Genomic DNA, 106,281 nt, shown 5'->3' with positions numbered 1-106,281 from the left:
ATTGTGTCGTACGCCATCGGGCCGGATTGACGAGGCATCTGGCTTGCGGAAATTGACCCCCTTGGTGGGTCTCCGGTCGTAGACCTCGACCTTGCCAGCGCTCTGCTGGGGCTTGTTCTTCCTCAAGGGAGAGGAACTCCCCGCGCAGCCGCAGCCCCCATGGGGATGCTCGCGCCTGGGTCATTCCCGCCGCTGCCGGGGACTCCCCCAGCAGCCGCAGTCGAGGATGGGCCGGAGGCTGGAAGGACCGGAAGGCGGCGAGAAGGGGGCGTATCTCCTCTACGCCCAGCTCTTCCATTCCCGGGTGGGGCGGCGAGGTGGGAAAGGAGAGCCGAAGCGGGCCTCCGGCAGCGGGCTGATGAGCACCGGCAGGGGCTCGGGCCTGGTGAATCCACCCGCTGCTTCCTGCTCCTGCTGGAGGTGTTCCTCAATGCCTGCCAGGGCTCGTGCGTGTTGCTGCTCCGGGTCCGTCGGGAGCCGCGCTCGAGACGTCGCGCACGCAGCGCAGAAGGCGAGGCCCGACAACAAGAGCAGGTGTAGCAAGAAAGGGCGACGTCTCATGCGAGCCGGCTCCTCGGGTGTGTCCATGGAGCCGGCTCACCGCCAGAGCGCGTGAGCCGGCCGGAGTCCGGGGCGGCTCAGAGGCGCAGGCCGGCGAACAGCTGCACGTTGAAGCCGCTCAGGCTCCAGGTGGACTGCGAGTCGGAGATGGTCACGTTGCCGGCGCGGGCGGTGTACGTGTACTGGCCGGCCGAGTAGCGCAGGCGGCCCTCGGCGCCGAAGAAGAGGTTGTCGCTGAAGAAGTACTTGGCACCCAGGCCCAGGCCCACCGAGGGGCCCACGTCGCTGCCCACGTACTCGAAGTCGGTGCTGGAGCCGGAGCCGCCGGAGACGGTGCCGGCCACGCGCGTGGTGGTGAGGGTGGCGCCCGCGAGCGCCAGTCCGTAGAGGTCCACCTTCTCCAGGCCGGGCGAGTTGCTCGGCAGCAGGTGGTAGGAGGCGCGGACGTGCGGCGAGTAGAACATGCTGCTCCAGCTATAGCCGGTGAGCGTGTTGAGCAGGAGGCAGGCGGAGACACAGCCACCGATCTCGAACTCACCGCCGAGGGCCAGCACGCCGGGGCCCAGTGGCAGCACGCCCACGTCGGCGCCCACGCCCAGGTTGACGAAGGCCAGCACGATGTCCGCGTTGAGCATCGCGCGCGCGTCGATGTCGCCCACGCCCTGCACGCGGTTGAGCCGGGGTGCCGGCTGGGCCTCCGCCGCGGACGTCTGGGCCTCCTGGGCCCGGGCGGACGTCACCGTCAGCAGCGAGGCCAGGCACAGCATTGCGATTCTTCCCTGCATGTTTTCCCCTCCAGGTTTCACGTCACGGTGTCTCGTGTGCCACGTCGAATGTCACGCGCTGGCGGGGCTCGAGCCGGAAGGTCTTCTCCCAACGGGCCTTGCCGGTGGTGACGACGAGCTGATGCTCCCCCTCGAAGAGGGTCAGCTTCGGGCCCGCCTTGCGTCCATTGAGGAAGATGCGCGAGCCGGCCGGGGCGCGCACCAGCACGGTGCCCCTGCCCAGGAGGATGCGCTGCTTCGTCGTGCCCTGGGGCTGGACGGTGATGGCGCGGGTGGTGCGCACGCCCTTGGTCTTGTTGCTCAGCTCCAGCGTATAGGCCCCGGGTGCCAGCGGTACCAGCAGCGGCGTCTTGCCGAGCCGCTTGCCCTCCAGCGACACCTCCACCGGTGGCATCACGAGGAGCTGGAGCTTCGTATTCACCACGGGCGCCTGGGCGGCGGGCGTCTCGGGGCTCGCGGACGCGGGCGGGGTGGCGGGCAGTGTCCCCGAGGCGGGCACCACGGCGCCTCCCGGCGTGGACGGAGACGGCCCCGCCGCGAGGGCCACGGCCGTCCCCCCATCTCCCTCCAGCGCGGGCTGTGAGGTGGCCACGGCCGTTCCCCCATCCTCCAGCGCGGGCTGCGCGGCGGCCGGGGTGGGCTCCACGGGCTTCGCCGGAGCCGGGGCCACGGCGGAGGACGGCTTGGGCTTGGGCCGGGCGGCGGAGGCCACCTGCGCGGCCGCGGGTTGCGCTCCAGCCTGCTGTTGCTGCTGCCAGAAGAAGAAGCCACCGGCGGCGGCCGCGATGGTGGCCAGCGCCCCGGCGAGGAGCGGCAGGCGCGAGCGCCGCTTCCTGGGCACGGGCGCGTCGTCCTCGGCCGGGGGCGCGGGGGGCGTCCGGCGGGCGGCGGGTGGACGGGGCGCCTCGGGCTCGTCCGGAGGAAGCGGGCGGGGCGGCTCGGCGAGGGGCGGCGTGCGGGGCTCCTCCTGGAGCTCCGGTGCGCGGGGCTCCTCGCGCGGAGGCAGCGGGCGGGCCACGCCGGGGCGGGAGTGGCGGCCGGTGAGCTCCATCACCGAGTCCAGGGCGACTTCGTCGTCCTGCTCGAAGGGGACGTCGTGGAACTCGGCGTCCGCGTTCTGCGTCGCCTCGTCGAGGACGACGGGGGGGATGCTGCCCGTGATGGGGCGCGAGGGCGCGACGGTGGCGGTGTTGCCGGAGGGGCGCGTGGGGGCCACGGCCGGCATCCCCGTGAGCGAGGCGCGGCGGGCCACGTCCGCCAGGCCGATCTCCAGCATCTGCCGCCGGGTGGCGCGCGCGTCCCGGTCCGGTGGGAAGAGCTGGGCGAGGAACTCGGAGAACGTCTCCGCGGAGGGCAGCCCCTCGACGGCGGCCACCACGGCCTCGCGGAACTCGAGGGGGGTGGCGTAGCGCTCGTTGCCGCGCTTGGCGGTGGCGATGCGCACCACCTCGGCGAGGCCTCGCGGAACGTCCGAGGGCAGGGGCGGCAGCTGCCGGGTGATGACGGCCTGATCCGAGTCCTGCGCGTCCTGGAAGGGCATGCGCCCCGAGAGGCACTCGTGCAGCAGCAGGCCCAGGAGGAACACGTCGGTGCGGGCGGTGACGGCCTCGCGGCCGCCCATGAGCTGCTCGGGGGCGCTGTAGTTGCGGCGGTTGCGCACGCGCCGGCCGTTGCGCTCGCGCGGGGCGACATTGAGGGCCCCGTAGCCCGTCACCTTGCACACGCCATTGAAGGAGACCATGACGGTCTCCGGGCGCAGATCTCCGTGGACGAGCGGCGTGCCGTCATCGTTGCCGGCCAGGTGCGCGTAGTGCACGCCCATGGCCACGTCCGAGACGATCAGCGCGGCGAAGGCGGGGGGGATGCGCGGACGCACCTCCAACACCCGGCGCAGCGACTCGCCATCGGCGAACTCGGTGATGCGGGCGAGCCCGGCCTCCAGGGGCACCAGCCCGTGGACGCGCAGGATGTTGGGGTGCTCCAGGACGGCGGCGCGCTGTGTCTCGCGCTGCAAGTGGGCGGACAGCTCGGAATCCCGGGTGACGTCGGGAGGCGCCCAGACGAGCACCACCGGACGGGGCGGGACACCTTCCTCGAGCGCCAGCCCGAGGAATGCCCGGGAGCCCTCGCCGGCCAGCAGCGGCCCGAGCGGGTGATAGCGAACCTGACTCATGCAGGCCCCCATGCTAGCAGGCCCGGGCCGGGGAACCGCTAGGGCCCTCTCCAGGGGCCCCCTTTCCCTAGAAGGGCAGGGTGATGTTGTAGCGGTAGCGGCCGCGCTGCACGAGCAGCAGGACGCTCCGGGTGCCCCGGGCGGACAGCAGGGCCTCCTGGAAGGCGGTGGGCTCGGCCACCGGCTGGTTGTTGATGCGCAGGATGACGTCTCCCTGATCCAGGCCGATCTCGTCCGCCGCCGAGCCGGGGCGCACCGCCTGGATGGCCATGGCGCCGCGCGTGGGCTTTACCCTCAGTCCCAGCCGGTTCCACCCGAGGGCCTCCACGAGCTGGGGCGGGAACTCGGCGGGCGTCACCTGGAGGGTGCGCTGGCCGCCCTCGCGGAAGAGGACGAGCGGGAAGGCGGCGCGGGCGGGGTAGCCCCGGGCCCGGCTGATGTAGTCCTCGGCATCGGAGATGCGCGAGCCGCCCATCTCGGCGAGCACGTCACCCCGGCGCACGCCCGCCTGCTCGGCGGGGCTGCCCGGCTCCACGTCGCTGACGACGACGCCATAGGTCCGGTCCCACCCGAGCTGCCGGGCGAGCCGGGGCGACAGCGGCTGCACCTCGATGCCCACCCAGGACGGGCGCACCTTCCCGAAGCGGGTGAGCTCGTCCATGATCCGGCGCACCTTGTCCGCGGGGATGGCGAAGCCGATGCCCTGGGCGCTGGCGATGATGGCGGTGTTGATGCCGATGACATCCCCGTCCACGTTGAGCAGCGGCCCGCCCGAGTTGCCCGGGTTGATCGCCGCATCCGTCTGGATGAAGTCGTTGTAGGTCTTCCCATCCGCCTTGAGGGAGCGGCCCGTGGCGCTCACCACGCCCGCCGTCACCGTCTTGCTCAGCCCCAGGGGGCTGCCGATGGCGATGACCGTTTCGCCGATCATCAGGTCCGAGGTGGTGCCCAGCTTCGCCGCGGGCAGCGGCTGCTTGGAGCTCACCTTGAGCACGGCCAGGTCGTTGTTGGCGTCGCTGCCGATGACCTCGGCCTCCAGCTCGCGCCCGTCGGCCAGCACCACGTGGATGGCGGAGGCGCCGCGGATGACGTGGTCGTTGGTGATGATGATGCCGTTGGGGTCCACGATGACGCCGCTGCCCAGGCCCTGCTGGCGCTGGCGCTGCTGGGGAACGCCGAAGAACTCCTCCAGGGGCGAGCGGCGCCCGCGGAAGGGGGACTCCTCCTCGCTCTCGGTGCCGATGAAGACGACGGCGGGGGAGACCTTCTGCACCACCTCGACGATCTCATTGCGGCGCCGGGCCGCGTCGGCGCGGGCGCTGGTGCCGCTGGTGAAAGTCAGCAATACGGCGAGCAGCAGTCCCCACCGGCTCACTTGGTTCTTCACGTCAAGTCCTCCCTCTGAGGCATGGCAATGTCGGCTCCATGACGCCCTGACTGTCGGGAACTCCGCAGCAGGGCGGGCATTCCCGGCCCCCGGACTGGCGTACAGGTCCGGGGTTGAATGGAATGAGCACATGAGTCTCGTCCTTGTGGCGGACGATGAGCCCGCGGTGCTCGAGGTGCTGAGCCAGGTCGTCGAGGACCTGGGGCACGATGTGATCCAGGCACGCGATGGCGAGGAGGCGTGGAACCTCGCGCGGGCGCGCCGTCCGAATCTGGTGGTCACGGACCACATGATGCCTCGCCTGAGTGGCGTGGACCTGTGTCGCAAGCTCAAGAGCGACGAGGTCCTCGGCCGCGTTCCCATCATCCTGTTGAGCGCGGTTCTCCCACATGGTGCGCCCGAAGCGCACGCCTTCCTGCACAAGCCCTTCGAGATCACGGACTTCGAGACGTTGATCCGCAAGGCGTTGGAGGAGGCACCCCGGCCAAAGCCGCTGGAGGGGGCGTCGGCGATGGAGGCGCTGGGGGACTGGGTGGCGAGGGGCTTCGAGGGGCCGCTGGAGACGGCGCGGGCGCAGGTGGAGCAGCTGCGGGGGGAGGGGAAGGCGGAGAGCGGAGCGCTGGAGACGCTCGGGGCGCAGCTGAAGACGCTGGAGGCGCTGACGAGGGATTTCCGGGAGGCGGCGTACCTGGCGGCGCGCACCGTGGTGGTGGTGCCGGTGGTGGCGGACGTGAGCGTGCTGGTGCGTCAGAAGCTGGAGACGTGGAAGCAGCGGCACCCCGAGGTGAGCTGGGAGCTGCGGCAGCCGGCGGCGCCGGTGGAGACGCGGTTCGATCCGGAGCGGCTGCGCCGGGTGTTGGACGGGCTGCTGGGCCATGCGGTGCGGCACGGGGGCCTGGTGCGGGTGGAGCTGGAGGCCTCGCCGTCGCTGGTGACGATCCGGGTGAAGGACGCGGGCCCGGGCATCTCGGACGAGGAGCTGGGGCACCTGTTCGAGCCGTTCGGAGCGGGAGCGGGGCTGGGGCTCTACATCGCCTCGGAGCTGGCGCGGCTGCATGGCGGCGGGCTGTCGGTGGAGTCGAAGAAGGGGCAGGGCACCACGCTGAGCGTGATGCTGCCGAGGAGTTGATCCTCACGGCCCCAAGCACGGATCCACCCCTCTCCCTTCGGGAGAGGGACGGGGTGAGGGTATCGCGAGCCACGGGTTCCCCCGGTGGCCCCTACTTGCGCTGCTCGGACTTCAGCATCCAGCCGATCATCTTGTAGAGCAGGCGCGCGCCCACGTTGCCATCCCACTCACCGCCCTCGGGATCCGGCGCGACCTCGGTGAGGTCGAAGCCGACGATGGTGCGGCCGGAGCGGACGACCCCGGAGATGAGGGCGACGGCCTCGGGGAAGGAGAGTCCGCCGGGGACGGGCGTGCCGGTGTGGGGGCAGAGGGTGGGATCGAGCCCGTCGATGTCGAAGGACAGGTAGACGTGCTGGGGGAGGCCCTCGAGCATGGCATCGACCTGGCGGTTCCAGGGGATGCCGTCGAAGCGCTTGTGGTTGATGTCGGAGTCGAAGAAGGCGCGGACGCGGCCGTTGGACGAGGCGATGTAGCGGTGCTCGTCCTCGCTCATGTCGCGGATGGCGACCTGGACGAGCGACTTCACCCCGGGGATGCGCTCCATGACGTTGTGCATGATGGAGGCGTGGGACCAGGTGAAGCCCTCGTAGGCGTCGCGCAGATCGGCGTGGGCGTCGAGGTGGAGGACGCCGAGGCCGGGGTACTTCTCGGCGTGGGCGCGGATGATGCCGAAGGAGATGGAGTGCTCTCCCCCGACGGCGCCGACGCGCTTGCCCTGGGCGAGCCACTGCTTGGCGGTGCGGTAGACGGCGTCGTGGAGCTGCTCGCAGAGGGTGTTGACCTCGGTGGAGGCGGCCTGGAGCTCGGGGTTGGAGGGGTCCACGCCGCCGGCCTCGATGATGGGGACGGCGCGCTCCTTGGCGCGGGTGTTCCAGGCGCGCCACTCGGCGGGCTCGGGGAGGAGGGCGATGCCGCGCTCATAGGGGCGGCCGGTCTCGACGTCGAAGAGGTCGACCTGGCGGCTGGCCTCGAGGACGGCGGAGGGGCCGTCGGAGGTGCCACCGCCGTAGCTGGTGGTGGCCTCGAAGGGGACGGGGATGAGGACGACGTGGGCCTCCTCGGGGGAGTGGGGGAGGCCGAAGATGCCGGAGTCGGGGGGGGCGGCGGCGCTGGGGTCGAAGGCAGCAGGCATGATGGCGGCGGAGGATAAGGGGCCGTGTGCGCGAAGCAACGATCCTCTGCGTCCGGACAATCCGGGAGAGGGACGGGTGCCACGGGCCTGGGGTGGAACCCCTGTCCGCCCGCTCGCTGGCCTGTCGCCCGATGCCGTACACCCTGGCCCGGAGGTCATTGCGAGTCCGAGCGTCTGTCTCCAGCTTCGCCCTCCTGACAAAGGAGGGGCCTCACTTCCCGGGGCACGCCATTCGTTCTCCAAGAGGGCGCATGGACGAGACCCGGGAGGGAGCGATGAGCAAGGATGCTCCATGGGAGGACAGGGAGGCGTGGCCGGTCACCGGTGCGCCCCAGGCTCCTGGGGCCTCCGGGCCCGCCTCCGAGTCCGGTGACTCCTTCCTGAGGGAGGTGCTCCAGGTCGAGCCTGCCTCCCGGCTGCCCGTTCCCGGACAGTGGCTCGGGGGCCTGGAGGGCCGGCGTTTCGAGATCCTCGAGCCGATGGGCCGGGGCGGAATGGGGCAGGTGTTCCGCGCGAGGGACGCGACGCTGCGGCGTGAGGTGGCGCTCAAGTTCCTGCTGCCCCGCCCGGGCTTCGAGGAGCTGGCGCTCGCCGAGGCGCGGGCGGTGGCCCGGCTGGACCACGAGAACATCGTCCGCATCTTCGACGTGGCGGAGTGGAGCCCCGCGCCCGGCCAGGCCCGGGTGCCCTTCCTGGTGATGGAGTGCCTGGAGGGCGAGTCGCTCGCCGGGCTGCTGCGGCGCGAGCGCCCCGGGCTCTGGCGGGCGCTGGAGATTCTCGAGGCCATCGCCGCGGGCCTGGCGCATGCGCACGAGCGGGGCATCGTCCACCGCGATCTCAAGCCCGGCAACGTCTTCCTCACCCGCGAAGGGACGGTGAAGCTGCTGGACTTCGGCCTGTCGCACCTGGCCGTGGAGCCGGTTGGCTCCGAGCTCCAGCTGGCGGGAGGCACTCCGGCCTACATGGCGCCGGAGCAGTGGCGCGGGGAGCCGCAGGACGCGCGCACGGACATCTGGGCGGCCGGCGTGGTGCTGTACGAGCTGCTCACGGGCGAGCCGCCCTTCCAGGGGGCCACGTTGGCGGAGCTGCGCGAGCGGGTGACGTCCCCGGAGCCAGCGCCCTCGGTCCGCGTGCGCCACCCGGAGGTGCCGCGGCGGGTGGCGGTGCTGCTGGCCACCGCGCTGGCGAAGGACCCGGCCCGGCGTTTCTCCTCGGCGCTGGAGCTGCGGCAGGAAGTGCGCGAGCCGCGGGGAAGCTCGGCCGAGCCCCAGCGGCGTCAGGTGACGCTGGTGTCCTGCCAGCTCGGGGGGCTCGCCGAGAGCGGAGGGCCGCTCGATGCCGAGGACATGGGCGAGCTGGAGCAGGCCTTCCACGAGGCGTGCCTGGAGCTCATCGAGCGCAACCGGGGCACCGTGGCCCTGTCCATGGGCGGCGAGGTGCTCGCGTGCTTCGGTTGGACCCTGGGCCGGGAGGATGACTCGGAGCGCGCGGTGCGCACGGGGCTCCAGCTCACGCGGGAGCTGCGGGACACGCTTCAGCGCCGGCTGCCGCACCTGCCCCTCTCCGGCCTGTTCGTGCGGGGTGGCATCCACACGGAATGGATGGGGGTGGGCCCGCGGCTCCAGGGCGAGGCCCCCAAGGTGGCCGCGTGGCTCGCGCGGCGGGCCGGGCCGGGAGAGGTGGTCGTCAGCGACACGACGTGGAAGCTCGTACGGGGCGCCTTCCAGGCCGAGCCGCTCGGCACCCACGTCTTCGAGGGACTGTCGGGACTCGTGAGCCTGGAGACGCACCGCGTGCGGGGCGAGCGGGAGGTGGCCTCCCGGTTCGAGCGGACGCACGTGGCCGGACGGCTCTCCCCGTTGGTGGGGCGGGAGCGCGAGTTGGAGCGGCTCCTGGGGTGGTGGGAGCACGCGCGGCGGGGACGGGGGGCCTTCGTCCTGGTGAGCGGTGAAGCGGGCATCGGCAAGTCCCGGCTCATCGAGGCGCTGTGCGAGCGGGTGGCGGAGTCGTCCACCCTGATCCGGGTGCAGTGTTGGTCCCGGTACAGCACCCACGCCCTGCACCCGATCCTCGAGCTGCTTCAGGTGGTGGTGGGCATCCGCCAGGAGGATCCTCCCGCGCTGCGCATGGAGAAGCTGGAGGCGCGGTTGGGGGCGCTGGGCCTGTCCCGGGAGGACCGGGAGCTGCTGGGCCTGTTGCTGGGCCTGCCCGTTCCCGAGGGCTCACCGGTGCTCCAGCTCACGCCCGAGCGGCGCAAGGAGAGGACCTTCCAGTCCCTGGTCCATATGCTCATGCACTGTCCTTGTGAGGACCCGCCGCGGCTGCTGGTCATCGAGGATCTGCACTGGGCCGACTCCTCCCTGCTCGAGTTCCTGGGCTTCCTCCTGGAATGCGTTGGGAAGGCGAGCTTCCTCGTCGTCCTGAGTGCCCGCCCGGAGTTCCAGCCGGACTGGCACGAGGGGGTGCACCGGTTGATGATGGAGCGGTTGCCGGCCGGGCGCGCCGCGGCCCTGGTGCGACAGGTGGCCCGGGAGCGCGAGCTGCCGGAGCGGACGCTCCAGACACTGGTGGAGAAGACGGATGGCATCCCGCTCTTCATCGAGGAGATGACGCGCATGGTCCTGGAGGGAGGGACGACGGCGTCCATCCCGCTCACCCTGCACGAGTTGCTGCTGGCCCGGTTGGATCTGCTGCCCTCGCGCCAGAAGACCCTGGCCCAGCTGGGCGCGGTGGTGGGGCGGGTCTTCTGTGGCAGGCTGCTGGCCGTCCTGTCGGAGCGTGATGAGACCACCGTGCTGCGTGACATCGCCGGGCTGATGGAGGCGGGGCTCTTGATCGAACGGGAGCGGGAAGACGTGCCCGGGCCGGAGTACCTGTTCCGGCACGCGCTCTTCCAGAAGGCCGCGTACCGGTCCCTGTCCCGGAGCACGCGGCGGCGCTACCACCGGCGCCTCGTGCCGGCATTGGAGACGCACTTTCCCAGGCTGGTGGAGGAGCGGCCGGAGGTGCTCGCGCACCATCTCACCGAGGCGGGAGAGCACGTGCGCGCCATCGGCTACTGGGCGAGGGCCGGACGGCTCGCCCGCGAGCGTCACGACAGCCTCGAGGCGCTGGGTCATCTGACCCGGGCGCTGGAGCTGTTGCCCGTCCTGACGGACGACTCGCGGCGCCTCCAGCGGGAGCTGGAGATCCGCATGGACCTGGGCCTCGCGATGTTGCAGGTGCATGGCTACGATGCGCCCGAAACGGAGCGGATGTTCGCCCGGGTCTGGGAGCTCCTCTCCCGGGTAGGCGAGGTGTTGCCGCGGCTCGACCTGTCCTTCTGGGGTCTCTTCGCCTATTACCGGGGACGGTCCGAGTACCACCGGGCGAAGGAGCTGGCGGAGCGGCTCGTGGACCTGGGCAGGCGCCACGGCCAGTTGGAGCTCTGGAGCCTGGGCGACGTGATGAGCGCGGTCATCCTCTTCTCCTGGGGACGGCCGTGGGAGGCCGCGCGGGCTCTGGCGCGTGTCCTGGGCCGCCCGGAGCCTTCTCTCGAGGAGCACCGGGCGCTGGCCATCCGCTATGGGACCGATCCCTGGACGATGGCGCTGGCCGAGAGCGCCATCGTCCAGGCCGTCCTGGGACGGATGGAGGAGTCGCGACGCCGTGCCCGGGAGGCGCTGGAGCTGGCTGGCCGCGTCGGTCATCCCTCCTCGCTGGGCTCCACGCAGGTCTATGTGGCCGTGGCTCGCCTGCTTCGCCGGGAGGCTCTGGGAGCATTGTCGCTGGTGGACCGGGCCCTCTCGTTCGCGAGCGAGCGCAGATTCGTGATGTGGAGCACGTGGGCGACGCTCGTCCGGGGAGGGGCCCTGGCCGGGCTGGGGCGGTCGCGGGAAGGCCTCGCACTCGCGCAGGAGGTCCTCGAGGTCTGGCGCGGGCGGGGCATTCATAACGGGATTCCCTCCTGCTTGAGCGTGATCGCACAGACCCGGTTGGCGTTGGGGCAGGTCCAGGAGGCGTTGGCGGCGATTGATGAAGCACTGGCCGAGAGCGTGGAGACGGGGGAAGTCAGCAGCGAGGCCTGGCTGCACCTGCTCCGGGGCGAGTGCCTGAGGCGGGCGGGAAGGGACGAGGAGGCGGGCTCCTGCTTCGTCCGCGCCGTCGCGGTGGCTCGTGCGCAGGGGGCGGGCCTGCTCGAGTTGCGTGCAACGGTGAGCCTGTGCCGCTTGCTGAGGGATAGGGGACAGGCGGAGGCGGCGCGGAGGATGCTGGAGCGGGCCTGTGCCGGGTTCGAGCCGGGCGGGGAGTGCCTCGATCTGCAGGAGGCGCGGGCGCTGCGGGACGAGTTGTCGCGAGGGGCGGAGCCCGCGTGGGGAGTCGCCAGCCCCTGAGCCTGGGGCTCAGCGCTTCGGGCGCCGGGGCCCCCTGCCTCGTGCCTCCTCGAGCTCGTCGGGCATCCACGGCATGTCGAGCAGCTCCTGCAGGTCGAGCAGCGAGTCGGCACGCAAGGCGCCGCGCCGGCCCCGGCCCACGACGAAGCGCATGGGCCGGTCGAGCAACGGAAGCTCCTCCTCCACGAGCGTACGTGCGAGCTTCTCCGGGAGATCGAGCCGGACCACCCCGAAGGGCTCTTCCGTCTCGTCCTCCTCCACTTCGTAGGCCAGCGGCACCTCGCGGTCGCGGATGAACACCGCGTCTGGCAGGGACAGGAGCTGCTCACGGGTCCCGGGCGGCACCAGCGCGTCCAGGTCGAGCGCCAGCGGGCGCGCGAGGAACTCCTCCATCGAGGTGACGCCCTCGAGCCGGGCCTCGTAGAGGGCGGTGAGCTCGGGCACCCCGAGCTTCGCCGTGCGTCCACCCGAGCGGCGCCACAGCTCGCGCACCTCGTCGATGGCGGGTTGGTTGTGGCGCACCGCCGGGTGCTCCGCCTCGCCGCGTGCCAGTGCCTCCGCGAGCGCGTGCCGGGCCCGGCCGGCCTGGTCCGGCCCCCAGGCGGGGAGCACCTCGGCCTCGCTCTCCAGCTCGAAGCCGGCGTACTCCACGTGCCACTCGCGCACGAGCGACATGTACCGCGTGTCGTAGGCGATCCCGGCCTCGGTGCGGCGCGCGTACTTCTTCAGCACGTCGAGCGGGAGGTGCGTGCCCTCGATGGCCGCATGCGGATTGCCATGGCGGTCGGCGAAGTAGCGGAGCGGCCCCGCCACCGCGCCCCAGCTTCCGCACACGCTCGTCTTCGAGACGCGGGCCTGCTCGCCCGAGGCCGTCCGCTCGTCGAGGGTCAGATCGAAGGGCATGAAGCACGCGAGCAGGTCGGCGAAGCGGCGGTACACGGGCGCCTCGACGAGGGGGAGCTGCTCGGGCAGGTCGAGGCGCAGGCTCCGGTAGACGCCCGCCATCACCAGCGCCGCGTCCTCGAGCGCTTTCACCAGCACGCCGCGCCGCTCGGCCCAGCGCTCCAGCTGCTCCGCGTGGAACAGGTGGCGCGGGAGCCCGTACACCTCTCCGATGTATCCCGCCTCGCGGTACGCGTCGGCGTAGAGGTTGTAGGCGGTGAGGTGATCGCTCCCGGGGGCGAGCACTCCCTCCAGGTCGCGCTCCTCGCGCGTCATGCGGTGGAGCGACTCGATGGCGCTGCACACGGCCAGGTAGGGGAGCAGCGCGTCCTCGGCGTTGACGATCAGCTCCGCCCAGGCGCGCTCCACCGGGAGCGCCTCGACCGCGCGGCCGTAGGACGAGAGCCGTCCCTGCGCGTCGATGATGTTGCGCTCCCGCAGCCGTTGGAGCACGCGCTGGTAGGCGGCGCGGTCGAGCGGCACGGGGAGATCCAACGTGTCGGCCCGCACCCCGAGCGCGGCGGCGGTGAGCGCCACGCGCTCCGGGTCTCCGGCGAGCTGGAACTCGGGCCCGGTCGGGCGGAGCGCGAAGAAGTCGATGTCGCGGTTGCTGAGGATGAAGATGCGCCCGCCCTCCACGCGGCCGTGCACGCGTCCGGCCATCTGGAGCAGCTCGTTGTTGCCGAGGTGGAGGCGCGTGAGCACGTTGCGTCCGCGCTCGACGAGATTGGCGAAGCGCGTGTCGTCGATGACGATGGTGTCGAGCCCCGGCACGTTGAGGGCGCTCTGTCCCGCGGCCGTCATGGCGAGCAGGTAGGGCCGGGGCGCCGTTCCCTCGAGGAAGGGACGGATGGCGCGGATGGGCTCGCCGCCGTGGTAGTGCGCCGTGTGGATGCCGGGCCAGCGGTGGCGGACGTACAGGGCCGCCTGCTCGACGGCCGCCCGCGTGGGGAGGAAGACGCCCACTCCGCGTTGCTCCTTCTCCACGGTGCGCAGGAACGCCTCGTCCAGGAAGGCGAGGGGAGGCCTGTTCTCGACCACGACGGTGGCCACCTTCTTCGGATCGAACGCTTGCACCTGGAGCACGTCGGCGCTGCCGAGGTAGCGCGCGTAGAGCGCCGGGTCGACGGTGGCGGAGAGCCAGATGAAGCGGCAGCCCACGCGCTTGCCGAGCGCGAGGCAGAGCTCGAGCTCCGCGGACGTCTGGTGGATTTCGTCGATGACGAGCGTGTCGTGCGCAAGGATGTCGCCGCTCTGGAACCAGCGCCGCGCGATGCCGGTCGTCACGATGATGACGTTCCAGGAGGGCGTCTCGGGGGTGGCCTCGCGCTCGCGGTTCACCACGCCAACGCGGAGCGGGGCCGAGCCTCCCTGGCCGACGATCTCCTCCGCGATGAGCCGGATGGCGAGCGTCTTTCCGGTGCCGGTCCCGGCCACGATGCCAAAGCCCTCTCCGGAGCGCGCCAGCTCGCGCACCCGGGGCCCGTGGTGCTTCTCGAGCCAGGTTTCGAGGCTCAGTCCGAGCGCGAGCTCGATCGTCTCGCACGCCGCGCGCGTGGGGGCGATGACGATGACGCGGCCCGTGGGGGGCTTGGCGGAGACGAAGGCGTCATGGTCGGGCGGCAGGTGGCGGTCGATCGGCGTGCGCACGCCGCCTACTCACGCACGGCGGAGCGCCTCGGGGAAGGGGGCGATGCCACCGCGCGCGGGTTCCCCGTCAACGATTGACCGCTTGAGGCCCGGGCGCCGCGTCACTCCCAGCGGAGGACGAGCTTGCCCACGGTGTCGTTGCTGGCCATGCGGGCGAGGGCCTCACGGGCCTCGCGCATGGGGTAGACGGCGTCGACCACGGGGGTGAGCGTCCCGGCGCGGAAGAGGGGAAGCAGGCTGCGCTCGGCGGCCTGGGCGAGCGCCATCTTCTCCTCGGGAGGCCGGCTGCGGAGCACGGTGCCGGTGACGCGCAGCCGCCGGGTGAGGAGGACGTCCAGGTCCACGGGCGCCTGCCGGCCGGCGACGAGCCCCACGAGCAGGACGCGGCCCTGGGGCGCCATGGCCCGGAGCGTCTCCGGGAGGTAGTCCCCGCCGACGAGCTCCAACGCCAGGTCCACCCCGCGTCCCCCGGTGGCTTCCCGGATGGCCTCCGCGAAGCGGGGAGGGGCCTCACACAGCACCGTCTTCTCCACGCCCCAGGCGGGGGCGCGGGAGAGCTTCTCCGCGTTGCGCCCCGTCCCCAGGCTCCGGGCCCCGAGGGCGCGGCAGATCTGCGCGGCGGCGGAGCCCACGCCGCTGGCGACGGCATGGATGAGCACGGACTCGCCCATGCGCAGGCCGCCCTGGAGCACGAGCGCGTCGAAGGCGGTGAGGTAGGCCTCGGGGAGCGCGGCGGCCGGGGCGAAGTCGAGGTTTTCCGGCAGGGGGAGGGCCTCGCGCTCGTGGGTGATGAGCTGCTCGGCGAAGGCACCTCCGCCCACGAGCCCCATCACGCGGTCACCGGGCTTGAAGCGGCGGGCGAGCGGGCCGGTGGCGATCACCTCGCCGGCATACTCGAGGCCGGGGACGTCGGAGGGGACGCCGGGAGGGGCGGGGTAGCCGCCGCGGATCTGCAGGAGATCGGCGCGGTTGAGCGCGGTGGCGCGCACGCGCACGAGGAGATCCGAGGGGCCGGGAGTGGGGGCGGGACGCTCCTCGAAGTCGAGCACCTCGGGACCGCCGGGACGGGTGATGCGGAGCACCTGCATGGGAGAGCACCTGGGAGGTCGTTGAACCGGGGCAGTCAAGCACGGATGCTCCCGGCCCCCCACCCGCAAGCTCTTCGAGGTGTTCTGGGGCGACTACCTGGAGTCCTCGAGCACCGGGCAGCTCGACGCGTCCCAGCGCGCGCCCGGTCTGCATCAGGGGCTGGACACCTTCCTGGAGGGAGCGCCCTGGCTGGCGGGGAGGGGGCCGTGAACGCGCTGGCCCGAGCGGGCACCGGGGTTTATGAGTACGGCGTGTCCATGAACCTCAAAGAGTGTTCCGTCTGCCGGAAGCCGGTCGCCCCGCGAGCCGAGAACCCGGCGTTTCCTTTCTGCTCCAAGCGCTGCCGCATGGTGGACCTGGGGCGCTGGCTGGGAGAGGAGTACCGGGTGCCGGACCGGCAGGCGGACGAGCAGGAGGACGAGCTGCCGGCCGAGCAGCATCCGGAGCGGGGCGGCGACGCGTGAGCGGGCTGTGCGACCTGCACTGCCACCTGGTGCCGGGGGTGGATGACGGGGCGCGCACGTTGGAGGACGCGGTGGAGATGGCGCGGGCGCTGGTGGACCTGGGCTTCACCACGGTGGCGCCCAGCCCGCACGCACGGCCCGAGTACCCCTCGCACGCGCGGCAGGTGGTGGAGGAGCGGCTGGCGGAGCTGCGCGAGGCGCTGGCGCGCGCGGGGGTGAAGCTGGCGCTGGGGACGAACGCGGAGAACTTCCTGGATGAGGCCTTCCTCCGGGGGCTGGGCACGCCGGAGGCGCGGCTGCTGGGGGCGGGGCGGTACGTGCTGGTGGAGCTGCCCTACACCTCACCGGTGCCCACGTTGACGGACATCCTCTTCCGCATCCGCCTGAAGGGGGTGACGCCGGTGCTGGCGCACCCGGAGCGGAGCCTGGAGTTCGAGCGTCCGGGCCGGGCGGCGGAGGCGGGGCGGGCCGGGGCGCTGCTGCAGCTGGACGTGGGGGCGCTGACGGGGCGGTACGGGGGGACGGCGAGGAAGCTGGCGCGGAGCTTCCTGGAGGAGGGGCTGTACGCCCTGGGGGCGACGGATCTGCACGGGCCGGTGGGCGCGCGGGAGTGGGTGGGAAAGGCGCTGGGGGAGCTGCGGAGCAGGGTGGGGGAGCGGGCCTTCACGCGGCTGATGGCCACCTCGCCGGGCCGCTTGCTGGCGGGGGAACCCCTGGAGTCCGGGGTGGGGTGAGGGTATACGGGCCGACGTGAATCGCGCCGTCAAACTGATCGCCAGCCTGCTCGTCACCCTCGTCTGCTCCTGGTGGGCCTTCCGGCACACGAACTGGGACTCGCAGATGGCCAGCCTGAAGTCGGCCAACTACCTGTGGGTGTTGCCGTACTTCGTCATCCTGACGCTGGTGCACCTGTCGCGGACGCTGCGGTGGGGCTGCCTGCTGTCGGGCATGGAGCGGGTGCCGTTCCGCCAACTGAACGAGGCGTCGGGCATCGGCTTCATGATGTTGCTGGTGCTGCCGTTCCGGTTGGGCGAGTTCGCGCGGCCGTTGCTCATCGCGCAGCGCAGCTCCATCCGCCGGAGCGCGGCGATGACGTCGGTGGTGCTCGAGCGCATCACGGACGGCATGTCCATCGCGGTGCTGATGCGGGTGCTGCTCTTCTTCGTGCCGGCGGAGGTGCCCGAGGTCCGCTACGTGAAGCTGGGGGCGAACCTGATGTTCGCGGTGTTCGGCGGCGGGCTGCTGTTCCTGCTCTTCGCGCTGAAGCACCAGGCGACGGCGGTGGGGCTGGTGCGCTCCACGGTGGGCCGGGTGGCGCCGGGCGTGGCGCACAAGATGGCGGACATCGTGGACACCTTCGTGGGGGCGATGCGGCAGTTGCCGGACCGGCGCCAGATGGGGCTCTTCTTCCTGTACACGGTGGTGTACTGGGGGCTGAACGGGGCGGGGATGGCGTTGCTGTCGAGGGCGTTCGGCCCGACGAGCCTGACGCTGTTCCAGGCGTACGTGGTGATGTCGGTGCTGGTGGTGGGCGTGATGATTCCGGCGGCCCCGGGGATGGTGGGCACGTTCCAGGCGGCGATCAGCGTGGGGCTGTCGCTCTTCCTGCCGGCCTCGGTGGTGAACGGGGACGGGATGGCGTACGCGAACGTGCTGTGGCTGTGCCAGACGGTGCAGCAGGTGGGCTTCGGGGTGGTGCTGATGTCGCTGGGGCACCTGTCCTTCAAGGAGCTGGCCGGCAAGCTGGACAAGGAAGGGCAGCAGGCCTCGTTACCGTCCGCCTGAGCCACTTGCCCCACTCCACTCCGCCCATTTCCCCTCTCCCCTCGGGAGAGGGACGGGGTGAGGGTATCGAGTGCCCCGGGTTCCCCCACCGTGAAGCACCCCCGTCCCGTCACAGCTCCTCGTTGAGCCAGCGGATGATGGCCTCGCGGATGGAGGGGGGGCGCTCGGAGGAGCCGCGGGTGCCGAAGCCGCGGGTGTCCACGGCAGGAGGAGCCTTCTCGCGGGAGAGGGCGGGAGTGCGGGCCTGGAGGGGCAGGGCCGTCCTCACAGCTCGCCCCCGGAGTGGGCCTTGCCGTACTTGGCGAGCAGATCCTCCACGGCCTCGCGCAGGTACTCGCTCTGGTGGATGCGGGTGCGGCGGGCGAGCTCGCGCAGCTTGTGGACCTGCTCGATGGGGACGAGCACGTGGGTGGAGACCACGGCCTCGGCGGCATCGGGGCCGTTCGAGTCGGCGGAGGCCGGGGTGACCTCGGAGCTCATCGGGCTGGCGCTGGCATCCTGCATCGGAACTACCTCCTCGGGGCTGCTACAGGCCACTACCGGCCTGTGGGCGCATTAGGAGGGCAGGCGGGGAAGCCGTCAAAAAAACCACCCCGGCGGCACGAATGCTTGACGCGCCCGAGGCGGTGGGCCCGTGCCCGCGTCAGGGCGTGGGAGCGTGGCGGGGCAGGCGCACGGTGAAGGTGGTGCCCGAGTCCACCTGGGAGCTCACGGTGATGGAGCCGCCGTGGGCGAGGACGAGCTGCTGCACGATGTAGAGGCCCAGTCCGAGTCCCTGCCGCGAGGGGTGGTTGGCGCGGCGGAAGGGATCGAAGACATGGGGCAGCAGGGCCTCGGGGATGGGAGGCCCCTGGTTGTGCACGGTGAGGACGAACGTGGCGTCCTCGTGGCCCAGGCGCACCTCCACCGGCGTGTCGCGGGCGCCGTGCTGGAGCGCATTGTCCACGAGGTTGGAGACGACCTGGGTGAGCCGGTCCGGGTCCCACTCCCCGGTGTACGGGCCGGGCGCATGGGAGAGCACGGTGCGGCCGGGGTGCTGCACCTCGAGCTCCTCGAGCGTGGCGCGCACCAGGTCCACGAGCTGACAGGGCCGGCGTTGCAGGGGAATGCCGCCACCGAGCCGGGCGCGGGTGAAGTCGAGCAGGTCGGTGATCATCCGCGCCATGCGCTCGGCGCTCCGGGCGATGCGCTGCACCCCGGCGAGCACGGTCCTGGAGACGTCCTCGTGGCGCAACAGCTGCTCGGTGGTGAGGGAGATGCCGTGGAGGGGGCTGCGCAGATCATGGCTGACGATGCCCATGAGCCGCTCGCGGAACTGCTCGGCGCGCTTGCGCTCGGTGATGTCCCGGAAGAAGACGGCGAGTCCCCCCTCGCTGGTGGGATGGACGCTCATGCCCACCCAGAGGTCCAGGGGCGGGTAGTACTCCTCGAACTGCACCGGCACGTGCTGCTCCATGACCTGGCGGAACGCGCGCCGGTAGCTGGAGCCGGGGTGGGCGAGCGGGGGGAACACCTCCCAGATGTTCCGTCCGAGCGTGTCCTCGCGCCGCGTGCGGGAGAGGCGCTCCTGGTGCTCGTTCACGAGGACGATGCGGAAGTCCTTGTCGAGGACGACGAGGGCCTCGCCGTGCTCCAGCACCTCCACCGCGCGCTGGCGCTCGCGCAGGGCCTGCTCGGCCTGTTCGCGCAGGTGGGTCTGCTCTCGCAGCAGCCGCTCGCGCTCCTCGTCGCGGCGCTTGCGGCCGGTGACATCCTGGAAGAGGACGGCGATGCCTTCGTCGGTGGGGTAGACGTGGATCTCGAACCAGCGATCCCAGGGGGCGTAGTGGTTCTCGAAGGAGAGGGGGATGCGCTCGGCGGCGGCGCGGCGGAAGTGGTGCTCCACGGGGGTGCCCACGAGGTCGGGGTAGACCTCCCAGTGGGAGCGGCCGAGCAGCTCCTCGCGAGGCCTGCCCAGGAGCCGCTCGGCCTCGCGGTTGACGTAGATGAAGCGCCAGTCGCGGTCGAAGGCCTCGAAGGACTCGGAGATGTTCTCCAGGAGGGTGGCGACGCGGTGCTTCTCGCGCTCGGCGGCCTCGCGCTCGAGGACGCGCTCGGTGATGTCGAGCACGGTGCCGAGGAAGCGCACCGCGCGGCCCGTCGAGTCGAAGAGGGCCCGGCCGGAGGTGGACAGCCACCGGATGGTGCCGTCCCGAGGGCTCACGGAGCGGTAGTCGAGCCGGTAGGAGCCGCTGCCGGAGGGAGCCAGGGCCCGCTGGACGACCTGGTGGACGTGCTCGCGGTCCTCGGGGTGCACGAGGGAGAGGAAGGTGTCGTAGTCGAGGGGGGAGGAATCCGGGGGGACGCCGAAGAGGGCCTTGCAGCGCTCGTCCCAGAGCAGGGTGCCGGTGAGGGGATCGAGGTCCCAGGTGCCCAGGCCGGTGGCCTCGACGGCCAGACGCAGGCGCTCCTCGTGGAGGTGGGGCGTCTCGGGGCCGGGGGCCGCGGGGCGGGAGTCGGAGTCGAAGTCGGACGACATGGACGAGAGGGGGACCTCTCACGTCGGCCGGAGTTCACGGGGGAGCGGGCAGAAAAAAAGCCCCGTCTCCGAGTGAACCCGGAGACGGAGCCTTGGCCAGGGTCGGACTTGAACCGACTACCTGCGGATTATGAGACCGCCGCTCTAACCAGGTGAGCTACCTGGCCAAATGGTGCAACCGGCTGCTTTTACTGCGGAACTTCGACTGCTTTCTACCGCCCCTCCAGTCGATGCGCAACTTCGTACTGACTTACGCACCTACGTGAACAAGCAGGGCGACACCGTGTAGGTCCTCGAAAAGCAGGTCCACGGGCGGCTCTATACCACAAGGCTCTCGGCGGGCAACGAGAAGGATGCGCTCGCCGAACTGGCGCTCTTCCGGAGGGACCCGGCCGCCTACGTGGCCCGTGCCCAGGAGGCCAAGGCCGCTGAGGAGACCACACCGGGCAACGCGCCGGTCCTCCTGGACCTTCCCACCGTGGAGAGGTTCCTCGGCTACCTGAAGAGCCAGGGTCGCACCGAGCGGCACCGGAAGAACGTCCTCCACTACCTCGCCCAGTGGGCCGAGGTGCTCTACGGGAAGGACCTGCGGCAGCTTCGTCTCCAGGACCTCAAGCAGGCACTCAACGGCTGGTTCGACGCGGAAGCGGGGGACATCCCGGCCAGGCGGCACCGGATCGCGGCCATCAAGGCGTTCTGCTCCTGGCTCCGCGAGGAGGAGGCGGTGCTCACCACCGCCCGGGGCGGGTCCACGTCCAGTTCGTGGATGCCCATGCCCTCGCGGCGGCCATGCGCCTCCGGGCCAGGGGCTCGGCTCCGGCGGACTGGTGGATTCGACAGGTGGTGAGGCGCGCGGCGAAGTCCGTGGGACTGGAGCCGCTACGTATGGGCGAGCTGCGCCACTCCTTCGTCACCTGGGCCGCCGAGTGTGGCACCGAGATGCGTCCGGTGGACGGGGGCGTGCCGCTGACGCGCATCGCGGCCACCATCGAGCACGGTAGGACGCGGCGCATCGGACAATTCGTCCCGTCATGCCGTAAGGCGGGAATACTGCGTTCTCTCATTCTTCCTTCGGCTCTTCTCTCGCTGCTGCCATCGCGGCAGGCTCGTGTACAGAGAGGGGGGCGACAGGGGGGGCACGAGGATGTTGGCAGCAACTGCTACACAGCCGCTCAGGTGGCGGCTCGTCATCCAGCCCGGCTATTGAGACAATGGGCTCCACCGTGTCGCTGAGGTTTCCCATGTCTTCACCTGACGATTGCAGCACTCCTGACAAGGTCGCCCGTTCCGAGTCGCAGCAACCCATCCTCGGAGCGCGCGTCGGTCGACTTGTCGGCGTGAGCCTGGAGGGCCTGCCCTTGGTGCAGTTCGACGGCTGTCCCGGGGCGGTTCCGGCTCGGAGTTTCGTAGCGCTCGACGTGGCACAGCTCCGCGAGGCCGCAGGGGAGCAGCGGCAGGCCGTACTGCTCTTCGAGGAGGGTGATCCGGCGCGGCCCCTGCTTGTCGCCATGGCGCAGGACTCTGATACTCCTTCGCTGCTGGACCAACTCCTGGAGGAGGCGACCCGGCCCGGGGGGCCCGAGACTCCCGCACCCGCTGAACCCGCGCCTGCCACGGCAGCCAGGGCAAAAAACTCCGCGCCGGAGGAACGCTTGGTACTGGGCGCGCAGCGGGAGCTCGTTCTTCAGGTGGGCGAGGCGAGCATCACGCTGCGCAGGGACGGCACCATCCTCCTGCGGGGCGTCCGGGTGGAGAGCCGCGCTTCCGGGCTCCAACTCATCCGTGGTGGTAAAATCGAGTTGAACTGAGTCCTACGGAGGCACGCATGGGACAGCACCTCTCTGGCGGGGGCAAACTGAAGGCACGGCTCAAGCGCTCTCGCGACTACCGGGACAAGGGCCACAAGCACATCAAGGGCAATGGGGGTCGAAAGAGCGTCTACGCAGACCTCGATGTCATCCAGGGCGTGCTCCAGGCGCGTGGTACGCGCGCCCGTGACAAGGGAGTGAAGGCAGGCAGCAAGGCCCACGCGCGGCGCTATACCTTCACGTATGGGAACAACTTCCAGATCGGCCAGTCCCCGTATGTCAACCAGGGGCACCACATGCTTCCGGAAGAGGCGTTCTCCGACAAGTTCTTCAACAGCAACCAACTCCGGATGCTCCAGGGGGTGGATTACAACATCAACAACGGGGAGAACATCATCTTCCTCCCCGCCAGGGAGAAAGACACGGCGTTCCATCTTCTGCCGTTTCACCAGGGCAGCCATCCGGACTATTCCGAGCAGGTCAAAGCGGATATGCATGATGTCAAGAACGCTCTGGACAGGGCTCTGGCGAAGGACAAGAAGCACAAGGAGTGGAACCCTCCCGAGGATCTCAAGAACAAGCTGATGAAGCTCCAGGAGGACTACTGGGACATGCTGGTGGCCGCCGGTCCCATCCCCATCAACAAGTTCGAGAAGCCCGCCGCCAAGAAGAAGGGCCTCACGAAGAGCAAGAAGCCCTGAACGAGGAGCCTGTTTCGGTGAGCTACTACCCCTGGGTGAATGACGACGAGGACGAGTCCTTCGCGTGGCTGGACTCGTACCGGAAGGAAGAACTGGATGGAAAGGGCTATCTGCTGAATGAGGGAGTGCCCTGCAAGGATTGGTTTCCGGAGGGACTCATCTTCGACCTGTCGAAGGAGCGGGGCAGCAAGCTGACGGACAGCATCCCCAATAGCTACGCCCTGCTCGTGGTGTCCGAGAAGCTCAAGGGCATCCTGGACAGGGAGACGGCAAAGGGCACCATCGAGTTCCTGCCGGTGCGTGTGCGCACACCGCGCAAGAAGGTGCTGGACGCGCCCTACTTCATCGCCAACGTGCTGGGCACCGTGGCCTGCATGGATGCCAAGAAGTCCGACTTCACGATGGACCCCATCAGCAAGGATCAGGTGCACCGTTTCCGTCGGCTGGTGCTCCAGGAAAAGAAGATCCCCAAGGACACGAAGCTCTTCCGGCTGGCGGAGAGGTCCCGGCTCATCCTCGTCCGGGAAGACCTGGGGCAGACCATCCTGGACGAGGACTGCACCGGGATGTTCTTCCAGGATCTGGACGATTACGGCTCCGAGTTCCGCAAGCGGGCCAGCTCGTAGACGCTCCGCGTCCGCGGAGGACAGGCGACACCCCATGCCCCAGATGGATGTCATTCGCGAGAACGCGCTCACGGCGGTCGAGGAGCTGGAGGACGGCCTTCGCCAGCCTCTCACGTCTCTCCAGCGCGAGGAGCTGCTGACCCGGCTCTCCACCTATCGCCGCATTGCCGCCATCGGCGCGTTGCTGGCGGAGGGCGACGTCCCGGCGTTCCGCCATGACCTGCGCCTGTCCGCGACGGCGCGCCGGGAGTTGCTGCTCTGCAGTCCGGAGCCGGCGGCGCCGAGCCGGTTCCGCTGCGCCAGCCGGGTGGAACCCCTGTTCGACGCGCTCGCCGCTGGTGAGATAGGCCTCGCCCGCGACATCGCCCAGCATTCCCCGCACCGCTGGGTGGCGGACGAGGAGTTCGAGGACGACTTCCGCTACGCCGACTTCCTTCGCGAGCACCTGCTCGCGGGCGCGAAGACCCCGTCCCCGGGTGAGGAGCGGGCTCTCGCGGCCTTCCAGAAATGCTCCGGCGACAGTGGCTCCCCGCGGCTAGCCGTGTGTGAGTCGCTCTCCAACCGGGACCAGGAGGCATTCGATGCCGCCCTGGAGGATCTGCTCGTCGAGCGCGACGCAGAGTTCCGGAACGCAGGCCCACCCCTCCATCCCCAACGCTTCCACACCGAGCGCCACGTCTTCATCGAGGGACTGGCCCTGCTGCGGCTGGCCGAGGAGCGCGGCCTGAGCACGCAGCCTGAGTACCGGATGATGCCGGGCCTGGCCCGGCGCTGACGTTCCACCTCACCGCGCCGTGGGCGCCCGTACGTGAAGCGCAGTCCGCTCCCCCGCCCACCCCCAGAGCCACGCCAGGATTCCGGACGCCGGTGCATGGCCCCGCGCGAAGCTTCGTGACGCCATGCAGACGGCCAAGGCTCCCGTTGCCGCGCCCACGCCGCCCCACGCGTCCGCAGGGTACCACGTGGGCAGTTCCCTCAGCGGGAAGCCCTCCAGCCTCACCTGGGCGTAGCCCCAGTCCTGGGCCCGCTGCATCGTGCCGTCGAGGTCTGCGAAGACAAGGCCCGTCTCCCGCCCTCGATCCTCCAGGCTCCCGAGCACCTCAGCGAGCACCGACGTCAGCGCGACGCCCAGGTGGGTCTGGCCGGAGAACATGTGGGTCGGCTCGGAGGCGGAGGCCATCGCGTCGATGTGCGCGTGGACAGATGCGCCTCGGAGGGCCGCCGCGTTCGCCTTCTCCACCAGCACGAAGGCTGCACACTCTCCGGGCATCAGTCCCACTGGCCGATTGGGCGTCTTCAGCAGCCGCAGTTCCTCCAGCGCGTCCAACCACTCTGGCTCGACGAGGCTGTCGATGCCGCCCACGATGCATCGCTCCACCGCGCCCGACCTGAGCGCGCGCTCCGCCGCGCGCAAGGCGGTGACGAAGCCAGGGGAGTCACCGAAGAAGAGCTCCTCCTGCGAGACACCGCCCGGCAAGGCGGCCTGAGCGAGCAGCCGCGGCAGCAGCGTCCGTGAGTACTGCTCTCGCAGTACCTCCGCGAGCAGGGGCTCCTCTTCGGAGACTTCTGCCTCCCCGGAGTCCTCTTCTTGCCCGGAGGCGACCGCCTCCCGCTTCGCGGCCTCACGCGCATGACGCTCCGCGGCGGCGAGGAGGAAGCCGCTCGGCAAGTTGAGAAAGAGGCCGGTACGCGGTCCCGCGGTCAGTCCGGTCTGGTGTACGAGGTCCGTCAGGGCCGCCACGCCCAGCCGCACCAGCCGTCCCACGCCGCTGAAGCCCTGCGTGAGGTGGGGGATGGCATGCCCCGTTATCGGCAACTCCTCGCCCGAGTCCTCGTCAACGATCGAAGTGCCCTCCAGCGCCCCCGGCCGGGCCACGCCCACCCGTGCAGCCGCGCAACTGCCCACCACACCATCCCCCAGGGACGACACCAGCCCCAGCCCTGTCACCGCGAGCGCACCCGGAGGCGGAGGGCGCTGGCGGAACACCGGCGGAAAGAGCGGCTCGTCCTTCATCGGCAACGCCTCCGGGACGGCGAGGGTACGCGGCAGCGCGCGGAAGGAGCCCAGGGCCAGCCTCCCACGTACCGCAGGCCCCATGGACTGTAGCACCTTCCATTGCCGCAGCGCCCAAGTCCCGGTGGAAAGCTGCCAGGCACCCTGGGTGCGCACGGCCAGTTCCAGCGCCAGCGTCGCGCGTCTGCGCATGGGTCCAGCGGTGAGGGCCTCGAGGAGTGGCTCGGCCCCGAAGGGTTTCCCGGCGAGGTAGCGCCCCTGGGGTGGGAAGTGACTCTGGGCCTGCTTCCACCAGCTCTCCACCCTCTGGGGCTCGGGGAGGGGGAGTTCGGCCTCGGGTCCGAGCGGCGTAGGTTCCTCCTCCTCGGGAGCATCCGGCGTCCAGGCTTCGCGAGGCACCGAAAGGTCACCGGTGAGAGCCAGGCCGGTGATGGCGCAGAAGGACTCCGCAGCCAAGGGCGCGACGGCCTCGTCTCGCATGGCCTCAAGCAGCGGCCCCACGGCGGCAACGCGCCCGCTAAGCCCCAGGGCCCAGAGCGCGTCCCGCCGCAGCGCTGGTTCCGGCAGCGCCTGGAGGAGGAGGTTGACGTCCTGGAGGTCGCCGCCCAGCGCGAGCAGCGCCGCAGGCCCACCCCAACCCGGCCCCCGGCGGCGGACGGCCTCGACACAGGTGCTCCACGCGCCGGGGTGCCCCAGCAGAAAGGCTGTCTCCAGCGCCGTGTTGCGCACCTCCGGCACGTCCGAGCCGAGGGCGCGATCGAGCGAGGAGACCCTCAGCCGCGCGGGAAAGCGGCGGGCGGCGCGCAGCACCGCGCAGGCCAGCGGTGCATCGCTCGCGGCGAGGAGCCCGTCCAGGTCTTGAGCGGGATCCGTCTCCCACTGCGTGAGGATATCAAGCACACGGGTCTGGACTACGGGAGTGTCATCCTTCAGGAGCGCGTGCAGCCGAGACACCGCGTCCACGCGGCGGGTGAGTTCCAGGGCTCGTGCCGCCCCCTGGCTCGTCGGCTCCACGTCGACACAGAGCGTGGTGAGCACGGCATCGAGCCCTTCCGCTCCGCCCTGCATGAGGAGGGCGGAGCATGCGCAGGCGACTGTCTCCAGTTCCTCCGAAGCCAGGGCGGGCCGCAGTAACTTCCGATGGACTGTCGGTCCACCCAGCACCAGTGCGTCAAGGCAGGCGAGTAGCCGCTGCTCGGGGCCTTCCAGGAGCTCCTGAAGGGTGTAGTCGGGAGCTACCAGTCCCTGCTCGCGCTGCACCCAGAAGAAGGCGGCATCCGAGAGGAAGTCCCGCGCCATGTCCATTCGGGGTGAGGCATCGTGCGGCGCGGAGGACGCGCCGGTGCTGCGGTGGGCTTCCATGGAGAGCATCAGCGCGTTCCCGGCAACCTGCCTAGACGTCCTCTTCGCAGCAGAGACACTTGGGCTTCGTGTCACCACTCCCCATGGCGATGATGGGTCCCTGCATGACCGGGAAGGGAGGCGTGTTCTTGTCGTTGTGAAGCATGAGGTCGAAGGCGCGCGCTACGTTCTTACCCTCGAACTTCACGTCGAAGGAGAAGTTGACGAACTCGGCCTTGCCCTTGGTTTTACTGGAGGCCACGCCGCCCCCGGCCGTGCCTGCCTCATCACCCGTGCTGGTGCTGAAGTTCGAGTCCTTCACGCACACCGGGTTGCCTGCCACGGATACCTTCTTGGTGCCCTTCGCGGTGTCCGAGGATTGCGCCACGTTGGGGTAAGGGATGGGCACGGGCCCGGCCGGACTGGGCGTCTTGCACACGTCCGGGAACGCGGTGGTGACGCCACCACTGTCCTTGGTCACAACGGACATCTTGTTGACACCAGTGTTGACGGGCATGTCCACCTCCAAGAGGGAAGAGATTACCACGCCGAATCCACGTAGCGCGAACACAGGCCCGCTCAAGGAGTCAAGTGGGCGGCGAGCCAGAACCAATTCAGGAAAGCTGGAAATGAGTCTGCACTCTCAGGCTGTCTTCAGTCGAGAAACACCCTCAGCAGTGACGCGTAAGTCGCGCACATCATGCATACCGTCACTGAGCACCACATGCCCGCGCCATAGGAGCAGGACGTGCTCCGCGTCCGTGTCGAGGATGACGGTGTCCAGGCGCATCTCGGGCTTCACGTCCCCGGAGCTGGTCAGGGCTACGGTGACCCTGGGGGCTGCTTGGCCAGGGAGTGGAAAGGTGAGCCGACCTCTTGGAGAGGCGCCAGCAACGACCACGGCCTCGTTGCCTTGGAGGTAGCCAGGGGCGATGAGGCCTGGTGCTGCGGCATTGAAGAAGCGTTGGTCGAAGTCCTTCGGCAGTAGTGGCTTGCGCGTCTTGTTCCAGGCTTCGTCGTAGGTGCCCGCGTACTTCGCCCTTGGCTGCCAGTGGGGCGAGATAAATCCGAAGTTCGCTGGCGTGACCTTCTGCCCGAAGTCGCGCAGCGGTTCCGCCGGATCCTCCAGGTTGGGCAGTTTCAATCCTTCCTCGAAATGGCGCGCGCTGGCACGGAATCCGGTACCCACCGGGTTGTGCGGCTCGAAGGCGGGCTTGCCCGAATCCGTCCGGTCCCAACCACCGAAGGCCCGCTCCCAGGCGAGGGGCATTGTCTCGAAGGGCAGCGGCTTCGTCATGCCCACTCGGCCCATGCTGCGGAACCAGGTGCGCTCGCCCACCACGCGCACGACCTTTTTCAGCGGGCCTACTCTGGAGGGCGACCACTGTCTCGGTAGTACCCCGCTGTGGTGCGTGTGCGTGGCCGATGAGTGCCACATCCGTGGCCGGCTTGATGAAGGCTCCCTCCGGCTCGTACTTGTAGCTGGATTCGCCGGGTTCACCCCAGGACTCGCCGCTCCAGTTCACTGGGAACTGCTCCTCGGCGAGCCGCAGCCTCGTGTCGCCGATGGAATAGGTAGCCTTTACCACTAAGAGCAGCAGGGGCCTCCCGTCCTCATCCACGAGGCTCATGATGTCGAAGGCGAACGGCGTCTCGTTATCGACGGTGGGGTGTCCCATGGCATGCCATCTCCGCTAAGGCTGAGAACCGAGATCCTCGCGAGAGCGCCCAGTGTAACTCAACAGTTCACCATGCCCCTTCTGGTCGGAGCGCGGTTCAGGTTCATCGGGTGTAGGTTCAAGAGGTGTTGCACGGTGGGCCGGGTCCGTCCTACGCCGCCGCGAGGTACACGAGCGAGGTCTCCTCGTTCCGCCGTGCCGCTTCCTGCTTCAGGAGCACGAACCGCGTGGTCTCCCGGGCCTTCATCCGCAGCGGCTGCCGTGCCTCCAGGAACGTGGAACCCCTCTGGGTCATCTCCATCCCCTCGTGCTCGACCTCCACCGTGCCCGAGAGCACGAACAGCCAGGTGCCCGCCTCGAGCTCGTGCTGCTCCCTCGGTGCCAGCTCGCGGTGCTCTCCTTCCCGGAGCAGGGCGAGCCGGTCCTTGCGCCCGAGCTGCCCGTACCGCTCGCTCCCGCGCACCAGGTCATCGAAGCGCCGCTCGGCGAGCGTCTTCCACATTCCCTCCCGCAGACGCGCATCCCCCTCCAGCAGGGGCAGCACCGCCGAGCGCGGAATGCGCACCAGCGTCGACGCCGTCGCCGTGCGGATGGACGCCGAGCGGCGCTCGCCCGTGAGCAGCGCTCCCTCCCCGAACACCGTGCCGCTGCCGAGCTCGTCCACGAGCTTCTCGCCTTCGGCCAGCACGTAGACCGCGCCCCGCTCCAGCACGTACAGCTCGTCGCAGGCGCTCCCCGCGTGGAAGACGTACCGGCCCGCGGGCAGCACGAGGCGCTCCGCTCGCCTTGCCAGGCCGCGCAGGGTGCCTTCGTCCAGGTGGGCCAGGGACGGTACCCGGCGCAGCTGCTGGACCACCCGCGAGGCGATCAGGCGGGCCCCGAGGCGCGTGCGCTGCACCCTAGCCGCCAGCTGCTCCAAGGACTGGCGCAGCCGCTTCGTCAGCAGTGACCGCGCCATGCTCCGCAGGTTCCCCAGGGTGATGGGCACCAGTGTCACCAGCCCGTGCCCCTCGCCATACCCGGGGTTGGCCTCGACGAAGTAGCGCACCTCGGGCTTGTCACAGTGCGCCCAATACTCGCGCTCCACCTCCGTCTCACGTGTCCGCCAGCCCACCTTCCGCACCAGCGGCCGCGCCGGGTGCACCTTCTCCAGGCCGAACTCCGTGGCCAGCGTGTCCATGAAGGCCAGCAGCTCCGGGGGCGTCTCCTGGTCTCTCCGTGGCCACACCTCGCCGCAGTGCCGGGCGAACAGCCAGTAGCTGGACGGGTGCACCAGCGAGCCCATGTAGAACACGCGCCGGCCCGGGTGCGTCAGCACATGGTGGATCACCCGCTCCATCCAGAAACGCGCGTTGACGTTGCCGCCCCGGTACTCCCTGAGCAGGCCCGCTTCCGCGCGGAACACCGCCAGGGGCTCGTCGCCCAGCTGCTTCTCGAAGAGGTGCAGGGCGAAGTAGCCGACCACCTCTCCCGCCTCGTTCTTGTGGAGCAGCAGCCACGTGTGCTCGGCCTGGGACTCGACCACGTAGCGGGCGAAGGACTCCCGGCCCACGCCATCGAAGATCCGCCGGTGGACGGCGTAGAGGGAGTCGATGAGCTGGCGCCGCGCCTCGGCGGACAGGGAGTGGGGGAGGATGACTTCGGTGTTCGTGACGTGGGACATGCGAACGACTCTGCCCGGAAGGCCGCCGGGCGGCTGTGACGGCACGAACAGCCCACGTGTGCACGCCGTCACACCCCTCACCCCAGCGGCTTCGTGGGCAGCAGCGCCAGCACGCGAGCGAGCACCGCGACGCCCTCCTCGTACTCGTCGAGCCCGATGTGCTCGTGCGGCGTGTGGTCCAGGGAGGAGTCGCCGGGGCCGTAGGCGAGCGTGGGCACCTGCCACGCCGCCGCCACGGTGTTCCAGTCCGACGTCCCCGTCTTCAGCCGGAGCGTCGGACGAGCCCCCCGCTCGCGGATGACGCGCTTGAACATCCGCGAGAGCGCGTCGTTCCCATCCGTGCTCACCGCGCCCTTGTTCGAGAGGGCATTCACGGTGACGCCGGGAACGCCGCCCAGGAGCGCCAGCAGGCGCTCGCCATCGCTGGACGGGCCGGTGCGGATGTTCACGCTGGCCCGCGCCCACTCCTCGGTGTCCGTCGCGCCCGTCTGGAACGAGGTCAGCGAGGGCAGGTTCTGCTCGAAGAGCGGCCGCTCCCGGTTCCACGCGTCACAGTCCGCGCGCAGCTGGTTCCAGGACTCGACGACGTGCTCGGCGGCGGCGCGGTACTCCCGGCTCGCCGTGTGGCGCCGGCTCGCCCGGTACTCGAGCTCGGCCCGGACGAGCCCCTTGTACCCGATGGTGACCGCGTGGGCCCCGCTCGGCTCTCCGTTGATGACGAAGTCCGGGCGGTAGCGCTCGCGGACGTGGAACGCGCCGCGCGTGATGGCCACCTCCTCCTCGACGCACCCGAGCAGCAGGAACTTCTTCCCGGCGCGCTCGCTCTCCTCGAGCAGCTCCACGGCCTCGATGAAGGCGCCAATCGCCCCCTTGGCATCCACCGTCCCGCGCCCGAAGAGCCGCCCGTCCTCGATGCGCACCGGCACCTCTCCGGGCACCGTGTCGATGTGGCCGAGCAGCGCGATGCACGTATCGCCCTCGCCCAGGCTGGCGATGGTGTTGCCCACCTCGTCCGTGTGGGCCCGCCAGCCGCGGCGCTCCAGTTGCCCGGCCAGGGCACGGGAGAAGGCGTGCTCGTGGTGGCTGGGGCTGTACTGCTCCACCATCCACTTGAGGAACTCGATCGACTTCTCACGTGCCCGCATTGGCCGCGTCCTTCCGGGGGAGGGTGAACTTCGTGCCGGACTCCTCGGTGAGGGCGACGAACACGGGGCGGGGCACGCGGGAGGAGCTCACATAGACGGAGGGGACTCCGCCCTGGAGCGCCTTGCGCGCGGCGTCCAGCTTGTACCGCATGCGTCCGGCCGCCAGTTGCATGCAGCCCTCCACGTCGTCGCTGTGCCGCACGAGCGTCAGCGGCTCGTTCGGGTTCTCCAGCAGCCCCGGCACGTTCGACAGCATGACGAAGGCCCGGGCCCCCATCGCCGTGGCCACCGACGCGGCGACCTGATCCGCATCGGCGTTCACCAGCACACCGTCCTCCGTGACCGCGGGAGGGCAGAGGACGGGCACGTGGCCCAGCTCCAGCAGCGTGCCCAGCAGGCCCGTGTTCACCGCCGTGAGCTCCCCGGCCAGGTGCTCCCGGTCGATCCGGAGCCGCCCGTTGTCGTGGATCTTCAACGGAGGCCGCCGCCGGGCGATGAGCACCCGCCCATCCGCGCCGCACAGCCCGAGCCCGGAGATGCCGCGCTCCCCGAGCGCCAGGACGATGCGTTTGTTCACCTCGCCCACCCACGCCATCATCAGGATGCGCAGGGTGGCCGCGTTCGTGAGGCGCACCACGTTGCCACTGGGCGTGGTCACCTCGGGGCGCTCGAGCGAGTGGAGCTTCAACAGCCGCTCTCCAGCGTCCGAGCCTCCATTCACCACGAGGACGCGCTCGCCCTGGCGGACGAGCTCCGCGACGTCATCGCAGACGTTCTCGAGGTCCACCCCCGGGGCGCCGCCGATCTTCACCACGATGGGCCCGCGGCTCATCCGATCACACTCGCGCCACCATCGACGAGCTGCACGGTCCCGGTGATGAACGAGGCCCGCTCGCTCGCCAGGAACGCGGCGGCGGCGGCGAACTCCTCGGGGAGGCCCACCCGGCGCATGGGGATGTGGGCGGCCATGGCGCGCAGCCCGGCGTCCACGTCTCCCTCGGTGCCGGCGGTGCGCTCGACGGGGGGCGTGCGGGTGTAGCCGGGGGCGAGCACGTTGACGGTGACGCCGCAGTCCCCCAGCTCCTGCACGAGCGCGGACGCGAACCCGACGATGCCGAGCCGCGAGAAGCCCGAGAGGGCGAACCGCGCCACGGGCCGGACCACCGTCTCGGAGGTGATGAAGAGCAGCCGTCCCCACCGGGCCTGCTTCATGTGGGGGAGGGCGGCCAGCGCCAGGCCGATGGGGGGCAGCAGCACCGCGTCCACGGCCTCCCGGTACGCCTCGAGTCCGAACTTCGTCGCCGGGCCCGGAGGAGGTCCGCCGCTGTTCGTCACCGCGATGTGGAGTGCTCCCATGCGGCCCGCCACGTCCTCGACCCAGCGGCGGACGGCATCGGGGTTCTTCAGGTCCACTTCCGTCGCGAGCACCCGGCCCCGGCCCATTTCCTTCAACCGGCGCTCGGCCCGGCCGAGCTTCTCCGGGTCCCTCGCGCCGATGGCGACATGGGCCCCCTCCTTCGCCAGCTCCTCGGCGACGGCCAGCCCGAGCCCACTCGAGCCTCCCGCGATGAGCGCGACCCTACCTGCCAGTCCCAGTTCCACGGACGTCCTCCCGGGTGTCGTTGTTCGCCGTCACGGAGCCCTCGCTCGCGCGGGCGTGGGTGCGCGGCGGTTGGTAGTAGCCGTAGCGGGCCATCAGCGGCCAGGAGAGCGCCTCGGTGAGGGCCCTCGCCCGGGAGGGCAGCTCCTTCCGCCACGCGTCGTCCTCCGGGCGCAGGAGCGTGGTCCCGGCGCGGAAGCGATCCGGATTGCCGGTGACGGTGTGGTTGCCGCCCAGCTGCACCGTCCGCCCCTTCACCGGATTGACCGCGCCCTCCTCGCCGAGCATCCCGAGCAGCCCGTCCACCCCGCTGGCTGGATTCGCGATGAAGTCCTCGTAGCGGAGGAAGAACGAGCGCTCGGGGTAGCGCCGGATGACGGCCTCGGAGGCGAGGTTGAACCCGACCCAATACGAGGTGCTGCGGAACGTGGACATGGGGACGACGTACTGCTTCGTCTTCGTCCACGAGTGCGCGGCGGCGCGGGGATCCCTCACCAGGTAGAGGTAATAGGGCGTGATGCCTTCCACGTGCGGAAGGAGTGCCGCCTCGGACGGGAGCTTGCCGCTGTCCACCAGGGTGTGGCTGCCGGTGGCCTTCGCGATGGCGCGGTACGTCCGGCTCAGCGTGGCGGCGTACTCGCGGACCGCCTCCGAGCGGGTGCCCTCCCGGAGGATGTTCCACGTGTGCCGCGTCCGGACGGCCTTCGTCTGGCGCTTCACGACCTCGCGGGCATGGCCGGCGGGATCCTGGCCCGGAGGCGTCTCCTCCTGGAGCACCCGGGACCAGATGCCACAGCTCGTCAGCGCCTCACCGCAGCCACAGGAGGTGTTGGAGCCGTTGCCGTAGGCATTCTTCCACAGGAAGCTGAGCTCACCGGTGTGGAAGAAGCCCTCCACCTCGTTGAGCACGTTGCCGATGATGGTGCTGCCGTTGCGGCACCAGCCGGTGATGTAGAGAACCTTCAGTGAATTTCGAGACACGCGCGCTCCCCGTTCCAACCGCCGTCAGGCCAGCGCCGCGACGTAGAAGTGCGTGGGCAGGTGGACCACCAGGGCCTCTTGGATCTCCCCGCACACGGCGAGCCCCTCGCGCGGGAAGATGCCCTTGGGGGGCTCGGCGAAGCGGATGACGGAGCGGCCGCTGTCGAAGATGGTGGCGGCGGCGGTGTAGTCCCCGACGATGATGGTGCCCGGGTTCACCATGCGCGCGCGGGCGATGCGCACGCCCATGTCCGCGAGGTCCTTCAGCAGGCTGCCCTGGCCCACGAAGTAGCGGTAGTAGTCCTCCGGGTTCATCAGGATGCCGTCGGCCGAGCCGCCCACCTGCTCGACGCGATTGCACGCCGCCAGCAGCGAGGCCACCGGGGTCTCGCGCGCCGCGAGCCGGGTCACGCCCGGGGTCTCCAGCAGTCCGCGCACGCGCTCGCCACCGGGGCCGCGGGCGAGCGCCTGGTTCTCCGCCGTGCACAGGCGCACCAGCAGCCGGTAGTCGATGAACGTCGCGAGCGCCTCGGGATCATCCAGCAGGGCGGGATCGATCTGCACCCACGCCGTGGTCGGCTTCAGCTCCGTCCTGTCCGAGTGGAACTCGAACGTGGCCTCCTGCCGCAGCTGCGCGTCGATGACCTGCTCGGTGAGGGCGGACTGGGGGCGCGTCTCGTACCAGTACTTGACCTGGGGCTGCTCCGTCTTCACGACCTTGAAGAGGCCGCGCACCGCGATGCGGGGGCGGCGCTTGAAGCCCGGGAACGAGTCGGTGATCGTCGTGGAGAACTCCACGGACGCCTTCGTGCCCTGGGAGACGACCGCCGCGGCGAAAGCCCTCCCGGGGGACAGCTCGGTCCCCGCGGTTTCATTCGTGCTCATGTGTTCTTCCCCTGTGTTTCAGATGGGATGCAGGCCGCGGAAGCCGAGGCCCTCGGTCTCGGGTCTCCCGAGCATCAGGTTGATGGCGTGGACGGCCGTTCCCGCCGCGCCCTTCACCAGGTTGTCGATCGCCACGTTCACGACGATCCGCTGCCGCTCCGTGTCCACGTCCACGGCCAGGTCGCAGTAGTTCGTCCCCTGCAGGGGGCCCGGCTCGGGGAAGGGCGAGGCGCTCGTGTTCGGCCGGATGAGCCGCACGAAGGGTTTCTCGCGGTAGGCCATCGCGATGGCGCGCAAGGGCTCGTTCTCGTCGAGGGGCCGGGCGGCGAAGCCGTGCACCGTCGCGAGGATGCCGCGCACGCTCGGCACGGCCGTGGCGCTGAAGTGCACGCTGGGGCGCGTCCGGGTGAGCCGCTCGACGACGTTCTCGATCTCCCCCGTGTGCCGGTGCCCCACGGGCCGGTAGCAGCGGAGGGCGGAGGCGCGCTCGGGGTGGTGGGACGCGCGGTCCGGCGTAGCGCCACCGCCAGAAGAGCCCGTCTTCGCGTCCACGACGAGCTCCGGCTTCACCAGCCCCGCGCGCACCAGCGGGAGGATGCCCAGGAGCGCGGCGTGCGCCATGCAGCCGGGGATGGCGACATACCGGGCCTCGGGCAGCTCCTGGGCGGTCCACTCGGGGAGCGCGTAGACGAAGCGCGGCGCGTCCTCGGGCCGCGGGTGCTTCGCGTACCAGCGTGAGTGGTCCACCGGGTCCAACCGGAAGTCCGCGCTGAGATCGACGATCCGGCCCGCGAGCTCGCGCACCTGGGCCCAGCGCTGGAGGAGCCCTCCCTGGGGCAGGCAGCTCACGAGCAGATCACACGGCTCCAGCGCCTCGTGCGGGACGAAGCGCAGCGCGCTCATGCCCCGGAGGCTCGGGTGGGGGAAGTCGAGGCGCTTGCCGGCGAACTGCCCGGAGGTGGCCTGGACGACTTCCACGCCCGGGTGGGCCAGGAGCAGCCGCAGCACCTCGCCCCCCGTGTAGCCCGAGGCGCCCAGCACGGCCACGCGCGTCATGGGTGCACCCCGGCGGCGTAGTCCGCGATCAACTCCGGCAGCGGAATGCGGGTGGACTCGATGCTCCGGGCGAACTCCACGCAGTGGTTGACCTCGTTCACGAGGATCTCCCCACCGCGCGTCTCGAGCAGGTCCACGGCCGCGATGTCCGCCCCCACGGCCGCCGCGGCGCGCTCGGCGAGCTTCGCGTGCGACTCGGGCACCTCGTACCGCTCGGGCACGGCGCCGCGCGCGGTGTTCGTCACCCAGTGCTCCGAGCGCCGGCGGATGCCTCCGGCCGCCCGGCCCAGCACGTAGACGCGCAGGTCATACCCCGGCTTGTCGATGTACTGCTGCACCAGCGCGACGTGGTCCTGCGCGCTGCCCATGTCGAAGCGCATCTGCAGGAGGCCCTCGGCCGCGCTGCGCCCGTCGATGCGCGCCACCATGCGTCCCCACGAGCCCACCGCCGGCTTCGTCACCACCGGGTAGCCCCGGCGCTCGATCTCCGCGAGGCAGGCCTCCTCCTCGAAGCCCACGAACGACCACGGCATGGGAATCCCCTGCGCGGCCAGCGCCAGGGTCGTGAGGATCTTGTCCCCGCACGTGGTGATGGCCCGGGAGCTGTTCACCACGCGCGCCCCCTTCACCTCGAGGATGGCCGCCAGGTACCGGGAGCGCGTGAGCGACATGCTCCGCATCAGCACGACGTTTCCCCCGGACCAGCGCCCGGCATCCAGGGGAAGGACGAGATCCGCGTCCTGATGGAGCTCGACCGCGCAGTCCCGCTTGCGGAGCGCCTCGAGGATCATCCGTTCTTCCGTGCGCAACCGTGTGTAGATCAGATCGATCTTCTTCATGGGATCCGAGCGGCTCCATCCGCCAATACGGCGCTGGGGGGAGGGGGCTACTCGCCCCAGTCCTCCTCGACCTCGGGCGCCTCGGCGAACCGGAGGGGCTTCAGGCCCACCACCTCGAGCTCGGCGGAGCAGCCCTCGCACGTGACGACCTCGCCCTCCATGTAGCCGTCACCGGTGATCTCGAAGGCGCACGTGGGGCACCCGTTGATTCCCGCCACATCCTTGGCTTCCATCTGCTTCTGCAGCTGCATGCGCTCCTCCTTGAGTCAGGTTCCAACGACGCCTATTGGGGACGCGGCCACGTGCCGAGGATGCGCTCGGCCACCGCCGCGCCCTCGAGCCCGTGCCCGAGCAGCAGCGACTCGTGGGAGCCCGCGAGCGGGTCGTAGCGATCCTGGATGCCGATCCGCAGCACCCGCCGGGCGGGCCCATGCGCGCAGACCGTCTCGCACACCGCGCCGCCGAGCCCGCCGAGGATGTTGTGCTCCTCCACCGTGACGAGCAGCCGCGTCCGCTCCGCCGTCTCGAGGATGGCCGCCTCGTCGAGCGGCTTGAGCGTGTGCAGGTTCACCACGCGCGCCGAGACGCCCTGGCCCTCCAGCCGCCGGGCGGCCTCCAGCGCCACGTGGACGCCGATCTCCCCGTGGGCGATCAGCCCCACGTCGGTGCCCTCCCGGAGACAGAGCGCCTTGCCGAGCGCGAAGCCACCGCGCGGCTCCTCCAGCCGGCTCACCCGGTTGCGGCCGAGCCGCATGTACACGGGGCCGTCGTGGTCGATCATCGCGCGCGTGGCGAGGATCGTCTCCAGGCCGTCGGCGGGGGAGAACACCGTCATCCCCGGCATGGCGCGGAGGATGGCGAGGTCCTCGATGGCGTGGTGGGTGGGCCCGAAGAACGCGCCCGAGATGCCGCCGTAGTCACAGACGAGCTTCACGTTGGCCTGGGGGTAGGCCATGCCGAGCCGCACCTGCTCGCAGGCGCGCATGGCCCCGAAGGGCGCGAAGGTGTGCGCGAAGACGACGTGCCCCACGTGCGCCATGCCGCACGCCATGTCGAGCATCGTGGCCTCGCAGATGCCCAGGTTGAAGGAGCGGCCGGGGTGGCGGGCCTCGAAGGGATCTCCCCCGCCGCCGAGGTCCGCCTCCAGCAGCACGAGCCGCGAATCCTGGTCCGCGAAGCGCGCGAGGGCATGCCGGAAGATCTGCCGGTTGGAGAGCTTGGGGTTCTCCCGCAGCCAGGCCTCCGGGGCGCTCGCGAGATCCGCGCCGCCCGTCTGGGGGCCGCTCAAGGGGTCTCTCCCATGGACACGAGCGCGCGCCGGAGCTGCTCGGGAGAGAAGACGGCGTAGTGCGGGCCCTTGCCCTTGAACAGCGGCACGCCCGCTCCCTTCTGGGTCTTCGCGATGACGGCGCGCGGGGCCGTCCCGGTGGCGGGGGCTTCCAGCGCCTGGAGCAGCGCTGGGAGGTCATGCCCGTCCACCTCCACGGTGTCGAACCCGAACGTGAGCAGCCGGTCCGCGAGGGCGGCCTGGGAGAGGATGGACTCCGTCGGGCCGTCGTTCTGGCCCCCGTTCCGGTCGATAATTATTGTCAGATTGGACAGGCGTTGATGTGAGGCTATCTGGAGGGCCTCCCAGTTGGAGCCCTCGCCCATCTCGCCGTCGCCACAGATGACATAGACACGATTGGACAGGCCTTTCAGCCGGTAGCCGAGCGCGAGCCCGGTTCCCAAACCCAGTCCATGTCCGAGACTGCCGGTGGAGAAATCCACCCCGGGAACCCTTGCACTGACATGCCCAGTGAAATGACTGCACTCCGCGTTGTAGTTCTGGACGAGCTCCTCGGGATCGAAGTATCCAAATTCAGACAGTGCGGCATACAGCCCCGCCGCGGCATGTCCCTTGGACAGGATGAGGTGATCCCGCCCCTCCCAGAGGGGCTCCTGGGGATGGAGCTTCATGACGCGCCCGAGCAGCGCCACGAGGATCTCCACGAGGGAGAGGGAGCCTCCGACATGGCATCCCGCGGGGGTGGCGGCGAGCCGGACGATGAGCCGCCGGATATGTCTCGCATGCGCCTGGAGCGGGCCCAGGGCATCATCCGAGGGGCGCTCGACGCGAGCGTTTGTCGTTGCTGCGGTCATCGAGCGAGTCATGATGGATGGGGGGGCAATTCCTGACTTCGATGCTAAAGCGGGCTCACCCTATAGGAAATCGAGCGGTGACTCGTCAATGTGTGAACTTTGGGGCCGATGTAAAAAAAAAATCCGACATTGGCCAGCCACAAAGAAAGTGTTAGGGCATGAAACCCCAAATCACATAATAACAAATCAATCGGGGAGATATGACAATGGCGGAGAAATCCGGCAGCACTGTCGTGCCGCTCAACGGCTCGGCCTATCGCCAGAGGGGTTGGTGGCGCGACGAGACTGTTGTCGATGACCTCCGCCGTGCGATCCGGAAACACCCGGACAAGACGGCGATCATCGCGGCCCGGTACTTCTCGAGGGATCTCACGCGGATCAGCTACGCGGAGCTGGGCCGGTACATGGAGCGGTTCGCCGGGGCCCTGCGCGAGCTGGGCGTCGGGCGCGGGCAGATCGTCGCCGTGCAGCTCCCCAACTGGTGGCAGTTCACCGCGCTGGCCCTGGCGTGCGCGCGGATCGGCGCGGTGCTCGCGCCCATTCCTCCGGACTACCGGCGGCGCGAGGTGGAGTTCATCCTCGGCAGGACCGAGGCGCCCGTGTACATCGGGCCCGCGAGCTGGACCGGCTTCTCCCATCGCGACATGCTCCGCGAGATGGCTCCGGCGCTCCCGGCGCTGCGCCACCGGATCTTCCTCGGGGCGGGCAGCGGGGTGGGGGAGGGCGAGCTCGACTTCGACGCCCACTTCGTCTCCCAGCCGTGGGAGGAGCGCCATCCGTCCAGCAGCCTGGACGCGCTGACGGCCCGCGCGGATGACGTGTTCAACGTGCTCTACACCTCGGGCACCACCGGCGAGCCCAAGGGCGTCATCCACTCGTACAACACGAACTACGCCATCACCCGCGCGCTCAACGAGACCCTGGGGCTGGGCGCGGACGACGTCATCTCCCTGCCGAGCCTCCTCACCGCCTCGAGTGGTTTCACCTACCTCTTCCAGATGCCCGTCCTGCTCGGGGCGACGGCGGTCTACCTGGACGTGGCGGATCCCGAGTTCCACCTCAAGCTCATCGAGGAGCATGGAATCTCGTTCATGTATGGGATTCCCACGTACTACCTGAACATGCTGGCGTCGCAGAAGCGCCGGCCACGGAAGGTGGGCACGCTCCGGTGTCTGGCCACGGGTTCCACGCCCGTGCCTCCCCACCTCATCGCCGAGGTGCGCGAGGTGCTCGGCGTCCGGCTGCACACGCTCTGGGGCATGACGGAGAACGGCGCCGTCACCATCACCCGGCACGAGGATCCGCCCGACTGGCCCGCCAACAGCGACGGCGCTCCCGTGCCCTGGATGGAGGTGAAGATCGCTCCGGCCCTCTCCGAGGACGGGACGCCCTTCCCGGATGGCGCGGGGCGGTTGCTGGTGCGCGGCGCGAGCCAGTGCCTCGGGTACTTCAAGCGCGAGGACATCTACAACGCGTGTGTGGATGCGGAGGGGTGGTTCGACACGGGCGACCTGGCGCGCGACGACGGGCGCGGAGGCATCCGCATCGCCGGCCGGCTCAAGGACATCATCTTCCGGCACGGCATGAAGATTCCCGTCGTGGAGGTCGAGTCGGCGCTGTACGCGCATCCCAAGGTGCGCGAGGTCGCCGTCGTGGCCCACGCGGATGATCGCATCGGCGGCGAGCGGGTGTGCGCCGTCGTGGTGCCTCGCGACGAGGTCCCCACCTTGAATGAACTGCGAGAGCACCTGCGCAAGGCCGGCATGTCCGTCTCGTACTGGCCGGATCGCCTGGAGATCATCTCCGAGATGCCGAAGACGCCCTCCGGGAAGATCCGCAAGTTCCTCCTGCGCGAGCGCTTGAAGGAGCAGCCCGGCAGCCCCGCCTGAGTCTGTCTTCCACCCTGGTTTCGAAGTCTTCCATCCGATTCAGGACTCCCAGGTCGATATGAACGTGCGCGATGTGCAGCCCCCCGAGAGAACCACCGGAGCGAAGCCGGGCACGCGGCCGGGACGCGGAGCCTCGCCCCTGGTCCCGGTCTCCAGGGCCGCGGCGTTGCCCCTGTCCTCCGCTCAGCAGCGGTTGTGGTTCATCGAGCAGCTCGCGCCGGGGGGCTTCACGTACAACGTTCCCCTCGCCGCGCGGTTGAAGGGGCGGCTCGAGGTGGCGGCGCTGGAGCGGAGCCTGGAGGCGCTCGTCCGGCGGCACGAGGCCCTGCGGACGACGTTCACCCTGGAGGATGGACAGCCGGTCCAGCGGATCGGCCCGGAGCCGGAGCTCCCGCTGCCCGTGGAGAGCCTGGAGGGGCTGGCGGAGGGCGAGCGCACCGGGGCGGCCCTGCGGCTCGTGGAGGAGGAGGCCCGGCGTCCGTTCGAGCTGGAGAAGGGGCCGCTGTTCCGGGCCCGGCTGCTGCGGCTGGCGGCGGACGAGCACGTGTTGCTGCTGTCGCTGCACCACATCGTCTGCGATGGCTGGTCCCTGGAGGTGATGGAGCGGGAGCTGACGGCGCTGTACGCGGCGTACTCGCGGGGAGAGGCGCCCCGGCTGACGGCGCTGCCCGTGCAGTACCCGGACTACGCGGTGTGGCAGCGGGAGGGGTTGAAGGGCGAGGCGCTCGAGGCGCAGCTCGCGTGGTGGAAGGAGCAACTGGCCGGAGCTCCCCCCGTGTTGGAGCTGCCCACCGACAGGCCCAGGCCCGCGGTGCAGTCCTCGCGCGGGGCCGTGCTGCGGGTGGCGCTGCCTCCGGCGCTGTCCACGGCGGTGCGCGAGCGCAGCCGTCTGGAGGGGGTCACGCCCTTCATGACGCTGCTGGCGGGCTTCCAGGCCCTGCTGGCGCGCTACAGCGGACAGCCGGACGTCGTGGTGGGCACGCCCATCTCCGGGCGCAACCGGCGCGAGCTGGAGGGGCTGATCGGCTTCTTCGCCAACACGCTGCCCCTGCGGGTGGAGGCTCCGGGAGGGCTGGGCTTCCGGGAGCTGCTGAAGCGGGTGCGCGCGTCCTGCCTGGGGGCCTTCTCCCACCAGGAGGTGCCCTTCCAGCAGCTGGTGGACGCCGTGCAGCCGGTGAGGGACTCGAGCCGGACGCCCCTGTTCCAGGCCTCGTTCGTCCTCCAGGGGACCGCGCCCTTCGCCGCGCTGGAGCTCCCCGGGGTGGCCGTGGAGGAGCTCGTCTTCGAGCCCGGAGTGGCGAAGACGGATCTCACCCTCTTCCTGCGTGAGACTCCGCGGGGGCTGGTGGGCCTCTGGGAGTACAGCACCGCGCTCTTCGACGAGGCGACGGTGGCTCGCATGGCGGCGCACTACGCGCGGCTGCTGGAGGTGGCGCTCGCGCATCCGGAGCGGGCGCTGGCGGAGCTGCCGTTGCTATCGGAAGCCGAGCGGCACCAGGTGCTGGTGGAGTGGAACCCGGCACGGACGGAGTCCCCGCGCCCCGCCACCGTGCACGGGCTGTTCGAGGAGCACGCGGCGCGCCGGCCCGAGGCGGAGGCGGTGGAATACGAGGGCGAGCGGCTCACGTACGCGGAGCTGAACCGCCGGGCCAATCAGGTGGCCAGACATCTGCGGCGGCTGGGGGTGGGGGCGGGGACGCGGGTGGGGCTGTGCGCCGAGCGGTCGCTGGAGCTGATGGCGGCGATGCTGGGCATCCTGAAGGCGGGGGGCGCCTACGTGCCGTTGGATCCGTCGTATCCCGCGGAGCGGCTGGCGTTCATGGTGGAGGACACGGCGGTGCCGGTGGTGCTGGCGCAGCCGGAATACCTCTCGAGGTGGGCGGCCGTGAGCGCGACGGTGGTGCCGCTGGAGCGCTCCTGGGAGACGTTCGCGCACGAGGGCGGGGAGAACCTCGGGGAGACGGGCGGGCCGGAGGCGCTGGCGTATGTCATGTACACGTCGGGCTCGACGGGACGGCCCAAGGGCGTGTGCATTCCGCACCGGGGCATCGTCCGGCTGGTGCGTGACACCGTCCATGTGCGGCTGACGGAGGAGGAGCGGGTCGCGCAGGTGTGCAACACCGCGTTCGATGCGTCGACGCTGGAGCTGTGGGGCGCGCTGCTGAATGGCGGGTGTCTGGTGGGGACGCCCCGGGAGGTGGCGCTGTCCCCGCGGGCGCTCGCCACGTTCCTGCGGGAGAAGCGGATCAGCGTGACGGTGTTGCCCACGGCGCTGTTCCACCAGGTGGTGGCCGAGTGTCCGGATGCGTTCCACTCGCTGAAGTACATGGTGGCCGGAGGCGAGGCCCCGGATCCGAAGGCGATGCGGACGGTGCTGGAGCGGGGCGCGCCGCGCTCCCTGGTGAATGGCTACGGGCCGACGGAGAACTCGACGGCGTCCACGTTCTTCGTGGTGAAGGAGGTGCCGGAGGGGGCGGTGTCCGTGCCCATGGGGACGCCACCGGCGAACGCGGAAGCGTACGTGCTGGACGAGCGGATGCAGCCGGTGCCGGTGGGGGTGGCGGGAGAGCTGTACGTGGGGGGCGAGGGCCTGGCGCTGGGGTACCTGAACCGGCCGGAGCTGACGGCGGAGCGGTTCGTGGCCCACCCCTTCAGTGCGAGGCCGGGGGCGAGGCTCTACAAGACAGGAGACCTGGCGAGGTACCTGGCGGATGGGAACCTCGAGTTCCTGGGGCGGCGGGACGAGCAGGTGAAGGTGCGCGGGTTCCGCGTGGAGCTGGGGGAGATCGAGGCGGCGCTGGCGAAGCACCCGGACGTGGGCGAGGCGGTGGTGGTGGCGAGGGACGACGGCGCCAGCGGCAAGCGACTGGTGGCCTATGTGGTCCCCACTGCCGCCAGTATGCCTGGTGGCTCGAGTACGCCCACTGAGTCCACCTCCCCTCTCCCCCCGGGAGAGGGACGGGGTGAGGGTGCCACGGGCCCCGGGCTGAATCCCGAGTCTCTCCGGACCTGGCTCAAGCAGGCCCTCCCCGTGCACATGGTGCCCTCGGCCTTCGTGAGGCTGGAGGCGTTACCGCTCACCCCGAACGGCAAGGTGGACCGCAAGGCGCTGCCCGAGCCGGAGCCGGAAGGGCTGAGCACGGAGTACGTCGCGCCCCGGACGGCGCTGGAAGCACTCGTCGCGGAGCTCTGGGCCTCGTTGCTGGGCGTGCGGCGCGTGGGCGCACACGACCACTTCTTCGAGCTGGGCGGGCACTCGCTGCTGGCGACGCAAGTCGTCTCGCGCCTGCGGGAGGTGCTCCGGGTGGAGCTGCCCGTGCGTGCGCTCTTCGAGGCCCCGACGGTGGCGGAGCTCGCGCGGTGGCTCGAGTCGGCCGCCGAGCCGTCTCAGGGGCCACGGCCGCCACCGCTCGTGTCCCAGCCGGGCGGAGGAGTCCTGCCGCTGTCCTTCGCGCAGCAGGGACTCTGGTTCATCGAGCAGCTCGCGCCGGGAGGCTTCACGTACAACGTGCCGTACGTCACCCGGCTGCGAGGCCGGCTCGAGGTGTCCGCGCTGGAGCGGAGCCTGGGGGCGCTCCTCCAGCGGCACGAATCACTGCGGACGACGTTCACCCAGGTGGAGGGACAGCCGGTGCAGCGGATCGCGCCAGCGCTGGCGCTCTCGCTCCCGGTGGAGAGCGTGGAGTCCTTGCCGGAAGCGGAACGCACCGGAGCGGTCCAGCGGCGGGTGGAGGAGGAGTTCCGGCGCCCGTTCGATCTGGAGAAGGGACCGCTCGTCCGTGCGCTGCTGCTGCGCGTGGCGGCGGAGGAGCACGTGCTGGTGCTCGTGATGCACCACATCGTCTGTGACGGCTGGTCCGTGGGGGTGCTCGCGCGGGAGCTGGCGGCGCTGTACCAGGCGCTCTGCTCGGGGAGTGAGCCCTCGCTGCCGGAGCTGCCGGTGCGGTACGGGGATTACACCCGGTGGCAGCGGGAGTGGCTGAAGGGCGAGGCGCTGGAGTCCCTGCTGGGCTGGTGGAAGCAGCAGCTCGCCGGGGTGCCTCCCGTGCTGGAGCTGCCGACGGACAGGCCGAGGCCCCCGGTGCAGACCTTCCGGGGCGCCATGATTCTGGTGCGGCTGCCCGAGGCGCTCTCCAGGGCCCTCCGGGAGCTGAGCCGCCGGGAGGGCGTCACCCCCTTCATGACGTTGCTGGCGGGCTTCCAGGCCCTGCTGGCGCGCTACAGCGGGCAGACGGACATCGTGGTGGGCTCGCCCATGGCGGGGCGCACCCGGCACGAGCTGGAAGGGCTGGTGGGCCTCTTCGTCAATACGCTTCCCCTGCGGGTCCAGGTCCAGGGAGCGGCGAGCTTCCGGACGTTGCTCGGGCGCGTGCGCGAGGCCTGCCTGGGTGCCTATGCGCATCAGGAGCTGCCGGTGGAGCAGTTGAGCCACACCCTGCAGCCGGTGCGGGACCCGAGCCGCGCGCAGCTGTTCCAGGTGATGTTCTCGCAAATCGACCCGGCGCCCGCGCTGCCACTGCCCGGAGTGGTGTCGGAAGAGGTGGCCTTCGAGACGGGGCTGGCGAAGTTCGATCTCAACCTCTTCGTGAGGGAGACGGAGGAGGGCTGGGAGAGCTTGTGGGAGTACAACACCGGCCTGTACGACGAGGCGACGGTGGCGCGGATGGCGGCGCACTACACGCGGCTGCTGGAGGGCGCCGTGGCGCGGCCGGAGCAGGAGGTGTCCGCGCTGCCGCTGCTGGATGAGGAGGAGCGGCGGCTGCTGCTGGTGGAGTGGAACCAGACGCGGACGGAGTACCCGAGGCACGCCAGTGTCCACGCCCTGTTCGAGGAGCAGGCGGCGCGCCGGCCCGAGGCGATGGCGGTGGAGTACGAGGGGCAACGGCTCACGTACGCCGAGCTGAACGTACGGGCCAACCAGGTGGCGCGGACCCTGCGGGGGCTGGGGGTAGGGGCGGGGACGCCGGTGGGCCTGTGCGCGGGGCGCTCGGTGGAGCTGGTGGTGGCGACGCTCGGCATCCTGAAGGCGGGGGGCGCCTACGTGCCGGTGGATCCGTCGTACCCGCCGGAGCGGCTGGCGTTCATGTTGGAGGACACGGCGGTGCCGGTGGTGCTGGCGCAGCCGGAGCTGGCCTCGGAGCTGCCCGCGGGCGGCGCCTTCGTGCTGGAGCTGTCGCCGGAGGCCTTCGCGCACGAGAGCGGGGAGAACCTCGAGGAGACGGTGGGGCCCGAGTCGCTGGCGTACGTCATGTACACGTCGGGCTCGACGGGGCGGCCCAAGGGCGTGTGCATTCCGCACCGGGGCATCGTCCGGCTGGTGCGTGACACCCACTTCGTGCGGTTCACGGGAGAGGACCGCGTCGCACTGCTGTCCAACACCTCGTTCGACGCGTCGACGCTGGAGCTGTGGGGTGCGCTGCTGAATGGAGGGGGCCTGGTGGGAGTGCCGCGGGAAGTGGCGCTGGCCCCGAGGGCGCTGGCCGCGTTCCTGCGCGAGCAGCGGGTGAGCGCGATGTTCCTGACGACGTCGCTCTTCAACCAGGTGGCGGCCGAGTGCCCGGACGCGTTCCGCACGGTGCGGCAGGTGTTGTTCGGGGGCGAGGCGGCGGACCCGAGGTGGGTGAGGGCGGTGCTGGAGCAGGGCGTGGCCGGGACGCTGGTGAACGGGTACGGGCCGACGGAGGTGACCACCTTCACCTGCTGCTACGTGATGACGGAGCCGGGGCAGGTGCGGAACCCGATGCCGATCGGAAGGCCGATCTCCAACACGGTGGTGTACGTGCTGGACGAGCGGATGCAGCCGGTGCCGGTGGGGGTGGTGGGAGAGCTGTACGCGGGAGGAGACGGGCTGGCGCTGGGGTACCTGAACCGGCCGGAGCTGACGGCCGAGCGGTTCGTGCCGCACCCCTTCAGCGAGGACCCTCGGGCGCGGCTGTACAAGACGGGAGACCGGGTCCGGTACCTGGCGGACGGGAGGCTCGAGTACCTGGGACGCGGGGACGCCCAGGTGAAGGTGCGTGGCTTCCGCATCGAGCTGGGAGAGGTGGAGGCGGCACTCGCGAAGCACCCGGGGGTGGGCGAGGTCGCGGTGGTCGTGAGGGACGATGGACCCAGCGGCAAGCACCTGGTGGCCTACGTGGTCCCAATCTCCCCTCTCCCCCCGGGAGAGGGACGGGGTGAGGGTGCCACGGGCCCCGGGTTGAAACCCGAGGAACTCCGCACCTGGCTGAAGCAGACGCTGCCCGAGTACATGGTGCCATCGGCCTTCGTGCGGCTGGAGCGCCTGCCGCTGACGCCGAACGGGAAGCTGGATCGAGATGCCCTCCCCGCGCCGGAGGCGGAGGGGACGGAGCGTGAGGAGTACGTGGCGCCGCGGACGCGGATGGAGCAGCGGGTCGCGGACATCTGGGCGCCGCTGCTGAAACAGCCGCGCGTAGGGGCACGGGACGACTTCTTCGAGCTGGGCGGGCACTCGCTGCTGGCGGCGCAGGTGGCCACGCGGTTGCGCGAGGAGCTCCAGCGGGAGTTCCCCATCCTGATGCTCTTCGAGGCGCCCACGGTGGAGGCGCTGGCGGCGCGGCTCGAGTTGCTCCCGGGAGGAACGGAGGAGGCCGGGGTTCCCCCGCTGGTGCCCGTGCCGCGAGAGGGCGAGCTGCCGCTGTCCTTCGCGCAGCAGCGCTTGTGGTTCATCGAGCAGATGGAGCCGGGAGGGTTCACGTACAACGTTCCCTACGCCGTGCGGCTGCGAGGCCGGCTCGAGGTGGCCGCATTGGAGCGGAGCCTCGCGGAGGTCATCCGGCGGCACGAGACGCTGCGGACGACATTCCTGCTGGTGGATGGACGGCCGGTGCAGCACATCGCGCCGGAGCTGGCGCTGCCGTTGACGGTGGAGGACCTGGAGGGACAGGCGGCGGACGCGGCCAAGCGGCGGGTGGAGCAGGAGGCGCGCCGCCCGTTCGACCTGGGGACGGGTCCGCTGGTGCGCGTGAAGCTGCTGCGCACGGCGGCGGAGGAGCACGTGCTGGTGCTCGTGATGCACCACATCGCGTGCGATCTCTGGTCGCTGGGCGTGCTGTCGCGCGAGCTGGAGACGCTGTACGCGGCGTTCCGCGCGGGGACGGAGCCCGCGTTGCCGGCGCTGCCGGTGCAGTACGCGGACTACGCGGCGTGGCAGCGGGAGTGGCTGAAGAGCGAGGTGCTGGAGGAGCAGCTCGCGTGGTGGAAACAGCGGCTGGCGGGAGCGCCTCCGGTGCTGGAGCTGCCGGCGGACAGGCCGAGGCCGCCCGTGCAGACCTTCCGTGGGGCGCACCTGACCGTGCCGCTCCCGGCGGGCCTGGCCGGTTCGGTGAAGGCGCTGCTGAGCCACGAGGAGGGCGTCACGCCGTTCATGGCGTTCCTGACGGGCTTCCAGGCGCTGCTGACGCGCTACAGCGGGCAGACGGACCTGGTGGTGGGCACGCCCATCTCCGGGCGCAACCGGCGCGAGGTGGAGGGGCTGATCGGCTTCTTCCTCAACACGCTGGCGCTGCGGGTGGATGGCTCGGGGGACGTGAGCTTCCGGGAGCTGCTGGGCCGGGTACGGGAGTCGTGCCTGGGCGCCTATGCGCACCAGGACGTGCCCTTCGAGCAACTGGTGGATGCGCTCCAGCCCGCCCGGGATCTGAGCCGGTCGCCGCTCTTCCAGGTGATGTTCGTCTACCAGACCGAGCTGACTGCGATGGCGCTCCCCGGGGTGTCCGCGAGCGAGCTCGCCTTCCAGCCGGGGATGGCGAAGTTCGATCTCACGCTGTTCGTGAGGGAGACGCCGGAAGGGCTGGTGAGCCTCTGGGAATACAACACCGGCCTCTACGACGAGGCGACGGTGGCGCGGATGGCGGCGCACTACACGCGGCTGCTGGAGGGGGCCGTGGCCGAGCCGGAGCGGAAGGTGTCGGGGCTGCCGTTGATGGACGAGGCGGAGCGGCGGCGGGTGGTGGTGGAGTTCAACGACACGAAGGTGCTGTACGCCCCGGCCAACGGGGTGCACGAGCTGTTCGAGGCGTGGGCGGACCGGACGCCGGAAGCGGTGGCGGTGAGCTTCGGGGACGAGCGGCTCACCTACGGAGCGCTGAACCGGAAGGCCAATCGGCTGGCGCACCACCTGAGGGGCCTGGGAGTGGGGCCGGACGTACCGGTGGGCCTGTGCGTCAGGCGCTCGATGGACCTGGCGGTGGGGGTGCTGGGGATTCTCAAGGCGGGTGGCGCCTACGTTCCGCTGGACCCGGCCTATCCGGCCGAGCGCCTGGCGATGATGCTCGGGGCGTCCCGGGCGCCGGTGCTGCTCACGCAGAAGCAATGGGGGGACACGCTGCCGGCCGGTGAGGCGACGCGGCTGTACCTGGACGCGGACGAGGGGGCCTGGGCGGGGTGCGCGGAGGGCAACCCGGAGACGGTGTCGGGGCCGGAGTCACTGGCCTACGTCATCTACACTTCGGGCTCGACGGGAGTGCCCAAGGGCGTGGCGATGCACCACCGGCCGCTGCTCAACCTGATTCGCTGGCAGGTGGAGCGCTCGGCGGAGAAGCCCCGGACGCTGCAGTTCTCGGCGCTGAGCTTCGATGTGAGCTTCCAGGAGCTGTTCTCCACGTGGGGGGCGGGTGGAGAGCTGGTGCTCATCCCCGAGGCGCTGAGGCTGGAGCCGAGGGCGCTGCTGGAGAGGATGGACCGCGTCGGCGTGGAGCGGTTGTTCCTGCCCTTCGTGGCGCTGCAGAACCTGGCGGAGGAGGCGGATCGGGGAGGCCTGGCGCCGAGGGCGTTGAAGGAAGTCATCACGGCGGGAGAGCAGCTGAGGGTGACGCCCGCGCTGCGCCGGCTGATGAAGAGGCTGGGAGGGGTGCTGGAGAACCAGTACGGCCCGACGGAGACGCACGTGGCGACGGCGTACCGGCTGGAGGGAGATCCGGAGCGGTGGCCGGAGGTCCCGAGCATTGGCAGGCCGATAGCCAACACGAGCGTGCACCTGCTGGATGCGAAGGGAGAGCCGGTGCCGGTGGGAGTGGTGGGGGAGCTGTACATCGGAGGGGCGGCGGTGGCGCGGGGCTACCTGCACCGGCCGGAGCTGACGGAGGAGCGATTCCTCCCGGACGAGTCCAAGACGAAGCCGGGAGCGAGGCTGTACCGGACGGGGGACTACGCGAGGTATCAGGAGGACGGAAACCTCGAGTTCCTGGGGCGGAGGGACGCGCAGGTGAAGGTGCGCGGCTTCCGCATCGAGCTGGCGGAGGTGGAGTCGGCGCTCGCCAGACACCCAGCGGTGAAGGACGTAGTGGTGGTGGCGAGGGAAGACGGCACTGGCATCAGGAAACTGGTGGCCTACGTGGTCCCCACATCCCCCACCGTTCCCACATTCCCCACTGCGCCCATATCCCCTCGCCCTCCGGGAGAGGGACGGGGTGAGGGTGCCACGGGCCCCGGGTTGAAGCCCGAGTCTCTCCGTCTCTGGCTGAAGGAGCGGCTACCCGAGTACATGGTGCCGTCCGTCTTCATGACACTGGAGTCCTTCCCACTGACGCCGAGTGGGAAGGTGGACCGCCGGGCGTTGCCGGAGCCGGAGGAGGAAGGCACCGGACACGAAGCCTACGTCGCGCCCGGGACGAAGCTGGAGCAGGTGGTGGCGGACATCTGGGCGCCGCTGCTGGGCGTGCGTCGAGTGGGCGCACACGACAACTTCTTCGAGCTGGGCGGGCACTCGCTGCTGGCGATGCGGGTGATGTCGCGCCTGCGCGAGGCGCTGAAGGGAGACGTCCCGGTGCGGGTGCTCTTCGAGGCGCCGACGGTGGCGGAGCTCGCGAGGCGGCTCGAGTCGATGTCGGAGGACTCGCGGGAGTCCCGGCTTCCGCCGCTGGTTCCCGTGCCGAGGGAGGGGGCGCTGCCGCTGTCCTTCGCGCAGCAGCGGTTGTGGTTCTTCGATCGCCTCCATCCGCGGAGTGCGCTCTACAACCTCGCCCTGGTGCTGCGTCTGGACGGGGAGCTCGACGTGGCGGCGCTGGAGCGGAGCTTCCAGGCGTTGGTGTACCGGCACGAGTCGCTGAGGACGACGTTCCAACAAGGTGAACACGGCGGAGTCCACCAGGTCATCTCCGGGCCAGCGGCGCTGCCCCTGGCGGTGGTGGATCTGCGCGAGTTGGCGGAAGGGACGCGGGAGCAGGAGGCGAGGCGGCTGGCCACGGAGGAGGTGCTGCGGCCCTTCGAGCTGGGGAAGGGGCCGCTCCTGCGGGTGAGCCTGTTGCGGACGGGCGAGGCGGAGCACGTGCTCGTCCTGACGATGCACCACATCCTGTCGGACGGGTGGTCGATGGGGGTGCTCGCCCGGGAGGTGAAGGCCCTGTACGAGGCGTTGCTGGCGGGGAGGGAGCCCGTGCTGGAGGCCTTGCCCATCCAGTACGCGGACTACGCGGCGTGGCAGCAGAGCTGGCTCCGGGGCGAGGTGCTGGAGTCACAGCTCGCCTGGTGGAGCAAGCAGCTGGAAGGCGCACCACCGGCCCTGGAGTTGCCGACGGATCGCCCGAGACCGGCGGTGCAGAGCTACCGCGGCGCGCTCCACTCCGTGCACCTGCCGCTGGCGCTGACCGAGGCGCTGCGCGAGCTCGGCCAGAAGGAGGGCGTGACGCTCTTCATGACGTTGCTGGCGGGCTTCCAGGCGCTGCTGCACCGGTACTCGGGACAGGAGGACATCAGCGTGGGCTCGCCCATCGCGGGCCGGAACCGGGCCGAGCTGGAGGGGCTGATCGGCTTCTTCGTCAACGCCCTGGTGATGCGGGCGAAGGTGAGGGGAGAGACGTCCTTCCGGGAGCTGCTGCACCAGGTGAAGGAGGTGGCGCTGGGGGCCTATGCCCACGAGGAGGTGCCGTTCGAGAAGCTGGTGGAGGCGCTGAATCCCGCGCGTGACACCAGCCGCGCGCCGCTCTTCCAGGTGGCGTTCGCGCTGCAGAACGCGCCGTCGCCGGAGCTGAAGCTGCCGGGCATCGAATCCCGGCCGGTGGAGCTGACGGGCCAGGCCTCGAAGAACGACCTGACGTTGTCGTTGAGGGAGACCGGGGCGGGTCTGGAGGGCGTCATCGAGTACAGCACCGATCTGTTCGATGCCTCCACCATGGCCCGGATGTTCGGGCACCTGCGGACGCTGTTGGAGGGCGTGGTGGGGGACCCCGGACGGCGGGTGGGAGAGCTGCCACTGCTGGGAGAAGAGGAGCGGCGCCAGCTCCTGGTGGAGTGGAACCAGACGCGGACGGAGTACCCGCGCCAGGCCACGGTGCACGGGCTGTTCGAGGAGCAGGCGGCACGCCGGCCCGAGGCGGTGGCGATGGAGTACGGGGAGCAGCGGCTCACGTACGGGGAGCTGAACCGGCGGGCGAACCAGGTGGCGAGGGCCCTGCGGGGCCTGGGCGTGGGGGAGGGGACGCGGGTGGGCCTGTGCGCGGGACGCTCGGCGGAGCTGGTGGCGGCGATGCTCGGCGTGCTGAAGGCGGGGGGCGCCTACGTGCCGTTGGATCCCTCGTATCCGGCGGAGCGGCTGGCTTTGATGTTGGAGGACGCGGCGGTGCCGGTGGTGCTGGCCGCGCCGGAGCAGGCCTCGGAGCTGCCGGCGGGGGGCGCCTTCGTGCTGGAGCTGACCTGGGAGTCCTTCGCGCACGAGAGCGGGGAGGACCTCGAGGAGACGGGCGGGCCGGAGTCGCTGGCGTACGTCATGTACACGTCGGGCTCGACGGGAAGGCCCAAGGGCGTGTGCATTCCGCACCGGGGCATCGTCCGGCTGGTGCGCGACACCGACTTCTTCCAGGTGACGGCGGAGGACCGCTTCACGCAGATGGCCAACACCTCGTTCGACTCGTCGAACCTCGAGCTGTGGGGCGCACTGCTCAACGGGGCGAGTCTGGTGGGCGTGCCCCGGGAGGTGGCGCTGTCTCCGAAGGCGCTGGCCGCGTTCGTGCGCGAGCAGCAGGTGAGCGCGATGGTCTTCACGACGCCGTTCTTCAACCAGGTGGCGGCCGAGTGCCCGGACGCGTTCCAGACGGTGCGGTACGTGATGTTCGGCGGCGAGGCGGCGGACCCGGTGCGGCTGCGCGAGGTGCTGCGGCGGGGTGGAAACCCGAAGCTGCTGAACCTGTACGGGCCCACCGAGAACACGACGAACACGACGTGGCACGAGGTGCGGGAGGTGCCGGAGGGGGCGGTGTCGGTGCCCATCGGCCGGCCGGTGGCGAACACGGACGTGTACGTGCTGGACGAGCGGATGCAGCCGGTGCCGGTGGGAGTCCCGGGAGAGCTGTACACGGGCGGAGACGGGCTGGCGCTCGGGTACCTGAACCGGCCGGAGCTGACGGCGGAGAAGTTCGTCGCGCACCCGTTCAGCACGGAGCCGGGAGCGAAGCTCTACAAGACGGGAGACCTGGTGAAGTACCTGCCGGACGGGAGGCTCGAGTTCCTGGGCCGGCGGGACGGACAGGTGAAGGTGCGAGGCTTCCGCATCGAGCTGGGCGAGATCGAAGCGGTGCTGGCGAGACACCCGGGGGTGAGCGCGGGTGTGGTCCTGGCCAGGGAGGATGGCCCGAGTGGCAGGTGGCTGGTGGCCTACGTGGTCCCCAATACCCCTCTCCCTCCGGGAGAGGGACGGGGTGAGGGTATCTCGGGCCCCGAGCTCAAATCCGAGGAGCTGCGGACCTGGTTGAAGCAGCTCCTCCCGGAGCACATGGTGCCCGCGGTCATCGTGTTGCAGGAATCCCTGCCGCTGACACCCAACGGCAAGGTGGACCGCAAGGCGCTGCCCGCGCCGGATTCGCAGCGGGCGGGGTTCGGTGCCTCCTATGTCGCTCCCGAGAGCGGGCTCGAGCAGTCGCTCGCGGCCATCTGGGCGGAGGTGCTCCAGTTGGAGCGGGTGGGCGCGGACGACAACTTCTTCGACGTGGGTGGCAACTCGCTGCTGCTGCAGGCCGTGCACATGAAGGTGGAGGCCCTGGTGGGCCGCACGTTGCCCATGGTGGAGCTGTTCCAGTTCTCCACGGTGCGCACGCTCGCCGCGCAACTGGCGGGGAAGCTCGGGGACGGTCGCGAGCCGGCTGTGCCGAAGCGGACGAGCTGCCTCGTGCGGCTCCAGGAGGGCTCGCCCGGGCCGGCGCTCTTCTTCCCGCACGCGATGGGGGGACGCACGCTCTTCTACCGGGAGCTGGCGCGGCGCATCGCTCCGCACCTGCCGGCCTACGGCTTCGACGCGCCGGGGTTGGAGGCGGGAGGACTGGAGCCCACCACCATCGAGGAGATGGCCGCGCACTACCTCGAGCTCCTGCGCGCCGTGCAGCCCACGGGGCCATACCTGCTCGTGGGGGCGTCCTTCGGCGGGGTGATTGCGTACGAGATGGGCCGCCGTCTGTCCGCCGAGGGCCATGCGGTGCCGCTGTGCGCGCTGCTCGACTCGCCCGGCCCGGAGCACTTCCCGCCACCACCCGAGGATGACGCCGAGCTCCTGGCGGGCATGGTGGCCTCCTGGGTGGACCTCCCGGCCGGAGCGCTGCGCGGACTGCCAGCCGAGGCACAGCTCCAGAAGGTGCTCGACGAGGCGGCCCGGAGGGGCATCGAGCCTCCCTTCCCGGACGTCGAGCGGGGCCTCCGCTTCCTCCGGGTGTGGAGGAGCCATGCGGAAGCCCTGCACCGTTACACCGCCCCGCGCTGGGAGGGAGGAGCGCTGCGGTTCTTCCGGGCCGCCGAGCTCCAGCCGGGGAGGCCGGAGCGGATGGAGTCGGGCTGGACGGACCGGTGCCCGGAGGTGCACGTCGAGGTCGTCCCGGGAGACCACGACAGCATGTTGCTCCCGCCCCATGTGGACGTCCTGGCGGCGCGGATCCGGGCGTGCCTGGAGCGGGCCCGGGCCGAATCACTGTCTTGGATGAATGAAAGGTCGGGTGGGCAATGCTGAACGCTGTCACGACGTTCGCGAGGAATCTCAAGAAGGCGCTGCTGGCGGATCCCAAGCGCTTCTATACGGTCGACACGGGGGCCTGGGTCACGGGTCTTCCCAAGTCGGATGAGATCCAGGTCACCACGGGCCGTGAGCCCTTGTGGCTCAACCTCGGCTATTGGCGCGAGGTGGAGCGCGTCGACGAGAACAACTACGAGCGCGTGGGCGAGCTGTTCAAGGCCGCCCAGGCACAGATGGCCCACCTGCTCGCGAAGACGGCGCGCCTGGGGCAGGGCGACGTGGTGCTGGACTGTGGCTTTGGCTATGCGGATCAGGATCTCCTCTGGGCCGAGGAGTACCGCCCCGCGCGCATCCACGGGTTGAACGTCACGCCCAATCAGGTCCGGATTGGCCGGGAGCGTGTCCGGCTCACGGGGCTCGAGAAGGTGGTTCAGTTGGACGAGGGCTCCGCGACCGAGCTTCCTTTTGGCCCGGGCGAGTTCGACGTCGTCTTCGCGCTCGAGTCCGCCATGCATTTCAACACGCGGCGCGATTTCCTGCGCGAGGCGTTCCGGGTACTTCGTCCGGGGGGCCGTCTGGTCATGGCGGACATGTGCCAGAAGACGGATCGGGAAGCGGGCGCCGGACTGCGCCGCCGCCTGCGCCATCGCTACTGGCGGGGCCTGATTGCCTTTCCGGAGGCCAACGTCTGGACGGTCCAGCGGTATGCCACGGAGCTGAAGTCGGTGGGCTTCCAGAAGGCCCGGCTCGAATCCATCGCGGCGGATGTCTATGGGCCGGTGAATACCGCGTTCACGGCCCTGCGCATGGTGACGGCGGCGAGCCGGCAACCCGGCTCGGTCAGCCCGGAGCGCATCCGCGCGCAGGTCCGCGAGGTCCGGGAGCTGGAGCCCGAGCAGTACCAGCACCTCGCCCAGTTCAACTGCGATGACTACGTCATCGCCTCCGCCGAGAAGCCCTGAGGCCCCACCATGAGCACCCCTTCTCCCAGCACGCAGATGGAACAGAGACTCGCCGGATACTGGAGTGAATTGCTGGGCCTCCAGGAGATCGGCCGGGGAGACCATTTCATCTCGCTCGGTGGCAACTCCCTGCTCGCGACGATGCTGGCCAACCGCATCGAGGAGGAGCTGGGCATCCGTCCGATGATGGGAGAGCTGTTCAACACCCTGGAGGAGGTGGCCACGCTCTGTGAGCAGTTGCTGCGGGAGCAGGCGGAGGCGGGGCGATGAGCTACGCGCTGTCTCATCTCCAGGCCCTGGAGGCCGAGTCCATCTTCATCCTGCGGGAAGTGGTGGCCGAGTTCTCGCGGCCCGTCCTCCTGTTCTCCGGTGGCAAGGATTCCGCCGTGATGCTGTGGCTGGCGGAGAAGGCCTTCGCGCCCGCGCCGCTGCCCTTTCCGTTGATGCACGTGGACACGGGGCACAACTTCCCCGAGGTGCTCGAGTACCGGGACGAGCGCGTGGCCGCCCTGGGCGCCCGCCTGGTGGTGGCCTCGGTGCAGGAGTTCATCGACTCGGGCCGGGTGGTGGAGGAGAAGGGCCCGCGCGCCTCGCGCAACCGGCTGCAGACGGCGCCGCTGCTCGACGCCATCGAGAAGCACCAGTTCGACGCCGTCTTCGGTGGCGCCCGCCGCGACGAGGAGAAGGCCCGCGCCAAGGAGCGTGTCTTCTCCTTCCGCGACGAGTTCGGCCAGTGGGACCCGAAGAACCAGCGGCCCGAGCTGTGGAGCCTCTACAACGGCCGCCACCGCCGCGGGGAGCACATCCGCGTCTTCCCCCTGTCCAACTGGACCGAGATGGACATCTGGCAATACATCCACCAGGAGCGCATTCCCCTGCCGTCCATCTACTTCAGCCACCGGCGCGAGGTGTTCCTCCGCGACGGCATGTGGATGGCGTGCTCGCCCTATCTGCCGCTGCTGCCGGGTGAGCGGGCGGCGACAGCCCAGGTGCGCTTCCGCACCGTGGGCGACATGACGTGCACCGCCTGTGTCGAGTCCACCGCTTCCACGGTGGAGCAGGTCATCCAGGAGGTCGCCGCCTCCCGGGTGACCGAGCGGGGGGCGAGCCGGGCCGACGACAAGTTCAGCGAGACGGCCATGGAAGACCGCAAACGCGAGGGGTATTTCTAGATGGAACTGCTCAGGTTCGCCACGGCTGGCTCGGTGGATGATGGGAAGAGCACCCTCATTGGCCGGTTGCTGTACGACACGAAATCCATCTTCGAGGATCAGCTCACCTCCGTGGAGCGCACCAGCAAGGCGCGCGGGGACGAGTACGTCAACCTCGCCCTCCTCATGGATGGCCTGCGCGCCGAGCGGGAGCAGGGCATCACCATCGACGTGGCCTACCGCTACTTCGCCACGCCCCGGCGCAAGTTCATCATCGCGGACACCCCCGGCCATCTCCAATACACGCGCAACATGGTGACGGGGGCCTCCACCGCGGACCTCGCGCTCATCCTCGTGGACGCGCGCAAGGGCATTCTCGAGCAGACGCGGCGCCACGCCTTCATCGCCTCGCTGCTGCGCGTGCCCCACGTGGTGTTGTGCGTCAACAAGATTGACCTGGTGGGCTACGACGAGGCCGTCTTCGAGTCCATCAAGGCCGGGTTCCGCGAGTTCTCCATGAAGCTGGAGCTCACGGACCTCACCTTCATCCCCATCTCCGCGCTCAACGGCGACAACGTGGTGACGCGCTCGGAGAAGATGCCCTGGTACCAGGGCCCCGTGCTGCTGCACCACCTGGAGAACGTGCACATCGCCTCGGATCGCAACCTCATCCAGGTGCGCTTCCCCGTGCAGTACGTGTCCCGTCCCATCTCCCGGAAGCTCCACGACTACCGGGCCTATTCCGGGCAGGTGGTGGGCGGTGTGCTGCGGCCGGGCGATGAGGTGGTGGTGTTGCCCTCGGGCTTCACCTCGCGCATCCGCGCCATCGAGCTGGCCGGCACGCCCGTGGAGGAGGCCTTCCCTCCCATGTCCGTCAACCTCTCGCTGACGGAGGAGCTCGACATCAGCCGGGGAGACATGTTGTGCCGGCCGGGCAACCCGCCCACCGTCTCGCAGGACATCGACGCCATGGTGTGCTGGATGGTGGAGCAGCCGCTGCGGCCCGGCGCCAGGCTGGCCATCAAGCACACCACGCGCTCGGCCCGGGCGCTGGTCAAGGACATCCAGTACCGGATCGACGTGAACACGCTCCACCGGGAGGGGGAGCGCAAGTCCCTCGAGCTGAACGAGATCGGCCGGGTGTCCTTGCGCACCACCGTGCCGCTCTTCTTCGACGAGTACCGGCGCAACCGCCACACCGGCAGCTTCATCCTCATCGACGAGGGGACGAACGCCACCGTGGCCGCCGGAATGATCAACGGTCCAGCGACGCAGACCTCGGGTGCACATCCGTGAGCCAGTCCACTTCAGACGCAGCGTTCCCCCGGGGTTTCATTGTCTGGTTCACCGGCATGTCCGGTGCGGGCAAGAGCACCCTCTCCCAGGCCGTCCGCAACCAGTTGCAGTCCACCCGCTCCGTGGAGGTGCTGGACGGGGATGAGGTCCGGACCTTCCTGTCGCGAGGGCTGGGTTTCACGAAGCCCGACCGCGAGGAGAACATCCGGCGCATCGGCTACGTGGCCCGGGTGTTGGCCAGACACCGGGTGGCCGTCATCTCCGCGGCCATTTCGCCCTACCGTGAGTCGCGCGACGAGGTGCGGCGGTTGGCCTCGGACGCGGGAATCCCTTTCATCGAGGTGTATGCGCAGGCGAGCCTGGACGCGCTCGTCCAGCGGGACGTGAAGGGGCTCTACAAGAAGGCCCTGGCCGGGGAGATTCCTCATTTCACCGGCATCTCCGACCCGTATGAGCCTCCCGAGTCGCCCGAGGTGACGGTCCGTACCGACTCGGAGACGGTGGATGCGGGAGTGGAGCGCATCCTCGCCGCGCTGCGGGCGCGGGGGCTCATCGCCTGAGCCAGCCGAAGCAGGTCCGTTCAGGGCAGGGGTTCCGGCGCTCCGTGCTCCTTTCCACCACTCCGTCCAGGACACGAGAATCTTCATGAGCGCACAAGAGGAGAAGCCGGTGGGCCGGCGGGGTCGCGGTCTGCCCTCCATGGCGAAGGCAGAGCGGCTGGGGGAGTTGCCGCTGTCCTTCGCGCAGCAACGGCTGTGGTTCCTGGAGCAGCTCGCACCGGGAGGGTACGCGTACAACGTCCCGCTCGCCGCGAAGCTGAAGGGGCACCTGGACGTGGCCGCGTTGGAGCGGAGTCTGGTGGCGCTCGTCGGGCGGCACGAGGCGTTGCGGACGACGTTCGGTCTGGAGCGTGGACGGCCGGTCCAGCGGATCGCGCCGGAGCCGGAGCTCGCGCTACCGGTGGAGAGCCTGGAGGCGCTGCCCGAGGGAGAGCGCGCCGGGACGGCCCGGAGGAGGGTGGAGGAGGAGGCCCGGCGCCCGTTCGAGCTGGAGAAGGGGCCGCTCCTGCGGGCGAAGCTGCTGCGGCTGGCGGCGGACGAGCACGTGCTGGTGCTGACGCTGCACCACATCGTCTGTGATGGTTGGTCGCTGGGGGTGATGGAGCGGGAGCTGACGGAGCTGTACCGGGCCCACTCGCGAGGAGAGCCGCCGGCGTTGCCGTCCCTGCCGGTGCAGTACCCGGACTATGCAGTGTGGCAGCGGGAGTGGCTGAAGGGCGAGGTGCTGGAGGAGCAGCTCGCGTGGTGGAAGCGGGAGCTGGAGGGAGCGCCGCCGGTGCTGGAGTTGCCGGCGGACAGGCCCAGGCCCGCGGTGCGGTCCTCGCGCGGGGCGGTGCGGAGGGTGGAGCTGCCCCCGGCGCTGTCCGGAGCGGTGCGGGAGGTGAGCCGCCGGGAGGGGGTCACGCCGTTCATGACGTTGCTGGCGGGCTTCCAGGCCCTGCTGGCGCGCTACAGCGGACAGCGGGACATCGTGGTGGGGACGCCGATCTCCGGGCGCAACCGGCGCGAGGTGGAGGGGCTGGTGGGCTTCTTCGCCAACACGCTGGCGCTGAGGGTGGAGGCCCCGGGCGAGGTGAGCTTCCGGGAGTTGTTGAAGCGGGTGCGGGAGGCGTGTCTGGGGGCCTATGCCCACCAGGACGTGCCCTTCGAGCGGTTGGTGGACGCCCTTCAGCCGGTGCGGGATTTGAGCCGCACGCCGCTCTTCCAGGCCTCGTTCGTGCTCCAGGGCGCCGCGCCCTTCGCCGCGCTCGAGTTGCCCGGCGTGGCCGTGGAGGAGCTCGACTTCGAGCCCGGCGTGGCCAGGTTCGACCTCACGCTGTTCATGCGGGAGACGGCGGCGGGGTGGGTGGGGTTGTGGGAATACGACGGCGAGCTGTTCGACGAGGCGACGGTGGCGCGGATGGCGGCGCACTACGCTCGGCTGCTGGAGGGAGCGCTCGCGGACCCGGAGCGGACGCTGGCGGCGCTGCCGATGTTGTCGGAAGCGGAGCGGCGCCAGGTGCTGGTGGAGTGGAACCCGACGCGCACGGAGTACCCGCGGGAGGCGTGCCTCCATGAGCTGTTCGAGGCGCATGTGGCGCGCCAGCCCGAGGCGCTGGCGGTGGAGTACGAGGGCGAGCGGCTGACGTACGCGGAGTTGAACCGCCGGGCCAACCAGCTGGCGAGACACCTGCGGCGGCTGGGCGTGGGGGCGGGGACGCGGGTGGGGCTGTGTGCCAGCCGCTCGCTGGAGCTGGTGGCGGCGATGCTCGGCATCTTGAAGGCGGGCGGAGCCTATGTGCCGCTCGACGCGTCGTACCCGCGGGAGCGCCTGGCGTTCATGGGGGAGGACGCGGCGCTGCCCGTGGTGCTGACGCAGCCGGAGCTGGTGTCGAAGCTGCCACCCTTGAGCGCGAAGGTGGTGCCGCTGGAGCCCCGGTGGGACGCCTTCGCGAGCGAGAGCGGGGAGGACCCTGGCGAGCGGAGCGGGCCGGAGGCGATGGCGTACGTCATGTACACGTCGGGCTCGACGGGCCGGCCCAAGGGCGTGTGCATCCCTCACCGGGGCATTGTCCGGCTGGTGTGCGGCACCGGGTATGTCCGGCTGACGGAGGCGGAGCGGGTCACGCAGCTGAGCAACACCTCGTTCGACGGGTCCACCTTCGAGCTGTGGGTGGCGCTCCTCAGCGGCGGGTGCGTGGTGGGTGTCCCCCGGGAGACGGCGCTGTCCCCGAGGGCGCTGGCCGCGTTCCTCCGGGAGCAGCGGATCAGCACGGCATTCCTGCCCACGGCGCTGTTCAACCAGACGGTGGCCGAGTGCCCGGAGGCCTTCCAGACGGTGAAGTACGTGATGTTCGGGGGCGAGGCGGCGGACGTGAAGTCGCTGAGGCGGGTCCTGGAGCGGGGCGCGCCGAGGCACCTGGTGAATGGCTATGGGCCGACGGAGAACACGACGCTCTCGACCTTCCACGAGGTGAGGGAGGTGCCGGAGGGGGCGGTGTCGGTGCCCATTGGCAGGCCGTTGGCGAACTCGGAAGCCTATGTGCTGGACGCGTGGAGACAGCCGGTGCCGGTGGGGGTGGCCGGAGAGCTGTACGTGGGGGGAGACGGGCTGGCGCTCGGGTACCTGAACCGGCCGGAGCTGACGGCGGAGAAGTTCGTGCCGCACCCGTTCAGCACGGAGCCGGGAGCGAAGCTGTACCGGACGGGAGACCTGGTGAAGTACCTGCCGGACGGGAGGCTCGAGTACCTGGGCCGGCGGGACGAGCAGGTGAAGGTGCGAGGCTTCCGCATCGAGCTGGGGGAGGTGGAAGCGGTGCTGGCGAAGCACCCGGGAGTGCGCGAGGTGGCCGTGGTGGCGAGGGACGCGAGCCCCAGCGGCAAGCACCTGGTTGCGTATGTGGTCACTTCCCCTCTCCCCTCGGGAGAGGGACGGGGTGAGGGTGCCACGGGTCCCGGGTTCAAACCCGAGGAGCTTCGGACCTGGCTCAAGCAGACATTGCCCGAGCACATGGTGCCGTCGGCCTTCGTGCGGCTGGAGGCGCTGCCGCTGACACCCAACGGCAAGGTGGATCGCAAGGCGCTGCCCGCGCCGGAGGCGGAGGGGACCGAGCGCGAGGGGTACGTGGCGCCCCGGACACCCATGGAGCAACTGGTGGCGGACGTCTGGGCGCCGCTGTTGGGGTTGGCACGCGTGGGGGCGCGGGACCACTTCTTCGGGCTGGGCGGGCACTCGCTGCTGGCCACGCAGGTGGTGTCGCGCCTGCGGGAGGTGCTCCACCGGGAGCTGCCGGTGCGGGTGCTCTTCGAGTCGCCCACGGTGGAGGAGCTCGCGCGGCGGCTCGAGGCGCCGGCGGAGGGGACGCGGGCATTCCGGCCTCCCCCCTTGCTTCCCATGCCCGGGGACGGAGTGCCGCCGCTGTCCTTCGCGCAGCAGCGGCTGTGGTTCCTGGACCGGTTGGAGCCGGACAGCCCGCTCTACAACGTCTTCCTGGCGCTTCGGCTGGAGGGGGCGCTCGACACGGCGGTACTGGAGCGGAGCTTCCACGCGCTCCTCCAGCGGCACGAGTCGCTGCGGACGGTGTTCCCGCAGGGGGAGCGAGGGCCCTTCCAGGCCATTTCCGCCCGGGGAGAGCTCCCGCTGGAGGTGGTGGATCTGCGCGAGCTGCCCGGGGACGCGCGTGAGGCGGAGGCGTTGCGGCGGGCGGGTGAGGAGGTCCGGCGGCCGTTCGCGCTGGCGGCGGGGCCCCTCCTGCGGGTGGCGCTGCTGAGGCTCGGAGAGGCGGAGCACGTGCTGGTGCTGGTGGTGCACCACATCGTGTCGGATGGCTGGTCGCTGGAGGTGCTCGTCCGGGAGCTGAAGGCGCTGTACGAGGCCTTCCTGGCGGGCGGCGAGTCCCCGCTGGCCGGGCTGCCCATCCAATACGCCGACTACGCGCGGTGGCAGCGGGAGTGGCTGCGGGGCGAGGTGCTGGAAGCGCAGCTCGCCTGGTGGCGCGAGCAACTCCGGGGCGCGCCGCCCGCGTTGGAGCTGCCCACGGACAAGCCGCGGCCGCCGGTGCAGTCCTACCGGGGCGCGTGGCACCGGATCCACCTGCCCCTGGCGCTGACCGAGGGGTTGCGCGAGCTGAGCCGGCGCGAGGGGGTGACGCTCTTCATGACGCTGCTGGCGGGCTGGCAGATCCTCCTGCACCGCTACTCGGGGCAGGAGGACGTGTGCGTGGGCTCGCCCATCGCCGGCCGAGGCCATGCCGGGTTGGAGGGGCTGATCGGCTTCTTCGTCAACATGCTGGTGATGCGGGCGCGGGTGAGGGGAGAGGAGCCCTTCCGCGTGTTGCTGGGGCGGGTGAGGGAGACGGCGCTGGGGGCGTACGAGCACCAGGACGTGCCCTTCGAGATGTTGGTGGACGCGCTGAAGCCCACCCGCGACACGAGCCGCGCGCCGCTGTTCCAGGTGGCGTTCGCCCTGAATCACGCCGCGCCGCAACTGGCGCTGCCGGGGGTGGTGTCGCGGCCGGTGGAGCTCCACAGCCAGACGGCCAAGAACGATCTGCTGCTGGCGCTGACGGAGACGGAGGAGGGACTCGAGGGAGGCCTCGAGTACAACACGGCGCTGTTCGAGGCCTCCACCCTCGCGCGGATGGCCGGGCACCTGAGGACGCTGCTGGAGGGCGTGGTGGCGGACGCCGGACAGCGCGTCTCCGAGCTGCCGCTGATGGGCGAGGCCGAGCGGGCCCAGGTGCTGGTGGAGTGGAACGGACGCCGGGCGGGCTACCCCCAGGACACGTGTTCCCATCACCTCATCGAGGAGCGGGTGGCGCTCACGCCGGACGCGGTGGCCGTGGCCTTCGAGGACAGCCAGCTCACGTACCGGGAGCTCAACCAGCGGGCCAACCAGCTCGCCCACCGCTTGCGGAGCCTGGGCGTGGGGCCGGAGGCGCGGGTGGGCGTGTGCCTGGAGCGCTCCCTGGAGATGGTGGTGGCCCTGCTCGGCGTGCTCAAGGCCGGAGGCGCCTATGTGGCGTTGGATGCCTCCTACCCCTCGGAGCGCCTGGCCTTCATGATGGACGAGGCCCGCATGCCGGTGTTGGTGACCTCGCGGGCCCTGGCGGACGGGTTGCCCTCGCGGGGCGAGCGGCGGGTGCTGCTGGACGCGGAGGCCGGGGTGCTGGCGCTCCAGCCGGAGGACAATCCGGCGCCGGACGTGGGGGTGGACCACCTGGCCTACGTCATCTTCACCTCGGGCAGTACGGGCAGGCCCAAGGGGACGCTGCTGACCCACCGGGGCCTGTGCAACACGGTGCTGGCGGCGGTGGAAACGCGCGGGCTGCACGCGGGCAGCCGGGTGCTGCAGTACGGGGCGCTCGGCTTCGACGTCTCGGTGACGGACATCTTCCCCACGCTGGTGGTGGGTGGGTGCGTGGTGATGGCGCCGCGGGAGTCGCTCCTGCCGGGCGCGCCGCTGGACGCGCTGCTGAAGAAGCAGCGGGTGACGCTGTGGGCGATGACCCCCTCGGTGCTGGCGCAGCAGGAGGGGGAGTACCCGGCGCTCGAGACCGTGGTCTCCGGGGGCGAGGCGTGCACCCCGGAGCAGGTGGCGAAGTGGCGGCCGGGACGGCGCTTCATCAACGAGTATGGCCCGACGGAGGTGACGGTCTGCGCCACCTCCAACGCGGACGTGGACGCCTCGAGGCCGACGCTCGGGCGGCCGCTGCCCGAGGTGCGGGTGTACGTGCTGGACAGGTGGTTGCGGCCCGTGCCGGTGGGCGTGACGGGGGAGTTGTACGTGGGAGGCCCGGGGGTCGCGCGGGGCTACCTGGAGCGGCCGGAGCTGACGGCCGAGCGCTTCCTCCCGGATCCCTTCAATGGAGCGCCGGGCGCCCGGATGTACCGGACGGGAGACCTGGGCCGGTGGTTGTCCGGAGGCTCGCTGGAGTTCCTGGGCCGCTCCGACGCGCAGGTGAAGCTCCGGGGCTTCCGCATCGAGTTGGGAGAGGTGGAGTCGGCGCTGGTGGGCCACGCGGAGGTGAAGGAAGCGGTGGTGGTGGCACGCGAGGACGTGCCGGGCGGCAAGCGGCTGGTGGCGTACGTGGTGCCCGTGTCACCTCGGCCTCCGGCGGGGAGCACGGCCCTGCGGACCTGGCTGAAGCAGACCCTCCCGGAGCACATGGTGCCCTCCGCCTTCGTGTTCCTGGAGGCATTGCCGCTCACGCCCCATGGGAAGGTGGACCGCGCGGCGTTGCCCATGCCGGACATGCACCGGCCCGTCTCCGGTGACTCCTATGTCGCTCCGGAAGCGGGGCTCGAGCAGTCGCTCGCGGCCATCTGGGCCGAGGTGCTCCGGCTGGATCGCGTGGGCGCGGACGACAACTTCTTCGATCTCGGCGGCAACTCGCTCCTGCTCCAGGCGGTGCACGTGAAGGCCGAGGCGTGGGTGGGCCACCGCTTCCCCCTGGTGGAGCTCTTCCAGTTCCCCACGGTGCGTGCGTTGGCCGCGCGGCTCGCACGCGGAGAGGGGACGGCCGCCGCCGGGGGGCCGGCTTCCGGAAATGGCAACCGCCGGGATGGACAGCGGCGCCTGGCGCAACAGCGGCGCGAACGGCCGGGCTCGAACTGAGGAGCAATGCACGTGGAAGATCTGAACGAAAACGTCCCGTCCCGGGACATGGCCATCGCCGTCGTCGGCCTCGCGCTGCGTTTCCCCGGAGCGGCGGACGAGCGCCAGTTCTGGCGCAACCTCGTCGAGGGAGTGGAGTCGATCACCCGCCTGGATGCCGCGCAACGCGCGAAGGCCGGCCTTCCCTCGGAGGAGGGCTGGATGGCCGCGGCCGGCGTGCTCGAGGACTCCGAGTGCTTCGATGCCACCTTCTTCGGCTACACGCCGGGCGAGGCCGAGCAGATGGATCCGCAGCACCGGCTCTTCCTCGAGTGTGCCTGGACGGCGATGGAGTCGGCCGGGTACGCGCCCCGGGGCAGGCCGATGCGCGCGGGCGTCTACGCGGGAGCCACCTTCAGCACGTATCTGCTCTCCAGCGTGCTGCCCCATGCCGCGCGCAATGGGCGTGGTCTCATCGAGAACGTGCTGGGCACCGCCGGTGACTTCCTCGCCTCGCGCGTCTCCTACGAGTTGGATCTCACCGGCCCGGCGCTGAACGTCCAGAGCGCCTGCTCGACGTCGCTGGTCGCGGTCCACGTCGCGTGCCAGGCGTTGATCGCCGGGGAGTGCGACGTGGCGCTCGCGGGGGGCGCCTGCGTCCGGGCGCGGCAGCTCGAGGCGTACCGTTATCAGGAGGGCGGCATCTTCTCGCCCGATGGCCGCTGCCGCGCCTTCGATGCCCGGGCGGCGGGGATGGTGACGGGCAACGGCGTCGGCGTGGTGGTGCTCAAGCGGCTCTCCGACGCGCTCGCCGATCGGGATCCCATCCGCGCCGTCATCCTGGGCTCGGCGATCAACAACGACGGTGGCGCGAAGACGGGCTTCACCGCCCCCTCGGTGACGGGCCAGGCCGCGGCCATCTCCGAGGCGCTGTCCCTGGCCGGGGTCGAGCCGCGTTCCATCTCGTACATCAAGGCCCACGGGACGGGCACGCCGCTGGGAGATCCGATCGAGGTCTCCGCGCTCGAGCAGGTGTTCCGCGGAGGAGCGCCGGGCTCGTGTGGGCTCGGCTCGGTGAAGACGAACCTGGGGCACCTGGACGCGGCGGCGGGGATCGCCGGCTTCATCAAGACGGTGCTGGCGCTCGAGAACCGGATGCTGCCGCCGACCCTGCACTTCCAGGAGGCCAACCCGCGGCTCGGGCTGGAGCGCAGCCCGTTCTACGTCGTGGACCGGGCACGCCCGTGGAGTGGTCCCACGCCGCTGCGCGCGGGGGTGAGCTCCTACGGTTTCGGCGGCACCAACGCCCACGTCATCCTGGAGGAGCCTCCCGCTGTCCCGGGCGATGCGCCCCGGCGTGACGAGGAGCTGGTGCTGGTGTCGGCGAAGTCCGAGGCCGCGCTCGAGAGGATGACGGATGCGCTGGCCGGGCACCTGGGGCAGGGGAGCGAGCCGCTCGCGGACGTGGCCCACACCCTCCAGGTGGGGCGGGCCCGTTTCCCGTTCAGGCGCGCGGTCATCATCGGCCGGCGCGAGGAGGCGGGGGCATGGCTCGCGGGCCGGGAGCCGGGACGGGTGCGTACGGCACACGACGAGGCCGTGCGGCGGGGGGCGGTGTTCCTCTTCCCGGGAGGCGGCGCGCAGCGCGTGAACATGGGCACCTGCTTCCTGCGAGAGCCCGTGTTCCGTGAAGCGCTCGACCGGTGCGCCGGGCTGATGCGCGGGCCGCTCGGGGGAGATCTCCGGGAGGTGATGTTCGCGCCGTCCGAGCGCTTCGACGCCGCGAGCCGCGAGCTGGATCAGCCGAGGTGGTTGCAGCCGGCGCTGTTCGCCTGTGACTGGGCCTTCGCGCAGCTCTGGCGCTCCTGGGGCGTGGAGCCCGAGGCCCTGTTGGGCCACTCGCTCGGAGAGTACGTGGCGGCCTGCCTCGCGGGTGTCTTCACGCTCGAGGAGGCCGCGTCGCTCGTCGCGGCGCGCGCCCTCCTGGTGGACGGGATGCCCGAGGGCGCCATGGTCTCGGTGCTCGCCCCCGTGGGGGAGGTCGAGCCGCTGCTCGGGCCGGAGCTGTCCGTTTCGGCGATCAATGGCCCCGGGACGTGTGTGATCGCCGGGCCCGTGGAGGCGGTGGACGTGTTGGAGAAGGTGCTCGGGGAGCGGGGCGTTTCCTTCAAGCGGGTGCGCTACCCGAGGGCGATGCACTCGTCGATGCTCGAGCCGTACCTCGCCGACTTCGGGCGGCGGGTGTCACAGGTGAAGCTGTGTCCGCCGAAGCTGCCGGTGGTGTCGAGCGTCACCGGGCGCTGGCTGGGGGAGCGCGAGGCGACGGATCCCGGGTACTGGGTGCGTCACCTGCGGGAGACGGTCCGGTTCTCCGACGGCCTGGCCTTCCTGCTCTCCTCGGGGGAGCGGGCGTTCATCGAGGTGGGGCCGGGCTCCATCCTGAGCGCGCTCGCGCGGCAGCACCCGGCGCGCACGTCGCAGCCGGTGGTGGCCTCGCTGCCGGACGTCTCCGCTCCGCCGGCCAGTCCGCTGGTGCCGCTCGGCGAGGCGTGGCTCGCGGGGGTGGAGATCGACTGGGAGCGGTTCCGCGCCGGGGAGCGCCGCCGCCGCGTGGTGTTGCCGGGCTACGGCTTCGAGCGCGAGCGGTACTGGCTCGAGCCCGTGGCGCCGTCCACACCGGGGGGAGCCGGGCCGGCCGGACAGCCTCCCACGCCACCGCCCTCGCGGACCCTGGCGCCCGCGAAGGCTGCACGCCGGGGTGCCGCCGTGGTGCCGGCCCGTAACGACACCGAGCAGACGCTGATCGAGTGCTTCCGCGACGTCTTCCGCCTGGGGGAGGTCGGCATTCACGATGACTTCTTCTCGCTCGGCGGGGACTCGCTCATGGCGCTGCGGCTGACGGCGTGGCTGGCGGATCGGTTTGGAACCCGGCTGGCATTGAAGGACGTGATGGAGTCGCCCACGCCCGCCGCGCTGGCGGAGAAGCTCGGCCCGGTGATGGCTGGCGCGTCTCACACGGGAGTGAGTGAAGGTGGGTATGCTGGGGGGGAGGAGGTGGCCATGCGCTGTGAGCTGTCGGACGCGGCGGGTCCGCGGGGGTTCATTGTCTGGTTCACGGGGATGTCGGGGGCGGGCAAGAGCACGCTCTCGCAGGCGATCCGCCACCGCTTGCAGAGCACCCGCCCGGTGGAGGTGCTGGACGGGGATGAGATCCGGACCTTTCTGTCGCGAGGGTTGGGGTTCACCCGGCCCGACCGCGAGGAGAACATCCGGCGCATCGGCTACGTGGCGCGGATATTGGCCAGACACCGGGTGGCGGTCATCTCGGCGGCGATCTCGCCCTACCGCGACTCACGCAACGAGGTGAGGCGGCTGGCCTCGGAGGAGGGGATTCCCTTCATCGAGGTGTATGCGCAGGCGAGCCTGGACGTGCTCGTGCGGCGTGACGTGAAGGGGCTCTACAAGAAGGCGCTGGCGGGGGAGATCCCCCACTTCACCGGCATCTCGGACCCGTACGAGGCCCCCGAGTCGCCCGACGTGCTGGTGCGCACCGACTCGGAGACGGTGGAGGTGGGAGTGGAGCGTGTCCTCACCACGCTGAGGGAGCGCGGGCTGATCACCTGATCGTCCGTGAAGGAGTGCCCCAGGGACTCAGCGCCGACAACGCGCCCATTGCCCCGCCAGCGCGTCCATTTCCCCTCCACTGCGTCCATTTCCCCTCTCCCGAGGGGAGAGGGAATATTGGCTCAGCGTCCCTCGAGCAGCGCGAGCCAATCCGGGCGGGAGTCGCCGAAGGCGAGGAAGGACGGATTGAGGATCTGCTCCTTGTTGTAGACGAGCCTTCGTCCCGCCAGGTCCGTCACGGCGCCGCCCGCGGCCTCCAGGACGCACTGGGCCGCCCCGGTGTCCCACTCGCAGGTGGGCTGGAGCCGCGGGTAGAAGTCCGCCTTGCCCTCGGCGACGAGGCAGAACTTCAGCGAGCTGCCCATATTCGCGGTGCTCGCCGTGGTGAGCCGTTTCAACAGCGCCTCCACCTGGGGGCCCGCGTGGTCCTTGCTCGCCACGATGACGAGCCGCTCGAGGTTCGCCGGCCGGGTGCGGATGGCCTCTGGCGCCTGGCCGGGCCGGGCCACGAAGGCCCCCGCGCCCTTCTGGCCCCAGTAGGTGACGCCGGTGACGGGCACGTGCACCACGCCCAGCACGGGCTCGGAGCCGGAGATGAGGGCGATGTTCACGGTGAACTCGCCGCTGCCCTTGATGAACTCCTTGGTGCCGTCGAGCGGATCCACCAGCCAGAAGGTGCGCCACGAGCGCCGCCCGGCCACGTCCTTCTCGCTGGACTCCTCGGAGAGCACGGGGATGTCGGGCGTCAGCCGCCGCAGTGCGTCGAGGATGAGCGCGTGCGAGGCCTTGTCCGCGGCCGTCAGTGGGGAGTCATCCCCCTTGCGCTCGACGGAGACGGCGCCTCCATGGAACGGGAGCGTGGCCCGTCCGGCCTCCCGCGCCACCTCGCACACGGCCGCTACCAGGGCTTCATCCATCTTCGTCATGGTGGAGGGCGGGGAAGTACCGGGCGCCGTTCCCCGTGACGGCGCTCATCGGTGGGTCCGAGCGGGGAGCTCGGGATTCCGGCTGGGGACTGACTTCCGGAGACGTACGGTCCAGGGCTCCGGGCGGCGCAGCCGGCACGCCGCTTCACTTCACGACTTCGTCACTTCAGGAGGCGTGGGGCAGCTTGCGGCGGCCTATGCCATCCTCCGCGTCGTCCGACTCGTAGTAGAGGGTGGCCCCTCCCTCGTCGTAGACGACCAGCACGCGCTCACTCCGGTCCAGCAGGCCCGTGGCGGCGGCAGCCGCCTTGCGGACCAGGGTCTCGGTCCGCGCGGGACTCTTCTTGGTGTTGCCTGTACGCGTTGACGCACCGGGCATGTGGGAAACGACTCCTTGGAACCCTCCCGTACAGGGTGGGGGTAACGTGCTATAGCCAACGTAAACCCGCGTTGACAAGCGCTTGACAAGCCCTGGCCGGAAGCGAGGTAAGGAAGCGTCATGAATCGTCGCCTTGTGCCCTGCGTCCTGTTCACCCTGTGTCTCGCCTCGGCCGCACTGGCCCAGCCCGCTCCCCAGCCGCCCTCGCCCACGCCTCCCTGGGTCCCCCGGGCGGCCTACCTGGGCACCTTCATCCGCCCGGACGTCATCGCCCCCCAGGCCCGCATCCAGTGGCAGCTCGTCTTCTTCCAGGGCCGCACGGATGCCCTCGGGCTGCTCATCGAGCCCATGGCGGCCCTCGCCGTGGTCCGCCCGTCCACCGTCGTCGAGGGGGAGAGCGTCCCCATGACGTCCTTCCAGTACTACTCGCTGATGTTCGCCCTGGGGTACACCAGCCGCCGCGGGCCCGGCTGGGAGTGGGGCTTCCAGATCGGCACCGGCCCCACCTGGCTGCACGCCCGCTTCCAGAATGGCCCCAAGGACGAGGAGTCCTACCTGGGCGGCCTGCTGGATGGGCGGGCGCGCATCGGCTACCGCTTCAGCTCCGTTTCCCTCGGCTTCACCGTGGGATATGGTGATCCCTACAACTACAGGCGGTCGAGTCTGTCCCGGTCGTATGTGGGCGGACTGCAACTGGGATTCTATGCGGACTGGCGCTAGGCGCCTCTGGACCCCCACCCCCCGGGTGGGGTGAAGTGTGTAGCGAATGGTCGAGCTTCTCAGCCTCCACATCGGCCGCTTCCAGCGAGAGCGGGCGGACTATGAGCGCACGCTGCCGGCGGCGCTGCTCGTGTTCTCGCCCGCGCCCTCCCTGCTGAGCGCGTCCGAGGGGGACGACGACGACGAGACGCACCACCACTTCAAGACGCTCACCAGCGTGTCCACGCCGATGCTGGGGGTGGGCGAGCCCATCGTCTTCCCGGTGGTCAAGAATCAGGAGAACGCGTTCGGCCGGGGAATCACCGTGGGGCGCACGGGCAACAACGACGTGGTGCTGGACGACGGCACGGTGTCGCGCTTCCACGCGTGGTTCCAGCGCGAGACGGATGGCCGCTTCATCCTCACCGACGCGGGCTCGAAGAACGGCTCGTTCGTGGGAGGGGTGCGGTTGACCCCGCGGCGCCCCTCTCCCATCACGGACGGGACGAAGCTGCGCTTCGGCCAGGTGGAGGTGACGTTCTACCTGGCGAGTGGTTTCACGAAGGTGTTGTCGCGGCGGGTGGGACCGTGAGCTTGTCAGCCCTTTCACGGGCTTCGAAACGTGTGATTCACCCCTTTCGAGGGAACAGGGAGCGTTCGCGGTGCCATTGATGACAGAGGCGTTCGGTCAGACGGACGTGGGCCGGAAGCGGCAACACAATGAAGATGCGATGCTCGTGGACGCCCCGCTCGGCCTGTTCATCGTGGCCGATGGCATGGGAGGGCACGCGGCGGGCGAGGTGGCCAGCAACCGTGCCACCGAGGTGGTCCGCCAGCACATGGTGTCCAACCGGCACCTGCTCAAGGACCTGAGCACCAACACGAGCCAGGACGCGCGCAACGCGGCCCAGGCCCTGATGGAGGTGGCCATCCAGCGCGCGTGCGCGGACATCTTCCGCATGGCCCTGGCGGACCCCACCAAGCGCGGCATGGGCACCACCTTCGTGTGCCTCGCCGTGAGCGGCAACAAGGGCGTCATCGGCCATGTGGGTGACTCGCGCATCTACCTGGTGCGTCACGGCCAGTGCCACCGGCTCACCGAGGATCACACCCTGGTGGCCGCCCAGCTCAAGGCCGGCACCATCACCAAGGAGCAGGCCGCCACCTCGCAGTACCGCAACGTCATCACCCGCGCGGTGGGCATCCAGGAGTCCGTCCAGGTCGACACGCTCATTGTGGACCTGTTCCCGGGGGACCTGTTCCTGCTGTGCTCGGACGGTCTGCACGGCTACCTGGACGACGACGAGGTGCTGCCGCTGGTGCAGGGCACGCAGCCGGCGGAGCTGCCCAAGCGCTTCGTGGACCTGGCCAACGAGCGCGGGGGCAAGGACAACATCACCGCGGTGGTGGTGAAGGTCTCCGGCGAAGGCACCATGGAGGCGGAGACCTCCGAGGCGCAGAGCCGCATGGAGGCGCTGCGCAAGATTCCGCTCTTCCGCCACCTCACCTACAAGGAGCAGACGGCGGTGCTGTCCATCGCCACCACGCGCACCTTCCCGGCCGGGAGGGAGATCGTCGTGGAGGGCCAGCCGGGCGAGGAGCTCTTCGTGGTCATCCGGGGCCGGGTGGTCATCGAGAAGAGCGGGGTGGAGATCGCCGAGCTGCGCCCGGGTGGGCACTTCGGAGAGATGGGGCTCATCGACAACGCCCCCCGTTCGGCCACCGTGCGGGCGGTCGAGCCCACGCGCACCATGGTGATTTCACGCTCGGATCTGATGGGACTCATGAAGCGCGAGTCCATCCTGGCGGTGAAGATGCTGTGGAGCTTCGTCCAGGTGCTGTCGGACCGGTTGAGGGCGACGAACTCGGAGCTGAGCGAGGCGAGGCAGGAGCTGGCGGTGGCGCAGGCCATCCAGCCGTTCGCCGAGGAGTAGTGAGCACCCGGCGGGCGGAAGGCGTCCGCCGGGCGACTTGGCCGGAATGAAAGGCCAGGAATGTCGGTTGGCAGGCCGGTCGCGGGGGTAACGTCCCGCGCCGTCCCATGCGCAAATGGCTCGTCATAGGGGCGGCAGCCGCCCTGGTCATCGTGGCGGTGGCGGTGTTGTGGCCTCAAGGTACGCCACCGCCGCCGCCGTCGTCCGCCGTGGATGCGTCCGCGGCCCGTGTGTTGCCCGACTTCGAGGCGGTGGAGGTGTCCTCCGGCAGTGAGGAGGGCCTCACGCTGACGGGGCGGGTGTTGGACTCCGCGGGCCGGCCCGTGCCCGGCGCGGAGGTGTTCCTGTCCGCGAGCGCGCAGAGGACGCTCACCTCGGTGCGGTGTGACGAGTGTGGGCAGGCGCTGCTGGCGTGTCCGGCGCGGGAGAGTGGCCTGCACGCGCTGGCCTTCTTCGAGCAGGCGCGGGGATTCCTCCAGCCGAAGGCGACGGCGCGCACGGACGGGCAGGGGCGCTTCCGTTTCGAGCACCTGGCCGGGGTGTCCTTCTCCGTGTGGGCGAGGGCGCCGGGCTTTGGCGCGGCCATGCGCGAGCGCGCGGCCCCGGGAGATCCGGTGGACTTGTTCCTGCCGCCCCTGCGGAGCATTGGCGGGCAGGTGGTGGACGGGGCGGGCCGGGGACTGGCGGGGGCGCGGGTGTACGCGGTGTCGCGCAAGGTGCCGCTGCCGTCCGAGACGGTGGCGGGGCCGGATGGGCGCTTCACGCTGTCCGGGCTGGGCGAGGGCCCCTTCTACGTGCTGGCGAGCGCGGAGGGCTTCCTGCCGGCGGTGGAGCCGCTGGTGGAGGCGGGCCCGCAGCCGGTGCGGTTGAGGCTGGAGACGTCGCGGACGCTGGAGGTGCGCGTCATGCGGCAGGGCACGCCGGTGACGGCCACGGTGCGGCTGAAGGCGGACCACCTGTCGCGGGAGGCTCGAGCCGAGGGCGGGGTGGCGCGCTTCGAGGGCCTGTACCCGGACGAGCTGGTGGTGACGGCCGAGGCCGGGAAGCTGGGCGCCATTCCGCGCACGCTGACGCTGAGCGAGCAGTTCACGCAGGTGACGCTCGAGCTGGAGGACGCGGGCACGCTGCTGGTGACGGTGGTGGACGAGGCGGGGGAGCCGGTGGCCTCGCCGCAGCTGGTGCTGCGCACGTCACGGGGCAGGCCCATCCAATCGCAGAAGGCGGCCACGGGAGCGCTGGTGCAGTTCGGCCCGCTGGCGGTGGGCGACTACGTGCTGGAGGGCAAGGCGGAGGGCTACCGGGACGCGCAGCTGCCGGCGCGGGTGAAGCAGGGCGAGACGACGCTGGAGCTGGAGCTGGCCCGGGCCACGCTGATTCGCGGGCAGGTGTTGGACCAGTACGGCCGGCCGGCGCCCAACGTGTCGGTGCTGGTGCAGCCCACGGGCGACGCGGTGTCGGCGGACGGAGAGGGCAACTTCACGGCACCGGTGCCCACGCCGGGCCTGTACGAGCTGCACGCGCACCACTCGGAGTGGGGCGGTGGGCAGGTGAAGGCGACGGCGCCGGCCGAGGGGGTGAAGCTGGAGCTGGAGCCCCGGGCGGCGCTGGAGGTGACGGTGATGGGGGAGGGGCGCCGGCTGGAGGGCGCCGACGTGGTGCTGTGGGTGGACAACGAGAACATCTTCCGGAGCGACACCTCGTCCGGGCCGGACGGAATGGTGCCGATGCGGGGGCTGCCGGCGGGGACGTACTCGATGGTGGCCGCGCACAAGGACTACCTGCCCTCGGATCGGCAGAAGGTGGTGGTGGCGGACGGGCAGACGCAGAAGGTGACGGTGACGCTGGAGCCGGGAGCGGTGATTCGCGGCGAGGTGGTGGACACGCGGGGCGCGCCGGTGGCGGAGGCCTCGGTGTCGGTGCTGCCGCGGATGGCCGAGCCGGTGGTGACGGATGGGCAGGGGCGCTTCGAGGTGCGTGCGCTGAAGCCCGGGCGGCCCTACCTGGTGGAGGCGCGGCACGCGAAGTTCGATCAGCGCGAGCGTGTGCAGGCCTCACCGGGGGGAGAGGCGGTGCGGGTGGTGATGGAGGAGCGCGGGACGTTCACGGGCCGGGTGGTGGCATCCAACGGGGAGCCGGTGAAGCGCTTCCGGCTGGACGAGCACGACGTGTCGAGCCCGGACGGACGCTTCGAGGTGGCGCTGCAGACGGCGGGAGATCGGCTCATCGTGTCGGTGGAGGCGCCGGGCTTCGAGCCGTTGATGGTGGACAAGCCGGCGCAGCCGAGCGACCTGGGAGACCTGGTGCTGGAGCGGGCGCCATCGGTGACGGGGCTGGTGAGGGACGAGGGAGGGGGACCGGTGGCGGACGCGGTGGTGGGGTGTGATGCGTGCGAGGACTCGGTGCTGACGGGGCCGGACGGACGCTTCACGCTGCCGAGCCCGGCGTTCGTGGCGAGGTTCACGGTCTCGGCGCGCAAGGGGAGGCTGAGCGCGTCGGCGCAGGCGTCGCGCGAGGGGCAGCAGCCGGTGGAGCTGGTGCTGAAGCCGGCGACGAAGCTGTACGGGACGGTGTACCGGGCGGACGGCACGCCGGCGGCGGGCTTCCAGCTGGAGGGAGTGAACGCGGACCGGGGCGAGCCTGTGAACATCGTGACGGGGCCGGACGGGAAGTACAGCGTGGACGTGGCGCCGGGGAACTACCGCTTCGCGCTGGGAGCGGCGCGCGAGTTCTCGGGAGAGCCGGCGCTGCTGGTGCAGGTGGAGGGAGGGGAGAAGCGATTGGACATCGGGCCGGCACCGGGGACGGCGTCGGTGACGGTGCAGCTCACGCCCGAGAGGGGCAACGCGCTGTGGGTGATTGCCGGGGACGTGGGGGCGGTGAGCAGCCCGCCGACGGCGCTGCTGAAGGTGGGCTACGGACAACTGCTCTACCAGCCGAGGGGCGAGCGGGTGACGCTGCAGGGCTTCCCGCCGGGGCGCTACACGCTGGTGTGGACGAACTTCCACACGGAGATGGAGGGAGGCCCGGTGATCCGCACGGTGCAACTCCCAGCCTCGGGAGACATCGTCCTCGGTCCGTGAGCAAGATTCCCTCTCCCCTCGGGAGAGGGTCGGGGTGAGGGTATCGAGGCCCCAGGTTGGATCCGCGTCAACCCCCTCTCCCTCTGGGAGAGGGTGGGGGTGAGGGTCTTCCCGCCTGTCCGTGCACTGGGGTTGCGAGCCCGACCTGGCCCGCGTAATGAACCCGGTATGGAAGCTTCGGCTCTGCAGGGGCGCCGGGTGATCGTCGGAGTGGGAGGCGGCATCGCGGCGTACAAGGCGTGCGAGCTGGTGCGCGAGCTGGGGCGTGCCGGGGCGCAGGTGCGAGTGGCGATGACGGAGGCGGCGAAGCAGTTCGTCACGCCGCTCACGTTCCAGGCGCTGAGCGGGCACCCGGTGCTGACGGACTACTTCGATCCGGCGCAGGAGGGGAACTTCGGGCACCTGGACCTGGCGCGCTGGGCGGAGCTGTACGTGGTGGCGCCGGTGACGGCGGACCTGCTGGCGCGGATCCGTGCGGGGATGGGGAACGACGCGGTGACGACCTCACTGCTGGCGTTCCGAGGGCCGGTGTTGCTGGCGCCGGCGATGAACGTGGCGATGTGGGAGAACGAGCGGACGCAGGAGAACGTGGCGGCACTGCGAGCGGAGCCGCGCTTCCAGTTCGTGGGTCCTGGGGCGGGGATGCTCGCCTGCGGAGACGTGGGAGCGGGGCGGCTGGCGGAGGTGAAGGACATCGTGGAGGCGGCGGAGCGCCTCTTCGCTCCGGGCCCACTGGCGGGCCGGCACGTGCTCATCACGGCGGGGCCCACGCGCGAGTACCTGGATCCGGTGCGGTTCATCTCCAACCCGTCGACGGGGAAGATGGGGCTGGCGCTGGCGGAGGCGGCGCGGGGGTTGGGAGCGAAGGTGACGGTGGTGCTGGGTCCGGTGGGGGCGGTGGAGCGGAGCGGCTACGAGGTGGTGGACGTGGTGAGCGCGGAGGACATGGCGCGCGAGGTGCTGGCGAGGGTGGACGAGGTGGACTGCTTCATCGCCTCGGCGGCGGTGAGCGACTGGAAGCCGGAGACGCGAGCGGAGCAGAAGGTGAAGAAGTCGGAGGGCCCGGAGACGCTGACGCTGGTGCGCACGCCGGACGTGCTGGCCGAGGCGTCGCGGCGGGTGTCGGGGAGGGCGAAGCGGCCGGTGCTGGTGGGGTTCGCGGCGGAGACGCAGCGGGTGGTGGAGTACGCGCGGGACAAGCTGGAGCGCAAGAGCCTGGACGCGATCGTGGCGAACGACGTGTCGGCGCCGGGAGCGGGCTTCGGGGTGGACACGAACCATGTGACGGTGCTGACGCGGGACGGGAAGCAGCGGGAGCTGTCCGGGACGAAGCGCGAGGTGGCCCGGTCCATCCTGGGGCTCATCCAGGACCTCCTGACCCCTCGATAGTAAGGACCCCAATCAGTCCCCCGGGGACCCCAATCAGTCCCCAACGGATTTCCACCATGGCGTCGTACTCGACGCTGGGGTAAGCGTACGGGCACCCTACCCGGCAGGCGGTTGAACCGGGGCGTCCGGACCCATAAACCCAGAGTCATCGTGAGCGAAGCCCCCGAGACCTCGCAGGAGTTGAGCGAAGTGCTGGAGGATCTGCGCCGTCACCTCCTCTGGCAGGAGGAGGACGGTGGCCGGTTCCTCCAGGTAGACGCACGCCTGGCCGCCGAGCTGCGCGGAGCGGGACTCGCGCGTCTGCGAGCCCAGACGGCGAAGCCCGCCCCGGCCGTGGCCGCGCAGCCCGCGCCCGCCGCCCAGCCGCCCCCGAGAGCCCCGGCTCCCGAGCCCGAGCGCCCGCTGGCCGCCCGAGCCCCCGAGCCCGCTCCCGCGCGCCGGGAAGCCCCCGCGTCGAGGCTCATCGAGGCCCCTGCCCAGGTGGTGCGCCCGACCGCGGGTCCGCTGCCCGGGGTGGTGGAGGGCGAGCGGCCGACACTGGATGAAATCCGCCGCGAGCTGGGCGACTGCCGCCGCTGCAAGCTGTGCAACGGACGCAAGAACATCGTCTTCGGCTCGGGCAACCCGCGCGCGGAGCTGGCCTTCGTGGGCGAGGGCCCCGGGGCGGACGAGGACGCGCAGGGCGTGCCCTTCGTGGGCGCGGCGGGCCAGCTGCTGACGAAGATGATCGAGGCGATGGGGTACCGCCGCGACGACGTCTACATCTGCAACGTGGTGAAGTGCCGTCCGCCGAACAACCGCAACCCGGAGCCGGACGAGGTGACGGCGTGCGAGCCGTTCCTGCTCGCGCAGCTCCGGGCGGTGCAGCCCAAGGCGATCGTCGCGCTGGGCAAGTTCGCGGCGCAGACGCTGCTGCGCGACACCACCCCCATCACGAAGATGCGGGGCAACTGGCGTGAGTACGAGGGCATCAAGCTGATGCCCACCTTCCACCCGGCCTATCTGCTGCGCCAACCGGCGGAGAAGAAGAAGGCGTGGGAGGACCTGCAGCAGGTGATGAAGTTCTTCGGCAAGCAACCCGGGCAGCGAGGCTGAGCCGGGAGGTCCCTGGAGGGGGAACGCGATGAAGGGAGTCCTCGAGACGCAGGAGATGCACTCGCCGGCGCTGGAGTCCAATGCGCTGGGAGATCCATCGCGGCGTCAGCTGTTGGTGTACCTGCCCCCGGGCTACGCGGAGGGCACGCGGCGCTACCCGGCGGTGTACTTCCTCAACGCGTTCTCCAACAGCGGCAAGTCGTGGACGAACTTCTCCGCCTTCTCGGTGAGCGTGCCCGAGCGGCTGGACGCGCTGGTGGCGGCGGGGACGATTCCCCCGGTCATCGGCGTGTTCCCGGACGGGTGGACGTCGCTGGGCGGCAGCCAGTGGGTGAACAGCGACGCCATCGGCCGCTACCGGGACTTCCTGGCCAAGGACGTGGTGGGGTGCGTGGACCGCACGTACCGCACGCTGCCCAAGGCGGCGGCGCGCGCGGTGGTGGGGCACAGCTCGGGCGGCTACGGCGCGCTGGTGATGGGCCGCTACCACCCGGAGATCTTCTCGCACCTGAGCGCGCAGTCTCCGGACGCCTACTTCGAGTACTGCTACCTGCCGGATCTCCCCAAGGCCGCCTCGGCGCTGCTCAAGGCGGGCGGAGTGGACGCCTGGTACCAGGACTTCACCCGGCGGGCCCGCGAGACCAAGGCGCGCGGCGAGGACTTCAGCGTCATCAACGTGCTGGCCATGGCGGCGGCCTACTCGCCGAAGAAGGGCGAGCCGCTCAACCTGGAGCTGCCCTTCGACGCGCAGACGGGCCGCATGCGCCTGGACGTGTGGAACCGCTGGCTGGTGCATGATCCGGTGCGCTTCGTGCCCAAGTTCCTGGACGCGTTCCGCAAGCTGAAGACCGTGTTCATCGACTGCGGCTCGCGCGACGAGTTCAACCTGCGCTGGGGCGCGCGGATGATGGCCGAGGACCTCAAGAACGGCGGCGTCGAGGCCGTGCACGAGGAGTTCGAGGACGGCCACACCGGCGTGAACTACCGCTTCGAGCGCTCGCTGTCCGTCATCGGTCCGCGGCTCGCGATCGAGTAGGCGCCCGGGCGTTTCTCACTCCCTGGAACGAGGCCGGCGATGACGCGGGGCGTTGTCGCCGTCCGGTCACGTTGCCTCTGGCGCTCCACCGTTCCCCCGGGTACACGCTAGCCGTGTATCCCGAGCGGGTGGGACACGTGCCCACCCGAGGCCTGGAGAAGCCATGAGCATCGACCGATACGGATTGTCCCGCGTGGTGGGGGAGAAGGGCGTGCTGCCCCAGCGGGCGCGCAAGCTCGAACCCTCGCTGCCCTGCCGGGAGGCCGAGCTCCTCATCGACGTGGAGAGCCTCAACATCGACGCGGCGTCCTTCAAGCAGATCAAGGACGACGTGGGCGCGGAGCCGGCGCGCATCGCCGCCCGCGTGCAGGAGATCGTCCGCGAGCGCGGCAAGATGCAGAACCCGGTGACGGGCTCGGGCGGCATGCTGATCGGCCGGGTGAAGGAGATCGGCCCCAAGCACCCGGCGCGCGGCGAGCTCCAGCCGGGCGACCGCATCGCCACGCTGGTGAGCCTCAGCCTGACGCCGCTCGTCATCGACGAGGTGAAGGCCGTGCACCCGTCCATCGACCGGGTGGACATCCGCGGCCACGCCATCCTCTTCGCCACGGGCCTCTACGCGAAGCTGCCCACGGACATGCCGGACACGCTGGCGCTGGCGGCGCTGGACGTGGCGGGCGCGCCGGCCCTCGTGGCGCGGTGGCTGCGCCCGGGCATGACGGTAGCGGTGCTGGGCTCGGGCAAGAGCGGCGCGCTGTGCCTCGCGCAGGCGCGGCGCAGCCTGAAGGGCCAGGGCCGGCTGCTGGCCCTCGACATCTCCCAGCAGGCGCTCGATACCCTGCAAGGCATCGGGCTGTGCGACGTGGGCCTGAAGGTGGATGCCACCCAGGCGGTGGACACCATGGACGCGGTGTCCCGGGCTACCGATGGCGCCCTGTGCGACCTGGTGATCAACTGCGCCTCGGTGGGGAATACGGAGATGGCCTCCATCCTCAGCGCGAAGGACGGCGGCACGGTCATCCTCTTCTCCATGGCCACGAGCTTCACCGCGGCGGCGCTGGGTGCCGAGGGTGTGGGCAAGGACGTGACGATGGTGGTGGGCAGTGGCTACGTGCCCGGGCACGCGGACTTCACGCTCGAGCTGTTGCGCGCCGAGCCCGCCCTGCGCCGCCTCTTCGAAACGCGTTACGTATAGTAAGGTGCCACCATGCCAGGTCCGTTCATCGATGACGCGCAGATCGCCCGTGCGCGAAAGCTGGCGGAAGACATCACCGAGCCCATCTTCGAGCTCATCCGCCGCAATACCACCGTCTCCGTCGAGCGCACCGTGCTGCGCTTCTTCGGCATCTCCGACGCGGGAGCCGGAGGCGTGCCGCTCGCCAACCTGATGGTCGACCGGCTCAAGGCGGCCGGAGTCCTCAACAAGGGCGCGGCGTACTGGTACGGCCGTGCGCTGCAGATGGGGGCGCGCAGCCCCATGGAGGCCGTGGAGCGGCTGACCGCGCTGCCAGCGGAGAAGCTGGGGCCCCTCTCCCCGGAGATGGAGCAGAACCTCCGCGACGAGGTGCGCGCCGAGGCCCGCGCCGCCATGGACGACTTCAAGTCCCGCATCGCCCAGCGTGACGCGTTGCGCAAGGAGCTGGGGAGTGGCCAGGCGCCGCACAAGTACGTGATCGTCGCCACGGGCAACATCTACGACGACGTGGATCAGGCCCGTGCGGCGGCGCAGGCGGGCGCGGACATCATCGCCGTCATCCGCTCCACGGCGCAGTCGCTGCTGGACTACGTGCCCCACGGCGCCACCACCGAGGGCTACGGCGGCACGTACGCCACCCAGGAGAACTTCCGCATCATGCGCGAGGCCCTGGACGACGAGGGCCGCAAGCTCAAGCGCTACATCCAGCTGACCAACTACTCGTCGGGTCTGTGCATGGCGGAGATCGCCTTCGCCGCGGCCTACGAGCGGCTGGACATGCTGCTCAACGACGCGATGTACGGAATCCTGTTCCGCGACATCAACATGCGGCGCACCTTCATCGACCAGTACTTCAGCCGCCGCATCTGCGCCGCCGCCGGCATCATCATCAACACCGGCGAGGACAACTACATCACCACCGCGGACGCGTACGACGCGGCGCACACCGTCATCGCCAGCCAGTTCATCAACGAGACCTTCGCCAGGCGCGCGGGCCTGAAGGACTGGCAGCTGGGCCTGGGGCACTCGTACGAGATCGACCCGTACCGGGCGGATACGCTGCTCTTGGAGCTGTCGCAGGCGATGCTGGTGCGCCGGTGCTTCCCCAACGCGCCGCTGAAGTACATGCCGCCCACCAAGCACAAGGAGACGGACATCTTCTTCAGCCACGCGTACGACGTGATGGCGGACCTGGTGGCCATCTGGACGCGGCAGGGCATCCAGCTGCTGGGCATGATGACGGAGGCCATGCACACGCCGCTGCTGGCGGACCGGTACGTGGCGCTGAAGGCGGCCAGCTACATCCACCGGGCGGCGGCGGGCATCGACGAGGAGTTCACCGTGCGCGAGGACGGGAAGATCGCCAACCGGGCGCGCGAGGTGTTCGGCAAGGCCATGGAGCTGCTGGAGGAGTGCCAGCGGGACGGCATGGTGGCGGCGATTGGCCGGGGCCACTTCGGCGACGTGAAGCGCACGGAGACGGGCGGCAAGGGGCTGGACGGCGTGCTGGAGAAGGCGCCGGACTACTTCAACCCGTTCCAGGACATGCTGGAGGCGCCATGATGCTCGGCTCATTGCTGGTGATGGTGCTCGCGGCCGGGGAGCCGGCGGCGGAGCTGACGAAGTACGAGGTGAAGACGCTCGCGCTGCAGGTGCCCTCCGAGTGGCAGCAGTCCGAGGCGGATGGCACCCAGCGCTTCGATGACCCGGCCGGGGACGCGTACCTGCTGGTGGACGTGGGCACGGTGCAGTCCACGGGGATGAAGCCGCAGAAGTGCCTGGAGAAGATCCTCGCGGCCATGGGGAGCGAGCCGGGCGGCTGGAAGCAGCTCAAGCTGGGCAAGGCCCCGGCGGCGCGCCGCGTGGACTCGGACACCACGCCGGACGGCGCGGAGTCGGTGCAGACGGTGACGTACGTGGGTTGTGACGGGAAGACCACCTGGTCGCTCGTCTTCCACATGGACGCGAAGAAGAAGGACCGCTTCGAGACGCTGGCGGAGAAGGTGGCCGGCAGTGTCGCGTACGCGAAGTCCTCGGCCAGGAAGGGGAAGTAACGGCCATGGCGACGAAGCCGACGAAGCAGATCATCCGCCCCTACGGCGACCGGCGCGATGACGGCGTGGTGCAGCTGTCGTTCACGCTGCCGGTTCCGTTGTCGGAGAAGGCCAAGGAAGCCGCGGCGGTGTTCGCGCGGAAGATGGGGTTCTCCGACGTGAAGGTGGCCGCCGCCGAGCGCGCCGCCGACACGTACACGTTCTTCATCGTGTACGCGCGCACGCAGCACTCGCTGGACTACGCGGAGATCGACGTTCCCGAGGTGGTGGTGAAGAAGCTCGGGTTCGATGACCTCAACGCGCTCATCAAGGAGAAGGTGGGGCGGCGCATCGTGGTGTTCGGCGCGTGCACGGGCACGGACACGCACACGGTGGGAATCGACGCCATCCTCAACATGAAGGGGTACGCGGGCGACTACGGCCTGGAGCGCTATCCCTGGTTCGAGGCCTTCAACCTGGGAAGCCAGGTGCCCAACGAGGAGCTCATCAAGAAGGCCATGGCGCGCAACGCGGACGCCATCCTCGTGTCGCAGGTGGTGACGCAGCGGGACGTGCACAAGGACAACTCGCGCCAGTTCATCGAGGCGGCGAAGGCGGCGGGCATCCACGGCAAGACGCTGCTCTTGCTGGGGGGGCCGCGCGTGGATCTCAAGCTGGCGCTGGAGCTGGGCTTCGACGTGGGCTTCGGCCCGGGGACGAAGCCCTCGGACGTGGCCAACTACATCGTGCACCAGGTTCTCCAGAAGGAAGGCAAGGAGGACAAGAACGTGCACTGGGAGGGGGAGCCCAAGTGAGCAACGTGAAGGCTGTCATCCGGCTGCGCATGAGCAGCCACGACGCGCACTACGGTGGAAACCTGGTGGACGGTGCGCGGATGCTGGGGTTGTTCGGCGACGTGGCCACCGAGCTGTGCATCCGGATGGATGGGGACGAGGGCCTGTTCCGGGCGTACGACTCGGTGGAGTTCCTCGCGCCGGTGTACGCGGGGGATTTCATCGAGGCGGAGGGGGAGATCATCCAGACGGGGAACACGTCGAGGAAGATGCGCTTCGAGGCGCGCAAGGTGATCCGCCCGAGGCCGGACGTGAACGACTCGGCGGCGGACGTGCTGGCGGAGCCGGTGGTGGTGTGCCGGGCGAGCGGGACCTGCGTGGTGCCGAAGGACAAACAGCGAGGTCAGCGATGAACCCCATGGTCATTACGGCGGCGATGGTGGGGGCGGAGACGACGCGCGAGCAGACGCCCTACCTGCCGATCAGCGCGGAGGAGATCGCCGAGGACGCGGCGAAGTGCCGGGAGGCGGGAGCGGCGATGGTGCACCTGCACGTGCGCACGCCGGACGGCAAGCCGTCGCAGGACACGGAGCTGTTCCGTGCGGCGATCCGGGCCATCCGCAAGCGGACGGACATCCTCATCCAGGTCTCCACGGGAGGAGCGGTGGGGATGGGCGTGGACGAGCGGTGCGGGGGGCTTCGGCTGACGGGCGAGGATCGGCCGGACATGGCCACGCTGACGACGGGGACGGTGAACTTCGGGGACGAGGTGTTCTGGAACCCGCGTCCGCTGGTCCGGGACATCGCGAAGCGGATCAAGGCGTTGGGGCTGAGGCCGGAGTTCGAGTGCTTCGACGTGGGGATGGTGGACGAGGCGAGGGCGCTGGCGAAGGAAGGGGTAGCGGACCTGCCGGGCCACTTCGACTTCGTGCTGGGGGTGCCAGGGGCGCTGACGGCGCGGGAGGACGCGCTGGACTTCATGATCAAGTCCCTGCCGGAGGGGAGCACGTGGACGGTGGCGGGGGTGGGGAGGCACCAGTTGCCGTTCGTGGAGCTGGCGGCGGAGCGAGGCGGTAACGCGCGAGTGGGGCTCGAGGACAACATCTACGTGTCCAAGGGCGTGCTGGCGAAGGGCAACTGGGAGTTGGTGGCGGAGGCGGCGAAGCGAGCGAAGGCGAAGGGCCGGACGCTGGCGACGCCGCAGGAAGCGCGCAAGCTCCTGCGCCTCGACGCCTGAGCCACTCGAGTCGATACCTCGCCCACAATATCCCCTCTCCCTTCGGGAGAGGGACGGGGTGAGGGTATCAGTCCCTGGGGTTGAACCCGTTCACCCCGCCGAAGCGGTGGGCCCCTGGAACCCCCTGGAGCGGAACGTCAGCACCAGGGTATCCCGGTGCCCCCGTTCACCCAGGGGCTGGATCGGGGTGCTCTCATGAATCACCCGTTCATCATCGAGCAGCAGAGCTGACCAAGGCTCGGTGAGGGTGAACCGGATGCCATGGGGTCCGGAGGCCTCGAACACGCGGGTCTCGCCGCCCTTGATGCCCTCGCGTCCGACGAGGAGCACGGCGACGAAGTCGACGCCGTCCCGATGCGCACCCTCGGGAGTCGGCCGGCCAATGCCATCCGTGGTGTCGATGCGGAACTGATGGGCCTCGACGAACCACGGCTGTGCCCCCTTGATAGCGGAGCAGCACGCGGCGAGCCCGCGCAGCAACTGGGCCCAGACCGGCTGATCGACCACCGCGGAGGTCATCGGCTCGAACCACCGCTCCAGCCCGCCATGAAGCGCGTTGTACTCGACGGGCTGCCAGTGGGCGCGGTGGGGCACGGGTCTGACCTCCGAGCCCTCGACGACGAAGCACGAGTGCCTGCGGGAGCGATAGCGGCCGCCGTCGCGCAGGTAACCATCGGGAAGCAGACCCTCCCAGGTCGGGCGCAGGGCATCGAGTGAGGAGGCGGGGGTACCCACCAGCTCGCACAGGCCGGAGCGGCTGAGGACGGCGTAGCCGCGCTCGCGCAGGACGGCGGTGACCTCGGAGGGGGGAGTGAGGGGAGGCGAGAAGCTCATGGACGCGCGCACCATGGCCGGGCGGCGCCTGCTTGAAAAGAGCCTTGGCGCCATCCGTCCTTGCGCCGGGCCCGGTTGCGGATTGTCCATATCATATTGCGGTCGTAATTAGTGTTCACGAAGAGGGGCGAACATGACCACGAGCTACGTCATCGACGCGGTAAACGGCGCTCGACGAGCTGGAGCGGACCGGCGAGCAGACCGCGCTCATCACGCTGTGCGTCAGTGGAGGCCAGGGCATCGCCACCGTCCTCGAGCGGCTCTGAGCCCCCGGGCCGCCCCTCGTCCGGAGTCCGAGCGAGCCTTGACCCATGAGGGGCGAAACATTATCCCCATCATGAACCGGCGCGAGGTGGCGGCATGAGCCAGAAAGCGGAGCAGAAGCAGAAGTCCCACGAGGCCATCCTCGAGTCCGCCGCGGCGCTGCTGCGGGAGCGGGGGATTCGAGGCAGCTCCGTGATGGACGTGATGAAGGGGGCGGGGCTCACGGTGGGGGGCTTCTACGGGCACTTCGAGTCCAAGGAGCAGCTCTTCACCGAGACCATCCGGAGCACGGCGCGGGCGATGTGGAAGGCGATGCTCCAGCGGGCGACGAACGACCCCGCGCGCACGCCGATGATGAGCGTGCTGGAGCGCTACCTGTCGCGGAAGCACCGGGACAACCCGGAGGTGGGGTGTCCCCTGCCGAGCATCGCCTCGGAGGTCGCGAGGGAAGGGGAGCCCTACCGGGGAGCGCTGGAGAGCGAGCTCAACGGGTTCATCCATGACTTGAGTGGCCTGGTGGGGCAGGGGGAGAAGGCCCGGGAGAAGGCGATCGCGTTGCTGGCGCTCATGTACGGGGCGCTGACGTTGTCGCGAGCCGTTCGCGGTACGCGCCTCAGTGACGAGTTCCTCGAGGCGGCCAGGAAGTTCGGAGCACAGGCCCTGGAGGAGTAGCGGCCTGCTCTGCTAGAGGGCGGCCCATGGATACGGATCTTCGAGGCAAGGGAGGGCTCGGCACGGGGGGGCGGGGGGCATCGGGAGCGCGGTGGTGAGGGCCTTCGCGGACGAAGGGGCGAAGGTGGCGGTGCACTACCACCGGAGCGAGGACAAGGCCCAGGCGCTGGCGAAGGAGCTGGGCGGCACGGCGGTGCGAGCGGACCTGACGTCCGAGTCCGACGTGGACGCGATGGTTCCCGCGGCGGTGAAGGAGCTGGGCCGGCTGGACGTGCTGGTGGCGAACGCGGGCGTGTGGCCGCCGCCGGACGAGGGCGTGTGGCAGATGTCGCTGGAGCGCTGGCGCCGGACGCTGGCGGAGAACCTGGACAGCGTCTTCCTGAGCTGCCGCGCCTTCCTGCGCCACGTGGAGAAGACGGGCACGGGCAACATCATCATCATCGCCTCGACGGCGGGGCTGTTCGGGGAGGCGGGGCACTCGGACTACGCGGCGGCGAAGGGCGCGCTGGCGAGCGGCTTCCTCAAGAGCCTGAAGAACGAGATCACCCGCATCGCGCCGATGGGCCGGGTGAACACGGTGTGCCCGGGTTGGACGGCGGTGGAGCGCCACAAGGACAAGCTGGAGAACCCGGCCTTCATCAACCGGGTGACACGCACCATGCCGCTGCGCAAGGTGGGCCGTCCCGAGGACGTGGCGCGCGTGGTGGTGACGCTGGCCTCCGACCGCATCTCCGGCCACGTGACGGGCGAGGTCATCACCGTGGCCGGCGGCATGGAAGGCCGCGTCCTGCACGAGACCTGAGCCCCGCTCAGGGCGTGGGGGCCGGAGCCGCCGCAGCGGCCTCCTCGCGCGGGCTCGTGGCCCACCTGGCCAGGCCGATCGCGCACAGGCTGGGCGGAGTGGGAGTAGTGTGCCACCAAGAGCCGAGCGGCGGTGCTGTTCTCGCCCCCACATCGTAAATGGGGCTACTGGGTGGTATGCTTCTTGCCGTCCATCAATTGAGGTAGGGGGGATATGCAGATCATCGTCACTGACGTAACCCTCATGCATAACGGGCATGTGTGCGTTGCTGGTTGGGACTTGGAACGTAAGTGCATGGTACGGCCGCTGGCTGGACCGGGTCAGCACTGGGCCGAGGAAATGGCGGGTGAGCACCTCTTCGAGATGGGGAATGTTGTGCAACTCGTTCCCTCGAAGGCACGCAATACGCGTGGCCTCCCTCATGCCCGAGAGGACGTGATCATTAAGGAGGAGCCCGAGTTAATCGGTAGTGTTCCGCCCGCACAGTTACCGTCACGGCTGGCGGAGAGTGAGCATGCGTCGGTGAGGCAGCTATTTGCTGGTCATTTAAAGTCAGGAATGTACGTATTGGAAGGGAGCGATTGCCCGTCTCTCGGGGCCGTCTCCGTCGATTGTAGGCGGATGGGGTTCGAAGAGAGAGAAAAGCCCAAAGGCCCTCAATTACGGTGTTGGTTCTATGACGCTGAGGGCGTGTCTTACAATTTTCCGGTGGTCAGTAGGACAATCCGCGCAATGTATGAGGAAGGTGGACTGGAGGCAGTCGTAGAGTTACGCAAGAGGCGGCGATTAGCTCATGTGCGTTTGGGCCTCGCCAATCCATTCAAGGACGATGGTCGTTGTTGGGTCATGGTCAATAACGTCCTCTTCTACTAGGTTGATGGCATGAGCGGTGGTTCGCGAACCATGGGTGGAAGCGATTCACTGGTGATCTACACCATTGGTCACTCCAACCACGATGTGAAGAAGTTCACCGCGCTTCTGCGGGGTGCCGGAATCACCGCAGTAGCCGATGTGCGCTCGACGCCTTTTTCTCGCTTCACGCCGCAGTTCAATCGGTCCGCGTTGAAGGTAGTTCTGGCCGAGGCAGGGATAGCCTACTCCTTTCTAGGGGAGGAACTAGGCGCACGGCCTAAGGATCGTGCCTGCTACCGCGATGGCACCGCCGTTTACGAACTCATAGCAAAAACCTCTTTTTTTCAAGCAGGATTGGAGCGGGTACTAAAGGGAACTCAGCGTTACCGCATCGCTCTCATGTGCACGGAAAAGGATCCGTTGGACTGCCACCGTAACATCCTAGTCGCGCGGCACTTGGGGGCACGCGGTGCTTGCATTCGTCATATTTTGGCGAACGGTCGTGTCGAGGAAAATGCAGCGACCGAGCTAAGATTGCTCAAGCTTACAGGGCAGCGAATGCGTGACATGTTCGTGCACGAAGCGATGGGAGAACCGCTTACGCGAGCCTACGAGATACGTGGTGCCACCATTGCCTACACGGAGGTGGGGGCGGAGCAGGATGAGTCCTCCCCTTCACATGACGAACGGGGAACGCGACAGTAGGTCTCGTGGTAGAGGGGATTCTATGGAACTGATGACCATTGGATTCACGCAGACCTCCGCCGAGCACTTCTTCAAGCGCCTCCAAACCGCAGGGGTAAAGCGCGTAATCGACGTTCGTCTCAATAACACTTCGCAACTCGCAGGCTTTGCCAAAGCTCAGGATTTGGCTTGGTTTCTACGCGTCATTGGAGGCATCGACTACGTGTACGAGCCATTGCTTGCTCCGACGGAAGATATGCTTGCTGCCTACAAGAAGGAGAAGGGAGATTGGGGAGAGTACGAGCGACGCTTCTTGGCTCTCTTGGAGCAGCGGCGCGTCGAGGATAAGTTTACGCCGACGCTCTTCGACCGTGGGTGCTTGCTGTGTAGCGAAGCCACTTCAGAGCATTGCCATCGTCGACTGGTGGCTGAGTACCTGCGCCGCAAGTGGTCTGAGCCCGTCGCTGTGCGACACCTTTAGTTAAAGGTGGGTTTTCTTTGTGCTTCGTGTCCTCTCGTCCCAGTGCCAACTGGGCCAGTCGGAACGTGGCACAAATGTCGAGCTTCTCGGGTAACTCCCACTACGTCAACCCTGTATGTGTCTATTGCGGTTCCCTCGTACAGGAACCTTGGACTCCTGCCTGTAGCTTGCGTCAGGCGGTAGGGCTAACGGCGGCCTCCTCGCGCGGGCTCGTGGCCCAGCCGGCCAGGCCGATCGCGCACACCAGCATCAGCGCGGCGAGCAGGAAGGGCGCGCCGGGCAGACCCCAGCCGAGCCCCGGGCCGATGAAGTACGCGAGCGTCTGGGTGAACATCGCGGGGCCGATCATCCCCGCGATGCCCATGATGCTCGAGAGCGCGCCCTGGAACTGGCCCTGCTCCGAGGGGCTGATGCGGCGGGACATCAACCCCTGGGCCGCGGGGCCGGTGAGCCCCCACAGCGCCATCACCGGCACGCCGAGCCAGAACACGAGCCCGGTCGGGGCCAGGCCGTAGAGGATGAAGCCCAGCGCGCCGAAGAACAGCCCCAGCATCAGGGCGCGCCGCTCCCCGAGCTTCTTCACGGTGGGCCGCACCAGGACTCCCTGCACGAGCCCGGAGCTGAGGCCCACGCCCGCCATGGTGATCCCCACGGTGCGCTCGTCCCAGCCGAAGCGGTAGCCCGCGTACAGCACGAACACGCTGGGCAGCGCGACGTGGGCGAGCTGATAGAGGAATTGGACGCTCGACAGCCGGAGCACCTCGGCGTTCGAGCGCAGCAGCTTCAACGCGCCCACCGGATTGGCGCGCCGCCACTCGAAGGCCTTGCGCCGCTCGGGAGGCAGGGACTCCGGCAGGACGAACAGGCCGTACAGCGCGTTGGCCAGACTCAGGCCCGCGGACACCCAGAAGGGCAGGCGCGCATCCACGCCGCCCAGCACCCCGCCGAGCGCGGGCCCCAGGACGAAGCCCACGCCGAACGCGGCGCCGATCAGTCCGAAGCTGGCGGCGCGCTTCTCCGGTGGCGTCACGTCCGCGATGTAGGCGCTGGCCGTGCTGATGCTCGCCGAGGTGATGCCGGAGATGACCCGGCCCGCGAACAGCCAGCCCAGCGTCGGCGCCAGCGCCATGAGGATGTAGTCGAGCCCCAGCCCGAAGTTGGACAGGAGGATCACCGGCCGCCGGCCGAAGCGGTCCGAGACGGCACCGAGCAGCGGCGAGAAGAAGAACTGCATCAGCGCCCAGGCCGTGGAGAACACGCCGAAGACGCCCGCGGCCCGCGCGGTGTCGCCGCCCAGCATGGAGACGACGATCTTCGGCAGCACGGGGATGATCATCCCCATGGCCAGGATGTCGAGCAGGACGGTGACGAAGATGAAGGCCAGCGTGGCGCGGCGGGGGCCCGCGGGGACGGTCGGTTCACTCATGGCGGGCGACGTCTAGCACCTTCCCGGCCGAAGGGGTGAGTCCCCCCACGCATCAGGTCACGTCGCTGGTGCACTGGATGTACGGGCCATGAGGCGCGCAGGTGGCGTTCTTGACCCTCGCCCAGTCGCCCTGGGGCCAGACGGTCTTGGCCCAGTCGGCGATGGTGTTGACGAGCGCCGGGTCCGCCCCGTGGTACTTGAACCGCGGCAGCATGAAGTAGATCCGGTTGCCCAGGGAGCCGTCGTAGAAGCCGTTGATGACCTCGGTGGTGGTCGCGCCGCCCCCGTTGAGCCAGTCCGAGACGCTGTACTGGCGCGTCTTGTCCCACCAGGTGGACAGGAAGGCCTGCAGGATGGCCGCGCGCTCCGCGTGGGTGATGTCCGACCACCCCGGCATGAGATCCGTCACGACGAAGCGGCTCAGGTCCCCCGAGGTCCTCGGCGTCCACCCCGCCCCGTACGGCGCGTTGGGCTTGAGCGTGTTGTCCGCGGTCTGCATCCCCTTGGCCAGGTAGAGCGTGAGCAACCCCTGGACGGGCGTGGTGCCGAGGGGCGTGCGGCTCAGCCCCTTGATGGCGCCGGGCACATAGCCCCAGTCGAGGGGCCGCTGCGAGCTGCGGTCCGCTCCATCCGAATGGTTGCCATTGAAGAGGACGAGCGCGACGTGGTACCAGCTCATCGAGAAGTAGGTGAACATGAACGGGCTGTTGTCCTTGATGCCCGTGTTGTTGACCGGCAGCTTGATCATGTGGGGCGAGGCATCGAAGGTGCTGTTGGTCATCCACGCCCGGGTGTCTCGCGAGGAGGGGTGCACCAGGCGGGCCTTGTCCTCCAGCCCGAACTCCTGCATCACCTCCCACGTCTTCACCACGTGCCAGAGCGCGGTGGAGTAGACCTTCCGCGAGTACTCGGCGGTCAGGCCGTTGGTGGCGCTCGGGAACCTCGGCGAGAGGAACTCGAAGAGGCGCAGGTTCCACAGGCCGTTGGGGTAGTAGAGCAGGTTGCGGTAGTGGGTGTAGCCGGCGGCCTTCACCCGCGCGGCCAGCTGCCGCATGGACTCGGTGGGCGTCGCGGTGCCCTCGCCGTTGTAGGCCATGTTGAGTCTGTCATTGACGAAGGCATCCCCCCACGCGTCCTTGGGATGGATGGCCGGCAGCCAGTGATTCCAGTCGGGGAGCTGGAAGAAGATGGGCACCTCGCGGGCGCTGAGGTTCCTCGCCGTGGAGATGGCCTCCTTCGTGATGCCCGCCGGGAAGAGGTACCGCAGCATGTCGCGGTTCTGCTCCACGACCGCGTCCACGCCAGCTCCCGCCGCCCATTGCTCGACGGGCCTGGAATCCAGCCCCGGCCCGGGCTGATAGGGCGGGTTCCACGGCCGCCCCGGATTGGGTACGGGCAGGCTCCGGATGTACGAGGCCACCCGCTGGGCCTCCAGGTCGCTCAGGCCATGGAACCTCGAGCGCTCGATGATGGAGGCATTCGAGTAATTGAAATACTTCAAGTCCCGTCCGTCCTGGGCATGGCAGTCCATGCACCGGGCCCGGATGGCCGTGGAGTCCTTGTAGGAGCGCCTCAACTGCCGCGTGCGCCAGAGCTTCTCGCCCTCGGCGATGGAGAAGGCATCCGTGAGCGGGGGCTTCCAGGTGTTGGGATCCTCCTGCACGAAGAGGGAGTCCGGCAGGACGCGGCTGCCATCGGCCCGGAGCAGGTTGAGCTTCAGCACCCGGTAGCCGATGGAGCGCCCATCCGAGGTGTTGAACCGGAAGGCGATCTGGTTCGAGCCCGCCACGAGCGCCCCGGTGGGAACGCCCAGGTTCAGCTTCACCGTCGAGAAGGCGCCGCCAATGCCTCCGTAGTTCTTCCCGAGCCCCTCGACGGTCACCGTGGTGTTGCTCAGGGGCAGCCAGGCACCGGAGTTGAAACGGACACTGGCCTTGTTCGCGTAGCTCAGGTTGTACACCTGCAGCCAGAGCCGCAGGGGCTGCTGCGCGTCCTGGGCCGTCAGGCCCACCGTCACGCTCTTCGTGACGCCCTCGGCCCCGAGCACCTCGATGGGCAGGGTGATGGCCGGGGCGAGCTCCCGGCGGGCCGACGCCTGGACCGGCTCCGGCTGTCCCGTCTCCAGCTCCTCGGGGGCCGCGAGGCATCCCGTGAGCCACGACGTGACACCCGCGAGGCAGCAGAGGAGGAAGGAGGAGTGTTTTGTTTTTGACATTGTTTGAGGCGCAATCATTCACCTCGTGCAATGGCTGACAAGAGCGGGCGGGGGAGCGAGTGCCCCTTCGCCAGATCAGACAGCAGGCGATGGCTGTCTTTCCGGGGTGGTGCAGGGGCCCACGAGGAGGAGGGAAGAGATCTCGCGGAGGGGGAAGGGCAGCGGGTAGCATCGCCCGCGATGGCATTCGAACTGGTTCTGTTGTGGCTCGTGACGGCGGTGCCGTGCGAGAAGACGCCGCCGCCCGGCATGGTGTGCATCGAGGGGGGAGAGGCGATCGTGGGCGCCGATGATCACCAGGCCGCGGAGAAGCCCCGGCACCCGGTGTTCGTCGAGACGTTCTACCTGGATGCGAAGGAGGTCACGATCGCCGACTACAGCCGGTGCGAGCGAGCGGGGGCCTGTCCGAAGCTGCAGCGTCCACCGTACTACGCGCGCTTCCAGAAGCCCGAGCTGCCCGCGGTGCCCATCACCTGGGACCTGGCGCACCAGTACTGCGTGTTCGCGGGCAAGCGGCTGCCCACGGAGGCCGAGTGGGAGAAGGCCGCGCGCGGGCCCGAGGGGAAGACGTACCCGTGGGGCGACGAGGCGCCCTCGTGCGACAAGGCGAACTACAAGGGCTGTCCGGGAGACGCCACGCGGCCGCCTGGCAGCTACCCGCCCGGTGCCTACGGCCTCTACGACATGGCGGGCAACGGGTACGAGTGGGTGAAGGACTGGTGGACGCCCTGTTTCAAGGGCTGTGACAAGGCGTGTGGGGAGGCGTGCCTGCGCGCCAACCCGAAGGGGCCGTGCGACGGCGCGAGCCCGTGCAAGGGCTACACCCAGCGTGTGCTCAAGGGAGGCTCCTGGTACTGGCCCGAGGAGATGCTGCGCGGTTCCTGGCGGCGGGGCGAGCGTCCCAAGAGCGGGCTCCACCGCCTGAGCTTCCGCTGCGCCTCGACGACGCCCCAGCTGTCCGCGTGGCCGCCCCGGTTCATGACGGAGCCCCCGGGCCGGCCGGCGGATCCGAAGCCTCCGAGCGAGGAGGAGCGCGCCAAGGCGTTCGCGGTCGTCGAGGACACGGACGTCTTCGAGATTCCCCTCTGTGGCCGCGTGGGCAAGGCGCGCGTCGATTGCCGCGACCCCATGAGCTACGTCAAGTCGAACGAGGTGCTCCAGTACCTCTTCGGGGATGCCATCAAGAACGTGGGGGGCGGGTACGTCGGGCTCGGAGCCGATCAGGGCTATTCATACATCGCGCATGCGCGGAGCCAGTGGGCGTGGCTCTTCGACTATGACCCGACGGTGGTGCGGCTGCACCACGTGCTGAGGGCCGTGGTGAAGCGGGCGCCGACCCGCGAGGACTTCGTCGCGGCCTTCACGGACAAGCAGGTGAAGGCGACGCGGGCCGCCATCGAGGAGGAGTGGGCGTCCCTGCCGAAGGAGGAGCGCGCCGCCATCAGCGGTGTGTTCGAGCGCGCCCGGCGGCAGCTGTGGGCCAACTACGCGCGTCAGCTCAAGCCCGCGCGCTGGACGCAGGGATTCGGCTGGCTCCAGACGGACGAGAACTACCGCTACGTGCGCCTGATGTTCGAGCAGGGGCGCATCATCGCCGTCAAGGGCAACATGCTCACGGACAAGGCGCTGCCGTCCATCGCTCGCGCCGCCCGTTCCCTGGGCGTGCCCATCCGCGTCTACTACCCGTCCAACGCCGAGGAGCAGTGGAAGCAGCTGCCTCCCCAGTACCGGGAGAACGTGCGCCAGCTGCCCTTCGACGAGCGCAGCGTGATCCTCCGGACGTTGATCTCCCACAAGTTCCACAAGTTGGAGTCGTACTGGCACTACATCGTCCACGGCGGGCTGCATGCACAGGAGCACCTGGGGCTCCCGGGATACGCGAACGTCTGGAGCTTCATGGAGGACCGCCAGCAGGTGGGCGCGTTCGAGAATGTTTCCAAGCGAGACCGTTACATCGACTTCCTGAGCTACATCGGCGTGCCCTCGGCCACGAGCTCCGTGGTCGCGGAGTCGAAGCCTTGAGGTCCGGCGGGGCGCTCGTCCTCGCCGTGTTGCTCGCCGCGGGTCTCGCGCGAGGGGAGGGTTACCCCATCCCTCGTGGCGAGCACCCGGTCGCGTGGAAGCCGGCGGAGACCGTCGGCGAGTGGAAGGCCGAGGGGGACGCGCTCGCGCTCACCACGCCGAAGGCGCTCCGCAACTACTTCATCCAGGAGGACGAGGCCGCGTCACCGGCTCCCTTCGTGCGCGCGAGGATCCAGAATCCGGCCCGTGCCGATCTGGCCCTCCTCTTCCGCGCGAAGGTACGCGCGACCCAGCCCCTGTTCGCGCTCACGGGCTATGGCCTCTACGTGGATGGGCGCCGGGAGACGGTGGGCTTCGTTCGCTATGACAGGACGCGCTCGGATGACAGCGGCGTGCGCGCGAAGGTGCCTGGACTCGCGAAGGTGGCGGAGCTCGAGCTCGTGCTCTTCGCCGCCGGGCCGGCCTTCGCCGTCCACGTGTACGACGCCCGCACCAAGGCGGAGCTCGCGAGCCTCGTCTGGTCCGACGCGGCGTTCGCCGGGGGCTCGCTCGGCGTGTACGCGCACAGGAATCAGGCCGCGGACGTGCGGGTGTCGCTGTTCGTGCCGGATCCTCCGGAGGAGGAGGCGTCGGCTCGTGATGGCCTGACGCTCGAGTGGCTCGTGCATGTCGAGCGGGGCCTCCAGTTCGCTCCGGAGCTGCGCCGTCATCTGCGCCGTGTCGCGCGCGAGGCGGACGCGGATGTGTACATCGCGAGCGAGCTGGGTGTGCACCTGCTGCGCGCGAGCTCGGTCAGCGTGCTCCAGATGCATCCCGGGGTGCCTTACCGCTTCCTGGACTCCACTTTCGAGGAGCGCCTGGCCCAGGCCCGCAAGGCGCCCGTGCGCGATGGCTTCGTCGAGGGCATCAAGGATCCCGAGCTCATCGAGCGGGCGATGAGGGCCCTCGCCGCACGGGCTCCGGAGCGCACGCGCATCATCGAGGTCGGCCGTACCCACGAGGACCGGCCCCTGCTCGCGTTGCTCATTGGCGACGCGTTGGACGACCACACCCGCCCGGCGCTGCTGTTGTGCGCCGGCACCCATGCCAACGAGGTGGTGACACCCGAGCTGCCGCTCGACGCGGCGCGCTGGTTGTTGGAGAACGCGAAGGACAAGCGGGTCGCGCGGTGGTTGAGCACGTTCCATGTGGTGGTCGTTCCGCTGGTGAATCCCGATGGAAGCCACGGGTACTGGCACGTGTCCACCGAGCGGGGGCGCACCAACCGGCGCAAGGACGAGCAGGCGGCGGAGCTGGGGCTGTTCGAGTACGGCGTGGACCTCAACCGCAACTATCCATTCCAGTGGGGGAGCGTGGAGGACCGCTACAACAGCGCGGATGCGCGCTCTCCGTTCTATCGAGGGCCGGCGGCGGGCTCGGAGCCCGAGGTGCAGGCGATGATGAAGCTGGGCGAGGCGTGGCGCTTCGTCGCGATGGTGTCGTACCACGCGGCGGCGAGCCGCCTGCTCGTGCCGTACACGGTGGAAGGAGCCCGTGAGCCGAAGCCCTCGGCGGCGTGGGCGGTGGCGCCCGGGATGATCGACGCGGTGGCGCCATTGCCGAAAGGCAAGCGCTACGAGGCGGTGCGCCACCTGTATCCGGTGGCGGGGACGGATCAGGACTGGTTCTACTGGAGCTTCGGGACGCTGGCGTACCTGGTGGAGCTGCCGTTCGTGTCACCGGGGCCGAAGCGGCCGCTCGAGCCGATGGTGGAGGGAGCGCGAGGCTTCTGGCAGGTGTTGATGGATCGCTTCCTGGATGGCCCGTCGCTCACGGTGCAGGTGCCGGAGTCCTTCCGGTCGGAGGGGCCGGTCACGGTGGCGGTGGAGCAGGTGACGTGGCCGAACGGGGAGCGCTTCACGGCGCACCCGGAGTCGGGAGTGTTCCACACGTACCTGCCCGCGGCCGGGCGTTACACGGTGAAGGCGACGAGCGCGTCGGGCAGGACGGTGTCCCAACCCGTCGATGTCGGCACGGAGCGAGTGGTGCTCGCCCTCACCGAAGCGTCCTGAATCAAAGTACCCCCAGGCAGCTCAGGCACGGAAGACACAGAGAACCCCCAAGGACCTCTGGCGCGGAGAACCCCTCGCCCTCCGGGAGAGGGACGGGGTGAGGGTATCGAGGCCCCCGGGTTCCCATCCCTCATCCCATGCCCAACCCCAGAGGTCAGGGCCCGCCCCCTCCTCTCTCTGGTAGCGTCCGGAGCTTCCGGAGGGACGCGGCATGCTCGACGAAGACGGTCAGTTGTGGGGGGCGGTGCCTGTGCTCACCCCTGGCACGGAGGTGGCGGGTTTCACCATCGAGGGAACGATTGCTTCTGGCAGCTTCGGAACCGTGTACCGTGCGAGGCGGAGCGGGCGGCCCTACGCCGTCAAGCTGGTGCGCATCACTCCGCGAGGTGACCGGGAGGCGGCTGCGCTCCGTCTGATGCGGCACCCCAACGTGGTGACCTTCCACGGCTATGGCCTCTGGCCCGAGGAGGAGCCGTGCTTCCTCGTCCTGGCCTTGGAGCTCGTCGAGGGCCGTACGCTCGACGTCTGGGCAGAACAGGAGAATCCCTCCGCGCTCGAGTTGGTGATGCGGGTGTTGCTGCCCCTGGCGCTCACCCTGGCGGACGTGCACGCCTCGGGTGTGGTGCACCGGGACATCAAGGAGGCCAACATCATCGTGCGCGAGTCGGACGGGCAACCGGTGCTGGTGGACTTCGGCGCCGCGGGCCTCAAGGAGGGGGCACTCCGTCTGACGATGCGGCTGCCGCCGGGCACCGCCGAGTACCGCAGCCCCGAGGCGTTGCGCTTCGCCCGGCAGTGGGAGGGCGAGCACTACCCCTTCTCGCCGGGAGATGACCTGTGGGCCCTGGGGGTCGTCCTCTACGGGCTGTTGACGCGCACGCTCCCTTTTGGAGACCGGAACAACCCCGGGTTGAATCGGGCCATCCTCGAGGAGACGCCGCCGGCCCCGCATGAGCTCAACCCGCGTGTGCCCCAGGTCTTGAGTGACGTGTGCATGGGGTTGCTGGAGAAGAAGCTCGAGGACCGCTACCCGGACGCGAAGGCACTCGCGGAGGACCTGCTGGAGCAGTGCACCCAGGCGGACTCCTCCTGGCGCACGCCGATGTTTCCGAGAAGCGGCCAGGAAAAGCGCTCCCCATCCCCCGCTCCGGGGGCGCCCCGGCGCCAGTGGCCCCGGCGATGGTGGGTGGCTGGCGGGCTCGTTCTCACCGCGGCCCTCCTGCTGCTCGTGCCCGGGGTCACCCCACGTAAGGCGTCACCCACCTCTTCCGCGACGCCCCGGGGCAACTCCGGCCAGGAAGTCGTGGCTCCGGCCAAAAAGGTGGAAGTTGTTCCCGGCGCGGCACTCCCGCCCGCGCCCGTCGCCGCCGCGACGAAAAGCGAGGAGCCCAAGATGAAGAAGACGATCCGTACCCTGGTTGCAGCCGGTTGTGTTGCCGGCTCCCCCGGCTGTGTCAGCGGGCCGCAGTCGCGCCCGCCCCCTCCGGAGGAGTGTCCCCCCGGAGCTGCTGCGATTCACCAGCGCTTCGGCATGTTCGGGTGGCACGGGACCATGTTCCCGCCCTTCGTCAATGGGATCTTCCCGGTGCGAGAGGGGCCCATCACCACCGAGAACATTGGCCCTTGGGGGGCGATCCCTGATCGAGCGCTTTTCACCGGACGCGTCTTCTTCGGGAAGGACCGCGTCTATGCACGCTTCACCCAGGTTCGTTTCCCGACCGGCGAGGTGCTGCCGGTCTGTCTCCAGATGGTGCGGAATGCGGATCTGGGCATTCCGAAGGAGCCCGGCAGCAAGGGCGATGTGGCGCTCATCGACTCCTCCGTGAGCATCGTTCCGGTCCGCCGCTTCGATTGATCAGCTCCTCATCTGGAGGCTTCGTACCGTGCCCCTACCGCCCCCATCGGTCCTGCTCCTCGTGCTGCTGCAGAGTTCACCGCGGACACCGCCCGGGGTTGGTGCGTGTGAGACCGTGGAACGTGTTGAGCTGGCCTCCCCGACGGGGGGCCGGGAGATCTGTGTCAGTCCCGGCCTGGCAACGAACCTGCGCTTCGACGCTCCCGCGTTCGTGGAATTGCAGGACGAGGTTCGCTTCGAGCAGGTCGTCCGTGACCGCCGGCTCCTCACGTTGATGCCGCCGCCAGACATGGCCGAGGGGGAACGGCTGCGGCTCACAGTGCACTTCGAGGGAGAGCCTTCCCCGAGCGGCATCTCATTGATGCTGGTGGGCCATTCGGGGCAGGCGACGCACCAGGTGGAGGTGTCCCGCGACGAGCGCACTCGGGAGTCTCTTCGACGGGAATTGCTCCAGGAGCGTGCCAGGACAGCGCAACTGCGCGAGGCACTTGCGCGAGCAGCGGCCAGGCTCCATCAGTCCGGTGGACTCCGGGGGCTCATCCTCAGCGGAGCATTGGGGTCAAATGCCATCCAGTTCCACGAGTTCTACCAGGGCTCGAAGGGATACACGGAAGGCGAACTCACCGTGACGCGCGGAGCGAGCTACCGCTCGGACAAGACTGTCGCGCTGGAGGTTTGGTTGGAGAACTCTGGCACGACGCCGTGGACGGTTGCTGGGGCCGCTCTGTCCGTGAACGGCGTGCCGATGGAAGGGCTCTCCTGGGAGGCCACGACGATTCCGCCAGGCCAGAGAGATCGGGTGGTGGTGGAGGTGCCAGCCATCCGAGGAGAGCCGCAAGGCAACGTCACGCTGAGACTGTGGGAGGAGGGGCCTCGCACCATCGACATTCCAGACGTCATCTTCCCATAGGGGTAGTGCTCAACCCGCCTTATTCACCAGAAGGGCTGGAGGGTGACCGGAAAAAATGTCCACCGGACATTGTCGGCCCGCCGGTTCCAGGGCGCCGTCTTGGGACAAGCTAGGCCCGTGGTTCCGGGGAAATGAGGTCCGTGCCATTGACGAAGATTCTCCCATTCAAGCTGCGCGCCAGTTCCAGTGCGGCTTTCAGGAAGACATCCTCAGAGAGGACCTCGGAGGTTCCCACGACGCCGACCAGCCACTTGGTTCCTCCCACGAAGTGAATCAGCTCCTTTCTGGTGGATTTAGGAAGATCCTCGCGTCGCCAGAAGTAACTGCTGGTTCCCAGGATGATCCTGCTGAACTGATCCAATGGCCCGGCATACTCCAGCGAATTGAAGGTGAGCGTTCCCTGGGCGCTCGTGAAACTCGCGGAACTCCACCGCTCAGGTTCGCCCTCCCAGTGCAACAACCATCCGGGAAGGACGTCCCGCATGGAATGGATGGCCTGATGGTCAACGACCGGGCTGTAGATGGTGCAACGCACGTTTTCTTCTCCCCTTACTCGTGACGTCCACCAGAAGCTTCCCGGCCTCCAGAATGGCCCGTCCTGACATGAGTGTCACGAGCGACCAGTTGAAGCGTCACACCATCTTCATGGTGATGCCAGGTCAACTCCGGGATGCGTGGCCAGCCCTTCTTGATGGCATCGAGTTGCTCAGGGGTCAAAGTGGGCACCGCCTCCGGCCTGATCTCGAGTATTTCTCGGAGTTGGCGTGTGGCATCCGCGAACTGGCGGGCATCGCTCACTTCGGGGCCGCGGAGCTCCTCGGGGATGGTGATTTCCGCGATGGGTTCGAAGATGGGGTAGCCACCGCTGTTGTAGAGAACCCCCGTCACCGGATGGCGCTGGCCCGCCAGGTGCTCGTTCTTGTGCGAGCGGGCCCTCTCACATTCCGGGACCTGGCCGGGCGCGTGGGCCGTGCCCGGGAGCAGGACGAGCGCGGCGACCCGGGCCCAGAAGGGCATGGGGAGTGCGATGGGCTGGGGCGCCCTGACGGGCGGTGACTGGATGGCCGTGGGGCCCGGCGCTCTCCTCGGCCAGACGGCCCAAGTCCAACTACCAGGGCCATCCGCCCGTGCGGCGCTCGGTTTCAATCGATGCCTTCGCCAACAACGAGGTGCGCCTGCTGCTCAACGCGCTGGCCTACGACCTCGTGCACGCCGCGCGCGTCTTGCTCGAGCAGGCCACGGTCGAGGGCCGGGGGCTGCGCCGCGTGCGCGAACGGGTGCTCAAGGTGGCGGCGCGAGTGCTGCTACACGCCAGGAGAGTGGTGCTGGTGATTGCCCGGGAGTCGGCTGGCCTCTGGCAGAAGTCATGGACGAAGCTGGGCTCGCTGAGCACGGCCCACCTCACGTAAGCCGCCTGACGGCAATCCCATCGCCCCCGTCGAGTTCTCCGTCGTCCCCTCCAACTCCTCCTATTCGCTCCCCGCTGCACCGGGCGGACTTCGTCTGCCTTGCGTTCGAAGTCGCAAGCCAACGCCCTCGACTTCAGCCCTCGTGCATGCTTTGAGCCAGTCATCGTGAATATGGTGGGCTCAACCGGTCAGCGGGATTCGCGCGCCGGAAACCGTGACACCGGGCGCGCCGGGTTCGAGGATTCGACACGATGAATCCCATCGAACGCTTGCAGTCGTACATGCGCCGGAGTGCCGCGGGCCGCTACGAGTCCATCCCGGTTCCGCCCTTCACGGTCTTCATCCATCCGCACGATCCCCTCATCTACTTCAACTACGCCATCCCGGACGGGCCCATCACGGGGGACGTGCGCGAGCCGTTGCGGCGGCTCCGGGCCGAGTTCCAGAAGAGGGGCCGGGTGCCCCGTTTCGAGTACGTCTCCGAGCTGGCGCCGGCCCTGGCGCACACGCTGCTCGCCGAGGGCTTCCAGCTGGAGGCCGAGGCCCGGTTGATGGTCTGCACGCGCGAGCGCTTCACGCCCGTGGCGGTGCCGGAGGGGGTCTCGTTCCCGGTGCTCTCGTCCGAGTCCTCGCGCGAGGAGGTGCGCACGTACTGCAACACCTCGCGGAAGGCCTTCTCGCCGGGCGAGCCCTACGAGGCCTCCGAGGAGGATGTCTCCAAGACGCTGGAGGAGCTCCGGGAGGGCAGGGCGGTGGTGGGGTACGTCGAGGGAGAGCCCGCGGTGGTGGGCACGTTCACCCCACCGTGGGACGGCATCGCCGAGCTCGGCGGAGTGGCGACGATCGAGCGCTTCCGCAAGCGGGGACTGGGCAGCGCGGTGACGTCCCGGGTGGCACAGGAGGCCTTCGCGCGGGGCGTGGACGTGCTGTTCCTGAGCACCATCACCGAGGAGGCCGGCCGCATCTACGAGCGGGTGGGGTTCCGGTTCGTGACGCGGATGCTCTTCATGTCCGTTCCGGCCTGAGACGCCCGGTCCTTCCTTCACCGAGCGGGCAGGGAAGGGCCAGGCTGATTTGTTCTCAGCCGCGCACGGGCGCGGTAGCTTGCGCGGGAGATGGAGACCCACCTCGCTCGTGTGCTCGTGTGCCTCGCCGCCCTGTCCACCGGAGTGGGGCGGGCGGACCCTGGGACGGACGGGAAGCCGGAAGCACCTCCGGCCCGGACGGTGCTGCTGCTCGGGGACAGCCTCATCGTCACCAGCTTCGGCGAGTCCCTCGAGAAGTCGCTGAACGAGCACCCGGGCACCCGCGCCATGCGGAAGGCGAAGTCCTCCACGGGGCTCGCCCGCCCGGACTTCTTCGACTGGATGAAGGTGGGCCGCGAGGAGGTCGAGCGCCACCGGCCCGACGCCGTCGTCGTCATCATGGGCGGCAACGACGGGCAGGGGCTCACGGACGAGAACGGCAAGGCGAAGGTCCAGTGGGGCGCCTCGGGCTGGGAGGACGCGTACCGTCAGCGCGTCGTGGACTTCCTGGGGGTCCTGCATGCGCCCGGCCGGAAGATCCTCTGGGTCGAGCTGCCGTACACCGGGCTGCCGAGGTTCGAGCGCAAGCTGGGCATCATCCGGCGCGTCCTGCGCGAGGCCGTGTCGGCGCACGAGGACTCGAAGTACCTCGAGACGAAGCCATTCTTCACCGACGCGAAGGGCGCCCTGCTGCGCGAGGCCCGGGTCGAGGGCTTCCGCAAGCCGATGAAGCTGAAGATGGAGGATGGGGTCCACTTCACGTTGGCGGGCGGCCGGTACTTCGCCACCCAGGTGTACCCCGCGGTCCTCGGGCTGTTCGGGCCCGACACTCCGAAGCCGGCTCCGGTGGCCGCTGTGGCCCCGGCTCCCTCCGAGGCCTCGGCTCCCTCCGTGGCCCCGTCCTCCGCCCCGCCGGTGGAGAAAGAGGTCCGCAACCGGGAGCCGGCGGTCTGCCGCGAGTTCGACGCCGTGTCGGAAGCTCCAATGACGACGATGCCCATGGCCCTCTGCTACCCATGAGAACCGGAAGAAAAACCACCCCCTGGCCGCGCCTGGTTGCGTGTCTGCTGGCGATGGCGACATGCTCGTGCGCAGCCATCACCATGACCTCCGCGCCCGCACGTGTCTCCGCCGCCGGTGCTGCCCCCGGGCGGGTTCCGGTCCTGCTGGTGCACGGCATCGATGACGATGCGAGGACCCTGGCGCCGCTCGCGAACGGGCTGACGCGGGCCGGCTTCCAGGACGTGCAGATCGTCGAGCTGAAGCCCAACAACGGGGATGCCCCCATCTCCGTGCTGGCCGGACAGGTGGCCGAGGCCGCCGCGAGCCTGCGCGCGCGGACGGGCCAGGCGCGGGTCGACGTGGTGGCCTTCAGCATGGGGGCGCTCGTCAGCCGCTACTACCTGCAGCGGCTGGAGGGGCGGAACCACGTGCGCCGCTTCGTGTCCATCTCCGGTCCCCACGCGGGAACGCTCACGGGCTGGCTGCGCGCCAACCCCGGTGCGCGCGACATGCGGCCCCACAGCGAGCTGTTGCGAGGGCTCGCCGCGGATGAGGCCCCGTTCGGGGACGTCGAGGTCTTCACCCTCTGGACGCCGCTGGATCTGATGATCATCCCCGCCAGCTCCTCGCGGCTGAGCGGAGCCCGGGAGCGGACCATCCCTGTCATCCTCCACCCGCTGATGCTGCGCGATGGGCGGGTCCTCCGCTCGGTGGAGGAGGCCCTCACGCTGGAGCGTCCCGAGGACTTCAGGCCCCTGCCGGTCGAGCTGCCTCCCGGCGGTCCCTGAGACCCTCGCTCGAGACGTGGAGCCTCAGGCCCGCGTGGGCCCGGAGTCGCTGGGCGGGGTGGGGGCGGGCGGCGCGGGCTTCTTCGGAATCGTCGAGCGGCGCGGCGAGCCCTTGATGGCGTAGTTCAGCAGCATGGCCCCTGGCAGGAGCATGCCCAGCCCCTGGTTGAGGTTGGCGGGGGGATGGACCACGGCCCCGAGGGCCATCGCGGCGAACAACAGACCACACACCACACGGACGATGATGGAGCTCACGGGGCTTCCTGGGAACGGGGCGACCCATGATAACCAGGGATTTTCCGCGTGCACGTGTCCCCATGAAAAAGTCCTCCACGGCCCTGGTGGCGATCCTGCTCGGACTGGCCTCGGCGCTGTTCTTCACCATGACCTACGTGCTCAACCGCAACATGGCGGCGGGAGGGGCGTTCTGGGCCTGGAGCGCGTCGCTGCGCTACTTCATCATGTTGCCCCTCATGTCGGTGCTGGTGGCGGCGCACGGGGGCATGCGGCCGTTGGTGGCCGAGCTGAGGAGGCACCCGGGCGAGTGGCTGCTCTGGAGCAGCGTGGGTTTCGGCGTCTTCTACGCGTTCCTCACGGTGTCGGCGGACTACGGGCCCTCGTGGCTGATCGCCGGCTCCTTCCAGCTCACGGTGCTCGCCGGCCCGCTGCTGTCGCCGTTCATCTACACCGACGCGCGCCGGCGCATCCCCTTCAAGGCCGTGGGCATGGGCGCGTTGATCGTCCTGGGCGTGCTCGTCATGCAGCTGGGGTACTTCCAGCTCTCCATGCCCGCGAGCGCCTGGCTGGCGCTGCTCTTCGTGGTGATCTCCGCCGTCGCGTACCCGTTGGGCAACCGCCGGGTGATGCTGCACCTGGAGCGCGAGGGCGTCTCGCTGGATGCCAGCCAGCGCGTGCTGGGGATGACGCTGGGCAGCCTGCCTTTCTGGCTGTGCGTGGCGGCCTACGGCTACGCGAGGGTGGGGTGGCCCCCGGCGGGGCAGGTGCTGCAGTCGGCCGGTGTGGCGCTCTCCTCCGGGGTGATCGCCACCACCCTGTTCTTCCGCGCCGCCCAGATGACGGCGAACAACCCGGTGGGGCTGTCCGCCGTGGAGGCCACGCAGGCCACCGAGCTGCTCTTCGCGCTGCTGCTGGGCGTGCTCTTCCTGGGCGAGCCCTGGCCCTCCGCGTTCAGCTTCGTGGGGGCCGGGCTCATCGTGGTGGGGATGGTGCTCTACAGCCGCGTCAGCGTGGCCGCCGAGCTGGAGCCCGCCGCGGTACAGACGTGAGGCGGCCATGCGCGAGTTGGAACCGGTCTTCGCCATCTGGGACAGCCTCGCCGAATTCAATACATCGGAGAGCGATGCCGCGCTTCGTCATCTCTTCGAATGCCTGGCGAAGCTCGTGCGCGCGGACAATGTCTTCTGGTTCTCCGCCGTGCGGCTCATGTCGGGAGAGCTGACGAACGAGGACCTCGGCCACGGATGGCGGATGCGTTCCTACGAAGTCTGGCGGCCCGATCCCGCGAAGCAGGCGCGGTTGCAACTCTTGCAGAAGAGCCTCGACAAGAAGAGCGATGTGCCGCTGGGTCTGACGACCACGACCATCTCGGGAGAAGCGGGCCGCTTCCGCGTGCATCGTTTGCGTGACGGGTGGATTGATTTCAAGACGTTCAAATCCACCCCGCACTATGATTTGTTCTACAGGCTCCCGCGAATCGACGATCGCATCTGGGTGGTTGTCCCCCTGGGTCCCGATACGGAGTCCTACTTCGTCATCGACAAGATCGCGACCCGCACGCGTTTCTCCGCATCGGACGCGGAGCTCGCCGGCGTCGTGCTCCGTGGCATCAAGTGGTTCCACCGGGCCCTGGCGCTCAGCCACGGCCTCATCGCCGCCCGCTCGCCTCTCACCGCCATGGAGCGCCGCGTGACCCGGCTCCTGCTGACGGGGCGCTCGGAGAAGGAGATCGCCGATGCGCTGGGCTCCACGCTCGGAACCACCCACAACCACGTGGGACAGATCTTCCGCAAATTCGGCGTCCGGAGCCGCGCGGAGTTGACGGCCATCTGGCTCGGCCACCGCAAGTAGCCCGTCGCGCGGACCGTGCTGATCAGCACGGTAGGCAGCGGGGCCGGGTTCCGCTACAGAGGTGGCTATTCCGACGAAGGCGGTTTTGACACGTCTTGCGCGGAATCCAGTTCCACATCCGCTCGACAAGAGCGAGGAGATGAGTTCATGAAGAAGCTTTGTACGGCCTTGGGCGTTCTGGCAGTCCAGCTCTCGGGTGCATCGGCTTTCGCGCAGGTCGCCACCGTCTATTCCGGAGACAACGCCAGCGGCACGGCGGTGCAGCTCTATTCCCAGGGGACGTATGCGATGGACAGCGGGTGCGGCCCGGTCCTGGGACTGGGCCCGAGCAATGTGCTGGGTTTCCGTCCCCGCTTCATCCAGCTGGCGGACGGCTACCAGGTGAAGCTCCAGGGGTGGTACGGCAACCCCGGGGACACGCACTGCGCGGGACCCAGCGCCTCGCTGGTTCCGATCACCTGCACCAACTCGAAGAACCTCTATGACGCGGGTTGCATCAGCGGCTGGGTGTACGACAACGTCGGCGGCGCGGTGATCATCGAGAAGGTGCCGACCCCGCAGACGGACCCCGGCGTGCTCGCCACCGTCTACTCCGGTGACAATTTCAGCGGCAAGGCCGTGGCGATCCG

79 protein-coding genes, 1 tRNA gene and 2 pseudogenes are annotated in these 106,281 nt (G+C 69.8%); 49 read left to right on the top strand and 33 right to left on the bottom strand.

Annotation, left to right across the window (positions count from 1 at the left end; all coding sequences use genetic code 11):
- Positions 1-638 precede the first annotated feature (638 nt).
- From AC16DP_RS50615 to AC16DP_RS50605, 3 genes are all read right to left on the bottom strand, one after another.
- On the bottom strand, positions 639-1,346 hold the full coding sequence (locus AC16DP_RS50615; protein ID WP_329734372.1) for a hypothetical protein: 708 nt from the start codon (positions 1,344-1,346) through the stop codon (positions 639-641).
- A 22-nt stretch (positions 1,347-1,368) separates the two neighbouring features.
- On the bottom strand, positions 1,369-3,519 hold the full coding sequence (locus tag AC16DP_RS50610; protein WP_329734373.1) for a serine/threonine protein kinase: 2,151 nt from the start codon (positions 3,517-3,519) through the stop codon (positions 1,369-1,371).
- Positions 3,520-3,586: 67 nt separating this feature from the next.
- Positions 3,587-4,906, bottom strand: coding sequence for a trypsin-like peptidase domain-containing protein (locus tag AC16DP_RS50605; protein WP_329734374.1), 1,320 nt, complete (start codon positions 4,904-4,906; stop codon positions 3,587-3,589).
- 130 nt (positions 4,907-5,036) lie between these two features.
- On the opposite strand from AC16DP_RS50605, the gene AC16DP_RS50600 reads away from it, so the two are divergent.
- Positions 5,037-6,035 (top strand): ATP-binding response regulator, encoded by a 999-nt coding sequence (locus AC16DP_RS50600; protein WP_329734375.1) that lies wholly within the window; start codon positions 5,037-5,039, stop codon positions 6,033-6,035.
- Positions 6,036-6,126: 91 nt separating this feature from the next.
- Here AC16DP_RS50600 and AC16DP_RS50595 read toward each other — a convergent pair whose 3' ends face one another.
- Entirely contained in the window at positions 6,127-7,167 is a 1,041-nt protein-coding gene (locus AC16DP_RS50595) for an agmatinase family protein (RefSeq protein ID WP_329734376.1), read from the bottom strand.
- A 251-nt stretch (positions 7,168-7,418) separates the two neighbouring features.
- Between AC16DP_RS50595 and AC16DP_RS50590 the strand changes: the two genes are divergently transcribed.
- Positions 7,419-11,540 carry a protein kinase domain-containing protein gene (locus AC16DP_RS50590; RefSeq protein WP_329734377.1) on the top strand — a complete coding sequence of 1,374 codons (4,122 nt, stop codon included), beginning with the start codon at positions 7,419-7,421 and terminating at the stop codon, positions 11,538-11,540.
- 9 nt (positions 11,541-11,549) lie between these two features.
- Here AC16DP_RS50590 and AC16DP_RS50585 read toward each other — a convergent pair whose 3' ends face one another.
- Both AC16DP_RS50585 and AC16DP_RS50580 read right to left on the bottom strand, forming a co-directional pair.
- Positions 11,550-14,132, bottom strand: a complete 2,583-nt coding sequence (locus tag AC16DP_RS50585) for a DEAD/DEAH box helicase (RefSeq protein WP_329734378.1) — start codon at positions 14,130-14,132, stop codon at positions 11,550-11,552.
- Positions 14,133-14,233: 101 nt separating this feature from the next.
- The gene (locus tag AC16DP_RS50580; RefSeq protein WP_329734379.1) at positions 14,234-15,220 is read right to left on the bottom strand and encodes an NAD(P)H-quinone oxidoreductase; all 987 of its coding nucleotides are present in this window, start codon (positions 15,218-15,220) and stop codon (positions 14,234-14,236) included.
- 79 nt (positions 15,221-15,299) lie between these two features.
- On the opposite strand from AC16DP_RS50580, the gene AC16DP_RS50575 reads away from it, so the two are divergent.
- The 4 genes from AC16DP_RS50575 to AC16DP_RS50560 are packed head-to-tail and all read left to right on the top strand — an operon-like array spanning position 15,300 to position 17,470.
- Positions 15,300-15,431 (top strand): hypothetical protein, encoded by a 132-nt coding sequence (locus AC16DP_RS50575; protein ID WP_329734380.1) that lies wholly within the window; start codon positions 15,300-15,302, stop codon positions 15,429-15,431.
- 47 nt (positions 15,432-15,478) lie between these two features.
- A complete protein-coding gene (locus AC16DP_RS50570) occupies positions 15,479-15,685 on the top strand; it encodes a DNA gyrase inhibitor YacG (protein WP_329734523.1) in 207 nt (68 codons plus the stop codon).
- Positions 15,682-16,419, top strand: coding sequence for a tyrosine-protein phosphatase (locus AC16DP_RS50565; protein ID WP_329734381.1), 738 nt, complete (start codon positions 15,682-15,684; stop codon positions 16,417-16,419). Before AC16DP_RS50570 ends, AC16DP_RS50565 begins: the two co-directional genes overlap by 4 nt.
- 16 nt (positions 16,420-16,435) lie before the next feature.
- Positions 16,436-17,470, top strand: a complete 1,035-nt coding sequence (locus AC16DP_RS50560) for a lysylphosphatidylglycerol synthase transmembrane domain-containing protein (protein ID WP_329734382.1) — start codon at positions 16,436-16,438, stop codon at positions 17,468-17,470.
- Between the two features lie 109 nt (positions 17,471-17,579).
- Here the strand turns inward: AC16DP_RS50560 and AC16DP_RS50555 are convergent, their stop codons facing one another.
- The 4 genes from AC16DP_RS50555 to AC16DP_RS50540 all read right to left on the bottom strand — a co-directional run bounded on the left by AC16DP_RS50555 (position 17,580) and on the right by AC16DP_RS50540 (position 20,155).
- Positions 17,580-17,738, bottom strand: coding sequence for a hypothetical protein (locus AC16DP_RS50555; RefSeq protein ID WP_329734383.1), 159 nt, complete (start codon positions 17,736-17,738; stop codon positions 17,580-17,582).
- Positions 17,735-17,974 carry a ribbon-helix-helix domain-containing protein gene (locus AC16DP_RS50550; protein WP_329734384.1) on the bottom strand — a complete coding sequence of 80 codons (240 nt, stop codon included), beginning with the start codon at positions 17,972-17,974 and terminating at the stop codon, positions 17,735-17,737. The genes AC16DP_RS50555 and AC16DP_RS50550 overlap by 4 nt, the downstream gene beginning before the upstream one ends.
- A 139-nt stretch (positions 17,975-18,113) precedes the next feature.
- A complete protein-coding gene (locus AC16DP_RS50545; protein ID WP_329734385.1) occupies positions 18,114-19,988 on the bottom strand; it encodes a PAS domain-containing sensor histidine kinase in 1,875 nt (624 codons plus the stop codon).
- Positions 19,989-20,081: 93 nt separating this feature from the next.
- A tRNA-Ile gene (locus AC16DP_RS50540) sits at positions 20,082-20,155 on the bottom strand.
- A 233-nt stretch (positions 20,156-20,388) separates the two neighbouring features.
- On the opposite strand from AC16DP_RS50540, the gene AC16DP_RS50535 reads away from it, so the two are divergent.
- The 5 genes from AC16DP_RS50535 (at position 20,389) to AC16DP_RS50515 (ending at position 23,898) form a co-directional block, all read left to right on the top strand.
- The gene (locus AC16DP_RS50535) at positions 20,389-20,835 is read left to right on the top strand and encodes a hypothetical protein (protein ID WP_329734386.1); all 447 of its coding nucleotides are present in this window, start codon (positions 20,389-20,391) and stop codon (positions 20,833-20,835) included.
- A gap of 394 nt (positions 20,836-21,229) precedes the next feature.
- Positions 21,230-21,796: a DUF6484 domain-containing protein gene (locus AC16DP_RS50530; protein ID WP_329734387.1), complete on the top strand. Its 567-nt coding sequence runs from the start codon at positions 21,230-21,232 to the stop codon at positions 21,794-21,796.
- A 17-nt stretch (positions 21,797-21,813) separates the two neighbouring features.
- Positions 21,814-22,497 carry an AHH domain-containing protein gene (locus AC16DP_RS50525; protein WP_329734388.1) on the top strand — a complete coding sequence of 228 codons (684 nt, stop codon included), beginning with the start codon at positions 21,814-21,816 and terminating at the stop codon, positions 22,495-22,497.
- A gap of 17 nt (positions 22,498-22,514) precedes the next feature.
- Positions 22,515-23,123 (top strand): imm11 family protein, encoded by a 609-nt coding sequence (locus AC16DP_RS50520; protein ID WP_329734389.1) that lies wholly within the window; start codon positions 22,515-22,517, stop codon positions 23,121-23,123.
- Positions 23,124-23,157: 34 nt separating this feature from the next.
- Positions 23,158-23,898 carry an Imm49 family immunity protein gene (locus tag AC16DP_RS50515; RefSeq protein WP_329734390.1) on the top strand — a complete coding sequence of 247 codons (741 nt, stop codon included), beginning with the start codon at positions 23,158-23,160 and terminating at the stop codon, positions 23,896-23,898.
- 9 nt (positions 23,899-23,907) lie between these two features.
- Here AC16DP_RS50515 and AC16DP_RS50510 read toward each other — a convergent pair whose 3' ends face one another.
- From AC16DP_RS50510 to AC16DP_RS50440, 15 genes and pseudogenes are all read right to left on the bottom strand, one after another.
- Positions 23,908-26,508 (bottom strand): TIGR02270 family protein, encoded by a 2,601-nt coding sequence (locus AC16DP_RS50510; protein ID WP_329734391.1) that lies wholly within the window; start codon positions 26,506-26,508, stop codon positions 23,908-23,910.
- Positions 26,509-26,530: 22 nt separating this feature from the next.
- Complete coding sequence (locus AC16DP_RS50505; RefSeq protein WP_329734392.1) at positions 26,531-26,995, bottom strand: DUF4150 domain-containing protein; 465 nt, start codon at positions 26,993-26,995, stop codon at positions 26,531-26,533.
- A 126-nt stretch (positions 26,996-27,121) separates the two neighbouring features.
- Positions 27,122-27,790 carry a DUF2169 family type VI secretion system accessory protein gene (locus AC16DP_RS50500; RefSeq protein WP_483957120.1) on the bottom strand — a complete coding sequence of 223 codons (669 nt, stop codon included), beginning with the start codon at positions 27,788-27,790 and terminating at the stop codon, positions 27,122-27,124.
- Positions 27,791-27,911: 121 nt separating this feature from the next.
- A pseudogene (locus AC16DP_RS50495) lies at positions 27,912-28,109 on the bottom strand (DUF2169 domain-containing protein); the annotation flags it as partial.
- 199 nt (positions 28,110-28,308) lie between these two features.
- On the bottom strand, positions 28,309-29,820 hold the full coding sequence (locus tag AC16DP_RS50490; protein WP_329734394.1) for a cyclic nucleotide-binding domain-containing protein: 1,512 nt from the start codon (positions 29,818-29,820) through the stop codon (positions 28,309-28,311).
- A 77-nt stretch (positions 29,821-29,897) separates the two neighbouring features.
- Entirely contained in the window at positions 29,898-30,965 is a 1,068-nt protein-coding gene (locus tag AC16DP_RS50485; protein WP_329734395.1) for a M20/M25/M40 family metallo-hydrolase, read from the bottom strand.
- Positions 30,952-31,797, bottom strand: a complete 846-nt coding sequence (locus AC16DP_RS50480) for a [LysW]-aminoadipate kinase (RefSeq protein WP_329734396.1) — start codon at positions 31,795-31,797, stop codon at positions 30,952-30,954. Before AC16DP_RS50480 ends, AC16DP_RS50485 begins: the two co-directional genes overlap by 14 nt.
- Entirely contained in the window at positions 31,794-32,567 is a 774-nt protein-coding gene (locus tag AC16DP_RS50475) for an SDR family oxidoreductase (RefSeq protein WP_329734397.1), read from the bottom strand. The genes AC16DP_RS50480 and AC16DP_RS50475 overlap by 4 nt, the downstream gene beginning before the upstream one ends.
- Positions 32,545-33,546 carry a sulfotransferase gene (locus AC16DP_RS50470; protein WP_329734398.1) on the bottom strand — a complete coding sequence of 334 codons (1,002 nt, stop codon included), beginning with the start codon at positions 33,544-33,546 and terminating at the stop codon, positions 32,545-32,547. Before AC16DP_RS50470 ends, AC16DP_RS50475 begins: the two co-directional genes overlap by 23 nt.
- A 24-nt stretch (positions 33,547-33,570) precedes the next feature.
- Positions 33,571-34,431: a family 3 encapsulin nanocompartment shell protein gene (locus tag AC16DP_RS50465; protein WP_329734399.1), complete on the bottom strand. Its 861-nt coding sequence runs from the start codon at positions 34,429-34,431 to the stop codon at positions 33,571-33,573.
- 18 nt (positions 34,432-34,449) lie between these two features.
- Positions 34,450-35,487: an N-acetyl-gamma-glutamyl-phosphate reductase gene (gene argC / locus AC16DP_RS50460; protein ID WP_329734400.1), complete on the bottom strand. Its 1,038-nt coding sequence runs from the start codon at positions 35,485-35,487 to the stop codon at positions 34,450-34,452.
- The gene (locus AC16DP_RS50455) at positions 35,484-36,326 is read right to left on the bottom strand and encodes a RimK family alpha-L-glutamate ligase (protein WP_329734401.1); all 843 of its coding nucleotides are present in this window, start codon (positions 36,324-36,326) and stop codon (positions 35,484-35,486) included. Before AC16DP_RS50455 ends, argC begins: the two co-directional genes overlap by 4 nt.
- A gap of 47 nt (positions 36,327-36,373) precedes the next feature.
- A complete protein-coding gene (gene lysW, locus AC16DP_RS50450) occupies positions 36,374-36,577 on the bottom strand; it encodes a lysine biosynthesis protein LysW (RefSeq protein ID WP_329734402.1) in 204 nt (67 codons plus the stop codon).
- Positions 36,578-36,609: 32 nt separating this feature from the next.
- Positions 36,610-37,614 carry a transketolase family protein gene (locus AC16DP_RS50445; protein ID WP_329734403.1) on the bottom strand — a complete coding sequence of 335 codons (1,005 nt, stop codon included), beginning with the start codon at positions 37,612-37,614 and terminating at the stop codon, positions 36,610-36,612.
- The gene (locus AC16DP_RS50440; protein ID WP_329734404.1) at positions 37,611-38,468 is read right to left on the bottom strand and encodes a transketolase; all 858 of its coding nucleotides are present in this window, start codon (positions 38,466-38,468) and stop codon (positions 37,611-37,613) included. Before AC16DP_RS50440 ends, AC16DP_RS50445 begins: the two co-directional genes overlap by 4 nt.
- Positions 38,469-38,674: 206 nt before the next feature.
- On the opposite strand from AC16DP_RS50440, the gene AC16DP_RS50435 reads away from it, so the two are divergent.
- The 9 genes from AC16DP_RS50435 to cysC (AC16DP_RS50395) all read left to right on the top strand — a co-directional run bounded on the left by AC16DP_RS50435 (position 38,675) and on the right by cysC (AC16DP_RS50395) (position 68,475).
- Positions 38,675-40,357, top strand: coding sequence for an AMP-binding protein (locus AC16DP_RS50435; protein ID WP_329734405.1), 1,683 nt, complete (start codon positions 38,675-38,677; stop codon positions 40,355-40,357).
- Positions 40,358-40,415: 58 nt separating this feature from the next.
- Positions 40,416-54,305 carry a non-ribosomal peptide synthetase gene (locus AC16DP_RS50430; protein WP_329734406.1) on the top strand — a complete coding sequence of 4,630 codons (13,890 nt, stop codon included), beginning with the start codon at positions 40,416-40,418 and terminating at the stop codon, positions 54,303-54,305.
- Complete coding sequence (locus AC16DP_RS50425; protein WP_329734407.1) at positions 54,299-55,270, top strand: SAM-dependent methyltransferase; 972 nt, start codon at positions 54,299-54,301, stop codon at positions 55,268-55,270. The genes AC16DP_RS50430 and AC16DP_RS50425 overlap by 7 nt, the downstream gene beginning before the upstream one ends.
- A 9-nt stretch (positions 55,271-55,279) precedes the next feature.
- Entirely contained in the window at positions 55,280-55,540 is a 261-nt protein-coding gene (locus AC16DP_RS50420) for a phosphopantetheine-binding protein (protein WP_329734408.1), read from the top strand.
- The gene (gene cysD / locus AC16DP_RS50415; RefSeq protein WP_329734409.1) at positions 55,537-56,442 is read left to right on the top strand and encodes a sulfate adenylyltransferase subunit CysD; all 906 of its coding nucleotides are present in this window, start codon (positions 55,537-55,539) and stop codon (positions 56,440-56,442) included. The genes AC16DP_RS50420 and cysD overlap by 4 nt, the downstream gene beginning before the upstream one ends.
- A complete protein-coding gene (locus tag AC16DP_RS50410) occupies positions 56,443-57,717 on the top strand; it encodes a sulfate adenylyltransferase subunit 1 (protein WP_329734410.1) in 1,275 nt (424 codons plus the stop codon).
- Positions 57,714-58,277 carry an adenylyl-sulfate kinase gene (gene cysC / locus AC16DP_RS50405; RefSeq protein ID WP_329734411.1) on the top strand — a complete coding sequence of 188 codons (564 nt, stop codon included), beginning with the start codon at positions 57,714-57,716 and terminating at the stop codon, positions 58,275-58,277. The genes AC16DP_RS50410 and cysC (AC16DP_RS50405) overlap by 4 nt, the downstream gene beginning before the upstream one ends.
- Positions 58,278-58,362: 85 nt before the next feature.
- Positions 58,363-64,872, top strand: coding sequence for a non-ribosomal peptide synthetase (locus tag AC16DP_RS50400; RefSeq protein ID WP_329734412.1), 6,510 nt, complete (start codon positions 58,363-58,365; stop codon positions 64,870-64,872).
- A 12-nt stretch (positions 64,873-64,884) separates the two neighbouring features.
- Positions 64,885-68,475, top strand: coding sequence for an adenylyl-sulfate kinase (cysC, locus tag AC16DP_RS50395; protein ID WP_329734413.1), 3,591 nt, complete (start codon positions 64,885-64,887; stop codon positions 68,473-68,475).
- Positions 68,476-68,597: 122 nt separating this feature from the next.
- Here the strand turns inward: cysC (AC16DP_RS50395) and cysQ are convergent, their stop codons facing one another.
- Complete coding sequence (cysQ, locus tag AC16DP_RS50390; RefSeq protein WP_329734414.1) at positions 68,598-69,392, bottom strand: 3'(2'),5'-bisphosphate nucleotidase CysQ; 795 nt, start codon at positions 69,390-69,392, stop codon at positions 68,598-68,600.
- A 175-nt stretch (positions 69,393-69,567) separates the two neighbouring features.
- Positions 69,568-69,780, bottom strand: coding sequence for a hypothetical protein (locus AC16DP_RS50385; RefSeq protein ID WP_329734415.1), 213 nt, complete (start codon positions 69,778-69,780; stop codon positions 69,568-69,570).
- Positions 69,781-69,900: 120 nt separating this feature from the next.
- On the opposite strand from AC16DP_RS50385, the gene AC16DP_RS50380 reads away from it, so the two are divergent.
- The 13 genes from AC16DP_RS50380 to kce all read left to right on the top strand — a co-directional run bounded on the left by AC16DP_RS50380 (position 69,901) and on the right by kce (position 84,272).
- Positions 69,901-70,500, top strand: coding sequence for a hypothetical protein (locus AC16DP_RS50380; RefSeq protein WP_329734416.1), 600 nt, complete (start codon positions 69,901-69,903; stop codon positions 70,498-70,500).
- Positions 70,501-70,546: 46 nt separating this feature from the next.
- Complete coding sequence (locus tag AC16DP_RS50375) at positions 70,547-71,071, top strand: FHA domain-containing protein (RefSeq protein WP_329734417.1); 525 nt, start codon at positions 70,547-70,549, stop codon at positions 71,069-71,071.
- 79 nt (positions 71,072-71,150) lie between these two features.
- On the top strand, positions 71,151-72,413 hold the full coding sequence (locus AC16DP_RS50370; RefSeq protein ID WP_329734524.1) for a Stp1/IreP family PP2C-type Ser/Thr phosphatase: 1,263 nt from the start codon (positions 71,151-71,153) through the stop codon (positions 72,411-72,413).
- 107 nt (positions 72,414-72,520) lie between these two features.
- Positions 72,521-75,493, top strand: a complete 2,973-nt coding sequence (locus AC16DP_RS50365) for a carboxypeptidase regulatory-like domain-containing protein (protein ID WP_329734418.1) — start codon at positions 72,521-72,523, stop codon at positions 75,491-75,493.
- Positions 75,494-75,661: 168 nt separating this feature from the next.
- Positions 75,662-76,882: a bifunctional phosphopantothenoylcysteine decarboxylase/phosphopantothenate--cysteine ligase CoaBC gene (gene coaBC, locus AC16DP_RS50360; protein ID WP_329734419.1), complete on the top strand. Its 1,221-nt coding sequence runs from the start codon at positions 75,662-75,664 to the stop codon at positions 76,880-76,882.
- A gap of 147 nt (positions 76,883-77,029) precedes the next feature.
- Entirely contained in the window at positions 77,030-77,977 is a 948-nt protein-coding gene (locus tag AC16DP_RS50355) for a uracil-DNA glycosylase (protein WP_329734525.1), read from the top strand.
- A gap of 28 nt (positions 77,978-78,005) precedes the next feature.
- Positions 78,006-79,013: an alpha/beta hydrolase gene (locus AC16DP_RS50350; protein WP_329734420.1), complete on the top strand. Its 1,008-nt coding sequence runs from the start codon at positions 78,006-78,008 to the stop codon at positions 79,011-79,013.
- Positions 79,014-79,176: 163 nt separating this feature from the next.
- The gene (gene kdd / locus AC16DP_RS50345; RefSeq protein WP_329734421.1) at positions 79,177-80,208 is read left to right on the top strand and encodes an L-erythro-3,5-diaminohexanoate dehydrogenase; all 1,032 of its coding nucleotides are present in this window, start codon (positions 79,177-79,179) and stop codon (positions 80,206-80,208) included.
- A 12-nt stretch (positions 80,209-80,220) separates the two neighbouring features.
- The gene (gene kamD, locus AC16DP_RS50340) at positions 80,221-81,771 is read left to right on the top strand and encodes a lysine 5,6-aminomutase subunit alpha (RefSeq protein WP_329734422.1); all 1,551 of its coding nucleotides are present in this window, start codon (positions 80,221-80,223) and stop codon (positions 81,769-81,771) included.
- Entirely contained in the window at positions 81,768-82,262 is a 495-nt protein-coding gene (locus tag AC16DP_RS50335) for a hypothetical protein (RefSeq protein ID WP_329734423.1), read from the top strand. The genes kamD and AC16DP_RS50335 overlap by 4 nt, the downstream gene beginning before the upstream one ends.
- Before the next feature lie 5 nt (positions 82,263-82,267).
- Positions 82,268-83,056 (top strand): lysine 5,6-aminomutase subunit beta, encoded by a 789-nt coding sequence (kamE, locus tag AC16DP_RS50330; protein ID WP_329734424.1) that lies wholly within the window; start codon positions 82,268-82,270, stop codon positions 83,054-83,056.
- Entirely contained in the window at positions 83,053-83,448 is a 396-nt protein-coding gene (gene kal, locus AC16DP_RS50325; RefSeq protein WP_483957119.1) for a 3-aminobutyryl-CoA ammonia lyase, read from the top strand. Before kamE ends, kal begins: the two co-directional genes overlap by 4 nt.
- Positions 83,445-84,272 carry a 3-keto-5-aminohexanoate cleavage enzyme gene (gene kce, locus AC16DP_RS50320; protein ID WP_414640811.1) on the top strand — a complete coding sequence of 276 codons (828 nt, stop codon included), beginning with the start codon at positions 83,445-83,447 and terminating at the stop codon, positions 84,270-84,272. The genes kal and kce overlap by 4 nt, the downstream gene beginning before the upstream one ends.
- 90 nt (positions 84,273-84,362) lie before the next feature.
- On the opposite strand, the gene AC16DP_RS50315 is transcribed toward kce, so the two are convergent.
- A complete protein-coding gene (locus AC16DP_RS50315; RefSeq protein WP_329734425.1) occupies positions 84,363-85,106 on the bottom strand; it encodes a 2OG-Fe dioxygenase family protein in 744 nt (247 codons plus the stop codon).
- A gap of 360 nt (positions 85,107-85,466) precedes the next feature.
- Between AC16DP_RS50315 and AC16DP_RS50310 the strand changes: the two genes are divergently transcribed.
- From AC16DP_RS50310 to AC16DP_RS50290, 5 genes and pseudogenes are all read left to right on the top strand, one after another.
- Positions 85,467-86,042 carry a TetR/AcrR family transcriptional regulator gene (locus AC16DP_RS50310; protein ID WP_329734426.1) on the top strand — a complete coding sequence of 192 codons (576 nt, stop codon included), beginning with the start codon at positions 85,467-85,469 and terminating at the stop codon, positions 86,040-86,042.
- 26 nt (positions 86,043-86,068) lie between these two features.
- Positions 86,069-86,844 (top strand): annotated as a pseudogene (locus tag AC16DP_RS50305) (SDR family NAD(P)-dependent oxidoreductase).
- A 213-nt stretch (positions 86,845-87,057) separates the two neighbouring features.
- On the top strand, positions 87,058-87,717 hold the full coding sequence (locus tag AC16DP_RS50300; protein WP_414640812.1) for a dual OB domain-containing protein: 660 nt from the start codon (positions 87,058-87,060) through the stop codon (positions 87,715-87,717).
- Positions 87,718-87,726: 9 nt separating this feature from the next.
- Positions 87,727-88,401, top strand: coding sequence for a DUF488 domain-containing protein (locus AC16DP_RS50295; RefSeq protein WP_329734428.1), 675 nt, complete (start codon positions 87,727-87,729; stop codon positions 88,399-88,401).
- A gap of 22 nt (positions 88,402-88,423) precedes the next feature.
- Complete coding sequence (locus AC16DP_RS50290) at positions 88,424-88,861, top strand: DUF488 domain-containing protein (protein ID WP_329734429.1); 438 nt, start codon at positions 88,424-88,426, stop codon at positions 88,859-88,861.
- A 172-nt stretch (positions 88,862-89,033) separates the two neighbouring features.
- Here the strand turns inward: AC16DP_RS50290 and AC16DP_RS50285 are convergent, their stop codons facing one another.
- Positions 89,034-90,287, bottom strand: coding sequence for a TCR/Tet family MFS transporter (locus AC16DP_RS50285; RefSeq protein WP_329734430.1), 1,254 nt, complete (start codon positions 90,285-90,287; stop codon positions 89,034-89,036).
- A 52-nt stretch (positions 90,288-90,339) separates the two neighbouring features.
- Positions 90,340-92,502, bottom strand: coding sequence for a hypothetical protein (locus tag AC16DP_RS50280; protein WP_329734431.1), 2,163 nt, complete (start codon positions 92,500-92,502; stop codon positions 90,340-90,342).
- A gap of 180 nt (positions 92,503-92,682) precedes the next feature.
- Between AC16DP_RS50280 and AC16DP_RS50275 the strand changes: the two genes are divergently transcribed.
- From AC16DP_RS50275 to AC16DP_RS50260, 4 genes are all read left to right on the top strand, one after another.
- A complete protein-coding gene (locus tag AC16DP_RS50275; RefSeq protein WP_329734432.1) occupies positions 92,683-94,524 on the top strand; it encodes an LIC_10091 family protein in 1,842 nt (613 codons plus the stop codon).
- Positions 94,521-96,575: a M14 family metallopeptidase gene (locus AC16DP_RS50270; protein WP_329734433.1), complete on the top strand. Its 2,055-nt coding sequence runs from the start codon at positions 94,521-94,523 to the stop codon at positions 96,573-96,575. Before AC16DP_RS50275 ends, AC16DP_RS50270 begins: the two co-directional genes overlap by 4 nt.
- Before the next feature lie 211 nt (positions 96,576-96,786).
- Positions 96,787-98,430 (top strand): serine/threonine protein kinase, encoded by a 1,644-nt coding sequence (locus AC16DP_RS50265; RefSeq protein ID WP_329734434.1) that lies wholly within the window; start codon positions 96,787-96,789, stop codon positions 98,428-98,430.
- A 28-nt stretch (positions 98,431-98,458) separates the two neighbouring features.
- Positions 98,459-99,340: a DUF2381 family protein gene (locus AC16DP_RS50260; protein ID WP_483957118.1), complete on the top strand. Its 882-nt coding sequence runs from the start codon at positions 98,459-98,461 to the stop codon at positions 99,338-99,340.
- Between the two features lie 109 nt (positions 99,341-99,449).
- Here the strand turns inward: AC16DP_RS50260 and AC16DP_RS50255 are convergent, their stop codons facing one another.
- Both AC16DP_RS50255 and AC16DP_RS50250 read right to left on the bottom strand, forming a co-directional pair.
- Positions 99,450-99,875 carry a hypothetical protein gene (locus tag AC16DP_RS50255; protein WP_329734435.1) on the bottom strand — a complete coding sequence of 142 codons (426 nt, stop codon included), beginning with the start codon at positions 99,873-99,875 and terminating at the stop codon, positions 99,450-99,452.
- 14 nt (positions 99,876-99,889) lie between these two features.
- A complete protein-coding gene (locus tag AC16DP_RS50250; RefSeq protein WP_329734436.1) occupies positions 99,890-100,357 on the bottom strand; it encodes an HNH endonuclease in 468 nt (155 codons plus the stop codon).
- Positions 100,358-100,392: 35 nt separating this feature from the next.
- Here AC16DP_RS50250 and AC16DP_RS50245 point away from each other — a divergent pair, with 35 nt between their 5' ends.
- The 4 genes from AC16DP_RS50245 (at position 100,393) to AC16DP_RS50230 (ending at position 103,564) form a co-directional block, all read left to right on the top strand.
- Positions 100,393-100,749, top strand: coding sequence for a transposase (locus tag AC16DP_RS50245; protein ID WP_329734437.1), 357 nt, complete (start codon positions 100,393-100,395; stop codon positions 100,747-100,749).
- A 251-nt stretch (positions 100,750-101,000) separates the two neighbouring features.
- Positions 101,001-101,774 carry a GNAT family N-acetyltransferase gene (locus tag AC16DP_RS50240; protein ID WP_329734438.1) on the top strand — a complete coding sequence of 258 codons (774 nt, stop codon included), beginning with the start codon at positions 101,001-101,003 and terminating at the stop codon, positions 101,772-101,774.
- 111 nt (positions 101,775-101,885) lie between these two features.
- Complete coding sequence (locus tag AC16DP_RS50235; protein WP_483957117.1) at positions 101,886-102,794, top strand: SGNH/GDSL hydrolase family protein; 909 nt, start codon at positions 101,886-101,888, stop codon at positions 102,792-102,794.
- 83 nt (positions 102,795-102,877) lie between these two features.
- On the top strand, positions 102,878-103,564 hold the full coding sequence (locus tag AC16DP_RS50230) for a lipase family alpha/beta hydrolase (protein ID WP_329734440.1): 687 nt from the start codon (positions 102,878-102,880) through the stop codon (positions 103,562-103,564).
- Positions 103,565-103,588: 24 nt separating this feature from the next.
- On the opposite strand, the gene AC16DP_RS50225 is transcribed toward AC16DP_RS50230, so the two are convergent.
- Positions 103,589-103,819: a hypothetical protein gene (locus AC16DP_RS50225; RefSeq protein WP_329734441.1), complete on the bottom strand. Its 231-nt coding sequence runs from the start codon at positions 103,817-103,819 to the stop codon at positions 103,589-103,591.
- Between the two features lie 62 nt (positions 103,820-103,881).
- On the opposite strand from AC16DP_RS50225, the gene AC16DP_RS50220 reads away from it, so the two are divergent.
- The 3 genes from AC16DP_RS50220 to AC16DP_RS50210 form a co-directional block, all read left to right on the top strand.
- Positions 103,882-104,850, top strand: coding sequence for a DMT family transporter (locus AC16DP_RS50220; protein WP_329734442.1), 969 nt, complete (start codon positions 103,882-103,884; stop codon positions 104,848-104,850).
- A 7-nt stretch (positions 104,851-104,857) separates the two neighbouring features.
- Positions 104,858-105,652 (top strand): response regulator transcription factor, encoded by a 795-nt coding sequence (locus AC16DP_RS50215; protein ID WP_329734443.1) that lies wholly within the window; start codon positions 104,858-104,860, stop codon positions 105,650-105,652.
- Positions 105,653-105,799: 147 nt separating this feature from the next.
- Positions 105,800-106,281 (top strand): hypothetical protein (locus AC16DP_RS50210; protein WP_483957116.1); only part of this gene is annotated, 482 nt, incomplete at its 3' end.

The organism is Archangium sp., from assembly GCF_057119385.1.
This window is presented reverse-complemented; position numbering and strand designations above follow the sequence as displayed.

Coding starts and splice junctions, on each gene's coding strand:
- AC16DP_RS50615 (WP_329734372.1), bottom strand. CDS start 1,346: ATGCAGGGAAGAATCGCAATGCTGTGCCTGGCCTCGCTGCTGACGGTG.
- AC16DP_RS50610 (WP_329734373.1), bottom strand. CDS start 3,519: ATGAGTCAGGTTCGCTATCACCCGCTCGGGCCGCTGCTGGCCGGCGAG.
- AC16DP_RS50600 (WP_329734375.1), top strand. CDS start 5,037: ATGAGTCTCGTCCTTGTGGCGGACGATGAGCCCGCGGTGCTCGAGGTG.
- AC16DP_RS50595 (WP_329734376.1), bottom strand. CDS start 7,167: ATGCCTGCTGCCTTCGACCCCAGCGCCGCCGCCCCCCCCGACTCCGGC.
- AC16DP_RS50590 (WP_329734377.1), top strand. CDS start 7,419: ATGGACGAGACCCGGGAGGGAGCGATGAGCAAGGATGCTCCATGGGAG.
- AC16DP_RS50580 (WP_329734379.1), bottom strand. CDS start 15,220: ATGCAGGTGCTCCGCATCACCCGTCCCGGCGGTCCCGAGGTGCTCGAC.
- AC16DP_RS50570 (WP_329734523.1), top strand. CDS start 15,479: ATGAACCTCAAAGAGTGTTCCGTCTGCCGGAAGCCGGTCGCCCCGCGA.
- AC16DP_RS50550 (WP_329734384.1), bottom strand. CDS start 17,974: ATGCAGGATGCCAGCGCCAGCCCGATGAGCTCCGAGGTCACCCCGGCC.
- AC16DP_RS50545 (WP_329734385.1), bottom strand. CDS start 19,988: ATGTCGTCCGACTTCGACTCCGACTCCCGCCCCGCGGCCCCCGGCCCC.
- AC16DP_RS50530 (WP_329734387.1), top strand. CDS start 21,230: ATGTCTTCACCTGACGATTGCAGCACTCCTGACAAGGTCGCCCGTTCC.
- AC16DP_RS50525 (WP_329734388.1), top strand. CDS start 21,814: ATGGGACAGCACCTCTCTGGCGGGGGCAAACTGAAGGCACGGCTCAAG.
- AC16DP_RS50515 (WP_329734390.1), top strand. CDS start 23,158: ATGCCCCAGATGGATGTCATTCGCGAGAACGCGCTCACGGCGGTCGAG.
- AC16DP_RS50510 (WP_329734391.1), bottom strand. CDS start 26,508: ATGCTCTCCATGGAAGCCCACCGCAGCACCGGCGCGTCCTCCGCGCCG.
- AC16DP_RS50505 (WP_329734392.1), bottom strand. CDS start 26,995: ATGCCCGTCAACACTGGTGTCAACAAGATGTCCGTTGTGACCAAGGAC.
- AC16DP_RS50500 (WP_483957120.1), bottom strand. CDS start 27,790: ATGGGCCGAGTGGGCATGACGAAGCCGCTGCCCTTCGAGACAATGCCC.
- AC16DP_RS50490 (WP_329734394.1), bottom strand. CDS start 29,820: ATGTCCCACGTCACGAACACCGAAGTCATCCTCCCCCACTCCCTGTCC.
- AC16DP_RS50485 (WP_329734395.1), bottom strand. CDS start 30,965: ATGCGGGCACGTGAGAAGTCGATCGAGTTCCTCAAGTGGATGGTGGAG.
- AC16DP_RS50480 (WP_329734396.1), bottom strand. CDS start 31,797: ATGAGCCGCGGGCCCATCGTGGTGAAGATCGGCGGCGCCCCGGGGGTG.
- AC16DP_RS50465 (WP_329734399.1), bottom strand. CDS start 34,431: ATGAGCACGAATGAAACCGCGGGGACCGAGCTGTCCCCCGGGAGGGCT.
- argC (WP_329734400.1), bottom strand. CDS start 35,487: ATGACGCGCGTGGCCGTGCTGGGCGCCTCGGGCTACACGGGGGGCGAG.
- AC16DP_RS50455 (WP_329734401.1), bottom strand. CDS start 36,326: ATGAAGAAGATCGATCTGATCTACACACGGTTGCGCACGGAAGAACGG.
- lysW (WP_329734402.1), bottom strand. CDS start 36,577: ATGCAGCTGCAGAAGCAGATGGAAGCCAAGGATGTGGCGGGAATCAAC.
- AC16DP_RS50440 (WP_329734404.1), bottom strand. CDS start 38,468: ATGACCGCAGCAACGACAAACGCTCGCGTCGAGCGCCCCTCGGATGAT.
- AC16DP_RS50435 (WP_329734405.1), top strand. CDS start 38,675: ATGGCGGAGAAATCCGGCAGCACTGTCGTGCCGCTCAACGGCTCGGCC.
- AC16DP_RS50430 (WP_329734406.1), top strand. CDS start 40,416: ATGAACGTGCGCGATGTGCAGCCCCCCGAGAGAACCACCGGAGCGAAG.
- AC16DP_RS50425 (WP_329734407.1), top strand. CDS start 54,299: ATGCTGAACGCTGTCACGACGTTCGCGAGGAATCTCAAGAAGGCGCTG.
- AC16DP_RS50420 (WP_329734408.1), top strand. CDS start 55,280: ATGAGCACCCCTTCTCCCAGCACGCAGATGGAACAGAGACTCGCCGGA.
- cysD (WP_329734409.1), top strand. CDS start 55,537: ATGAGCTACGCGCTGTCTCATCTCCAGGCCCTGGAGGCCGAGTCCATC.
- AC16DP_RS50410 (WP_329734410.1), top strand. CDS start 56,443: ATGGAACTGCTCAGGTTCGCCACGGCTGGCTCGGTGGATGATGGGAAG.
- AC16DP_RS50400 (WP_329734412.1), top strand. CDS start 58,363: ATGAGCGCACAAGAGGAGAAGCCGGTGGGCCGGCGGGGTCGCGGTCTG.
- cysQ (WP_329734414.1), bottom strand. CDS start 69,392: ATGGATGAAGCCCTGGTAGCGGCCGTGTGCGAGGTGGCGCGGGAGGCC.
- AC16DP_RS50385 (WP_329734415.1), bottom strand. CDS start 69,780: ATGCCCGGTGCGTCAACGCGTACAGGCAACACCAAGAAGAGTCCCGCG.
- AC16DP_RS50380 (WP_329734416.1), top strand. CDS start 69,901: ATGAATCGTCGCCTTGTGCCCTGCGTCCTGTTCACCCTGTGTCTCGCC.
- AC16DP_RS50375 (WP_329734417.1), top strand. CDS start 70,547: ATGGTCGAGCTTCTCAGCCTCCACATCGGCCGCTTCCAGCGAGAGCGG.
- AC16DP_RS50370 (WP_329734524.1), top strand. CDS start 71,151: ATGACAGAGGCGTTCGGTCAGACGGACGTGGGCCGGAAGCGGCAACAC.
- AC16DP_RS50365 (WP_329734418.1), top strand. CDS start 72,521: ATGCGCAAATGGCTCGTCATAGGGGCGGCAGCCGCCCTGGTCATCGTG.
- coaBC (WP_329734419.1), top strand. CDS start 75,662: ATGGAAGCTTCGGCTCTGCAGGGGCGCCGGGTGATCGTCGGAGTGGGA.
- AC16DP_RS50350 (WP_329734420.1), top strand. CDS start 78,006: ATGAAGGGAGTCCTCGAGACGCAGGAGATGCACTCGCCGGCGCTGGAG.
- kdd (WP_329734421.1), top strand. CDS start 79,177: ATGAGCATCGACCGATACGGATTGTCCCGCGTGGTGGGGGAGAAGGGC.
- kamD (WP_329734422.1), top strand. CDS start 80,221: ATGCCAGGTCCGTTCATCGATGACGCGCAGATCGCCCGTGCGCGAAAG.
- AC16DP_RS50335 (WP_329734423.1), top strand. CDS start 81,768: ATGATGCTCGGCTCATTGCTGGTGATGGTGCTCGCGGCCGGGGAGCCG.
- kamE (WP_329734424.1), top strand. CDS start 82,268: ATGGCGACGAAGCCGACGAAGCAGATCATCCGCCCCTACGGCGACCGG.
- kce (WP_414640811.1), top strand. CDS start 83,445: ATGAACCCCATGGTCATTACGGCGGCGATGGTGGGGGCGGAGACGACG.
- AC16DP_RS50315 (WP_329734425.1), bottom strand. CDS start 85,106: ATGAGCTTCTCGCCTCCCCTCACTCCCCCCTCCGAGGTCACCGCCGTC.
- AC16DP_RS50310 (WP_329734426.1), top strand. CDS start 85,467: ATGAGCCAGAAAGCGGAGCAGAAGCAGAAGTCCCACGAGGCCATCCTC.
- AC16DP_RS50300 (WP_414640812.1), top strand. CDS start 87,058: ATGCAGATCATCGTCACTGACGTAACCCTCATGCATAACGGGCATGTG.
- AC16DP_RS50295 (WP_329734428.1), top strand. CDS start 87,727: ATGAGCGGTGGTTCGCGAACCATGGGTGGAAGCGATTCACTGGTGATC.
- AC16DP_RS50290 (WP_329734429.1), top strand. CDS start 88,424: ATGGAACTGATGACCATTGGATTCACGCAGACCTCCGCCGAGCACTTC.
- AC16DP_RS50285 (WP_329734430.1), bottom strand. CDS start 90,287: ATGAGTGAACCGACCGTCCCCGCGGGCCCCCGCCGCGCCACGCTGGCC.
- AC16DP_RS50280 (WP_329734431.1), bottom strand. CDS start 92,502: ATGTCAAAAACAAAACACTCCTCCTTCCTCCTCTGCTGCCTCGCGGGT.
- AC16DP_RS50275 (WP_329734432.1), top strand. CDS start 92,683: ATGGCATTCGAACTGGTTCTGTTGTGGCTCGTGACGGCGGTGCCGTGC.
- AC16DP_RS50265 (WP_329734434.1), top strand. CDS start 96,787: ATGCTCGACGAAGACGGTCAGTTGTGGGGGGCGGTGCCTGTGCTCACC.
- AC16DP_RS50250 (WP_329734436.1), bottom strand. CDS start 100,357: ATGCCCTTCTGGGCCCGGGTCGCCGCGCTCGTCCTGCTCCCGGGCACG.
- AC16DP_RS50240 (WP_329734438.1), top strand. CDS start 101,001: ATGAATCCCATCGAACGCTTGCAGTCGTACATGCGCCGGAGTGCCGCG.
- AC16DP_RS50230 (WP_329734440.1), top strand. CDS start 102,878: ATGACCTCCGCGCCCGCACGTGTCTCCGCCGCCGGTGCTGCCCCCGGG.
- AC16DP_RS50220 (WP_329734442.1), top strand. CDS start 103,882: ATGAAAAAGTCCTCCACGGCCCTGGTGGCGATCCTGCTCGGACTGGCC.
- AC16DP_RS50215 (WP_329734443.1), top strand. CDS start 104,858: ATGCGCGAGTTGGAACCGGTCTTCGCCATCTGGGACAGCCTCGCCGAA.